Genomic DNA, 115,343 nt, shown 5'->3' with positions numbered 1-115,343 from the left:
TTGATCTCGGATAACTTTCCCATTCCATATCCACTGATATTCTCCTGTACTGAAGTATAAATTGTAGTCAATCCTATTGGATTTACCTGTATTGGTATATTTATGAATAAATACGCTATTGGGCTGTGCTACAATAATATTATTTTGGATGATGTTATCTGTGCAGTTCTCAACAAGTCGTATTTCACCTTCAATTTCGTCAAAATATCCCTTGTCGATATTATTATTAAATAAGGTGTTATTCACAACATAACAATTCAGCGTGCCACCACCGGTGTAATTTAGATAGCCACCCAGGCTTATCCCTGCGAGTGAGTTGTTATAGACCTCGTTATTTCTTACAATACAGTCACGTGTAGGGAAATTATCGGTTTCACTGACTAATCCGATTCCCCGGCCACAGCGATAGACACTGTTTCTGTCAACAATGATATCCCGGGCGCCATCGATGTAAATCCCAATTGCCCCGTTATGCTGGGCAAACGCGGGAATGGGACCAGTTCTACCGTCAATATCATAGACTTGGTTTTGGCTGATCAGTCCATTCCGTACATAGTTCAGGCTTGCAGTGGCATTGGCAGTATAACCTCCAGCTGCAACAATACCAATATTTTCACCATTGTACACTTTGTTCCGTCTAATCGTAAAGCCATCCACATAGCCATTGATGGTGAGGTTTTCGGAATAACCCGTATTACAGTCATGGATCGTGTTATCCTCTACAATAATATCCTGTAAGGCTTCCGTGGTATTGCCGATGACCAGAATGCCGTGTCCGCTTCTGCCATCCTCTGGACTGGCATTGTTCTCGATATGATGGACTCTATTATTTCGTATGGTAATGTTTTTCGAACCTTGATCAATAATAATCCCATTTACATCATTGTCCTTGGTCTGTGTTTTAAAATTTCGGATTTCAAAACCGTCAAAATGAATAAATCGGGCATTTCTGATCGTTACCAATGCTTCTGTGCCGGAGATGGATAGTCCTTCGCCATCAATGGCCACAGCTTCATTGGGATAGGGTTTTATCGTAATGAGTTTCGCTGAACTTCCTGATTTTGAAATCAATAGTTTCTCACGGTAGGCACCTTCACGCACAAAAATTGTGTCGCCCGGTGATATTGCATCTAAAGCACGTGAGATAGTACGAAAGGGTTTGCTCTCGGTTCCCTTGTTCTGGTCATTACCTGTGACCGAAACGTACCTGCTTTTTTGAGGGCCGGATTCGGTCTGAATAGGTTCGAGATGATCAGCATGATTGCATGCCGCGCACAATAGCAAACCTTGCAATAGTGCGTAGCTCAACGAAAATAGATGCTTAAAAATCATATAAAGTCATTTGAAATTTGAAGAAGTTGTCTAAGGCATAAAAGTGAAGCTTCTGAGGATGCATGAATTGAAAAGATATTGTCGGGGATTCAAACAAAAATCAAAAAAGAGGGGTGTCCGATCGCCCTGTTTCGGACACCCGCTAATTTATTCTGATATAATCTTTCGGACACTATTATTTTTCTTGTCGATGACATAGACTGTACCATTTTTGTCTACGGTAACGCCTCCAGGCACGTTAAATGAGGCAGCCTCGCCAACGGCATTTGTAAAACCTGCGATATTGGATCCCGCAAATGTACTTACTTGGAATGTTTTCCCATCCACAAAACGGACACTCTGATCGGGGGAACCGCTATCGCCGCCGGCAGTACCGTTTCCGGCAACATACACATTGTTTTGGCTGTCGGCCGCAATACCCCAAGGGAGTGCAAATTCAGCCGCCGTACTAACACCATTTTTATAACCATATTTACCTGAACCGACAATGATGGTAGGCTTCCAGGTTTTAGGGTCGTATTTTCTGATTTGGTTATCGCCATGTAGACAGATGTATAGACTGCCATCCGGACCGCAGGCCATACCTGCTGGAAAATTCAATCCATCGATGACAGTCGTCACGGCTGTACCATCTGTATTTAATTGATAAATAGGAGCAGGGGAGGTAACCGAATTATAGTATAGCTTTTTTGCAGTTCGATCATAGGCTATAAACCAAGGTTCTCTCGAAGCCCAGGCGACAAGTTTTGCCGTTCCATCGGGTGTTATCTTGCGGATATCCCAGTTTCCCGGATCGACACAATACAGATTACCCTGTTCATCAATGGTCAATCCATAAGGAAGGCTGAAGCGTGCTTCACCGCCTTTTCCGTCTGCAAAACCAGCATTACTTGGGGATCCGGCTAGTGTAGTTACATTTCCAGCAGGATCTATTTTACGGATACAGTGATTGCCGGGGTCACTGACATAGACATTTAATGCGTCATCTACAGCGATACCGCCATTGCGGTACCAGGACTCACCACCAAAATTGAACTTCGCATCAGCACCTTTTCCATTAGCGAATCCCGCTGCTCCGTTGCCCGCCAAGGTACTGACCGTTCTTTTATAGATATAGCTGTAGCTATCTTTGGATGTTCCTGTTTTCCCCCCAATAGAGACTTCAATAGGTCCGCTACCAGCTCTTTTAGGGACTATTGCCATGATCTGGGTACCGTTTGAGCCAACGATTTTTAAAGGTATACCATTGAGTTTAACGGAAATTGCAGTTGTATCCGTTGTAAAGTTCTCACCATTGATCAGGACTTCTGTTCCATAGACACCTTGCTTTGGAAGGAAATCCGTGACAACAATGGCTGCATTGGGATCATGTGTTGCACCCATATTATCTTTCTTACATGAAAATATTCCCGCCAATATCACCAAGGAGAGGAGGGGGAAGAATAAATTCCTTTTATATATTAATTTCATCTGTTAATAATTTTTTTCCATCCGCCAGATGGAGCTTTTCCTATTTAAAATTTACATGTATCGGTATGATAAAAACAAAATTTCAACTAGAAAGGGTTCATAAATAGTGAAAATTAAAACCTTAATTACCAGCCTGGATTTTGAACAAGCGCCGTGTTCTTGTCGATATCATCCTGTAAAATAGGGAACATATACATTTTATCATCCCAGAATCTGTTTTGCAATAAATTTCTTCTGTAAAAATCCTGGTAAAAAAATCCTTGATTGTTATCGTTTGAAGCGATATTCATCCGGTATATTGCTCGAGAGGACGGGTTTCCCATCATCAGTCGACGAATGAGGGTGAAATAACGGTCACCTTCAAACGCTAGCTCAATTTGTCGCTCGTGAAGAATCCATTTACGCTGTTCATCTTTATTGCCTACTATCTGCGGATATACTGTTTCCAGTTTAGGTAAACCGGCCCGTTGACGTATCAGGTTCAGATAGGTCAGAATATCAGGATGGCTCGGATTAACTTCATTTAGAGATTCCGCGTAGTTTAAATAGATTTCGGCCAGACGGATATGGATATACGGACGATATGCGGGACGATCCTGGCGAATATTAGTAGCTGGACTGACATTTTTTTGTGCAAGGTATCCGGTTTTATCTGCACTATTTGAATTCTGGGCCAATCCGGCTTTTCCCGAATAATAAAACTCAGCTCTTCCCCGTCCATCCTTGTTGGCATCCGACGAAAAGAAGTTGCGGTCATCGGCTGTCGGAGCGGGTAGTATAGGCTTACCATTATAAAGAATATTGACATAAAATCGCGCTTCACGGTTTACATACATATTTGAATTGCCGGCGATGTATCCTCTATTGACACCATCGCGGCTCTTGCCCCACTCGGCTGGATCATCTGTTGCTACGAAACCATCCTCCCGATAACCAGAACTGGGATCATCAATGGTTTTGCCATTACGCATCAGGTGGGCATCCACAACATTTTGTGTGGCATTCATCATGGCAATCCCGCCGGGTTCAGGTGCACTTCGTTTCTCATGCCCCCACTGCCAAGTGTCTGCTTTGTGCGTGGAAAAAATAATCTCACTATTCCAGTTTGTTAAGAAGAGGTTACGGAATGACAGGTAAGGATCGAATTTTGAATCGCCTTCATCCAGATTAGTAAAGAGCTTATAAGCATTTAAGTCAATAACAGCTTTTGCAGCATCAGCGGCCAATTGCCATTTATTGGCATCGTTCTGTAAAGGGGCGAGGGCCTTACCATCTTTGTTTTTGAAATTTGCAAAACGTGGATTCCCATTCCATAAGGGGCTTGCAGCCCATAGCGCTACTTGTGATTTTATGGCTAAACAGGTTCCTTTACTTGGACGACCGTAATTGGACGAGGCGGACCATACCACAGGAAGGTCTGCTGCGGCAAGATCCATCATGCTATTAATGTAATCGACGCATTCCTGAAATGAATTGCGGGGATATTTGTTGAAATCTTCATTCAAACCCAATGTCCCTTTCAACAATACCGCTGGGCCATATTGACGTAGCAATTTCCAATAGTACCAGCCCCGCAAAAACCTTGCTTCGGCTTTGTATTGTACTTTAAGTTCTGTGCTCAGTGCGCCTTCAGGAACTTTGTCGATGTTTTCCTCAAAAATAAATGATTGCCTAATGGCAGTATATGCATTATTCCAATAATGTTGCCAGTACATGCTTTGTGGATTCCAGTTCCCGACAGCCATTTGCCGAACATTCACAACGGGTATATTACATGAGGTTTCGTCGCTGGCTCCGAGGGTAGTAAAATCGTCTACGGGCGTTTCGATATAACTATATATCTGATTTAAGTAAGATTCCGCATTGGCCCTGGTTTCCCAAACCATGTCTGAAGTGAGGAGGTTATCGGGTTTCTTATCCAAATAATTACAGCTTTGCATATTTTGGCATAAGGCTAGCGCTAATAGACCTGATGCAATATATTTTGATGATATCTGTTTCATGGTTATTGTATAGATTTAGATTAAAACTGTGCCCGAACGCCAAAGGTGATCATGCGATTTAATGGATATTTGGCGCCGTTGCTTCCCAATTCGGGATCCCAGAGCTTGAATTTGCTAAACGTCAGGAGGTTTTGGCCTGATGAATACAGATAAAGCGAAGTGAAACCAAGTTTGTCCAATCCTTTTGCTTTAATATTATAGCCCACAGAGGCTTGTTTCATACGTATATAAGCCCCATCTTTTAACCAGTGTGTACTGTTGATATAATTGTTGTCACTGCCGCTGGCCATGGTAAGACGTGGGTAGTAAGCATCCTGGCGTGGGTTGTCTGCGGTCCAACGGTCCTCAACAATTGACATGGTATTGTTCGGGTAGATTCCCAAACCAGAAAAAGGGAGAACCCCGACACCATTGACTCCCATACCTTTTCCCGGAATTTCACTGCCATTGGCCATGATACCTACGTCAGCGACTCCTTGAAAGAATATGGAAAGGTCAAAGTTTTTATACGAAACGGAAAAACCGGCACCATATAACCAGGAAGGAAACCAAGATTTTCCAAGGTAGGTTCTGTCATAGGGGTCAATGATATTATCGTCCTCGGCGTTTAAGTTTTTGTAACGGATATCTCCCGGAGATACTGGGCTAAACTTTTGCTGAGGAGCGGACTCGACTTCTTCTTTGTTCATAAAGTAGCCCATGGCAATATGCCCTTGGTATTCGCCAAAGCGTGTTCCGGTCATTGATTGATAAGCATAACGTCTGACCGGTTCATCCGCAAATACAATTTTATTGCGGCTATAAGTCACATTGCCAAAAAGGCGGAGCCCAACATCCCCAAATTTATCGTTATATTCAATACTGGCATCCATACCCTTATTGTCCATCTCACCTTTGTTGGCATAGACTGCTAGACTATTGTAACCAGCGATGGAAGAAATGGATCCCCTACGGATCAGAATATCTTTTCGGCGCTCGGCGAAACCATCAAAGATCAGGTTGAGCTTGTTCCATAGCCCGATTTCAAGACCAATTCCGGTTTTATAGGATTTTTCCCAGGTGAGATTTTCTACACCCATTACATTTTCGGTTTTTCCGCCGGCCCAGGCCCCATTAAGACCAAAACCTGTAGAACCACCGCCACCGATTTGAGTTAAATAGGGAAAGCGTCCGCCAGCTCCAATATTGTCGTTTCCGACAATGCCATAGGATCCCCTGATTTTTAATAAGCTAAATGTCTTTTTCAATGGCTCAAAAAATTCTTCATTGGAAATCACCCAGCCAGCCGAAGCAGAAGGAAATAAGCCAAATTTCTGACCTTTTTCGAAATTTTCAGACCCTGTATAACCCGCGTTAACTTCGGCAAGATATTTATCGCGAAATCCGTAGGTAATCCTTCCGGCCAGACTTTGATTGCGGTAGGGAATAGAGCCAATAACGTCACCGGCCAAACTGACCAAACGGTTACGCATATTATAGAGAAACATCCCACCGATTTTGTGGTCATTGAAAGTACGGTCATAGTTTAAATTACCTTCAAGATACATGACGCGTTGGCCAGAAGATTCTTGGCTGTAGTCTAAAAATTGCTGACCGACCCTGCTTTGGTTAAAAATGAGTTCCCCTTCAGGAGTTCTGCCTGTCGCCTGCCATAGATCATTTTTCCCTGACCGACGGTTGTTGAATTCACCATAACTGTCAAAGGAAAACCGGGCATAGGCGGATAATCCTTGTGTGATTGCATCTAATTTTTGATTAATGGTCAACACGGACTGTACGATGGGTTTAAATTCGCTAGAATAACCATTGTTTTGAACTTCATTTAATGGATTGGCACCGCCACCACTCAGTGGTCCGGCCCATTTACCGTCCGGATATTGAATCGGATAGGCGACGGGCGTAGTCGCATAAGCCAAATACCACAAATCACCCGCAGCGATACCGGGGTAGCGGGAGTTAACCAACATCCCCGTTAAGTTGAGTTGAACGGATGTGGTTTTTGATAAATTGACATCCACATTACTCCTGAAATCATAGCGTTTGAAATCGAGATTAGGATTGTAATTGTTTAAGTTACTGACCTTATAAGGGCCTGTTTGATTATAGTACGATCCCGAAATATAGTATTTCACCGATTCACCACCACCGGTAATATTGATGTTGGCATTGGTGAGCATGGAATTCTTCTTATATACTTCATCAATCCAGTTCACATTGGGATATATATAGGGGTCCAACCCACTTTTTGTTTTTTGGATCAATTCATCAGAATAGGTTGGGGGCAAGCCCATATTTGTTCTTGCTTCATTCTGCAGTTCCATATATTTTACGCCATCCAACATTTGTGGCGTTTTTGTAAAACCTGAGAAGCCGGTCTCCGCCTTAAAGGAAATCTTTGGTTTACCGGCAACACCTCTTTTGGTGGTAATAATCATTACGCCGTTGGCGCCCTTAGCACCATACATGGCCGTGGATGAAGCATCTTTCAATAGGGAAATACTGGAAATATCTTCGGGATCAATATTATTGAAAGATCCCCCGAAACCACCATTGACATCATCACGCTGTACACCATCAATAATGATTAGTGGGGCAACATTTCTTTCCCCAGTAAAGGTCCCGATTCCACGGATTGTAAAGGTCGAATTGTCATAACCGGGTTCACCACTCGACTGTACGGAGATAATGCCAGCAACTTTACCGGCTAAAGCATTTGATAAATTGGGAACCGGTGTACGCATATCGGCCATATTTACCGAACTTACAGCACCCGTGACATTGATTTTTTTCTGTGTACCATAACCTACGACAACAACATCATCCAGATTATTATTGGCCAATGCCAAGGCTATATTTAAATGGCTCTTGTTATCTGCTTGTCGTTCAGTAGGCTCATAGCCTACGTAGGTGAATGTCAGGACCACTTGACCGGATCCGGATGGTGGAGCAATGGTAAAATTTCCGTTGCCATCAGTTGTCGTTGTGATCTGGGTATTTTTTATGCGTACAGTTACACCGGCTAGTGGGTTTCCCTGTTGATCTTTGACCGAGCCATTGATAGCTTTTTGATTTTCGATAAGCTCTGCGGTACGAGCTGTTCCCGTCGATTCTTTTGGACGTATTATTAACGTCTTTTTGATGACCTCAAACTCAAGTGCCTGATTTCGGAACAGGGCCGTCAGCGCTTCATTCAATGTTGCATTTTCCAGATTAAGCGTAACAGGGCTCGCTTTCTTGATCAGCTTTGAATCGTAAAGCAGGTCAAGCTGAGCTTGTTTGCTGATTTCCGCGAGAACGAGATCGACCTTACTATTTTTAAAATGTAGGTTCATTTTTTGGCTATAAACCGGAATTTTAGCCTGAACAACGCCAAAAAATGCGAGCAGTAGATAGAACTTCATAATCAATAGGGTCTTAATTAAGAACATATACTGTTCTTTTCCCGGTATTATTTTCATAATTTTGTTAAGAATTAAAAGGTTAATTAATTTTTGACAGAAAATTTTTAAACTCTATTCGTAGCCGGGATGTGACAGCATCCCGGCTTAAGTTTTCGATTTATCTTTTTGTGACGTAGATCCTCCTTTCCACAACTTTAAATTTGATTGATTTTGTTAATTCGAGAAGTGATAAGATCTCTTCGATATTTTCTCTTCGGGAGACTTTCATCTTTAGGTTTACATCATCCCAGTCATTTCCCTGAAATATAACTTCGGCATCATACCATTGCGCGACATCCGCCATAATAGTTTTGATATTTTCATCTTTGTAAATAAAATAGTTGTTCTTCCAGGCGATTTCAGATTCGGCATCAAATTGATCTATTTGAATACCTGAGGCAGATATCTTCGCTCGCTCGCCGGGTTTGAGCATCGTCTGGCCTGCTTTTGACGTTAGACTTACTGACCCTTGGAGCAGGGCGACTTTTGCAACATGGAGGTTATCCCTATCGGATACATTAAATTTGGTACCCAGTACCCGGACTCCAAATCCATTACCCTCAACAATAAAAGGTTTGTGTTTTGATTCAGCAACTTCGAAGTAAGCTTCTCCCTTGACCTGAACGAGGCGACGGTCAGCAGCAAAATGTTCCGGGAAAATCAGGCTACTCTCGGCATTGAGCCATACTTTGGTGCCATCTTCTAAATTGATCTGATATTTACCACCTTTCGGGGTTGCTAAGGTGACAAGTTGAGATTCCATATTTTTTTTCTCGGCCTTTACCTGATAACTAATAATGCCTTCCTGATCAATTTTGAATAACAACTTTCCAAAAGGAACAGTGTCTCCAACCTGTTGTTGCTGTAGATCCAGACTGCTGCCGTCTGAATTTTTCAAAGAAGCTTTTTCGGCACCCGGATTCAGGTATGTCCGCTGATTTGTCACTTGTAAGTCGGCATTCCGACCTTTAAAAAAATAATATCCAGTAATGCTGGAAACAGCCAATAATAAGGAGGCTGCGTAGGGGAGGTAACGACGGAAAATGCTTGTTTTTTTTGTATTGTCGGCGTGTACGTGTATAAGTTGCTCTACGTTTAACTTAATTCGGTTTTCCATATTTTCTGCCGGGCCAAATTTATCTTCGTCCCAAGTAGCATCATGATATGCATCCAACAGGCTGTCATCTACTTCACGCAATTCTTCTTCGGAAGATTGCTTGCGCAAAATTTCCTTGATTAAGTCTATAATTTCAGGTTTTTTCATGAAATCTATAATTGATTCGTTCTTATAGAGTTCATTTTTTCAATTAGCCCCCAAAAGGATTTTCGTTTTTTTTTTAAAAGAAAATATAAAAGAGTCTTTTATTAGATTGTAATCGTAGTAAGGTTTTGTGTTACAGTCTTTTGCTAGAAGAAGAAAATTTGAAAAAAGATGTGCATATTCTGCATACCCTGTTTTAATCGTTTCAATGCAATAGAAATTTGGTTTTCTACAGTTTTTACGGAGATATTCAGCTTTTCGGCAATTTCCTTATGGCTTAGCTGTTCCATTCTACTGAGGTAGAAGATCTCCTTGCATTTATCAGGAAGCTGGTTGATCATTTGATCCAGATAATCCAGCAATTCTGTGTACTCCAATTTTAACAATGGATTGAATGAATCAACATAGTTCTCATCTAAATCTTTAAGTTCGATATGATCCATCTTTTTTTTGACATTTCGGAATACTTCATAACGAATACAGCCAAATAGATAAGTTTTGATGGAATATTTAAGATTTATTTTCTCTCTGTTTCGCCAGATATTGATAAATACGTTTTGAACAAGTTCCTGACATACTTCGGGATCCTGCATGGTGACAGATGCCGTTTTGAACAGTGGCTGCCAAAAGCGGTGCATCAGATGTTGTAACGCCCTTTCCTCACCTTGACAAACTGATTCAAAAACTTGTTGATCCGAACAGGCAGAGAAATTCATAGTTTAATTCTGTTTACAATAGGTATCCCACAAAAACCTGTTCAAAGTAAGTATAAAATAACAACAAAACAAAATCTAATCCGCTGGTCCCATGATCCGCAACTGGAGCCGATGTGTTGCCCGATAGAAATTCATTTAAAAAACATTCCACAATACGATGTGATAGGTGTCAAATTTATTAAGAAAGGATCAATAGTCCGCATGATAAAAAGACACTGAAAAATGAAACATGGCATGGAAATACAAATATGTTACCAGATCAAATAATTCTCTCGTTTAACAAAGGAAATGATTATTTTTAAATAGGTAAATAGACTACCGATCGCAAAAAATAAAACAATGAAGAAGAATTTTGCCAAAGCAGAAATGTTTATCCGAAAAGATGTTACGGAGGTGTTTCAGTCCATTGTAGACCCTGCAATTACAATTAAAATTTGGTTCACCAAAAGTTCTGGGAAATTAGAAAAGGGAAAAAATATTGAATGGGAATGGGAGATGTATAACCATAAGGTCAATGTTGAGGTACTGGAAATCATAGATAACAAAAAAATTGTTTTCAACTGGGGTAATTATGACAAGCCTTCTATTGTCGAATGGGAATTTCAGGCAATAAAAGGAGGGACATTTGTATCGGTAACTAATGAAATCGAACATGATACGCCTCAAAAGCTGATTGCTGAAGTAAGGGACAGTACCGAGGGATTTACACTCGTTTTAGCAAACCTGAAAGCATATTTGGAATTTAATATTTTACTTAACCTGGTCGGAGACCGATTTCCAGAAATGTAGAGCGCCTGAAAATAAAATTTATAAGGTAGACTATTTCGAAGATATGATTTTTGGATGCGATACCCGATAAAGACCAGCAGTCCGATGATGAAAATTGCAATGAACATACTGCCATCCCTGCCAGTATCAAATAGAAATGGAAGGGATATCATGTATGCTATAGGTCTAAATCACTGGTAAATTTTGTTGGTCTTGGGCTTTGGCGGCCATAAAAACGGCAAAGATCAACATAAAAGTCAGAAGCTGTGCTGCTCGCTTCCATTTGTGATAAAATCTGTGATCAACTTGTAATCATTTTTCATTAAGGTATAAGCAATCCTGTCGGACTGATCGCGATTTGCGATGACAGTTAGGTTTGTCTCATCCATATAGAGCTTGTAACGGGGACCGTCAAGGGACGACAATAGTGCTGTGTCTCCTGATAAAACCAGAGATTTGCCATTTTTTTGGCTCCAGTTTTTAATGTATTGGCCAATTGATGCAGACTTTGCTTTTGGAAAGTTTGCCGTTAAGGTACAGAGCGGGCCGATTTCATTGTAAACAACAGTTGTTTTGGAATGATTGTAAGCGAATTGATCGAATAATTTTTTCCCGGAAGCAAATAAGCCGATACATAGAATAGCTATTGCCGTAAGCGTGTAATTTGTTTTCATGACTTATTGGTATGTTTATGTATAAAATAATAGGTAAGTAAACCGAATGCTAGGCTCACACTCAAGATAATGACAGAATGCAAGCCAAACGGTTGTGTATAATAACATAGCGTGAGTCCGGCAGAACCGGCAAATAATACACAGCACCAATTTAGTGCTTGCTCCGCAAGATTCTTTTCTTTGGGGAGAATTTCAGAAATTATTGCTACGGGAGCATTACGCTGAATAAGGGTCCTTCGCAAGCGATCGTTTAAGAACAGTTTGATAAGCCTGAGCAAAAAAGATGAAGCAATCCAAATGGACAGTAAAACAGCAAGAGCATTGAGCGAGAAAAAGATAACTTCTTTATCTTCCATCACTGAAGTGCTCTTTTGTAAAGCCATGGTTGGAACGGTAATGACTGTAAGCAGCAATGTTAAGTTCAAAATGCGTTTCATATAATTGATTTTATAGTATATCAGATCCAGCGATTCGATTTAGGTTGCAAAAGAATCTGTTTTTTTTATGATCATGTTCAATTTTTGTCGATATCGTATTACGAAAAGCACGGTCTGTATGCAAATAAAAGAAAGCGGCAGAATGCCAAAGAAATAACGTAAAATGATCGGAAGCTGAATAAACAGCGCTATAAATTGTTTCCCGTAGATAACAGCGCTGACCGTAACCAATATACCACCCAGGGTCGCCGCCACCAGGGCTGCCCAGTGAATCGGAATCTTTTGGGGGATCAACATGTTGACAATATCATCCGGTAGATCCGGATCAAAGGTGGCCATGGGTAATTCTTGGATAGCTAAGTTGATCGACTGGTAGTTTTCAAATTTAATTCTACAGATCGGACAGGCGGAAATATGATCCATTTCCAAGCTTGTTGTGCCATCAGTGGAATCAGCAAGAGTCTGCAGCTGTTCTTCGGTTAAATGTGCGATGTTCATAATTCCTCCCTTTTTTGTGATTTCAATAGAATATCTTTTAATTGCTTGCGTGCACGAAACAAATAAGACTTTATGGTACCCTCCGGTAATTGTGTGATTTCTGAAATCTCCTGTAAACTAAGTTCCTGTTGATAATGTAACCCGATCAGTGTTTGATATAATGCTGGGAGCTGTGTCACAGCATGTGCTATAGTTTGTGTGAGCTCACGCGCATACAGTCCATCTTCCGTCGTATTCGTGGATGCATGTGCAATTTTATAATCGACATAGGATAGGTTACTGTCTTCGAAAAAACTTTCCAATAGCAGTGGACGCTTTTTCCGAAGATAATGCAAACAGGTATTATAGGTAATTTGTCCGATCCAGGTGGATAATTTGCTCTGAAAGCGGAAATGTCCCAGATTATTGTACACCTTGATATAGACATCCTGTATGATATCCCGTCGGTCTGCAGCGACTGGGATCATTTTATAAACGAAATGAGCAACAAGTTTCTCATGATCGATAATGAGCTTTTTGAAAGCATGCGGATTCCGTCTCAAGATCTGAGAGACTAGTTCCCGGTCGGCGTCAGGTTGTATCGTTGTTGTTGTGCTCACGGATAATTAAGACCCATAAATTAATTTTAGGTTGCATTAAATTAAAAAATAAGTATTTAAAATCGATTATCTGATTGATTTTTAGTTTGTTTTGTTTTGACTTTTTGCTGAATTTGTTTGCGGAGAAGAAGATTGTAATAAAGCGGCGATATTACTGGGCTTTAGGCTGGCAAGAACAGTAACCATCATCAAAATCACCATGAAGAGAAATGCTGTTAAGGGATAATTTGTTTATCCCGCATTTCGTCGAATAAACGAAAAAACATCTGCTCGGTATCTACGTACTCATGAAATCCCATTCTTCGTGCTTTACTGCCATCAGCAAAAAAGTCATAATCCCAAGAAAAAACAAAATCGCCAAAAGCCCAAGCAGATACTTCTTTATAAGTATAGTTCAATCCATGTTGAGTCCTTATATCTTCCCATATATCTGCTTTGTCGGACATCATCGTCTGTAGAGATAAGGGTAAGGGCGAGTCGACTTCCATCTTGAAATATTTCGCGATCTTGGGCCAGAGATTCTCCCAACGGAATAAGTCACCATTATTAATATTGAAGGCCTGATTGGCCGCAAGAGGTTCCGTGGCGGCCCATACAGTCGCCTTTGCTAATAAGTTGGCATCGGTCATTTCCAAGAGTTTGCCATAGGCAGCGAGTTTCCCCGGAAAGCGTAGCGGGATATTTAATGCTTTGGAGATTGTTGCATATACAGCAATTAACAAAGCAAGATTCATCGGGTTGTCGGGAGCTGTTCCCCCTACAACTGATGGACGGATCGCTGACCAGGTCCAGTTCTTTCCAATTTGCTGTTGTTGGAGATACTGGAGCTGACTGCTGTTAAATTCCGGTGGCATGTGTCCGGCATCCGATTCTTTGGCTGGTGTTTTAAATGGACCAAGGTGGGCACCGTAAACTTTATAGCCTTGCATGAGACTAACATGCCGTAAAGATTTCGCTACCGGCTCAATTGCGGTTAACATATTGACTAACATTTTCAAATTGGGCTCGACCAAAGCTGCCCAGCTGTCCCGGTCCTGATAAGCTGCGTAAAAAATATGAGTTACGTTTGTTAATGAGTTTAGTTTGTTGACAGCGTCCGCTAAATCCAGTAAATCTACTGCAATATAACGCACGTGGCTTTGATCGCTCCCACCGCGACGCGATAATGCAATGACGTCCCAGTTTCCAAGGCTGCTAAGATAATCAATGAGGTTTGTGCCGATGACACCATTTGCCCCAACGATTAATGCGGTATTGTTTGTTGCTTCCATCTGAATTTCTTTTTAAACAAAAATAGTGTTGATCAGATCGGGCGGGATGTAAAAATCGGCTATAATTTTGTACATTTCTTAAATGAAACGCTATCGACAATTTGATCCTGTTTTGGTGTCGGAATTTAAAGCCTCTGAATGGATACATCCCGAACATAATCATAATCACTACGAGTTTATTTTTATTGTGCATGGGAGAGGCACACATGTGATCAATGGTCATACTGTTCCTTACCAAAGCGGGGCTGTTTTCTTTATTGGGCCAGAAGAGTACCACTATTTTGAGATTAAACTGGAGACTCATTTTATTTTTTTAAAATTTACAGATGCATATAGCCACTGGCATGCAGCCGATTCTGGTGTTTTAACCCGAAACTTGGAGTATTTGGTAAAAAGCAGGGAGACCCATCAGCATGGATTTCCGCTACTCGCTGCTGATCTGTTGACTGTTCGTCTATTGTTTCAGGTCGTTGCTTCATTAAAACACGATACTTTTGCCAATCAAGACTTGATCTGGTATCAGTTGCTTGGAATTGCTACGATTCTGATGAGAAATATGCCTGAATTACAGGTGGGTGGGGCTAGAAGCCGCGAACTACAAGCGATGTTTTGTTATATCCATAAAAATATATATACGCCCAATTTATTGAAGTCGCAGGTCATGGCCCCTCATTTTAATATTTCACCTGATTATTTGGGAACCTATTTCAAACGTCATGTCGGAATGACCATAAGGGCATATATTCTGCGCTACCGAAATACGCTTATTCGACAGCGTATCGCTGCAGGGCGGATGATCTTAAAGGAAATTGCACATGAGTTTGGATTGACAGACGTAAGCCACCTTAGCAAAATCTTACAGAAAGATGCCGGAGCCTAAAAAGAGAGCCCCCTAAACATTAGTTTAGGGGGCTCTCTTTTTATTTATACCTAGATTATTAATTACATGGTATTTTCTTTTTTCCGGCTCCAATACCCTTGATTACAGTTCTGCCATCAACAAGTTGGGTAACTTTTACCGCGTTGCTTTGTGTGCCGTTCCAAGGGAATGTATTGAAAGCATTGCCATTGGTTAAGACAAGTGGGTACAATTCACCACCAGAAGTTTTACTTCCAAACATCGTAACTTCACCCGTTCTGCTAATCACAAGCTTGATTAATGGTTTTGTTGCCGTACCTTTCATGTCATAGATATTGCCGACTCTTTTATTGGTTTGTACATCCGTACCTTCGTATTTACTTCCATCAGCAAATTGAATATTTTGTTTTGAAGAAGCGCCTGCATTCTGAAATTGGATTTCCTGTTTGGCCAATTTGACACCGTTTACTTCCATATTGAAAGCGTTGTCAAGTTCAGTGATATCAAAGACAAAACCATAGTTTGCAACCGGTGCAGTAAAACTGCGTTCTATTGTGCTACCATTTGCGTAGAATGTACCATCTTTCATAATTCCTTTTTTGCCGCCAGAAGATGTTTCAGGATAACTCCAATTTAAACCATCACTAGTTACATTCTGCGTACAAGTTTTGAAATTGAGTTTGAGGTCATATTTTTGTCCCGGATTGATCTTTACATTTGGAATGCTGACGTTTGATTTTGTCTCGCCGTCAATTGTCAAGGTTCCTAATTTAAGTGTTCCGTTGCTCGTTGCTGGATGAATCAACAAAGAAGGAGTACTAACAACTGTACGTAGACCATTCCCTAAACCTGGAAACTGAGCCAGCACACCAGCATCATTCAGGGCATTGTAAGTAAGCGCTTCATCCGATAGTTTGAAGTTTGCCGTAGAATAGCTTGGTTTGAATACCGCATTTTCAAGTTTTGTAATTGCACCGGTCATATTTGGATCCATTGTCAAAGTTGTAATGATCTGACTGAAACGGTGTTTTAAAACAACATTTAAGTTGTTTACACCTGTGTTCAATTTCAAAGAACCTGTGTAAACCATTAAATCACCACTGATATTGTCCAGACTTGCTGCAGACAATGTGCTTTGGTTGTTGATATTAGGAACAGTGCTCGTGCTATTGATTGAATACGCAATGAAGGTATAGGTTTTGCCTGCATCCAGCGCAATTCCCGCCGCTGTTGATTCACTACCATAGCTATAGGTTTTTTCTGTTACATAGCTACCTTGGTTGTCATATACCACAACTTTATATTTGATATCTTTGTCCAATGGTTTCTCGCTTACCTGAGCAGCGGCAGCTTTTGGACTCGATGCGGCAACTAATCCCTTTTTTACAGCTGCTGCCGAACTGTTTGTCAGGACAACATCAATGGAACATCCATTACCAAAAGGCACGGTCATTTCCTGAACATCCGAGGCATTGTTTGAAGTTAAAGATCCTTTAGCAGATCCTTGCTTTTGACCTACAGTGCTACTGCCATCTTCACCATAGGCTTCGACACCTTGTAGATTGATTTTAACCACTGTCTCTCCAGTTATTGCTGTAGTTTCACCACTCTTTTGACAAGAGTAAAGGCCAGAGCCCGTTAGTACAATGCAGGTTAGCATTAAAATGTTTTTCAGATTACGGTAAGACTTTAAATTCATGTAATTAGATATTTATGTAATGGATTTCTTTGTTTTTAATGTATTTTTATATGATACAAAGCGTTTAGTAAAATCCTTATTCGGGAATCTTAAAAAAAACCTGTGTAATTTTTATTGTGTCAGTAATATGCTATCTATTGTAGAAAATGTTTTCCGATACAAAATTAAATGGATTTTTTGTTTAAGAAGTGTTGTTTTATTAATGAATCTTTTCTTGTAGAGAAACAACTACATCGCTGCATTTTCTGTAATGGATTACGTTGTAACGCAACTGGTTTTCGCCTTAGAATAAGTTTCAGCATGTAAAATCTTATCATATGCACCCATGAGACAAAACAATAGATGCTTATTGTAAATAGAAAAATTTTAATTTTGCTTTACCGCCTTGCAGCGACCACGGCTTCAACTTTATTGGTAATAACGGTGTAAATTCATCTATCGGAATAACAGCTTTCAGTCTAAGAAACTGGAAAGAATAAGTCTGGGGCAAACAAACTATTTATTGAATTTTAAACAATTACTTAAATGCGATTACCTTTTCTACCCTACGATCCGAATTGGAAAAAACAATTTGAGTCAATTAAGCTGGAACTACAAGCGATACTCCAACCACTTGACCCCCGAATTGATCATATTGGCAGTACCGCAGTGGAAGGTCTGTCCGCTAAACCGATCATTGATATGCAATTAGGAGTCGCGAATGAAACGGATTTGGATTGGTTGCCCAGTTTGCTAAAATTGCCGAATATCGTTTATTACGAAAAATATAACCAAGATTGGCCGGAACGCCGTTTTTTTATTTTACTTCGTGACCCCATATATCAAATTAATGCTCCGGATGTTGTAAAGATAGGAGAGGAGATACCGGCGATCTTACATGATCATAATCTTCGCGTTGCCCATTTACATGCTTTTGTAAAGGGCTCGGCAGATTGGGTAAGACATATGGCGTTTCGTGATTATCTAATCGCACATCCGAAGGTCAAAGAAAGCTATCAGGAGCTCAAACAAAACCTAATTCAACTCGAATGGGTTGATGGAAACGATTATAACAAGGGTAAGGACGAATTTTTAAAAATGCAGGAAAGAAACGCATTGATATGGTACAGGGAGAGACAGCAATGACTATCGAAAATATAGGGATTAAGTAGAAAACCTATAGATATCGCATCTCAATACATAAATCAATTGTACCGTGCCCCTTGCCAAAGATAACCTCGAAGCAATTATGGAAGAAAAAAATAGAATTTCCAAATCCTTAAAAGAATTGTTACCTTTTGATGGGAAAGAAAATCTGGATGGAAATTGGTGATTTTACGCCACAGTCAATAGATTCAGACAAAGTGATCAATATAAAAATAATGAATAAGATAAAATCAGCATATAAGAAGATTAATTTAGCGGACTGGAAGCGCAAGGAGCACTTTGCGGTATATCGCAACCAGATGAAATGCGGCTTTAGCCTGACAACGAAAATTGATATCGCCAAAGTGCTTCCTTTTATCAAGGAAAATGGCTATAAATTTTATCCCGTCATGATATACCTCATCACACGTGCCGTAAACAGGCATGACGCGTTTAAGATGGCAATGAAGGAGGGGGAGCTCATTGTCTGGGATTATGTAAATCCCATATATACCGTATTGCATTCGGAACCAGAAACTTTTTCTGCCCTAACGGCCATATACGATAAAGATTTTAAGAAGTTTATGGCTAATTATAAGGATGTAGGAGAAAGACACGCAGATAACCTGCATTTTTTTCCAGAACAGCCACCGGAGAATCATTTTAATATTTCGGCAATTCCATGGATTAATTTTGATAGTTTTAATCTGCATATTGCCGACTTTACAGATTATTTTGCCCCTTCTTTTACCATCGGAAAATATAAAAAACAAGCTGATGAGATCTTGATGCCCATCGCGATCCAGGTGCATCATGCCGTCTGTGATGGAATTCATGTCGCACAATTGATCGCAACATTGGAAGAGTACTGCGAGAACATTGAAACAATCATTAAATCTCAAGTATAAAAAACGAATCGTGGTTATCGATAAAATCTTCCTGTACTCTTCGAGTCAAGTAATAGCTCAATGATATGTCAACAAAAATACGACAATTAACACCATCGGATTTCCCGGAGCTGCTACAGGCAATTAATGCAGCTTTTGTGGATTATATTGTTCCATTTCAGCTTGATGTCGAACAGTTGAGGCAGAAGATCAGAATGGAAGATATCGACTTCGCTTGGTCTGTTGGGACATTCGTAGCAGGCGAACTTGTAGCCTTCATGTTGCATGGCCTGCGCGAATTAGATCATCAGTCTGTTGTCTACAACGGTGGGACGGGTGTGTTACCTAAATTCCGTGGACTTGGGCTGGTGGGAAAAATGTATGATTATCTACTGCCTTTGCTGAGCCAACATCAAATAAAAAGTATTGTTCTGGAGACAATAGAAAGTAACCAGTCAGCTATTCGTGCTTATGAAAAGACTGGTTTTTTGATCAGTAGAAAATTGTTATGCTTTAATGGTGTCATTCAATCCGCAAAAGTGGAGCAGGTTGCCACAATCCAGACGCTATCTGATTTTTCATGGACATTGTTCCAATCGTTTTGGGATATTTTACCAAGCTGGCAAAGTGCGCCACAGAGCATGGATACCCTGCGGCCAAATGCATTGGCTGCATATATTGAAGGTAAGCTCGTTGGTTATATGCTTTTTAATCTTCGAGGCAGACGAATTTACCATATAGCCGTGGCACCTGAATTTCGAGGAAAAGGCGTGGGAAAGCAGCTTTTTCAGGCGCTTAGAAATGAGCTGCAAACAGAAAAAATACAGTTCAATAACATTGATGCGAAAGCGGAGGAATTGAAACTATTTCTGGAGAAGCAAGGCTTGGTAAATGAGATTAATCAACTTGAAATGACAAAAGTATTATAAATCAGATATCCTATATGATAAGGTCGATTTTTCTTACGCTTGACCAAAACATTCGTATAAGGAAGTTGGTATATAAGAGATAAATTGTACTTATGGTAGACGAAAAGCTTGCAAAGGAATTGATTCAATTAGCAAATGCTGATAGACTATTAAGGGAAGATTTAGCCCAAAAAAGTGCACTGGGGAAGGGCTATCATCCGAAAATGGAAGCCGTTCATCGCGCTAATGCGAAGCGATTATGCGAAATAATTGACAAGATAGGATATCCCGGTATTTCAAAAGTTGGCGAAGAGGCTAGTGAAGCCGCTTGGTTGATTGTACAGCATGCGGTATCGGAGCCCTTGTTCATGCAAAATTGTTACCAATTGATGACCATGGAAAAAAAGGACATTAATTTGGCCCATATAGCCTATTTATACGATAGAATACAGTGTTTCAAGGGCAAGCCACAGCGTTTTGGAACACAGTTAACCGCGGATGGAGGAATCTATCCTGTGGAAAATAAGGAAGACCTAAACAAATTGCGTTTGGGGATGAATCTGCCTCAGCTCACCAAAAGGAAACTTGAGACGGTGTATCATGTGGACGAGCTTAAGATTTTAGATCAGCGGGATCCTGACTATACAATCTGGCGAAAGAAAGTAGGTTGGATATAGTTCTTTTTAAGTAATGCGAAAATTTCACCATCCACAAAACGTCCCTTCTCAAAGAAGTAGTCGTGCAGAATTCCTTCTGAAACAAGGTTCATTTTTTCAAGCAACTTACGGGAGGCCAAGTTGTCAGGGTCGATAAAAGCCTCTATGCGGTTGAGCTTATATTCCTCAAATCCGTAAGAAATAATGGTAGAAATTGCTTCCGTCATAATCCCCTTTTGCCAGAAGTCCGGATGAAGTTCATAGCCGATTTCTACACGAAAGTGCTCAGAGGAGAAGTTATGAAAACCGCAAGAACCAATGAGCTGATCCGGATTGTCCTTCAGACAAATTGCCCAACGAATCGCTTCTTTTTGTTTAAAATTTTTTTGCCAGGTCTTTACCAAATCATAGGCCTCTTCCATGTGCTGGAAAGTTGGTAAATCAAAATATAATGTTACTTCATCTTTTGAAAAATAAGAGAATAACGCCGGGGCATCCGAATGTAAAATTTGACGCAAATAGATACGTTCAGTCGATAGAATTGGGAATATATCCGATATCATGAGGGTAAAAATAGTAAAATATGTTTAATTAAGAAACGATGATGTGAGTTTTCGACATTTTTTGTATGTTTGTCGAGTAATGGCAATGCAACAGGAAAATATTAGGGAAGAAATTATCCTTTCTTCAATGAAAGTATTTGAAACTTATGGTTTTACAAGGGTTTCAATGCAAGATATTTCTAAAGCCTGTGGTAAAGGGCGTAGTACTTTGTATTACTATTTTACGAGCAAAATGGATGTTTTTGACGCGATAGCTGAATGTTTATGTCAGCAAGTATTCACCATTGCAAAGGAAAGCTATAGTCGGGATGCTTCTTTGGAGGAAAATTTGGTTGGTTTTCTAAGAGCGAAATTGCGCCAAATTAATTTGATTACCAAGCGTTTTCATTTGGCTTTCGAGGATATGAAGTCGGATCCGGCATTAATGGTGTCCAAGACACGTTATATGTTGGATGATGAAATTAAATTGATTCGTGAAATGATCGGGATTGCTATTGCAAAAGGAGAAATTCAGTTTTTAGAAGAAAAGGATATTATCTTCCTCTCAGAAATGTTAGTAACGACATCTCGTTGTTTTGAGCAGGAAGTGCTGCTATTTGACCGGTTTCCTGATTTCGAAGCACGGCTTGCTTGGCTAACTAGCATTTGTGTAAAAGGGCTAAGATAGCTGTTTTTATATCCCGACATTAAAATTGATGAGCATTTGCTCTTTTTTAGCAAAGAGATTCGACAAAAAAACAAAATATGTCTATTTTGTTTTTAACGCACACAATAGGAATACCGAATAAAAGATACGATATAACATGATATTAAATGCAAAAATAGGAAAGGTGAGCAGAAAGTTAACGGCACAGAAATACCTGCTCGTATTGGTAGAAACGGAGGAGAAGATTCAGCCTGAGTCTACCGGTTTATTGGATGCAGCGTTTGATTGTTATTTATTGGTACATCGTGAAATCGAACGTTTGGATGAATTGGCGCTTGCATTGGAAAGTGTAAATAAAGAAGTGCGACTGGCGCGCAATTTTAATGAACTGAAAGATAAAGGGATCGTGATCGGTGACTTGAATCAGATCACAGTTAAGATATTGAAATAAACTGTTTATTGAAACAAATCTAGTATGTACAAAGTTGTTTACTCCCTGTCCCGCAAATTGAAATGGAAGGCCAGTGAGATCTATCAATTCCTATATCAGCGTTTTCCGGAGATCAAGAATATTGATTTATTGTTGGATGACCAGCAATTTTTACTTGTTGTCAAGATTAACAGCCGTTTAGAATTTTCAATTCTAAATATTTGCCAGCAACAAGGCCTTGCGATGCAGTTTGTCCAGGTAGAGGATATTGATTAACAATTTGTGAAAATCCGGTCCAGCGCATTGTTGTAATGCATAAATTTACATTTCATATTTTTCGATTCCGGCGATGAAGGACTATTTTTCAACCAATGGAGTTTTAAACCAAACTTTTTTTTGTACGAAGGGTTATTCTTAACTTACAGGAAGGTGTTTAGCCGGATACTCAACTGGTGTATATTGTGATAATAGGTATAAATAATAATTAATCATAGATCATTTCTATTAATATGAGTACATTTTCAACAAAAGCTTTCGGAACCGAAGCGCCGACAGCAGATTTAAAACAGCTTGAAGTTCAACGCCGCGAAGTAACGGCAGGAGATGTGGAGATTGATATTCTCTATTGTGGTGTTTGCCATTCGGATTTACATACCGCACGTAACGAATGGGGTGGGACAGTTTATCCAAATGTTCCCGGTCATGAGATTGTCGGACGAATTACAAAAGTAGGATCTGGTGTAACTAAGTTTAAAGTGGGAGATCTTGCCGGTGTCGGTTGTATGGTAGATAGTTGCCGTGAATGTGAGAGCTGTAAAGAAGGGTTGGAACAATATTGTGAGAATGGAAATATCCAAACATACAATGGTCATGATAAGCATCTGGATAAACAGACTTTCGGTGGATATTCAGAACGTGTTGTTGTAGATCAGGACTTTGTTTTACATATTCCTGAAAATTTGGATCTGGCGGCAACAGCGCCCTTGCTTTGCGCCGGTATTACAACTTATTCACCATTACGGCATTGGAAAGTTGGTCCAGGACAGAAAGTCGGTATTGTGGGCATTGGTGGTTTGGGGCATATGGGGGTGAAAATTGCTAAAGCGATGGGGGCACATGTCGTTGTGATAACAACTTCGGAAAGTAAAGTGGAAGACGCCAAACGTTTGGGTGCTGACGAAGTTATTCTATCAACAGATCAGGAACAGATGAAAAAGAATGCCGGCACTTTACATTTTATTTTGGATTGCGTCTCTGCGCAACATGATATCAACGCCTACCTGAGCCTATTAAAACGCGATGGTTCCCTTACCCTTGTGGGGGCTCCGGAACATCCGCTTCCCGTAGCGCCATTTAGTTTAATCCCTACACGTAAAAGTTTCTCAGGATCAATGATCGGGGGGATTGCAGAAACTCAAGAAATGCTGGATTTCTGCGGAAAGCATAACATCACTTCGGATATAGAACTCATTCGAATGCAGGATATTAACCTCGCGTATGATAGGTTACTAAAGAGCGATGTAAAATATCGATTTGTGATCGATATGGAAAGCTTAAAGAACTAAGGAGGCAAATCGGGCAACGCTAATCAATCGGAAGCGGCTTTTAGTTAACGGTAGGCTCAATTTTTCCGATTAATCCTCATTTGTCGTTTTGTGATTTTTATTGGTGTCATCGTATTAAATTAATTAGACGTGTAGCTATTTTGATGGCGTGGCCTCTATTTTTATGGAAGAAAGTAAAATCGTAGTTTTTTGGTTCCGCAGGGATCTTCGTTTGGAAGACAATGCCGGATTATCCAGGGCATTGGCAACAGGGGTCCCTGTGCTGCCGGTTTTTATATTTGATGAAGATATTTTACAGCAACTGGAGGATAAATCGGATCGACGCGTAGATTATATCCATCAGGCACTGACTGGGATAAACAAAGAATTAAAGGGAGTCGGAGCAACATTGAATACTTTCTATGGGAGTCCTTTGGCAATATTTAAAACACTACATGAGAAATACAGAATTCATGAGATCTATTGTAATAGAGATTATGAGCCTAAAGCTATCCAACGGGATCGCAGCATATTTGAATTTTTTAAAACAGCCGGGATTCCATTTAAAGCAATAAAAGATCAAGTTATTTTCGATAAAAATGAGCTGTTGAAAAATGATGGTACACCTTATACCGTTTATACACCTTATGCGAAAAAGTGGCGGGCAAAATTAACGTCAAGAGATGATCAGCCCCTGGATTATAAAGGAGGGTGTTTTGTCCAACAGGCTTATAATCAAATAATTACCCTGGAAAAAATTGGGTTTAAAAAAACAGATTTCACTTTTGAGCCGCCACAATTGAGTGCACATATTATTGATAGTTATGATAAATATCGTGATTATCCTGCCTTAGCGGGAACCACGAATCTTGGTATAGCGCTGCGTTTTGGTACGATCAGTATCCGTCAATGTGTAGCCTTTGCCAGACGGCATAATGAAGTGTGGCTGTCGGAGTTAATCTGGCGTGAATTTTTTATGCAAATCTTATATCATTTTCCAAATGTTGTCAGCGGATCATTTAAAAAGAAATACGATGGTATTCAGTGGCGCAATAATGAAGCGGAATTTGAACGTTGGTGTAAAGGAGAAACGGGCTATCCGCTAGTCGATGCAGGGATGCGGCAATTGAATAGTACCGGTTATATGCATAATCGTGTACGTATGGTTGCGGCCAGTTTTTTATGTAAACATTTATTGATTGACTGGCGATGGGGAGAAGCTTATTTTGCACAAAAACTCAATGATTATGATTTGTCTGCGAATAATGGCAATTGGCAATGGGCAGCGGGTTGCGGTTGTGATGCGGCGCCGTATTTCAGGGTATTTAACCCAATCATTCAGGCTGAAAAATTTGATAAAAAGCAAGAATATAGTCGACAATGGATCCCTGAACTTGGGAGCACAACTTATCCCGAACCGATGATAGCACATTCTTTTGCTCGGGAACGTGCGCTAAAGACCTATACGGCAGCATTGGGATAAACGATAACTTCGGATAATCCAATCCCAGCTTAACTGATCGGTTTAGATGGGATTGGGCTACTCCGGATTAGATTTTTATTGCTCTAAAAAATCGGCGACAAATTTGTCGAATGCCTGTGGGTTCTCCGCCTGGATCCAATGTCCTGCATTCGGTATCGTTTCAAAGCTTACATTTGGAAATTGCTCTTTGATTTTGACTTTATCTTCCGGAAGAATGTAGCGCGATTTCTCGCCCGCTAGAAATAGCGTAGGGCCCGCATAAACACCAGCTTTCACGCTTACTGTAATAAAATCTGTATATTTTTGTTGTAGAACATCCAGATTGAAGCGCCACCCCAGTTTGCGGTCTTCTTTAATATAAACGTTTTTTAACAAAAATTGAATGACTCCCGGATCATCGAGATAAGTTTCAAGTTTTGTCTGAACATCTTTCCTGTTGTCCATACTATTTATATCAACTGCACAGAGCGCCTTGAAGATATCTTCGTGATGTGGTGGATATGCTTTGGGGGCAATATCCGCAATAATCAACTTTTCAATCCGTTCTGGATGGTCAATGGCAAATTGCATGGCAACTTTGCCGCCTAGAGAATGGCCCAATAAGAAGACTTTCTCTGACCCGATCGAAGCTATATAGGTGGCTAGATCCTCGACCATGTCCTCAATGGACATGCCATCACTGTGGAAACTTCGACCGTGATTGCGCAGGTCAAGCAAATGTATTTGTCTTTTCTCTCCAAAGCTACGGCCAAAAGATCCCCAGTTGTCTGCCATACCAAAAAGACCATGGAGAACAACAAGTGGTGTTCCGGTGTTTTCTGCCCCGTATATTTTGCTGTGTAGTAGTTGTTTCACGATATTTCTTTCTTTTAATCGAATTAATGTAGCCTCCAAAAGGCTATTCCTGGGGCTAAGATAACTAAAACATCTTTCCTTATCAAAATGGTAGTTTCGAACATATATTTGGTAGCGGCATCCGTCGTTGATAAGCTAATTTTGTCATAACGAAAACATAATACTATATAACAGATGAATACTACAGCGTTAATTGTGATAGACATTCAAAATGAATATTTTGAAAATGGCGGAATGGAACTTGTTAATCCTATCGCCGCAAGTGTAAATGCCGGAAAAATAATCAGTCGCTTTAGGGAGAGAGAAGCACTTATTATCCATATTCAGCATATTTCTCCTGATCCTGCGAAAATGCCATTTTTTATAGCAGGTACCGTTGCTGCTGATATCCACCTCAACGTTAAACCACTAGTGGGAGAGAAAGTGATCCAAAAACACTTTCCAAATAGTTTTAGAGAAACTGAACTCTTTGATCACCTGAAAGCCAATCAAATTACTGAACTCGTTGTTGTTGGCATGATGACGCATATGTGTATCGATGCCACGACGCGCGCAGCGGTTGATTTTGGCTTCCCATGCACAGTAATAGAGGATGCCTGTGCAACACGTGATCTGGAAATTAATGATGTTACGGTGAAAGCCGACGATGTACACCTTGCTTTTCTTGCAGCATTAGAATTTTTCTATGCAGAAATTCAGACAACAGAAACCTATCTGGCACACAACTAAATGATCTAAGCTGACAGTATAGCAGTGTTGCTTGCTGTCAGCCTTTTTTACAATTAATAGAGATAACCGGCCATGGACAACCAACAATAAACATTTACCGCAGTTCCTGAATAAATGTACTGATGGTTTTTCCTGTTTGGGTTTTAAAAAAACGCATCAGGTGATTGGGCTCAGAGAAATTCAGTTCGAAAGCAATTTCACTGATAGACTTGCCTGAATGTATCAACAACTCCTGCACTTCAAATAATAACCGCTGTTTGAGCAATTGCGTTGCCGTGGTATTGAATTGTGCTTTAACGGCATGATTCAGTGTGATGCGACTAACACCCATCAGTGCCGTATATTCGTTGATCCGCTGTTTCTGTTGAATATGCTGTTCGAGCAACCTCTTGAACTGATACGCAAAATTATTCTCGGGTTTTTGTAAAGAAAGTCCATTTAATCGGGCATATTTTCGATTCAGGGTCTGTAGTAGATAATAAAGCAAAGAGCGGATAATATGTGCACTGTCTGCTTGTGTGTGAACAAGCTCTGATTTTATTTCCGCAAGGAGCGTGTAAAATTTAGATAGATGCAGATCGTCTGCCATTATTTTTACAGTATGGCGTAGCTGATAGAAATACAACAGTCGATACGTAAAAAGCTTATCTGCGAAAAATTCATTGAGAAAATCCTCCTGAAAAATCAATGTCGTGAACTCCAGATGCGTGGGATCCAGTTCCCAGGTATGTTTCTGAAAGGCAGAAATAAAGATAATGTTGTTGTCCGTTAACTCGATGACTTCCTGCCCTAATCGCAAACGTCCCTTTGCCTTTTTGAAAAACACAATTTCAAAAAAATCTTTATGATAGGTCTCATGGTGTGTATAGTCCGTTTCCTCTTGATTGAGTACGTTTAATAGGAATTCAACACCACATTCGCTTTTATGGAATTTTATCGTTTTCAATAGCAGTCTACTTTATACATCAAAAGTACTCATCTTAAAGCTAAATTAAATAGAGATCTGTAGACGCAATCTGGCGTCCATATAATCGTCGTATTGGACTCCTTATAATCCATTTAACAGTTGGGATAAAAATATTTTTTGAAATAATTTCAGAATTTAGGTGAAAAGTGACTTTCGTCACTTTTTTATTGAAAGAATTCATCTACCTTTATGATCATAATCAAATAGACAAACTTAAATATAGATGTTCATCCCACTTGAATAGTTAGGAAATCCGCATCACCTCTCTTTTTTTAAGAGAACTATTTGGTACTTTTTGGAATAATCTAGTTAGCCATAAAAATATATTATTTGGGGGTTTTCTCGTCAAGAGAGGCCCCTTATATTTTTGATTGTTTCAATAGAAGTTATTTAAGACAAAGTTAAGATAATGAAAAAAAGGAATATGTTATTTCTCTAAAAATGGAGGATATGAGGCGCGAATTGTTGTTTCAGCGATATCCATTTCTTTTAATCTGGATAAGAAGATGTTCACGATGATGGTGAAATCAATTAAAAAATTAGATGAATTAATTCTTTGTCTGAGGGAATAAAGACAGTTCAAATAAGTCTTCTGGGCTTAGAAGAGACGCTTGCTTAAAAAGGAATTTTTTAGAAAAGTTATTCCGGAAAGATATTGATCCTAATAATCTTGAAAAAGATCTTTCCGGATATAACGCCTAACTGAAAATGCCATTTTCAGCCGTTAAGATTACTGGGGCGCCATCTGTAATCATAATGGTGTGCTCATGTTGTGCCATGTAACCTCCTTTGTCGCCAACCATCGTCCAGCCATCATTTAATTCAGTAGCATAAGTGGAGGTGGTGGAAATAAAGGTTTCGATAGCAACGATGGAATTTTTCTTAAACCTTCTTTGGTCAAATCTATTTTTATAATTGAGCAACTCATCTGGCTCTTCGTGTAGGCTACGTCCGATACCATGGCCACCTAGATTTTTGATCACTTTGTAACCTCTCCTTTTTGCTTCTGTTTCCATGAGCTGACCAATGTCTGCAATTTTAACGCCACCACGTATATTTTTTATGGTTTTTTGAAGTATTTCCTTTGAGGCGTCTACCAATTTTTGGTGATTGTGAATATCCTGACCGATTATAAAGGACGCCCCATTATCAGCCCAAAAACCATCCAGCTCGGCTGATACATCGATATTAATAAGATCTCCTTCCTGTAATAAGCGGTCCGAAGCAGGAACGCCATGACAGAATTCGTTGTCCACACTGATACAAGTCCAACCTGGAAAATTATAGGTCAATGCTGGTGCTGATTTGGCGCCATATTCCGCTAATATCTTTGCTCCATATTCATCTAATTCTTTGGTTGACATGCCTACCTTGGCATAGTCGCACATCGCTTTAAGCGTTTTGGCGACTGCCGCACTCGCTTTTTGCATTCCGGTCAATTCGTTCTCGTTGGTAATAGACATTGCGCTATTTTTTGTTTTGCTTATTAAATTAAAGATAAGCAAAGGTCTTAAAAAAAACAGATAATCCGATAAAGAAAAGCAGGATAACGGTTGTGTGAAGATTTACGGGAGTTTTGGTATAAAAAACGCCTGCTTTCGTATAAAATCTCAACTGGCGATAGCCTTAAATAATAAATTTGTAAAATCTCGGATGAATATAAACTGAGAAGCGATCGAATTTTGGGTACAATTTTAAATTTATAAAATGAAGGCGAAACAGATATTGATTTTTAAAAGCTCTGTAAGAACAAAGGAGAAGAAGACGTTCTTGATGCAGTTGTTAAAGCTCCACTTACCACAGATACAGTCGGCTACCTTGGATTTGGATGATGAAGACGCCATCTTTCGGGTAGAGACAGAAGACTGCTCTGTAGATCTATTAACAGCTTTGCTGCATAGGCATGGTATAAAAGTGGATTTTCTGGACCGCTTTGTACTCGCTTAGACCTATTCAGATCACAGTACAGATGGTCTTACAATAGCCCGCCTGTATACTGCTTAAAAAACAGCTCACGATAAATCTCGCCAATCGGGATTTCGAATTTGTCAATGTATATCGTGTGGTTGTCAAAAGAATCAATAAAGGACAAATTGATCAAATAAGATTTGCTGACCCGAACAAATATATGGGTCGGTAGTTTTAGATGAATAGTCTTTAAATTCATTGCTGTAATCAGTTTGTTGGTACGGGTATAGATGACCACATAATCTTTGAGTGCTTCAATAAATCGAATATCGCTAAATAAGATTTTGTAGTATTTTCGGTCCGATTTGATAAATACAGCATCTTCATTCGCATCTTCAAAGCTGCTTTGATTTTCCCTTAAATTGAGCAAATTTTTATAAGTAAACGCTTTATCTATTGCTTTGGCGAGGCGATCTTTTTTTATTGGTTTAAGCAGGTAATCAAGTGCATCCAGCTCAAAGCCCCGCAACGCGTATTGTGTATAAGCTGTCGTCAGTATCACCAGGACATCTTTCGGTAAGGACTGTGCAAAATCCAGTCCGTTGACGGTGGGCATCTCAATGTCCAGAAAAATAAGGTCAACAGATCCCGTTGCAAGATATTCCATGGCAGCTAAAGCATTCGAAAACTCGCCGAGGATTTCGATGGATGAAATTTCTTCGACCAGATTTCTCATTTCTTCCCGTGCTAAGGGTTCATCATCTACAATGATACAATTCATATTGGAATTTTTAATTTCACCTGATACAACAAGTCATTTTTTGATATGGTAAGTTCGTAATTATCGCTATATAGCAAATCCAGTCTTCTTTTGGTATTGACTAACCCTAATCCACCGTACTTAAGATGGCTATTTGAAAAATTTGGATCGCTCGAATTTTCACATTCAAAACAAAGTTGCCCATCTGTCTGCCTAAAGTGAATGGCAATAAAGGTATTTTCATCGTGTATATTGACACTATGTTTAATCGCATTCTCGATAAAGGCGGTAAAAAGATGTGGTGGTAGAAAAATACTTTGTTTTTCGAGTTCTGCAGCACAGGAAATTGATGTTTTCAAATTATCCCGGCGTATTTCTTCAAGTTTCAAAAAATTGAAAATAAAATTTATTTCGGATTTTAAGAGTGTTCTATCCGCATCGTTTTCATACAGTTGGTACCGCAAAAAATCGGAGAGTTTGATGATAACCTCGGTGGCCATATTAGGGTCTTTTCGAATCAGGGCCTTCACATTGTTGAGCATGTTAAATAGGAAATGTGGCTGAATCTGATTCTTTAAAGCATTTAACTCTGTTGTTAGGGCCAAGTTCTTCAAATCTGAAATTCGCTTATTGTCCTCGATCCAACGTTTAAAAAGTTTAAACGTCGTGGTGGTCAGGATAATGGGGATGCAGATAAATAAACCACTTACAAAACTCATGGTATTGGTCCGTTGCCTTTCAATGATGGGAATATGGATGCTAAAGATATAGATTGCGATCTGCATGACAACAAGCAGGCTCGCAGTCACCAGCAGAATAAGCAATACAATATAGATTTCATATTTTCCCTTGAAAAAATACTGTGGGATCAATACGTACATATTGATATAAAACATGGCAACGAAAACCGTCCAAAGTGCCAAGGAGAAATAGGTTCTATAATTGCCAAGAAACTGCGTATTTGTATTGGCATTGGCAAAAAGAATAAGCAGACCGATCAAAAATAAGCCATGTCTAAAAAGCCTGAATTTCTTTTCCGTTAAGTAACGTAAAACAATACGGTTGTTGCAGTCTTGCATATTGATATGGATTACTGAGCCTAATTCCGCAAATGTAATTTTTTTTGTTTCAAAATGGTTTTCTTTTATACGAACACCGCTTTTTTTTATACTAAAATAAATTCATGTGGTAAGTAGGGCAGTAGCTGTTTTAATACCGCATGTTTTTCGTATAAAATATTGACCCTTTTGTATAAAAAACAAAATGAGCGTTGCCGATTGATCTATTCTTGTAACAAGTTGACTACTCTGTTCTAATTTCCGAAAGAGCAGTTTTCGGCTTGCCCTTTAAGTGAAAAAAGAAAAGATAGACAAAAACAAATATCCACATGAAAAAGAACCTAATGTTGTTTGGGAGCTTTGCTCTTGTATGCAGCAGTTCCGCACAGACCAAAGATAGTATTCCACAAAAAGTACAGGCCATTGTGGCCGACAAATTTCCTGCTGCGCGGGTGCTAAATCTAAGTTATGAATATAATGGCGGGTACAAATATTCATCCAACGCTAAAGGTGGCGCTAATATGCAAGGCAAGGTGGAGTCATTCCATCAGACTGGCGGGAGCTTGAATGTCAATTTTTTAAACCGGCGTAGCTGGACATTAGGTACTAGTCTTGGCTATCAGTATACTTCATTTAATGTACAAGAATCCGATTTAAGCACACAACCGCTAAGAAGGCGTACACAGGATTTCCATTATCATTACGAATCACTTAATTTCTCTTACTTTTCAAAATTATTTGGAAAAATGGTTATTTACTCCGCCAGTTTCATGACGGATGGAAGCGATAAAGGGATTGAACGGATGCGCGGAATGCTGACAGGAACATGGGTACTAAAAGCAACACGGGATGTACAAATGACAATTGGTTTACTTGGATTTGTTGATCCTGCGGCAATTATCCCCATTGTTCCAACCTTTACCTATAAACAGCAATATCGTAATGGTTGGATGGTAGATGTGTTATTACCTAAAGCCGCCTACGTCCGAAAAACAATGTTGCGAAATGGTCGCCTTTCTTTAGGTACAGATCTCAGTACGAAGACATTCTACCTCTATGATTTTTTGGGATCAGACAAGGTGTATACCTTTAGTCAGATGGAGATCAACTCGGGATTGACCTACGAACATAATTTGGGAAGATCGTTTATTGCAACGCTTAGATCTGGAATGAAGACCATTTCGAGGTCAAGGATATTTGAAAAAAGTGAACGACAAAATAATTATGTATGGGAAGCTTCTGCGGACCCATCGTTTTATGTCAATGCGGGAGTTTCTTTTAATCCATTTGCGAAAAAAAGACGTTAGTGAAGGGCTGATCTTCTACAAAGGTATTTGACAAGGGGGCACAAAGATTTACTGAGTTTGTTGAGTAATTTATGTCCTTTTAGTGTTTGAACATCTAAATATTTGCTATATTTATTTTATAATTAGAAATTAAAATAAGGTTAATCGTGTGTATACTGCTTTCCAGATTTAATTTTTTTTTACCAAATTTAAGTAACACTAAGCCTGCAATAAGGCATTTGAATAAATAATAAAGCAAAAAAGGAAAAGAAAATGGCATTATTAGAAACCCTTGAATGGCGTTATGCGACCAAAAAATACGATTCAACAAGGAAGGTTGATCAGAAAGACGTGGATAAAATTATCGAAGCAGCACGTATGGCTCCAAGCTCCTCGGGTTTGCAACCTTTCCGGGTCGTGTTGATTACAGATCAACAGTTAAAAGAGCAGATTGTGCCCGTCGCCTGGGGGCAGCAGATTATCGCCGAAAGCTCACATCTTTTGGTTTTTGCAGCATGGGATAAATACACAGATGAACGTATTGATGCGACATTTGACCATATGAACAATCATAGAGGCCTGCCATTGGACACAACTGATGACTATAAAAACAGGTTGAAAGAGATGTTCGCTGCACTTACTGAAGAACAACAGGCAGCGCATGCCGCTAAACAAGCTTATATTTCTTTTGGAATGGCCATCGCGCAAGCTGCAGAATTGAAAGTAGATGCCACACCGATGGAAGGGTTTTCTAACGATGAATTGGATAAATTATTGGGATTAGATAAAAGAGGCTTAAAAAGTGTTGTTCTCTTGCCATTAGGTTATCGTTTGGGTGAAGAAGATTGGTTGCTGAAATTGAAAAAATTTAGACTGCCCAAAACGGAGTTTTTAATCGAATTACCTTAAGATCTTAAACTCATTTTATTCCTATTATTTAGTGAATAAGCAAATGGACTCGTCTCCTAAATGGCCAAAGAGAACTTTCGCACACTCTTTGGCCATTATGAATAGCTATTCTGATGAAACTAACGTTTTCATCGGTAACGCAGATGTCTGCTATCGATCTTTGCACTAATCGGATATACATCTTTATAAATATCAATGCCCACTTGTGCTAGTGGTATTCCAGCCATGTCAGTTTCAGACCCTTGGATATGGATATTCTTTTTGTGATCTATACTGACCGTTGCCCAGATAGGATCCTGATAGACCAATGTTCTTCTTAAAATACCATGTTTCTTATAGAAATCTGCATCAAACGCTTTGCTTTCAAATGTATCACCAGCCCAGTAATAGGAGGCACTATTGATTTGTACATAATGAATGCCGTTAATCTCATTATGGTAATTGAGGTGATGATGACCAGTAAGAACAAGTAAAATTTTATTGAATCCAGCTTCAATATTCATCTGTTCCAATAGATACCTCACTGCCATGCCATTTTCCAGTCCGCCATCGTCATTGTCCAAGCCTTGATGGCAAAAGATGATAACCCGGTTTTTAGTATTTCGAATATCCTTTTTCAACCATTCCAGTTGCTGTTGGCTGATACTGCGTGGATAACCTTCAATTTTTTTTGTCCGGCTTTTCTCATTTCCGTCTAGGATGACAAAATGAAAGCCTTGTTTATCAAAGGAATAGTAAGGTGCTGGGCTATTCCAGAAATCGGTAACCTGTTGTTTTGTGAAACCGCCGTCTGTATCGTGATTGCCGATTACAAAGTGTCTTTCCCCTGTAAAGCCATCCCAAACCGCCATTAATTCTTTATTCTCTGCCTTGGGAAAACAGAAGTCACCCAAGGAAATTATAAAGTCGGGTTTTTCATTTTTCATGGCTTCGATAAAGAGTTTGGCACGACGTAAACCATCGTGCATAAGATCGTTATGAAGATCTGCAATCACGCCAAATTTAATGCCCTCAGCTTTAAACACATTGTCTGTTGTCGACGCAATAGACGCACTGGCAAGGCTCTTGTTGACTAATATGCCGCCTATTCCTATACTTCCCAGTCGGATGAATTTTTTTCGGTTGATCATACTTTCTTGATAATACAGATTTAATTAGATGCTGCCTAGCTGAATCGTTTGGCCTTTTTTCAATTTAATATATTGGATATAATTGTTTTTTGATAACGGTTTTTTACTTGAAAGATCCTGAAGATCTGTCTTTTCAAAGATACGGAAGACACCATTCTGATTGGCAGTTACGCGCAATGATGTTAGTTTCCCGCCGTTCTTCTCAGCGCTGACAATAAATCCGCCCTCAGTTCTCAGATTTTTAAAGGATACGTTTTTCCAATCCTCAGGGGTGGCCGGAAAAACTTCGATATAATCATTTTTGCTCTGAATTAATAATTCGTGAATACCCTGTGCGAATGCAAAATTTCCCTCGAGCGTAAAAGGGCGATAGGTAAAGTCAGAATACTGCCCTCCATTTTGGTCACCATTTAAGTGAAAGGAATTTATGGAACAAAAATTATGTGCAAATTTCTGTAAGTTCATAACAGCTTGTTTACTTTGTTTTGCCCTTGCATGGAGACAAGCCATCCATGAAAATGAATAGCCCACCCAGGCCCGTGTGCCCAATTGCTCTAAATGTGAAAGCGATTTTTCAATCAACGATTTGTCCCGTGCATTATTGATGTCAAGTATTCCCAATGGATAAATAGCCATATAAGGTGACATGTGTCTATGGGAATGTTTCATAGGCAGGTCTACCGCGACCTGTAGGCCGGTTTCATCCGTTGCAAAATTAGGCAATTCGGCACTGCATTTGGCCCATTCTTTAGCCGCTTCTGTTTTACCATTTGCATTGCTGACCTCTGCGGCAATATCGAATAGGTAATGCGCTAGGCTAAGATCAAAATTTGTCCAGTGCTCAAACCAGGCTGCCCTGCTGTTGTCATTGTATTCTGGACTACTGCTTAAGGGGAGATAACGCTTCCCATCTTTGAGATAAGTTATATTTTTTAAGTAGGTTGCCGCTTCTGTGATATACGGGTAAGCCTGCTCTTTTAAGAAATTGCGATCCATTCCATATTTCCAATGCCAATAAAAATGTTGAGCTGTCCATGCACTGACTGTGGGAGATAGGGAGTATTGGATCCATCCACCCATGGGATAGCCGTTCAAGGTAAGCACACCCGGAATATTTAGTCCGTCGACAGCGAAGTATTGCCGTGTATAGGCAAGATTCTTCGGCCTGATTTTCCATAACCAATCCGTATAACTTTGAGCCGCATCCATTCGATTGGCCGTATAAGCTGGCCAATAGCTCAATTGTGTATTGAGATCGTTATGAAAATCCCCTTTCCAGGGGGGTAAGCCTCCGTTGTCAGCCGTCCAAACGGCTTGAAGTGTGATCGCTGGCGCACCTTGGCGTGCCGTAGCTCCTAATTTATAAAGCTCCAGGTAATATTGCCTTTCAAGGTCTTTTTCAGGAATGGAAATGGTCGATTTAGACCAATAGTTTGCCCACCAGGAGATATGGCTTCCTTTTGCTGCTTCATACTGTTTGATCGAAATGGGCTGGGCCATGGCTTTTTGATCGTTACGGATGGTCCAGTAGCCGATTAGTCTGGTCGGAGATACTTTTTTATATTGCAATATAACCTCAAAAAAATGATGATCATAGGTTTCCTGATGCAGTACCTGTGCGTTTTCGGTTTTAACAATGTTTCCTTGTTTGTAGCCTAATCTGGCTAAGCTTTGGCCATCTACAACGCTTTTTTGTTCATCGGCATGTGTGCTTTTTTCGTATTGATGTGGGACAAGCTGTGGTGAAAGATCAGCAATGTTTTTACCTGTAATTTCAAAGTACCCCATTGGTCTGGTGGCATGGACAAAAGAAATAAGAGTTTTTCCGTCGTCAAATTTCAATGTATGTACTGCACTTTTTAGATCCAATACATTGGAAATTACGTTTCCGAATTTCGAGGCATCAAAGGTCATCGCCGCTGCCGGAAGTTTGGTCGGATAGGGGGAGCGGTCATAAGGGGAATCCCCCCATTGTTGAGCTGCCTGATAGCTGTTGTTTTTCAGCTGTTGCTGTACCCATTTAAAATCATGTTTTTCTAATTCAAATGCTTTGCGTTCATCCCAAAGATCCGCCCGATCCAGCGATAACCGGATGGTATTGTCTTTTTTCCAGATTAGCGCACCCAACTGGCCATTGCCTAACGGGATAGCCTCATCCCATCGCGTTGCCAAATTCGTAAAATTGAGATTGTAAGTGGTGGATGGTTGTCCAGCAACAGGACCTGTCATGAAAAATAAAAGGATGAGATAGTAGTATTTCATAATTTAAATGGATATGGTTTACAAATTTAGCACGCAACACAATAAATGTCTGACACTATTTAGGCTTTTTTAGAGCCTATTTTACCCTTGTTGCTTCTTGTCTGTCGTCTAGCAAGTTTAGCGTCAGAAACTGCTAAATGTGGCAGTCTTGCCGACCATTGGTCACAAACGCGGATCAAATAGCGCTAATCAATAACGAATGTAATCCAAACTCCGGATTAAAAGTAGAAAAAGTGATCGCTTCTTGCGGTCTCGTAACTAAAATGTTATCAGCGGCTAATGGGGCTTAAATGGCACTAATTGCGACAAAAATGGAAATTGTATTGCGAGGAGGTAATATAGTTTATGTTTCTGTTAATCTAGTTTTAGTATATCCCATCGTTCTTCTTTAATTTTACTAACGTTAGATATCAATGCCTGTTTTGGCTTGCTGATATGTATTCCTTTAGCTCTAGCATTGGAAGAGTTGCACAACAATTATAAAAATAAACCTAATAACAGAATAATATTGAATAGACCTTATTGCTATGAATAGAAAATTAATGGTGTTAGCATTATTGGCCTTGATTATCGCCTGCTTTGCAATATTTACATTTGGCAAAGAAGAGACAGTAGACTTTAGTGCAGATGTCAAACCGATATTAAATAAACATTGTATTACCTGTCATGGTGGAGTGAAGAAAAACGGAGGACTTAGTTTTCTTTTTGAAAATGAAGCTTTTGCTAAAGCTGAGTCTGGCAAGCCGGCGATTATTCGGGGGGATGCGGAGCATAGTGAGTTTATGAAGAGATTGGTTTCTGATGATCCTGAATTGCGCATGCCTTATAATGCGCCAAAACTGAATGACGACGAGATTGATATTTTAAAAAAGTGGATTGATCAAGGTGCAAAATGGGGTAAACACTGGGCTTATACTTTACCCGAAGAGGTTGAAGTGCCCAAACCATTTTCCCTGGTAGGACTTTTTGGCATAAAACCGAAGGGGGTGAATAACAACATCGATTATTTTGTTCAGGCCAAATTGAAGAGCAAAGATCTAGCCTTCTCGGATGAAGCTGATAAAAGCACCTTGTTGAGAAGACTTTATTTGGACCTTATCGGCATACCACCGTCCTTAGATGAAATCCGTGCATTTATTGAGGATGACAGGGATGATGCCTATTCCCGTAGAGTTGATAGCTTATTGGCTACCTCTAAATACGGTGAGAAATGGGCCAGTTGGTGGCTGGACATGGCGCGCTACGCAGATACCAAAGGGTATGAAAAAGATGGATCGCGTAGCATCTGGCCCTATCGGGACTGGGTGATCAAAGCCTTGAACAAAGATATGCCATACGACGAATTCACCGTTGAGCAGCTGGCGGGAGATCTTTTGCCACAACCGACCAAAGATCAGCTTATCGCGACGGCTTTCCACCGGAACACCATGAATAACGATGAGGGCGGAACGGATAGCGAGGAGTTTAGGATGGCGGCTGTTCTGGACCGTTTAAATACCAGCTATCAGGTATGGTTGAGTACAACATTTGAGTGTGTGCAATGTCATAGTCACACCTATGATCCTTTTAAATTTGAGGAATATTATAAATCTTTGGCATTTTTCAATAACACGCGGGATGAGGATACACAAGGTGATCATCCAAAACTACGTTTTTATACAGCACAGGACGAAAAACGTATCGATAGTATTAAGCATTGGTTGACAGCCAATGGCGATGGAAATGCGGTAAAATCTGCGGATCTGTTCCTCCATACGCTCGAACCTAAGATTCATGCGCATTATAGTGACCAGATTGTAAACGGTGCTTTGTACGATACAAAATGGCTTGGTGTACGCAGTGGTGGCTCAGCCCGTTTAAAAGCAATTACCCTAGATGGCAAAAGGCAGCTCTTCATGAATTTCTGGACAGATGCGGTTGGCGGAAAAATGGAAGTGCATCTCAATAAACCCGGTGGGCCTCTGCTAGCCAATATAGATTTACCCAAAACCTCCGGCAGGCAGGTTATTCAGGCAGCGATAGCGCCGACAAGTGGTGTACACGATCTTTTTTTGGTATTTAAGAATCCAGCAGTTGCCGCTGGTCAACCGATTTGTATGATTGAATGGTTTGCTTTTCGGGAGGACTTTCCGGTTGGAAAACCCATGGAAAATCTGAACCTTCAGCGAACTTTTCTCCAGCTTGTTAATTTGCAGCCAGAAAGTGTGCCCGTAATGATTGAAAATCCGAAAGATATGCATCGGAAAACGAATGTATTTATCCGGGGTAACCGGCTGTCTCTGGGGGCAGAAGTACAGCCGATGGTGCCTGAATCGCTCAATGAATTTCCAAAAGGTGCTCCCCGAAATCGCATGGGATTTGCACAGTGGATTGTCAGTAAAGAGAACCCATTAACTGCACGGACCTTGGTTAACCGTGTATGGACTCAGTTGTTTGGCCGGGGACTGGTGGAGCCACTAGGTGATATGGGGACACAGAGCATACCGCCCATTCATCGTGAATTATTGGATTATCTAGCCTTAGACCTCATGAACGGAAAAAAATGGAGCATGAAAAAATTGGTTCGTGAAATTGTCCTTTCAGGTACCTATAAGCAGGCTTCAACGCTAAAAGGCGATAACGTGGATAAAGATCCGCAGAACTATTATTTGGCAAGAGGGCCGCGATTTAGGCTTTCTGCAGAGCAAATTCGGGATCAGGCGCTAGCAGTCAGTGGGTTGTTAAGCAATAAAATGTATGGACCGAGTGTCATGCCCTATCAACCGGATGGGGTGTGGATGACTGTATATAGTGGTGAGTCTTGGGTGAAGAGCGAAGGGGAAGATCAGTATAGACGTGGCATTTATACCTTTTTGAAACGTACGAGCCCCTATCCATCCTTTATTTCCTTTGATGCATCCAGTAGGGAGGTGTGCCTGGTGGATCGCATACGGACAAATACACCATTGCAGGCTTTGGCGACACTCAATGACCCCGTGTACCTGGAGGCGGCAAAGCATTTAGGAAACATCATGCTAGAGGAAGGAAAAGGAGATACGAAAAGGAGCATCAGTGTCGGTTATCGGAGGGCGATGCTCAAAGAGGCCGATCCCAAGAAGATCGCCGACCTTGAGGAGCTCTACAAAAAAGCGCTCTCGGAATTTAACAAAACACCAGCGTCTGCAGCAAAATATCTGGGCAGCGATTTGGCAAAGGAAAATACAAAAACGCTATCATCCAAAGCTGCTTATATGTTGGTTGCAAATGCATTATTGAACCTGGATGAATTTTTAACGAAATCATAAAGAATAGATTCAAAATACATAATGGTAATGAAATCCCGGCAGCTGAATAAAACAGGAAATCGGGATAAACAATAGATTCATGGTAGAATCGGTGCTATTAAAAAAGATTGACGCTAATGAAAGATCTGAATAAATTAATCGAAGAAGCACAGCAATCTGAATTGAAGGCTGTGACAAGAAGACATTTTCTAAAAGATTGTGTCGCTGGTATTGGCGGTATTGCATTGGGAAGTCTTTTGGCAAGTTGCGGGGGATGGGACACATCCGGATCAAAAGGAAATTTAGATCTGAATGCTTTAAATCCGTTGATTCCTAAATCGCCCCATTTTCCCGGTAAAGCCAAAAGTGTGATCTATTTACATATGGCGGGAGCCCCTTCGCAGCTTGAATTGTTTGATTATAAACCTGCATTGCAGAAATTACATAATCAACCCTGCCCGCAATCGCTTTTGGCCGGAAAGAAATTTGCCTTTATCCGTGGGGTACCTAAAATGCTGGGGCCACAGGCGTCTTTCAAACAATATGGTGAAAGTGGAGCTTGGGTATCCGATCATTTGCCTCATTTTAGTCAGGTGGTTGATGACGTCAGTTTTTTGAAAGCCGTTCATACGGACCAATTTAACCATGGACCGGCACAGCTGTTTATGCATACCGGAAGTGCCCGATTGGGGCGTCCAAGCATTGGTTCATGGGTGACTTATGGCCTAGGCTCAGAAAATAGCAATTTACCGGGATTTGTGGTGCTGACTTCTGGGGGTAAAACGCCGGATGCGGGAAAGAGCGTCTGGGGAAGCGGTTTTCTGCCATCGGTCTATCAAGGGGTGCAGTGCCGTTCAAAGGGAGACCCTGTATTGTATATTGCTGATCCTGAGGGAATGGACCGGGATATGAAGCGCAATCTTATCGATGCGATCAATAATGTAAACAAAACGGAGTATGACACATTTAAAGATCCCGAGACACTATCACGGATTGCACAGTATGAAATGGCTTATAAAATGCAGGTCGCCGTACCTGAAGTGATGAATATCAATAATGAACCGGCTTATATCCATGAATTATATGGCACCGAACCCGGAAAGGAATCTTTCGCCAATAACTGCCTATTGGCCCGCAAGCTTGTTGAACAGGGGGTGCGTTTTGTACAATTGTTTGACTGGGGCTGGGATAGCCATGGTACAAATGCAGCGGACTCCATAGATCTTGGATTTCGAAATAAATGTCGTGAAATTGATCGCCCGATGACGGCACTGATCTTGGATCTGAAACAACGGGGTTTATTGGAGGATACATTGGTTGTCTGGGGCGGGGAGTTTGGACGGACGCCAATGCAGGAGAATCGTGACAATAGTGATATGCCATTCCTTGGGAGAGATCATCATACCGACGCCTATACCATCTGGATGGCGGGTGGCGGTATACGTAACGGCATCAGCTACGGGCAAACGGACGATATTGGTTTTGCTGGAGTTGAAGGAAGGGCTTCCGTACATGATGTGCATGCCACCATGCTCCATCTCCTGGGATTTGACCATGAAAAATTTACCTATGACTTTCAAGGCCGACCATTCCGTTTGACGGATGTGGAAGGTGAACTTATACAGGCTATTATTTAACGAATGAAAAGATTTCTAGTATTAATCCTTCTGATGGCCAACCTTTATACACTTCAGGCACAGCAACAAGAGAAATTACACATAAAGTACTATTGTACCAATTGGGGAAATGCGGATTCTTGGGACCGGTTTTGTGAACGCGTGAAAAAGGCGGGCTATGATGGGGTAGAAGCCTGGCTCCCCGGGGATCAAAAAGAACGAAAAGAAATGATTGATGCCCTGCAAAAATATAGTCTGCGTTTAGGTCTGCTTTCCGGTGGTTCCGGATCTTCATTTGAGCAGTACCGTGAAAGTTTTAAACGTAATCTAGAAGAAGCTGCAAGCATAAAACCGGATTATATCAATTGCCATACAGGTAAAGAATATTACGCATTTGAACAGAATAAGCAATTAATCGACATTGGTCAAGTGATTATGGAAAAACAGCATATTCCGGTTTACCATGAGACACATCGTGGTCGATTTAGCTTTGCGGCACACCTGACCAAAGATTATTTAACAAAAATCCCTTCTTTAAGGCTTGCTTTGGATATTTCACACTGGTGCAATGTACATGAGTCTTTGCTTGCTGATCAAGCTGAAGCCGTTTCTTTGGCACTTGCCCGGACAGAACATATCCATGCCCGGATCGGACATCCTGAAGGGCCTCAGGTCAATGATCCTGCGGCACCGGAATGGAAAAGTACGGTCAATCAACATCTTGCCTGGTGGGATGAGATTGTCGCCCAACATAAACAAAGCGGAGCAAAGGTGTTGACCATTACCACTGAATTTGGTCCGGCAGGCTATCTGCCTACACTACCTTTTACACAACAACCGGTGGCAGATCAATGGTCCGTAAATGTATATATGTTGAATTTACTCAAAGATAGGTATAAAGAATGATGGTTTTTCTTGAAGAATTGATGGCCTTTTTGGGACGGTTTCATCCCATCTTAGTGCATTTACCCATCGGAATTTTATTGATTGCGTTTGTGATGGCGTTTCTGGAACGATTCACAAAAGAAAATCCATACCTGCCGGCGATTAGATTGTCCTTGTTATTGGGTAGTATGGCTGCTGTGTTTGCTGCTCTTTCGGGATTTCTGCTTTCACGCAACGGCGGTTATGAAATCGATGTACTCAATTACCATCAGTGGTTGGGTATTGCGGTCGCGGTATGTAGCCTACTGCTTTATTTCCTTTACCGCAAAAAAAGCGCGGCACTGCAATGGTCAAAAAAAATCGTATGGTTTCGTTTTTGGTTATTTTTGATCCTGGTCATATTACTGGGAGTCACAGGCCACTACGGTGGTACCCTAACACATGGGAAAGGTTATTTTCTTGAAGCTATGCCACAGGCGATGAAAAAGACTTTTGGTGTGGAGGAAAGCAGTGACGAGCTTTTAATTGTTGAGAATGTACAAGAGGCTGCCGTATATGACGGTATTATACAACCCATACTCAAACAACGTTGTCAGAGCTGCCATGGTGATCGGAAACAGGAGGGAGGATTGGCCTTACAGACAAAAGAAAATCTGTTAAAAGGAGGTGAAAATGGAAAGGTGCTGAAGGGCAACAATTCGAAAGAAAGTGAATTGTATGCGCGACTGATATTACCGGAAGGGCACAAAAAAAGAATGCCACCGAAAGGGCGTACACCTATCAGTGTCGATCAGATCAAATTGATTGCCTGGTGGATTGATCAAGGGGCGAGCTTCGATAAAAGAGTGAGCCAACTCACACAGACGAAGGAAATTGCAGCAATATTGAAAAAGCTGGAAACAGGAGAGCAGGAAGCTTCGCAGGTATTGTATGCGGATTTTCCCAAAGCACCCGATTTACCAAAGGATAAAGTTGATGCCTGGCAGGCAAAAGGTATTAAAATCATTCCTGTGGCTAAAGAAAATAATCTAGTGCTGGTCAATGCCATCAACTACCCACAGTTTAATGATAAGGATCTCCAGGAACTGTTAACCATTAAAGAGAATATCGTTCAACTGAAACTTGGGCATACCGCGATCACAGACCAGGCATTTTCTACGATAAAATCCATGCCCGCCATCTCGCGTTTGCATCTCGAGCATACAAAAGTCTCTGATGGTGGCCTGTCCCAATTGAAAAGCTTGCAAAAATTGACGTATCTGAACCTGGTGGGAACAAAAGTAACCGCAAAGGGTTTGGCGAATTTAAAAGATATTCCTAATTTGAAAAATGTATATATCTACCAAACGGACGATAGGGACAGTATGGCCTTAAAAGCATTACATGGTAAGGTGCGCATCGACACAGGTAATTACCGATTGCCATTTATCGCTACGGATACAATCAGGTTCTAGCGATGATAAAGTACAGACAAAGTAGTTTTCTCCATTGATGATACGCCTACTGAATAAATACTTAGTCTATACTGAAGCAATAGTTAGTCAGTACTTAAAAGGTATGGGGAATATGACTTATGGATAGTGAGTCGTAGCAATTAAATGGTGATAGGGTGTCCAATCTTTTTGGACACCCTATTTTATTTGTTGTGTATAAATACTGGGGGTTATTTCCCTGTATTTTCCAATAAGGTGATCGCATCATAAAGCACACCAGCCTCGCCCCTAAAGGTTCCGGAACCTTCAGGTTTATTGTCTTTCGTGTACCATTCGTAGAAGCCTTTATTTTTAATAACACGGGCCAACATGGGTTTGATCTGTTCATAAGCTTCCTGCTGGAAGCCATTTTTAACCAGTTGTTGGATCATTCTCCCTCCAAACCAGGTCCAATCCCCGCCATTCTGGTAACCATAAGGATACATGCCTTTATTTTTGAAAAAACCTGCCGGATAAGTCGGATATACGGTTAATCCAATGGTAGCTGCTCCGGCATCTTTTACATTTTTGATCATCTTGTCCAGGGAAGTTTTGATTTGATCTTTGCTAAGCAGGTTTGCCTCAATGGCAATGGCTGTTCCGCCATGATAGTAGATCTGATTTTCATCAAAATCTTTTGGAAATGGCGACCCGTTGATGTAGATGTGAGGGATGAATTTTTGATTTTTATCGTCCCAAAGATGTTTCATGGTATTGCTGGCAATTGTGGTTCTGACCTTACCCCATTTTTCTTTTTTATCGGGGAAAAGGTCCATGTAATTGTCTAAAGCAATTAAAAACATAGCGTTATCATAAATATCCAGGGCAATATGCGAGTTTTTATCCAAATGGACCCCCCAATCGTGTTCTGGCTGCACATCACCCCAATCGACTGTTGTGGCCCCCCACAATAGGCCATAGGTACCATTATAGCGTTTGTCCATTAAAAATTGCAAAGCCTGTTCCATCCGCTCTTTCACTGTCGTTTCGCCTATTTTTTGTGCGAGAAAAGAGCTGTCCTTGGTTGCTACGATATATTTGTGAACTGCCTGGATCAAGGATGTTTCCTGATCGGTTTCAACCGTATTTTTATGTGCGGCATATTCCGGAGCCAGTGGATTAGTGATCGTATAATAGTCGGAAACACCATTCTTTAAACTGGATTTTTTGACAAAACCGTCTGCGATATTACCATCAGTTTCCTGTAATTTGAAAAATAGTGCCAACTGATCTTTGATCTGCTCGTGGGGGTGCACTTTGGTTGCTAAAGTAATGAAGGTATTGTAATCCCTGATCCATACTTCATTATAACCGTCACCTGCATTGAATCCGGCTTTGATAACCTTGCTCGCCATATCTTTGACGAGTTGGAAGCTACTATCCTGTACGGCGTTTTGCTGTGTGCCGTTTGCTGTGGATTTATTACTACCACCATTGCAGGATAATAGCAACAATGAAGTAGATAACGCGAAATATAAATTTCTCATAATGCTGTTTTTTCTATCGTTGTATACTTAATATTAACATTTATGATCTTTGACAAAAGACTGTATTACTTTCGCCTGAACAGTCCCCAGGTTGCGGAGCGAATAAGAATGCGCAGCAGCGGGAATAGCGAAAGTCTCGGCATAATGGAAGGTTTTTTTCATGCCATTGGCGGTCGTCAGTTCCACCGCTTCCCCTTCAACAAGCATCATAATATGGCATTGACCTTTTGTCTCAATCTTCACCTCGTCCGCAAATTCGTACCTATAAACATCATAGAAATGATCTTCATGTGTCGGCAAATGTATTTTCGATGCCTGGGTATCGATTGTATAAACCGCTGGTTTGGACAGCAGCGTATCTTTGACAACGTCGCCTTTTCGGTTAAAATTAAGGTTAGCGAAAGCCCTGTCGATATTTAATGGACGTGGCTTGCCGTCTAAATCAGGGCGTACCCAGTCGTACATCTTAAACGTGTAGTTGTAGGGGGTGGCGCTGATTTCCAGTACAAGGTTATTTGTTCCCGAAGAATGCACAGTACCATGGGGAATTAAATATAACTGATGCTTTTGTGAGTCAAATTTTTGGACGTACTTGTCAATGGCGATCGGTTGGCCCGTATGGAAGCTCTCTTCAAGAACAGTACGGAAGTTGTCCGCATCGATATCCTCCTGAAATCCCAGGTAGACCTGCGCATCGCCCTTTCTGTCGACAACGTAATAGGATTCGTCCTGGGTGAAATTTTCTCCAAATTCGGCTTTTGCATAACTTGGACTAGGGTGACACTGAATGGAAAGATTGCCGCCAGCAAAAGTGTCCAGAAAATTAAACCGGATTGGAAACTCGACATCAAAACGTGGCTGTGCAGCGCCCAGGACATTTGAACTTTCCTGAAACATCAGTTGATCAAATGAAATTTCAAGCACTAGCCCCTTATTCTCAAGTAAAATACCGTTTTCGGGAACAATCATTTCAAAAGACCATGCGTAATTTTTAACCTGTTGATCAATACCAGTTAAATGTTCCTTCATCCATTGTCCGCCCCAGACTCCGGGTTCGAATGTTGGTTTTACTCGAAAGTAATTTTTAGACATTACATGTAGGGTCGCTTTTAAATCATTTCCTAAGATCCATGGTAGGTTTTCAGCGGATTGTTGATCGGCAAGAATCTCCACGCGTGATACTATGGCCCGTTTATGTCGGTTTAGGAGTTCCCAATCGACAAAGTAGTACCGTTTATAAAGCTCTTTTTGACTTGTTTGTTTTGCACAGGCCAGATTTCCGGCCAGTCCGGCACGCATGCGTTGAATAAGTACATTTTTGGGCAGGTCGATGTACATCACCGGACCTGATGTGTCAAGGAGGGCTGCTCCAGGACCATAAAAAATGAGGTATTCACTGTCGGTAGCCTGGTTTAGCATTTTCTGAAGTGCAGCCAATTTGACCGTATCAAAATATGTGATCAATTCAAGCGGTGTTTTTTTTCCGAATAATGGGTCATCACCGCCAAGATAAGGAGCGACTTTCTCCTCGATCGCTTCTTCAGGGAGCAATGCTGTTTCCATGGAAACAAATCGTACCGTTAATCCCCGCTTAACAAATTCCTGTTGGATATGCTGCACCGGTGTTTCCCAATTTATGCCAACAAACCCATCTATGCAGTGTATATGATTTTGGATCAGGTGATCGACCAACTCATGATAAGAGTTTGACAATTTGCCCTGAACTGGAAATGTAGGTAAGATGTCGTATTGAAAAGATGTCGTTTGAGTATTGGAATACATAAGATGTTATTTATTGCGTATGTAAAAAAATGACTAAAATAATAGGGGATAATTGAACGAAGTTATGCGTCGTTATTCTGCTTTTTATTTGATTTTTCAATCCAGTATTTTTCGATTTCTTCCAAAGGTTTGCCCTTCGTTTCCGGTAAATATCCCAGCACGACGATAAAAGCTATCGCACAGAAAAAAGCAAATAACCAAAAGGTATAACTCGCTCCCCAGGATGCGAGCAAAATAGGCGTCAGCTGGCCGACGATCGCATCGGAAATCCACATCACCATAATGCTTATTCCCATCGCCCGGGCCCGTATGGCATTCGGAAATATTTCCGCTGCGACCACAAATTTTAACGGACCGATAGAAAAAGCAAAGAAAAACAAGAAGAGTAGGATGGAAACAATCAATGCAACATTGTTTGGTTGTTCCTGACTGAAAAGATACCCCGTTACAAGCAAACTAATGGTGGCCCCCAATGTTCCTAAAATGTATAAGGGTCTTCTTCCCCAATTATCTACTTTCCAGATGGCAAAACAGGTAAATAACACATTCGCCGCACCAAAAAACAATTGTGCATGATAAGAATTCGCTAAGGAAATACCCGATTCCAACAGTATACTTGGACCGTAATAGACGATGGCATTGATTCCGCTCAGTTGAGAAAATAAGGGTAAAAATAGACCTAACAGAAATGCTCTGCGGTAGATGGGAGAAAACAGCTCCTTCATATTTCCTTTGGCCGGGCTTGGCGAATCATACAGGTCCGTTAAACCAAGTTTGGTACGAATTGCTGCGACTTCTTCGTTTCGCCCAATTTTAGCAAGCCAGCGTGGACTCTCTGGGATAAAATAAACCCCTATACTAAGTAAGATAGCAGGGATCGCGCCAACTAAAAACATGCCACGCCAAAGCTCCGCCTGCGGCAAGGAATGGAATTGAAGAATGAAATAGTTACTAATATAGGCGATCAGAATACCAAATGTAATCGCCAATTGATAACAGGTAACTGATCTGCCTCTGAATTTACTAGGGGATATTTCAGCAAGATAAAGGGGAACCACGATGGAAGCTATACCAACACCGAGTCCGCCAATGCCCCTGCTCGCGATCAATATAGTATAACTAGGACTGAATCCGCAGCCAATTGCAGATAATAAGAAAAGCAACGATGCAACTATAAATGCTTGTTTACGGCCATATTTGTCCGTAAAAGAGCCCGTAAAGAATACACCAATAATGCATCCGACCAGTGCTGAACTAACAAAAATACCTTCCTGCAGGGGAGATAATCCAAAAAATCCCTTCACGAGCGGTAAAGCGCCGGCGATAACCGCCATGTCGAAGCCAAAAAGCAGTCCTCCCAGTGAAACAATGCATAAAATAAGGATAAAATTTTTAGACATAGCTGGTTTATTAGTTTTATATGTATATACATACAAACATATATCTATTTTTTTAATTATCCAAAAAATCTTACTTTAGCCTAAGCAATATCATGTAATGAATTTAAAAATAGATCACAAAAGTCCAGTCCCACTGCATCTACAAGCAGAAAATCTATTGCGGGAATTGATAAAACAACCGGAATATATTGAGGGGAAAATGTTGCCCAATGAAATAGAACTAGCCAAACGCCTGGCTATTTCCCGTTCTACTTTGCGCCTGGCGATTAATAAGCTGGTTTATGAGGAGCTATTGATCCGGAAGAAAGGTATCGGCACAAAGGTTGCGAGTGCCAAATTCAGTTCGAAATCTAAAAATTGGTTAAGTTTTTCACAAGAAATGAAAAACCGGGGTATCGAGGTCAAGAATTTTGAGCTTCATGTGAGCTGGGTAGTGCCCGATAAGGCCATTACAAAATTTTTCGCGGTCGATGAGGATCAAAAGCTATTAAAGTTGGAACGGCTACGTGGTAAAAAAGATGATCCGTTCGTCTATTTTACATCTTATTTTCATCCTCGCATTGGCTTGACAGGTGACGAAGATTTTAAACGTCCTTTGTATGAAATATTGGAGGCCGATTATCATGTGGTGGCAGATCTTTCACAAGAGGAAATAGACGCTGTTGCAGCTAATAAATTTATCGCAGACAAACTCGAAATCAATATCGGTGATCCGATCTTATCACGCAAACGGTTTGTTTTTGATCAGTCCGGAAAGCCAATTGAATATAATCTGGGATTCTATCGCGCCGAAAGCTTTACCTATACTGTGGAAAGCCGAAGAGATTATTAATAGATGAATTGATCCAGTTGTCATAAGCTACTGGATCAACTCATCCGTCGATTGCATGTTACTACTCGGCCGTTTCTGAGGCCCATTGATGGAGTAGGGCGATCGCTTTGCTCAATACACCTGCCGAGCCTTTGAATTTGCCCGATCCGCTCGGGACATCGTTCTTACCGTACCATTCGTAAAAACCTTTGTTCTTCACCACACGATCAATCATTGGCTGTAACTCGTCGTAGGCCTCCTGATAGAAGCCATTGCGGATAAGTTGCTGGATCATTCTACCGCCAAACCAGGTCCAGTCGCCGCCATTTTGATAGTGATAAGGCGCTGCCATCCAACCTTTGAAAAAACCGGCAGGGTAGGTCGGATAGAGTGTAAGACCAATGCTCGGCATGCCCGACAAACGGACATTTTCCAACATCTGCCTATTGACCGTTTTTATTTCGTTTCGTTTGAGCAGTCCAGCTTCGATCGCAATTGCTGTGCCCCCATGGTAATGAATTTGATTTTCATCAAAACCTTTAGGAAGGGGAGAATGCTGGGGATAGATATGTGGAATAAATTTCTGCTTCTTATGATCCCAGAGATAGTGCCTGCTATTTGTTTCAAGCTCCTTTTTAAATTTTTTCCAACCAGCAGTCTTTGCCCCATTGGGGTGGATTTCAATTAAGTTCTGTAAGGCAATGATGAGCATGGCATTGTCGTATATATCGATGGCTTCATTGGAGAGTGCATTCCAGTCACAGCCAAAATCGTCATGTGGCTGCACATCACCCCAGTCGGCTGTCATGGCCCCCCAGAGGAGACCGTATGTTTTATTGAACCGTTCTCGCTTGAGGTAATCCAACATCAGCTGTATGCGTTCTTTGACTGAAAGTCCACCAATGGATTCGTCAAGAATACTATAATCCTTGGTTTTCTGTATATACTTGCCCAGTAGCTGAATCAGCGAAGTCTCTTGGTCCGTCTCGACAGTGTTTTTGAAGCCGACATGATCGGGTGCATTTTTTGAATAATAAGGCGTATCATCATGCCAAGTGAAATCTTTCTTGAGCACATAGCCGTCTACCATTTCACCATTGGGCTGTTGCATCTGGAAAAACAATAGAATCGCCCCGCGGACATCTGATGCCGGTCTTTCTTCCAATGCCGTTTCAATAAACGTATTGAGGTCCCGGGCCCATATCTGCGAGTAGCCACTTCCGGCATTAAATCCTTCTTTGATGACCTGTCTGGCTAAGCTGTCCACATATTTTAACTTCGGATCGGCTAGAATGGTCTGCGCAAGCTTAAGTTGCTCTCCTTTCGATGGGATTTTTTTTTGCGCGGACAGACTACTGCTAAATAAGACAAATGTAAGACCGAAAAATGTTAGGTTTCTTCTCATGGAACTATTTATTAATTGAAGTTTTTGCATTTCAGTAGTCCAATCGCGGTGATTCGTTAGATTATTTCCAGCACATTCAATTTTGGATTGATCTTTCTGATTTAAAACTTCTTGGTTATTGTTCAATATGTATGTACAAACAAAAGTAAAAAAATAACTGGTGTATTCGGCTTTTAATGAGGTATAAATAAATTCGTATTTAAATTATTACAATAATATGCTACTTTGATCTGGCTCCGCCTGCTTTTTTTACTGATCTTTTTGCTTTCATGTTTATACATAGTTTTATTTTTTGTAAGTTTGTTTTCGAACCTAATTTGACAACGATGGCAAAGCATCTTATATTTTATTTTTTCTGCATGTTATTCCGTGTGATACCTGCGCTTGGGCAACAGAAAACTGATCTAACTACCCTGGTAAAACCCAATATTGGATCTGTGCATAGCCGGTATTTTTTTTATACTCCGGCGGCGGTGCCCTTTGGCATGGCCAAATTAGCACCAAGCACCAATGGAAGCTATGGCAACAAGTCCGGTTGGGAAGCGGTTGGCTATGACGATAGACACAGCTCCATTGAAGGCTTTGCTAATTTTCACGAGTTTCAGATCGGGGGAATTGTCTTTGCTCCATCAGTCGGTGAACTCAAAACGACTCCGGGTAAACTGGATCAGCCACAAGGTGGCTACCGCTCATCATTTGATAAGAAAGATGAATTTGCCACATCGGGTTACTATCGCGTGAAACTGAAAGATTACGGAATCCTCGCCGAACTAACGGCCACAAAAAGGGTAGGCTTCCATCGTTATACCTTTCCAGAAACAGATGCGGCCAACCTAATATTTGATATTGGACATGTGATGGGCGAGAGTGGACCAGTGATCGATGCTGAAGTAAATTACGATAATCAATGTGTATGGGGATACGTGGTGACAAACCCTGTATATGTCCAAAAATATCAACAAGGCGCTACTGTGAAGATGTATTTCTTTGCTGAAGTCAGCAAGCGGCCAAAATCTTACGGTACATTTAAAGACAGCGTGATTTCTCAGGGAAAGAAGGACATACGGGGGAAAGGAACCGGACTGTTTTTGCGATTCGATACAGGATCGGATGAATCCATTACCATCAAAACCGGTTTGTCCTATACCTCGGTAGATAATGCACGGCTAAACTTGCAGCAAGAGGCAAAGGGGCTGACATTTGATAAAGCGAAATCCGAAGCGTTGAAGACCTGGAACAATGAAATGGGAAGGATATTGGTGGAAGGTGGTAAAGAAGTGGACCGCGTTAAATTTTATACCGGATTATATCATGCCTTACTTGGACGGGGACTTGCCAGCGATAGCAATGGGGCTTATCCAAAAAATGATGGTTCAGTAGGTCAGATTGCGTTAAATGCGCAAGGGAAACCGGTTCATCAGCACTATAATACAGATGCAATCTGGGGGGCATTTTGGAACCTGACACAACTCTGGTCCATTGCCTATCCCGATTATTACAACGATTGGGTACAGAGTCAGCTGTTGGTATACCGCGATGCGGGCTGGCTCGGTGACGGTATCGCCAATAGCAAGTATGTTTCTGGCGTGGGTACCAATTTTACGGGCTTGGCAATTTCTGCGGCATATAATGTCGGAATACGGAATTACGATACAAATTTCGCTTATGAGGCTGTCCGAAAAAATGAACTTGAATCAGAGGGCCGAATTCCTGGAGCAGGGAAGCTTGATGTGGGGGTGTTTGTTGAAAAAGGTTATTCGCCTTATATCCAGGATAATACCGGTAGTCCTGAATTATTAATCCAAGGATCACCTTTTGGCGCTTCCCATACCTTGGAATATGCCTTTTCGGCGGCGGCCGCAGCGCAATACGCCAAGTCACTTGGTCGTGACGCAGATTACAAGAAGTTTCTAATGCTTTCAGACGCATGGAAAGGACTATATGATCCTTCAACCAAATTTATGCGGCCAAAGGACAGTGCGGGATACTTTATTCCGAATTTTAATCCCTATCAACCTTGGCGTGGATTTCAGGAAGGAAATGCATGGCAATATACCTTTTATGTACCGCACGTTCCTCAGGAACTGGTTAAGCTGGTCGGAAAAGACTTATTCAACCATCGTTTGGACAGCATATTCACGGTATCCCAGCGGAATGTTTTCGGAGGTGGAACCCAAATTGATGCCTTTGCCGGTATTGAGAGTCTCTATAATCACGGAAATCAGCCCAACTTGCATATTTCCTGGTTGTTTTATTTTTCGGGGAGACCTGACTTGAGCCAAAAATGGGTGCGGGCGATTTCAAATGAATTTTATGGCACGGAGTCTGTTCACGGTTACGGGTATGGACAGGATGAAGATCAGGGACAATTGGGGGCTTGGTATGTTTTATCGGGGATCGGTTTATTCGACGTAAGGAGTTTAACGACAGAAAATCCGGCGTTTCAGATTGGGGCGCCTTTATTTGATAAAATTACCATACAGCTTCCCAAAGCATTACGAAAAAATAAATTTACGATTCAGGTTGAAAAAGAGGCCCCGGATAGTTACTATGTTGATCAGATCCTATTGAATAATAAAGCTTGGGCCGGATGGGAGCTACCCTTTGAACAACTGGTTAAAGGCGGTGTCATGACGCTGAACTTAAAAAGTAATGCGCGTGCAAACTAAGTGGTAAACGAAGAATTCTGAAAGGCAAAAGGAAATCCAGCACCGGATAATACATTTCACAAAGCCTTTGGAACGTATATAAAATAAAAAAAATAGGGGTGTCCAAAAATGATCGGACACCCCGTAGGTAGGTTGGTTTGTTGATTGCCTACGCGATCTCTGCTATGAAATTGCCATCTTGGTCCAAATCGGCCTTGTGGGCAGCAATTTGTTGAAGATTAATGTGGCCAATGACATATTTGAAATCTGCTGCGTAATACCTTTCGGTGATCTCGCTGAAATTTAATTTTTCGATCAGTTGATCATCTGTGTATCTTAAATAGACTTTGATCAGATAATCCTGACTATAATTTAAGGCACTAGATTCTAAATGCTTTTTATATTCATAGCGGTAACCATAACGTAGCGCTGCAATATCAGACAGGACTGCAGAACCCGTTGGATGTCCGCCAGCACCTTTACCGTAAAAGAATTGTTCGTCTGCAAATGCAGCTTTGACGAGCACGCCGTTATTTTCATTTTCTACGTTATACAACATGCTTTCTTTGCCTACCAAACGCGGCAGTACATAAAGCACAACTTTATTGCCATCGATCTCTTTGGCTGTAGGGATTAATTTGATTTTAAAGTTCTTTTCTTTTGCAAAACGAATATCCTGTTGGCCTAATTTGTCGATACCGATGTTGAATACGTCATCTGGGTTAACATAGATGCCGTAAGCATGTGAAGCTACGATACAGACTTTAAATTTAGGATCATATCCCCCGACGTCAAGCGTAGGGTCTGTTTCTGCAAAACCCAGTTCCTGTGCTTTTTTTAATGCATCTGCATAAAGCTGGTTTTCGTTGAAAACCTTGGAAAGAATGTAGTTGGAAGATCCGTTAAAGATACCGCTGACCGAATGCAGGAGCTCATTGTCGTAATATTCTTCCAGATTACGAATAATAGGTATACTTCCACACACGGCTCCCTCATAAAGTAGGCTTGTTCCATATTCATGTTGAATGTCTACCAGCTCTTCAAGGTGACCGGCAATCATTTTTTTATTTGCGGATACCACATTTTTGCCTGATTTCAATGCGCGTACAGTTAGCCTATAGGCTGCTTCTGCATCATCGATCAATTCGACAACCGTGTTGATTTCCGGATCCCCCAAAATAGCCTCCGCATCGGTTGAAAATAGGTCGGCGGGCAGTGAACGTTTTTTGTCCGCATTTTTAATGACAAATTTCTTGATTTCCAGATTCAGATTTTTGGTTTTGATAATGTCGTAGAGACCTTGGCCGACAACGCCAAATCCAAACATCCCTATCGTTAATTTATTACTCATATCTCTTCTTGTATGCTCTTATATTATTGTTTACTTCTCTTATACTAATTCGTTGATATACTCCTTCTTATTTTCTAAAAAGTTATGGATAATTGCTGTCAGTTTTTTTGTCTCGATCAAAAAGCCATCGTGACCATAGCTTGACTCGATCTCCCGGTAGCTGGCATTGGGAATATGTTGGGCAATAAATTTCTGTTCATCTACAGGGAATAACATATCTGTATTGACACCTAATACCAATGTTGAACAGTTGATACCAGCGAGTGCCGCCTGCAGTGATGCTCTTCCGCGGGCCAGATTGTGGCTGTCCATCGCCTTTGTCAGGTAAAAGTAGCTGTACGCATTGTAGCGTTTAACCAATTTTTCACCCTGATAATTTTGGTAGGAAGCTGCCTTGTAATCATTTACTTTATTGACATCGGTATCCCGTTGCGTATGGTCGTATGTGATATAATTACGATAGGACAACAGTGCGATGGAACGTGCGACTTTAAGTCCTTTTATACCACCATCAGGATGGTTGGCATAAAAGGTACGGTCTGCTGTAATGGCCAAACGTTGGCTTTCATTAAAGGCAATACCCCAAGGGGAATGCACTGCATTTGTACCGACAACGATAAGTTGATTGATGGCGATCGTTTTGGAAGCGGCCCATTCCAATGCTTGTTGACCACCCAGTGATCCACCGATTAAAACTTCAATTTGGTTGATATCCAGATGCGCTGCAAGCAACTGATGGGCATTGACAAGATCTTTTACCGTAAATTCGGGAAAAGAAAGGTAATAAGGCTGGCCCGTTGCCGGATTGATAGATAAGGGATTGCTACTCCCATAGGCTGATCCAATTACATTTGCACATACGATATAGTAGTCATTGGGATTAAACAGCTCATCTGTACCAAAAAGACCCGGCCACCAGTCCAACACATTCGCATTCGCCGTCAAGGCATGACAGACCCAGACCACATTGCTGCGGTCTGCGTTCAGTTCTCCAAATACTTCATAACTGATCTGTAAATCGACAAGCTCCCTGCCGTTTTCAAATACAAAGGGCTCGTGATGCTGATAAATATGCCTGCTCATTACGTTTAAATTTAGGGATGTATTTGATTATTTGATCTTTTCGAATGCTTGTTGCAGGTCAGCTTTGATGTCATCAATATGTTCGATCCCTACTGAAAGGCGCAATAATCCCGGAAATACACCCGCATTAGCCTGATCTGCATCACTTAACTGTTGGTGAGTTGTTGCTGATGGATGGATGATCAATGATTTGGTATCACCTACGTTAGCCAAATGGCTGATGAGCTCCAGGCTGTCAATAAAAGCATTTGCTTTTTGAGCAGCATCACCTTTCAATTGGAAGGAGAGGACTGCACCATAACCATTTTTAAGATATTTTTGTGCATTCGCAAAACTTGGTGAACTTTTTAATCCCGGATAATTTACCTTCTCTACCTGTGGGTGGGCTTCAAGCCATTTGGCAACCTCTAAGGTGTTGTCCACATGGCGTTGCACACGCAAGGACAGTGTTTCAAGCCCTTGTAGCAACAAGAATGAATTGAATGGCGAAAGTGCCGGACCAAAGTCACGTAGACCTTCAACACGGGCGCGGATAGCAAATTGAATATTGCCAAAAGGTCCTTTTTCACCGAATACCTCGGAGAATACCAAACCGTGATAGCCCTCGGATGGTTCGGAGAATTGTGGGTATTTTCCATTGCCCCAATTATAGTTTCCACCATCAACGATCACACCGCCGATGCTTGTTCCATGACCGCCGATCCATTTTGTTGCGGATTCAACGACCACATGTGCGCCATATTCTAGGGGTTTGAACAGGTAACCGCCGGCACCAAAAGTATTGTCGACAATTAGCGGTAAATCATATTTTTTAGCAACAGCTGCTATTTTTTCAAAATCAGGAATGTTGAAACTCGGATTACCGATCGTCTCCACATAGATAGCTTTGGTCTTATCGTCAATAAGCGCTTCAATTTTATCGGCTTCGGCATCTGTGGCAAAACGGGCTTCGATACCCAATCGTTTAAATGCAACTTTAAACTGGTTGAATGTACCGCCGTATAGATTAGAGCCTGCCACAAAGTTATCGCCGTTTTCAAGGATATTGTTTAAAGCGATAAATTGTGCTGCTTGACCTGAGGCAACAGCTAATGCCGCAACCCCGCCTTCCAACGCCGCAATACGTTGTTCGAAAACATCCGTCGTTGGATTCATGATCCGTGTATAGATATTGCCAAATTGTTTCAGCGCAAATAGATTGGCTCCATGTTCAGCATTCTCAAATACAAATGAAGATGTTTGGTATATAGGTACCGCTCTGGATCCAGTAGTTGGATCGGCCACTTGGCCAGCGTGAACTTGTAGCGTTTCGAATTTTAGATTTTTGTTGGAAGACATAATATATCAGATTTTAAGGGTTCAAAAAAATGTTAACAAGAAAAAAAAGGAAGCATACACACCTGCTGAAAAGGTCTGTTAATATCGTTATCCGAGAAAAAGGAGAATGATGCTTAACAAGTTGGGAGGTGCATATGCATGCGCATTCGCATAGACATGGCAATGCTATGTGTTGCTCCTTTACCTGTTAGTTGGTTCGTCTGAAATGAACCTAAATTGTTGATGGTTTTCTGTAATGTAATAATCATTGTCTTATTTCATTTATATGCTCCAAAACGATATTGCTTTGGACAGGATTTGGCACCTTTTCAACCAAATTGAAGGTTGCCAGTGGGTCATAGAGCCAGTCTCTCGCCACTTCTTTATAAATCAAGACCTGCTGATTAAGGAAGGTGTTGATTAGAAATCTTCATCTGAAGACATTGCAAATATAAACTTCTTTTCTATTAATGCAAAAGAAAATCATTTTTTTAATTAAAACTATTTTGTAAATACATGTTCGCCATAACCTGCGAAAATCGGTGCTGAGCTGAAATCATAGGTTTATTTGCTGTTTTAAAGCGGGATTTTCTATTACCTTTTAGCGAGTGCAATATGTTCCGCGATTTGATCCAAATCTGTCAAAAGCGGTTTTAACTCATCTATTTTGCTATAAATATCGTTGTGCAGGACTTCAGGATTTTTGCTGATGGAAATCGAAAGCCCGACCAGATGCGAGTTGATGCGGTAGGAAAGCGCCTGAAAGTGGTGAATATGGGACCAATCAATCCACTTATGTTCGGGCTCCTTCTTCATTTGGTTAATGGAATCAGAAAATAGAGCCATGGCCGTTTGTGCTTTTTTTCGTGCTAATCTGATATCAAAAGAACTCTGTAGGTTGTCTGATAAGCGCTTGTTGATCATTTGGAAATAATGCTGATTATAGCGCGCGACCTCCTTCGCCAGGTGGACCATACTTGAGCTTTGACGCACGGGAATCAGGAAATATCCCGCAATCGTCAAAAATGCACCTACCAATGTAAATGCCATACGACTGCCCAAAATAAGATTAATATTACCTTCAAATAAGTTTAGTGCAATCACAACACCTAGTGTGATGAAAACCACACTAATCATATAGTTGGATCGGTTGAATAAAAAGAATCCGAAGAGGCCCATTGCCGACAAACTAAGTAATAAGGGGAGGTTTTCAAAGCAAGCCAAACAGGAGATACCGATTAAGATACCTGAAAATGTCCCGGCAATACGTTCGATATTACGGGTTTTGGTCATCGAAAATGCTGGCCTTGCCACGATGGCGATGGTCAATAAGATCCAATAAGTATATTTGAAATCCAGAAACAGAATCCCGATCAATGCGCCAATACCAAAAAGTATAGCCATGCGGAGTGCAAAACGAAACAGCGGATTTTTTAAGTGAAGCTTATCTTTGATCTCCCCCAAACTGCCCAAGGGACGATTGATAAATTGTTGATATTCCTCGGTACCGATTTTGTTCTGAATTTCCTGATTCTGATAAAAAGCAATCTGGATTCGGCGGAGTACTTCAAGGATAGATTCCATGTTGTTGATGATAGCCGATAGGATCGGGCCGGCTGATCCGACTTGCTGTTGCTGAATATTTTTCAGCTCGTTCAACAACTCATTCAGCTTAATCGCATTATAATACAATTGCTGTGCATATCGGAACCTTTTATGCGGTTGCGAAAAACTGTCGATTTCCAGTGCCAATAATTTTATTGCACGGCGGATCACAGGAAGGCTTCCGGTATCGGCAAGATTCTTTCGAATGGCATCATAATCATGATCAAGCGCAATTATAAGCTCATGTAGATCAATTAGACCATAAACCTGACTCAACCAATAATTACTCTTAGGCCATTGATGGCCGATGATTCTTTTTTCACGGAAGAGTAAGGAACGTATCTGTTCTTGCTGTTCACTGATCTGGCCATGGATTTTTCCCACGCGACTATAGGTAATATCAAGTGGAATATCGGGATCATAGGATTGCGCACGGATCAGTAAAAATTGAGATAAGCCCTGAAAGCCATTGGCCATCGCATGTTTTAGCGAGCGATACGGCCTTATATAGGCCTGTAGCAGGCTAAATGCATAATAGATCGCTGCACCGGTCGTAATTTGCAAGCTCACTTCCAGCGGATGTTTTGGCGCCAAGCCGATGACAAAACTCATTAAGATCAATGCCATGTTGCCGATAGCAGCATAACGTGGTCCGAACAAACCATATAAGGTAAAGGTAAATCCCGCCAAACTGAGCAGAATAACCAAAGGCCAATGGTAAGGGAAGAAGTAAGCTGTAAGAAATGACGCAAGAAAGAAAGTCGGAATGCAGACCAGAGCGGATGAGAGTTTATCCTTTCGGTTGCCGGGCGGATCAGTCAGTGTGGTTAACAATGAGCCCACACCAATTCCAATAGCGGTGCTCGCCGGAACCCCTAATAAATAGATTGCTAAACTCGGTAAAATACTGATGGATACATTTCGCAAGGCATCACCAAAGTGTTCACCTTGAATAAATCGCATAACTTGGCTATAAATACGGTAAAATCTTTTCTTTAATGACACGATGCCCATCAATCAGTTTACTAATTTTCGATGCAAAAATACAAATATTATGCTTAATATTTAATGTATTCGTTTTATTTGTTTTGAATACTATTGGTTTTTTGAATTTTTATTTTGAAACAGGTGGTATAAGTAGTAGTGTTCTCCGGCGTGCATGAAAGAAATGCACCGATACATCATGGTGGATGTATAGTATGATGTTGTTGAGAAAACGTAAAAGCAATTTACCGAAGTTATTTAGCCATCCGCCGACGGTTTTAGGTTATCCGTCTATTTCTCCTAGTCAAGGTGTAATGAATACACGATGTTTGTTGTCATCTAAATAAACAATGACTATCCAGTTGATGGAATAAAGAAATTATGTTATGAAACTAAATAAAAATAAACTGCTGCTATTCGTTATTATGATCATGCTATTTTCCTTTTTGGGAAATGTTTCTGCACAAACGAATGGCGGGAAGTTAAATGCGGTTGTGGTCGGCCGGGATGGTGGGCCACTTGCTGCCGCGAGTATTTCACTGCTCCGTAATCCCGGTGGTATCCCGCTGAAAGGAACCGTTTCTAAGGAGAATGGAGGAATTGAATTTTTGGGAGTGCCCGAAGGTAAATATACAATACAGGTTTCGGCAGTGGGGTATACTACTTACAGCTCCAGTGAAATAACCCTAAAGAAAAGTGATATCTTGTCTTTGGATACCATTCGTTTAGAGGCCGTGTCAACAGTGCTGAGCGAGGCTCAGGTTGTTGGTAAAAAACCTTTAATTGAAAGTCAAATTGATAAAATTGTGCTGAATGTGGAAAACAGTATATTGGCGACGGGGAATAATGCATTGGAACTCCTGCAAAAAGTTCCGGGGGTTACTTTGGATAATAAAAAAATCAATCTCCGCGGAAAAAGCAACGTGATTATTATGATTGATGGTAAACCTACTTATCTTTCGGCGGATGAAGTTAGCCGACTGCTGGAAAATACGGCTTCAAATTCAATTGCTTCGATTGAGGTACTGACCAATCCACCTGCTAAATATGATGCTGCCGGTAATGCAGGTATTATCAATATCAAAACAAAAAAAAATACGCAATTTGGCAGCAATGTTAGCCTGAATCTGAATCTAGGACAGGGAAAATATACGAAAGGTGACGGCGGTTTCTTAGTCAATCATCGAAACAGTTGGGTGAATATTTTTACTTCCTATAATTATAATAACAGTTTAGGATTTAATGATTTAACGATCGATCGCTCTGTCGATGATTCAACGGGGACCACCTATTTCAATTCAGATTCGTACTCTAAATTTCGTTATCGTGCGCATAATTTTAAATTCGCTGCTGATTTTAACCTTGGCGAACAGCAGGTGTTGGGTTTTGTTGTCAATGGGAATGTTAGCAGCGGCAATTCAACACGACAAGGGGATAATCTGATTGCTTCACAAAAAGGAAAATTGGACTCCGTGGTACAGGGAAGCAACTTTTCGGATTTCGCCTATCACTACCTGGCTTATAACCTCAATTACAAAAAGACATTCGATACCCTGGGGACTGAGCTAACAGCCAATGCAGATTATTCGTATTCCAAAAATCACGATAACAGCATGGTGAAAAATCGTTTTCTGGATCCAAATTGGGTGGAATTTAAGGCACCAAAGGTATTCCGAAACGATATGTTATCCAATACCAAAATTTTAGTTTTCAAAACCGATTTTGTCCATCCCTTTGATAAAACGACAAAACTCGAAGCGGGTTTAAAATACAGCCGTGTGAAAACAGATAATAACCTGGTCTATGAGGATCAAAACACAGCAGGGGAATTTGTCCAAAACGAAGATCAGAGCAATCAGTTTTTATACAACGAAAACATCGCAGCAGCATATTTTACACTGAATAAGTCCTTTGGAAAGTTTTCTGTGCAAACGGGACTTCGTGTTGAAAATACAAGTTCACTGGGCAATTCAGTCACCTTGGGGCAGCAGACAAAACGTAATTATACGGATTTCTTTCCAACGGTATTTATACAGCAACAGATCAACGACAATCATAAACTTGGTCTAAGTTATAGCCGAAGGATAGACCGACCGGATTATGGTGCATTGAATCCCTTTATCTACTACCTGGATCAATACACCTATCAATACGGTAATCCCTATTTGAATCCACAATATACCAACTCTTATGAATTGAATTACACCTTTAAGGAGCGTTATTTGTTGAGCCTTGGCTATAAGAGGACCAGTGATGCGATCACCCAGGTAATTGAGAGCAATTCAGAAACTAAGGCCATTGCGCAGACAGATCGAAACCTGACCTATTTCGACTATTACAATATGAATATCAATATACCGGTTAACGTATTTAAATGGTGGACCACTTCCAACAACTTGACTGGTTTCTATAGCAAATATAATTTTGACGAGCGTTCGGGGGCGCAGCGGCAATTGGAAAAATTATCTTTTCAGGTGAGCTCCAATCATGATATCCGTATTGGAGAAACAACAAATATAGAGCTGACCGCCAATTATTTCTCACCGGCTGTCTATGGTGTATTTAGTTTTCAATCTTACTATGGGGTCGATCTCGGAGCAGGGAAAACATTTTTCGACAAAAAGCTGAATGTCAAGTTGGCTGTTAACGATATTTTGAATACCAGAGGTCAACGTCGGTTGTCCAGTGTTCAGGAAAACGGATATTATCGCATTCGCAATGGGTATGATAGTAGAGTGATCCGGCTTTCACTTTCTTACCGTTTTGGAAACATCAATATTAAATCCGTGGATAAGCGGGCCGGAAATAATGAGGAGGATAACCGTTTGAAAAAATAGCGGCCGGTAGGGTTTTGTGCAAACCAGCTGGCCGTATATAAAACAAGAAGAGCATTCCAACCGGAATGCTCTTCTTGTTTTTGTATTAAGCGATATTAGCTTAAGAATAAGATCTCTCTCAATTTTGGAAGAGGCCATTTTTTATCGTCAACGATTTTTTCCAATTTGTTGACATGGTAACGGATCACGTCAAAATATGGTTTTACCAACTCGTCATAAGCGATTGACCGTTCACGTACATCTTCGATCTGGTTTGCTTTTTTACGTTCTTGGCGCATGGCTTCAGCTTGTTCCAGGATGGTGTTTACATGTGTTGAGATACGCTCCACGAAATTCAGCTGTGAACTAAATGCTGCTTGAGCTAATCCTAGGTCTTTAAGACCTTTCACATTTTCGATCAATTCGTTTTGATAGATAAAACATGCCGGCGCGATTTGGTTGTTGACCATTTCTTCAATCACACGGGCCTCGATTTGAAGTTTCTTGTAGAAGTTTTCCAACAAGATCTCATGGCGAGCTTCTGATTCACGTTTTGTATAGATTCCTAAGGACTCAAATAAAGCCAATGACTCTTCTTTTACATAAACGTCTAATGCCTTAGGTGTGGATTTGATGTTTGAAAGACCACGTGTAGCAGCTTCTTTTTCCCACTCTTCACTGTATCCATTTCCTTCAAAACGGATTGCTTTTGAATCTTTGATGTATTTACGGACAACATTTAAGATTGCAAGATCTTTTTTCGTGCCTTTTTTGATCTGTTTGTCTACCTCTGCTTTAAACTCAATTAATTGTGCCGCAACGATGGCATTTAATACCGTCATTGGCAGGGCAGAGTTTGCTGAAGAACCTACAGCGCGGAACTCAAACTTGTTACCCGTAAATGCGAAAGGTGAGGTACGGTTACGGTCCGTGTTATCCAGCTTCAATTCTGGAACTTTAGGGATACCGTGCCACAAGTTTGCTTCAGCTTTTACTTTCTTGGCTACACGAGCTGATTCTACTTCTTCCAATAATTCGTCTAATTGAGAACCTAAGAAGATCGAGATAATTGCTGGTGGCGCTTCGTTAGCACCTAAACGGTGGTCGTTGCTTGCACTTGCAATAGATGCACGCATTAAATCTGCATTCTCAAATACCGCTTTGATGGTATTGACAAAGAATGTCAGGAACATCAGGTTATTTTTAGGTGTTTTGCCTGGAGATAATAGATTAACACCAGTATTGGTAATCAAAGACCAGTTGTTGTGTTTTCCAGAACCATTGACACCGGAATATGGTTTTTCATGTAACAATACTTTGAAGTTATGTCTCAAAGCAACTTGTTCCATCACGTTCATCAACAATTGATTGTGGTCAATTGCCAAGTTGATCTCTTCGTACATTGGCGCACACTCAAACTGCGATGGTGCCACCTCATTGTGACGCGTTTTTAATGGAATACCTAATTTTAAGGCCTCATTTTCTAAGTCAACCATATACGCTAATACACGCTCTGGAATCGCTCCGAAGTAATGGTCTTCCAATTGTTGTCCTTTTGCAGACATGTGGCCGAATAGCGTACGTCCAGTCAATTGAAGGTCTGGGCGTGCATTGTATAAAGAAAGGTCAACTAAAAAATACTCTTGCTCAATACCAAGAGAGGCGTTTACTTTCGTGATTGATTTGTCAAAATATTGTGCAACTTCAGTTGCCGCTTTATCAACAGCATTGATTGCTTTTAATAAAGGTGCCTTATAATCTAATGATTCACCAGTATAGGAAACAAATACAGTAGGGATACAAAGTGTTTTACCCGCACCAGTTTCATAGATAAATGCTGGTGAAGAAGGATCCCATGCCGTATATCCTCTTGCTTCGAATGTGTTACGGATACCACCGTTAGGGAAAGATGAAGCATCAGGCTCTTGTTGAACCAAAGCATCTGCAGTGAATTTTTCGATTGCTTCGCCATTTTCATCAGGTTCGAAAAATGCATCGTGTTTTTCAGCTGTCGAACCAGTCAAAGGTTGAAACCAGTGCGTGTAGTGGGAAACGCCATGATTAAGGGCCCAAGTTTTCATCGCTTGCGAAATGTGCTCAGCTAGATCTCTAGAAATAATCTGTCCCTCTTCAATGGATGCAACTAACTCCTTGTATGAGTTTTTAGGAAGGTAGTCTTTCATTTTGTTTACGGAAAAAACGTTCTTTCCGTAGATGTCAGTTGCTTTTTTAGTTTCAACTTTTTCAAATTGTGCAATCTGGCGTGAGCCCGCTGCCTCTACTGCTTTGAATCTTAGGTTCGACATTTGTATTTTATAATTAAATTACAGTTTTGTTGATTTTGTTTTTCAAAAATATTGTGTTTTTACGGAAAACTGAAATTTTTTTTGATTTTTTTTACAAAATATGTATTAGCGGCTGGTTTTTGATCAAAAAAAATAGGTCGATTCAAACAAATCGACCTATTTTATGTGTTTTTAGTTGTAATCTAGTCCCCAGTCTATTCCTTTTAAGGTGGCAGGTACTCCTTTCTTTAGCCAATTTGGCGCAGGAGCTCCTTTCAAGTAGTGATCGAAGAACTGCTGTTCGCGAATCTGTATGTCTTTTCTATTTTGTCGTTGAATTAAATTATGTTCATCGCCATTATAGTTCAACATCCACACCGGTTTGTTTAGTCGACGCAATGCGGTAAACATTTCGATGCCTTGATACCAGGGCACGGCTCCATCGTTGTCGTTGGCCATAATGACAACCGGTGTGGTTACCTTGTCTAAATGAAACAACGGCGAATTTTCCAGGTACAATTCTGGCGCTTCCCATAGGGTTTTTCCGATACGGCTCTGTGTATGCTCATATTGGAATTGGCGTGACATACCCGATTGCCAGCGTATTCCCCCATAGGCGGAAGTCATATTGACAACGGGAGCTCCGGTCCATGCTGCAGCATACATATTGGTACGCGTAATCAGATGTGCGACCTGATAGCCGCCCCAGCTTTGTCCCTGGATGCCCATTTTGGTGCTATCTACCCAAGAGTTCTGCGCTAAATAACGCATGCCCGAATTGATATATTCCTCAGCTGATTTTCCGGGATGTCCAGTTTCGTAGTTGATATTTGGCGCAAATACCAAATACTCGTTACTCACAAAGTAAGGGATATTTAGCCGCGAAGGAGTAGGAGCTGGTGGTTGGTAGGTATATAGACCATCTGAAAGTTTCTCATAGAAATAAGCAATGATCGGATATTTCTTTGCTGGATCAAAATTCTCTGGTTTGTAAAGAATACCTTCAGCCTGATGACCTGCCGGTGTGGTCCAATGCACGAGTTCGGCAGTACCCCAATTGTAATTTTCCTGTTGCCTATTGATATCGGATAGCTGCAATTCGTCTTTAAATTTAATACTATTGATATAGATATTCGGTGAACTGACATAATCTTCCTTGCTGTAAAGAATTGTTTGTTGATCGGCAGAAGCGTTTATATTTTTAAAAGTCTTTGGCTCAACAAAAAGGCTTTTAGGGTCGTTGTGCTGACCTTTAAACTGATAAAAACCAGATTCCTTTGTTTTGTTATCGAATGATGTCAGGAATCCACCTTTTTTATAATCCAATGTCAATGGCTGATCGCGGTCTTCTTCACGTCGCAGGGGCAGATAGCGGAATGTTGTCCGGGAAGCTGCACCATAACCGTTGGTGAGGATGGATTTACTGGATCCATCCAGTGTAAAATACCAGATGTCATAGCGTGAGTTGACATAGATACCTTTATAATCAGGACTCCAAGCAGCCATGCCATAGCCTTGTGCCGGTGTAGGCATATCGTTCTCTTCATCTGCAAAAGATGCTGGAATGCCTTCATTTAATATTGTCTTTCTCTTTGAACTGATCTGATACGAATTCCAGGTTCCTTTTTCTTCGTCAAAATAAATGACATATTTTGCATCAGGACTTAAGATTGCATTCCCCGAAAAGTTAGAAAGAATAAGCTCACGTTGACCATTTCGTGTGGAAACCAGGTAGATATCTTCTTTTGTGCCACCTTTCCACTGACTTTCGATCCGCTTGCCAAAATCTGTACGTGCCAAAACATAGTCTGCATTTCCATCTGGCGTAAGCGTTGTTGCGTTGAAGGTTTCATCCGTTAGCGAAATAACAGTACGATTGTTTTTGGGATAGGTGACCGCTAAAAAATTTTTGGAAAGGTCTTTTTTCAGGTTAACTAATTGCATAGGTTGTAAGTAGTCATCCTGCCAGCCCCATACATCGACTTTAGCATGTTCAAAATCGACCAATGTGGTGTCTTTGACACGCGGTACCGGGGCAATTCCAAAGAAAAGTTTTTCGCCATTTTTGCTGAAGCGGATATTCCCATCGCCGCTGACGGCCCAATTTTTAGGAACGCCCGTGCTATTTTTCGTTGCCAGGTACTGTGCTGTATCTATACCGTTGGTATAATAATAAAGATTATAGTTTTTAACCAGTGTCTTTTCCTTGGAGAGATCTCCCAAATAAGCCAATTGATTACCTGTCTCATCAAAACTGAAGTTTTTGTATTCACCTTTGCCCGTTGATATTTTCTTGAGATTTTTAGTAGCTATGTCATATAGATAAACACCAGACTCTTTAGATAAGCTGTCTTTCGCATCCGTTTTCTTTGAAAAGACAAGTTTCGTTCCGTTTTTGTTCCATTCATATTGATCTACTAGAGAAAATTGGACTGAATCTCCGGAATTGAGATCATATAAAGCTAATGTCGCGACTGCTTTCTTCTTTTTATCAGTATTTTTTTTGTTTTGAGTAGAATCTTCCGGATTTTTGGATGAGTCTGATTTTTCGTTCGCTTGTTTGTCAAAAAGGAAGGAAACAAAATTGTTATTTTGTTCCGCAATCTTAAAGGACTTGACCGATCCAAATTTGACAAGGGAGGAGCTAGTTAAACTATAGATTGCCAGGGAATCTTTGGGAAAATCCTCCGGTTTTTTCTTTTTGATTTTAGCCTCGCGTGTTGCTGTAAATGGTGCTTTGATTAGACTGATCAAATGATTTTCTGTATCGGTCAGCTTTCCATTGTAGCCTCTTGGAATCTGGATCAACGCTTTGTTTTCTTTCGTTTTCAAGTAGAGTTGACTATCGCCTTCTTGCGGAGCAACCTGAAAGAGAACAAATTTGCCAGATTTACTAATATAGGGAGATGATATACTTTGCCAGCTATCATATACCGTATGATCCAACGGTTTCTTTTGCGCGTGCACTGTCAAAGTGGCAAGAAAACAGAATGGGATACAGATATTTTTCTTATTCATGTTTAAATTCTTTTGTCGCAATTTATCTATAAAAAATAAAAAATCGTCGATTTTTTGGTATATTCATTGTTACGTAAACATAAAAAACTGGTTATGAAATCATCATCTATTATTGTTTCTGTCATCGTGGGCGTCGTTGTGCTGCTGACCGCATGGATATTGGGCAATGCTTATCGGTATAAATTTAAATCAACCCAGACGATTACAGTAAATGGCAATGCAAAGAAGGACTTTGAATCGGATTTGGTAAAATGGAACGCCACATTCAGTAGAAAGAATTTCGAATTAAGTGCCGCTTCAGCTCAATTGGCTACAGACCGTGACCTTGTACGTGATTTTTTAGTTCAACAAGGTGTTAAAGTAGATGAAATTCGTTTTGAAGCCGTAAATATCGCCAAAGACTTTGAATACCATACCGACGGGAAAGGCAATGGTTATAATACATTTTCTGGTTATACGTTGTCGCAAACCGTAAGTGTAGAATCCAAAGACCTGGATAAGGTGGACAATGCTTCCAGGGAAATATCAACATTGATTTCAAAAGGAATAGAGCTGAGCTCAAGCACACCGAATTATTATTACTCAAAGCTGGAAGATCTAAAGCTGGAACTTATTTCCCAAGCTTCAAAAAATGCTCACCAACGAGCGGATAATATCGCCAAAGAATCGAATGCGGGATTAGGTAGTCTGGTAAAGGCTGATCTGGGAATTTTTCAGATAACGGGTCAAAACGATAATGAAGAATACTCTTCCGGCGGTGCTTTTAACACAACTTCACGGAAGAAAACAGCGAATATAACGGTTAAGGCAAGCTTTTTGAGCAATTAATGAAAAATTAGTTGGCTGTATTTCAGTGAACTATTGATTTCGATAGGAAATTTATTGAAAAAGTTTTCTCTTTTTCAATAAAAAACCTACTTTTGCATCATCCCAAACGGATATGCCCGGATGGCGGAATTGGTAGACGCGCTGGTCTCAAACACCAGTGGGAAACCGTGCCGGTTCGACTCCGGCTCCGGGTACAAAAGCCCTCTTTACGCAGGTAGAGAGGGCTTTTTTTATTATAGTTTTCACAATACCCTTAAGCTACCTTTGTATTGGGCACAGCATGTTAAACACCCACTTCAAGTTTGTATCCTTAACCATTTATCACAACAATATTAATCTTGGGGGTAATTCCAAGTTGACTCCTCTTCCGTTATGCCAAGGAGTCTTTTTTCAGTAAGAAGCCCACTGTAACCGAAATCGCAAATAAACCAATGATATTAGGGATTTTAGAAGATGATAAACGCATTATCTGGTTTGGTTCATTTGATGGTGTATCTATTTACGATGGAAAAAAATAATACACTTTAAAGGTGAATAGATGCCTTTTTTCTGCTTATTCTTTGGCATTTCTTTGCCGTTTCTAGGCTATTTCTTTAGGCTTTCCTTGGTATTGGTTCGCTAATCCTTTGCTTGTTTGTCGCTTATTCTTTGGTATAATAGCAAAGAATAAGCAAAAGAAAGGCAAACAAATAGCGGATTAAGTGGTATGTTGCGCCAAACGAAGGGGTAAGAATATCCAAATAGATGCGAACAAAGTTGATCAAAAGAGATATACTGCTTTTTTTGTATAAACCTTTTTTATTATGAGAATTCTTGTTTAAATTGGAAATACCAAATATAAACTTGGATGAAAGCAGCATTTTTATCTTTCGCATTACTCTGTTCCGTTTTTGCATGGGGGCAGGATCGTTTTGTTCTGAAAGAAAAAAAGAAGGCTAAATTTCCCTTTTTGTTTGTCCATAACCTCATTATTATTCCCGTACAGGTCAACGGCTATGCCATGAACTTCTTGTTGGATACCGGCGTCAAAGAGACGATGATCTTTGGAGAGACACTCAAATCAATAGATAGCACTGTTTTTGTCAATAAATTCCAGGGACTGGGAAAGGATGAGGGGCTAGATGGCTATCTGTCCGTAAATAATAACGTGAATATTGCCGGTGTGTATGAAGATACGGATCAACCTATCTATATCCTTAAAAATGCACATATTGATATTTCTACACGGATTGGCGTTGAAATAAATGGTATCATGGGAAGCCGTTTTTTTAGTGATCACGTTGTTGAGATGGATTTTCTGAAACATCGGGCTACCATTTATCAGAAGGGAGAATATCCCAAGGGGCTGGCTAAAATGCAGCGGATTCCGCTGGATATTTTAAACAGTAGACCCTATATTTCGGTCGCTTTTAATCAGGATTCCATAGACATCGAAGGCCGCGTATTGATTGATATGGGCAATAGTGATGCGTTGATGCTGATCCCTTCCAAATTAAATAATTTTGCAATTAAACCTCCTTTTATTGACGATTATATCGGGCAAGGATTTAATGGTGAAATTTATGGAAAAAGAAATCGGATCAAATCATTGGAACTGGGCCCTTTTAAGATGAATTATCCCTTAGTGGCTTATCCAGAATTGAGCTCAACACAGCATGCGACTTTTGTCAATGAACGAATCGGCTCTGTTGGAAACGAACTCCTACGTCGATTTAAAGTGATTTTCGACTATCCCAATAATGTGGTTTATCTTGTTAAAAATAGGAACTTTGATAAATTCTATTATTTAAACATGAGTGGACTGGAAATTATCCATGACGGCATTAAATACGAGAAAGAGGAGGTACCTGTCTACCTTAAAAAAGATGGTGGCACCGAGATTCGCATGGACAATCGGGTACAATACCGATTTGTGCTGAAAAATATGTATAAAATCGCTACCGTTCGAGCAGATTCACCCGCAGCAATTGTAGGTTTAAAATCAGATGATAAAGTACTGAAAATCAATGGTCGTTCGGCGTCTTCCTATACCTTGGAAGCGATCCATACACTTTTCAAATCAGAGGAAGGCAAAGAGATCCGCTTTAAGATAGAAAGAGCTGGACAAGAACTCGATTATACCTTCTTTCTAAAAGATCCACTGCCTTTTAATTCAAAATAAAGTTTCTTCAAAATTTGGAAAATTGATTTTAACTTACTTACCTTTGCCACTGATATTAATTTTTAAACAATTTAAAAGACGAAGAACTATGTTGGTCGCTAAGATAAAAACAAAAGACGCTTTTACGGCAAATGGATTTGCTGGAAGCATTCTTCGTGCTTTTCTTCACTTATAACGTACTCGTTACGACATGAAAAAAAGCCCGAAGATCATTCGGGTTTTTTATTTCCTTCTATTTTCTATTTAGCCGGGCTATGCTGGGTCTGTTTTTTATCGGTCGATTTTTTGTGTCGGCCCATATAGGTTAACCGACCTGTTTTTGCATGACATTTTGTTCATGCGATAAAAGGTGATGACTCCGCTGTCGGCAAACTGTTTATTTAAGAAAAGAAAACCCGGATATTTTAAAATGCTTATCCCTGAGCTGGATAAGCTAGCATATAAATTATTTTAAAAAATATGGGAAGTAAATTATCGGGGAAAGACCTTATTAAAATCGGTTTTCCACAGCATAATATAATACAAGTAGCCTTAGGGCTAATAACACGCTACCGAAAAGGAGAAAAGAAGGAAAATATCCTTATGGAAGTAAAAACGGTGCTCGAGGCACCTGAAAAATTTAGGACGGATGCAATTTGGGCTAAGCTTGCCGAAGGTTTGATTCAGCCGGTTGAAGCCCGTATGCGGCAGCTAAATAAGCAGATGGCTCCCTTTACCATTTTTGGTGAAAATGAAATTGATGAACAGGCCAAAAAACAGTTGTATGATGCGTTGAAGTTACCCATAGCATACCGGGGAGCATTGATGCCAGACGCGCATATGGGCTATGGCCTGCCGATCGGTGGGGTGCTGGCAACAGATAATGCCGTGATACCTTACGGGGTGGGTGTGGATATCGGCTGCCGGATGAGCCTGTCTATCTTTGATCTACCGGCAAGTTATTTCAAAGGAAGAGAATTCCAGCTGCGAAATATACTGAAAGATAATACTAAATTCGGTATGTACGATACGCATCGCGAGAAACAGGATCATGCGATTTTTAGCCGGTGCGAATTTAAAGATATCCCGCTGCTGAAATCATTGTTGGATAAAGCGTACAAACAACTCGGGACCTCAGGTGGGGGGAATCACTTCGTTGAATTTGGCGTGGTTGAGCTGCATGCTGTCCGCCCGGATTGGGGAGTGGCCCCGGGCACTTATCTGGCGATCCTGTCACATAGTGGATCGCGGGGATTGGGCGCAAATATTGCCAAACAGTATACCGATCTGGCGGCAAAGCAGTGTCCTTTACCGCGTCCTGTGCAACATCTGGCGTGGCTGGACCTGGATAGTCAAGAAGGTCAGGAGTACTGGTTAGCGATGAATTTAGCGGGTGATTATGCACGGGCCTGTCATGAGGACATCCACAGGCGTTTGGCAAAGGCTTTGGGGGAACGGCCCGTTTTGACCATCGACAACCACCATAACTTTGCCTGGAAGGAAACTGTGGATGGAAAAGAATGTATTGTTCACCGCAAAGGGGCGACACCCGCCGGACAGGGGGTGCTGGGGATTATCCCGGGCTCCATGACCGCACCCGGATTTATTGTCGAAGGGCGGGGCAATTCATTGAGCTTGCAATCGGCATCGTATGGAGCCGGACGCATGATGTCACGGGCAGCCTGTAAAAGTAGCTTCACCAAAAGCGCCATGCTCAAGGAGCTGGAGAAACATGACGTGGAACTCATCGGGGGCGCATTGGATGAAGCTCCACATGCTTACAAGGATATTCACCGCGTGATGAGCCTACAGCAGGAGTTGGTCAATGTACTTGGAACATTTCGTCCCAAGATTGTTCGGATGGATAAATAAGGGGACATGGAAAAGTATATTTTATTGACTTCGGGACGAGGGCCCAGGGAATGTAATCTTGCCGTAAAATTAGTGTTCGAAAGGATGCAGTCAGAAGCGATGCAATATGGCCTAAAGATGGAGACCGTGGAAGTCGAAGAGATCGATGGACTTCCCTGTTCATTTGTGCTAAAAGCGACAGGAGAGGTAAGTACCGTATTTATTGATCGCTGGATAGGAACGATTTGTTGGATCTGTCCAAGTCCCTTTCGGCCTGGCCACAGACGTAAAAATTGGTTTGTGGAGGTCAAGAACTGGTCTCCGGTACAAGCTGTCGCGAAAATGAACTTGAGGGATGTGCAATTTCAGGCGATGCGCAGCAGTGGCGCAGGTGGACAGCACGTAAACAAGGTGAGTTCAGCAGTTCGCGCGACTCACATCCCGACAGGACTGATGGTACAGGTGATGGATACCCGTTCCCAATTGAAAAATAAAAGAATTGCTGTGTTGCGTTTGGAAGAACGATTGCTGGAGCTGGAACGGTTGCAGAAAAATGCAGGGAAAAATCAGTCCTGGAAAAATCAGATTGATGTCCGGCGAGGAGATTCGAAACGTATTTTCTCCGGGCCGAAATTTAAAGAACAATGACCGGATTATGATGCCGTTGGGGCGTTAAATGTGATTTTTTTTGCCACCTATAAACTGTTTATATCATGCCCTGTGCTATGTAATGAAGAGAACAGCATCGTTTAAACAGCGATGCTGATCCTATGAGTCCGGTGTTTCGCCGGACTCATATTGTTATGGCGGTAACTATCGACCTGTTTTTAAGGGGAGAGATGCGTGCACGATTAAGAATGCTTGGGGACGAAACCGTATTTTCTTCTGCTAAAGACTTGAAATGTAGAAAATAATTTGTTGAAATGTTGTGATAATTAGTATCTTTAGGATGAACGATCGGATTATTTGTTGTTCAAACTAAATAAACTTAAATACTGCTCATCCTGTCCCTAATAGGGTGTATCCTGTCGGACTAATGAGCTGTGGAATTTCAAATTGCAATGATATGATAGATTCTCCAGGCTTCCTTTTTAGGGAAGCAATCAAGCATGAAAAACCCTTACAAGTTGTCGGAACCATCAATGCGAATCACGCACTTTTGGCTGAGCAAGCAGGTTTTAAAGCCATCTACCTCTCTGGGGGCGGTGTCGCTGCGGGTTCGCTAGGTGTGCCAGACTTGGGTATCACGACACTTCAGGATGTATTAATTGATGTGGACCGCATTACTAATGTATGCAAGCTTCCTTTGATGGTGGATATTGACACGGGCTTTGGTCCTTCAGCTTTTAATGTTGCAAGGACAATAAAGAGCCTGATTAAAGCTGGGGCCGCAGCGGTACATATGGAAGATCAAGTGGGGGCCAAACGTTGTGGCCATCGCCCAGGAAAGGAGCTGGTTTCAAAAGATGAAATGGTAGATCGGTTGAAAGCCGCTGTCGATGCCCGGACAGATCCACACTTTGTCATTGGCGCGCGTACCGATGCTCTGGCTTCTGAAGGCTTGGAAATAGCCCTGGAAAGAGCTGTAGCCTACAAAGAAGCAGGGGCGGATTTTATCTTCGCAGAAGCCGTGCATAACCTGGATCAATATATGCAGTTCAGTCGCGCAACAGGATTACCTATACTCGCTAACATTACCGAATTCGGACAGACCCCATTGTTTAACCTTGACGAGCTTCGTCATGCAGATGTGTCTATCGTGCTTTATCCTTTATCCGCATTCCGCGCAGCAAACAAAGCGGCGACTGATGTGTATAGCCATATTCGGAAGGACGGTGGCCAGGCGGCTGTGGTAGACCGTATGCAGACACGTGATGAATTGTATCGCAGTATCGACTACTATGCTTACGAGAATCGCCTGGATCAATTGTTCAATACGAAATAATTGCAATCACTAACCGCATGCATGAGCATATTTTGTTATTAAAATACACGCACACTTATACATAAATAATTTATGGCGATGAAAGAGACATCAAACGATACGGGTTTTAAACCCAAAAAAAGCGTCGCACTTTCGGGTGTTCCAGCTGGAAATACAGCGCTGAGCACAGTTGGGAAAAGTGGTAATGACCTCCATTATCGGGGCTATGATATCCTGGATTTGGCCCATCAGGCCAGCTTTGAAGAAGTCGCTTACCTGTTGATTTATGGAAATCTTCCCACACAGGCGCAGTTAACGACTTATCAAAGCCAGTTACTTAGCCAGCGCGGCCTGCCGATTACAGTACAACAGGTATTGAAACAGTTGCCTTCTACAGCTCATGCCATGGACGTGCTGCGCACCTATGTTTCCTTCTTTGGAAGTGTGAATCCGGAAAAAGAAAATCACGCCTTAGCAGGAGCCAGGGACATTGCCAACCGTTTGATGGCATCCATGGCCTCGGCCTTACTCTACTGGTATCATTTTAGTCAAAATGGACGTGAAATTCAGGTTGAAACAGACGATGCGACCCTTGGAGGACACTTTTTGCATCTGCTACACGGTAAAGCACCATCCGATTCCTGGGTGCGGGCCATGCAGATCTCGCTTAACTTATATGCCGAACATGAATTTAATGCGTCTACTTTTACCGCACGGGTAATTGCGGGTACGGGATCCGATATGTACTCCTGCATTGCTGGCGCAATCGGGGCTTTACGAGGGCCAAAACATGGCGGCGCAAATGAAGTTGCTTTTGAGATCCAGAGCCGCTATGCGAATGCGGATGAAGCCGAAGCCGATATCCGGAAAAGACTGGAAAATAAAGAAGTTATTATTGGTTTTGGACATCCTGTCTATACCATTTCAGATCCAAGAAATCAGGTCATCAAGCGGGTCGCCAAGGAATTATCCGAGGAGGCCGGTGATATGACATTGTACCTGATTGCCGAACGGCTGGAGAAAGTGATGTGGGAAGAAAAACGGATGTTCCCTAATTTGGACTGGTACTCGGCCGTTTCCTATCACCTGATGGGAATACCGACAGAGATGTTTACCCCTTTATTTGTGCTTTCACGTATAACAGGCTGGTCCGCACATGTCTTTGAACAGCGGCAAGACGGCAAAATCATCCGCCCAAGTGCAAATTATATCGGCCCCGATGATCGGCCTTTCGTGCCAATCTCAGAACGATAAACCAGTATGGATAATAGCGCGTGAATACAAGTGGAAGAAACCGCTTAGAACCCTGATGAAGGACGTCCTGATGTTTCTCGTTTTGATGGGTCGGGCAGTTTCTGAAATCAATAAATTGAAAAGAAAGATAGCTTTTATAAGAAAAAAATAATGAGTTCAACAATATCAAATGAGCGACCACAGCCCGATCAGGTCTTGGTGGCGATAGTGGATTATGTACTAAATTACAAGATAGAAAGTAAAACGGCATGGAATACAGCTTTTTATTGTTTCCTGGATACCATAGGTTGTGGGTTAGAAGCGCTTACCTATCCCGCTTGCACTAAATTACTGGGGCCGGTTGTCCCCGGGACAATTGTTCCTAACGGTGCGAAAGTACCGGGAACGAATTATCAGTTGGATCCCATACAGGCCGCCTTCAATATTGGTACCTTAGTTCGCTGGCTGGATTTTAACGACACATGGCTAGCTGCGGAATGGGGGCATCCATCGGATAATCTTGGTGGTATTCTGGCGACCGCAGACTGGTTGAGCCGTACACAGATCGCCAAAGGAGGGAAATCCCTAAAGACGAAACAGGTACTCGAAGCCATGATTATGGCGCATGAAATTCAGGGTGTCCTAGCGCTTGAAAACTCATTTAATAAAGTGGGATTGGATCACGTTATTTTAGTGAAAGTTGCTTCGACAGCCGTTGTCGGTAAGCTTTTGGGGCTCAGTAGGGAAGAGCTGCTCAATGCCGTATCACTGGCTTTTGTCGATGGGCAGGCCCTGCGTACCTATCGTCATGCGCCAAATACAGGGAGCCGTAAATCATGGGCTGCCGGAGACGCGACTTCGCGTGCCGTACGCCTTGCTCTAATTGCCAAAACTGGTGAAATGGGGTATCCCTCTGTGTTAACAGCACCTGTATGGGGCTTCTATGATGTTTCGTTTAAAGGGAATCCATTTAAATTCCAGCGCGATTATGGATCCTATGTGATGGAAAATATTCTGTTCAAAATCTCTTTTCCGGCTGAATTTCATGCGCAGACTGCTGCCGAAGCGGCGATGCAGCTTCACCAGCAGCTCAAGGAGTTTGGGAAAAATAGCGATGATATCGAGCGTGTTACCATTCGTACGCATGAGGCCGCAATTCGGATCATCGACAAGAAAGGACCTTTGCATAATCCGGCCGATCGTGACCACTGCATTCAGTACATGGTGGCGGTACCTCTAATTTTTGGACGATTGACGGCGGAGGATTATGAAAACCACATTGCGCAGGATCCACGCATTGACAGCCTGCGGGATAAGATTTTCTGTGTCGAAGATCCTCAGTTTACAGTAGATTACCATGATCCACAGAAAAGGGCGATCTCCAATGCGCTTACGGTCGTCTTGAAAGATGGGACAGTATTACCGGAGCTGATCGTGGAATATCCTATTGGACATCCACGACGTCGGGAGGAAGGAATTCCTAAACTGATTGAAAAGTATAAAACGAATCTTGCCCGTGTATTCGCCGAAAAACAACAAAAACAATTGCTCGAAGTGACCTTGGATTACGATACCTTCATTGATCTGGATGTGTCTGAAGTGATGGATCTTCTGGGCCAATAAGGACAAGAAACCATTGACCGGTTGTCAGTGAGTTACTACCGGTCAATGCCTTTTTAGCGCTTGTTGTTTAATGTAATAGCTTCAGCATTTGATATATATTGCTTGATTCCACCTTTTTTAATAAATCCTGTTCGTTTAATTCAACGGCTGTTTTCCTGTCCAGTTTGAATCAAAACCCGTATAAAAGGTAAAATTTCTATCGGCAAGTTCTTTTAATGATTGGGGGATTTCCCATTGTTCTCCAAATGGCAGAAACGACTGGCACTCCCGCACAAAGGTGGGGAGGGTGGTTAGGTCGATATGTCCGAATACACCACCGGTATGTGCGGCATATCCTACGCCGAGGATTGAACCGATATCGCCATCTATGGTTTCTTCCAATATGCCTTCTTCCAGACAGCGGTAGCTATCCAAAGCCATGACATGGAGCAGTCTCTTACGTATTATATCGGCTGACCAAGATCCTTCGGAAGTCGGTAGAGCAGGATTCCGCCAGATTGTTTTCGTTCTGGAAACAGGGTCGTAGTCATAGAATCCATGACCCGATTTTCTGCCATTTCTGCCATTCGAAATCATGTTGTTCAGGTGGGCATAGGCACGTCGCTGACTGTTATGGAGTGCCGGGAATTGATCATATACATGCAACATCAATTCCAGTGAAATTTCGTCCAGCACAGCTAATGGGCCAACAGCAAATCCTGCCTGTATGGATTCTTCTTCGATCTGAATCGCTGGAATACCTTCCAGCAACATGGTAATTGCCTCCAGTAAATAATGGAAGAAAATGCGCGAGGTAAAGAATCCGGGTCCATCATGTACGACAATGGGAATTTTGCCCAGGCGCAACGTGACTGCAATTGCTTTTTGCAATGTAATTTGATCGGTTTGTGTGCCGCATATAATTTCAACCAGGGGCATACGGTCTACAGGAGAGAAAAAATGCATGCCGATGAAACGCTCCGGCCGATCCGTTGCAGCGGCCAATGCCGTAATGGGTAACGAAGTAGTATTGGAAGCGAAAAAGCCATTTTCGGCGAGATAGGGCAGACTTTGTCGGGTAACCACAGCTTTTAGTTCCAGATCTTCAAATACAGCTTCAATAATTAAATCAGCACCGACAAGATCAGCAACTTGCGTACTAGGTTGAATATTAGCCAAAAGGTCCTGTTGTTGTATACTGCTCATCTGTCCTTGGGCAAACAGTTTGTCGCAAAGTTTGGTCGAATAGGCTTTTCCCTGCTCGGCCTGTGCGGTGGTCACATCTTTTAAAACCACTTCAATGCCTGCTTTGGCAGCTTCATAGGCAATACCGGATCCCATCATACCTGCCCCCAGAATTCCTATTTTTTTGACCTTATAATCTCCAAGTGATTTTATCCGGTCGGGATGCTGTGCCTTTAAAATTCCTTCATGCAGCGTCCTGACCATATGGAGCGTTTCCGGTGCACTTAAGACCTGATGATAGCGTGTTGCTTCAGCGGTTACAGATTCAGTTAATGATAAAGAGGGATTGGTTTTCAGCAATTCCACAACAGCATTGCTGCCCGGTAATAATCCTCTTGTTTTCTTCAAAATAGTGGAGCATGCCGCTTCAAATTCTGCTGATGACAAAGCGGAATAGGCAGCAGAAACAGATTGCTTTGAATTTGCAAGGATCCAGTTTTTCGCTTGCAATAGGCACAGATCAAAATCAGCTGCCACTTCATTCAATAAGCCCAGTTCAAGTGCCGTTTGGCCCGGTATAAGTCTGGCTTGGGTCAACAGGTTCAGTGCCTGGACAGAGCCTACAAGCTGTGGTAGACAAATCGTTGCTCCAAAGGCTGTGAATAACCCAAATTTACTTTCGGGAAAACCCATTTTGATTTCCGAACCTGCGATGCGGTAGTCTGACCACAACATCGTTGCTAAACAAATGCCTGTGCATTCATTATCAAAAATAGATACAATTGGTTTGTCCTGGCTTTTCCATTGTAGTGCCTGTAGGGTGGTTTTTAATAGGATCTCAGGATCAAATTGACCACTGGACACTTGATTGAATAGGGGAAGATAATCGGTCTGTTTGCTGTTTAACGGACAGGTATAGATCAGTCCGCGGACCTCTTTTTCACGAAGAACAGCTGTTACTAGGGCAACGAACTGTTGCAAACGATCGAGAATGCATTGTTCGTCGGCTACGGCATCGGCGAGTGGTTTTATGGTGACAATATGTTGATTGTCCTGCTGTATGTCAAAATAGGACTGTGTATTATAATTCATTATATTGAATTTGTTTTTTTGTGTTGAAAATGTTTATGTTAGCCTAGTTTTGTTCGGCTGATAGTTTACCTTATCAATCGTCATCTTAGCGATGATTTCCAACATAATCTCTGATGTGCCGCCAATGATCGTGCCTACTCTCACATCCCGATATAGGCGTGCGATTTTATAATCTTCGGTAAATCCGTATCCTCCAAACAACTGCAGGCAATTGCTAACCACCTGAACGGCGAGTTCACTGGCCTGAAGTTTAGCTATGGAACAGTCTTGGACTGCATATTCACCTTGGTTCTGAAGATCACAACATTGATAAACAAAGGCTTTTGTGGTTGCGATATCGGCAGCCATTTGTGCAATGCGGTGTCGGATGGTCTGAAAATCATGGAGCTTGTTGCCGAATGCCTCCCGTTGACCGATATATTCTAGGGTATATTGTAATGCAGAATCTGCTGTTGCAAGGCTATGGATGGCGGCGGTTAAGCGTTCTAATTGTAAGCCCGCCATTAAGTAGCTGAAGCCTTCATTTTCAACGCCAATAAGGTTAGAAACCGGAACCTGGACCTGATCGAAACCCAATTCGGCTGTATCTGAAGCATGCCAGCCTAATTTATTGATTTTATTTGCCGAAACACCGACAGCATTTCTTTCTACCAGCAGCAGACTGATGCCTTTTGTTCCTTTTTCTGGAGCTGTTTTAACCGCTGTAATAAAAAAATCTCCATAATAGCCGTTGGTGATAAAGGTTTTGGAACCATTCACAATATAATGGTCACCCGATTTAACGGCTGTTGTCTTGATCTGTTTGACGTCAGATCCTGCGCCCGGCTCGGTGATCGCAACAGCGCTGACCATATCACCGGCAAGCACCGGCTTGAGGTAGCGTTCCTTCAGTTTTTCAGATGCATATTTTAATAGATAGGGAGCCGACATATACTGGATGACTAAAGCCGATATTGTAAACCCTCCTGAAAAACAATAGGATAGTTCTTCACATAGGATCAGCGAATAATAAAAATCTAAGTCCAGACCACCGTACTCTTCAGGGTAATTGAGTCCCATAAAACCCATGTCGCCCATTTTCTTCCAAATATTTCGATCTATTTCGCCCTGTTGTTCCCATTGATCTATATAGGGGGTAATTTCCTTGTGGATAAATGCCCGAATGGTCTCGCGAAAAATCTGATGTTCAGCTGTGAGCTTGCTTGCCTGCATAATTGTTTATTTTACTTTTGGTTATTGGTTTCAGTTACCCGTTAGTCGACTGAAAACGATTCATTTTTTGCTTTATCTTGGCATTATAATACCTTTCCCAAAGCGTGGAATGTCTAGTCGAATTTAACGAAAAGCAGTGGCTTTTCTGCAAATATTTATTGTTTATTTTTTGCAAAATAGATTAGGTAGGGAACTTTTCGCCTGATTTTTTTTCTATTTATTCTGTTTGTGCCGGAAAAATAAAGAAATAGGATTCGCTTGTTTACTTTATATTTTTTATCTTTAAGAAAGGAATGATGTCCGTTTTTGACGAGGGGATTCTAAGGTATTTCGGACTGGATGGGCATCATATTCAAAAGAAAAACAATTATAAACAGAATAACATGTCAAAGAGTGTATTTATTGTTGCGGCTAAGCGTACACCAATCGGAAGTTTCGGCGGTGGTTTGTCATCTATTTCCGCGACAGCCCTGGGTGCTCATGCTGTCCGGGCGGTCTTGGATCAGGCCGGTCTTGCAGGGGATCAGGTCGATGAGATTCTGATCGGCAATGTGCTACATGCGGACTTGGGACAGGCTCCGGCCCGTCAAGTTGCCCGTCTCGCAGGTTTACCTGACCGAGTACCAGCAACGACAGTCAATAAAGTATGTGCAAGTGGCATGAAGGCCATTGCTTTTGCCGCACAGGCAATACTATTGGGCGATGCCGATGTGGTGGTTGCAGGCGGTATGGAAAGCATGAGCAGAGTACCTTATTACGCAAGTGCCATGCGCTGGGGAGCTAAGTTCGGAAGCCAAAGTTTTGTTGACGGTTTGCAGCGGGACGGTTTAAGTGATGCTTATTCGAATGAGGCAATGGGAAGTTTTGCTGAGCTATGCGCCGAGAAGTATGCGATCGGGCGGGAGGAACAGGATCAGTATGCCATAGGTTCTTACAAACGAAGCCTTGAGGCATGGCAAAAAAATAAATTTGTGAAAGAAGTAAGCCCGATTACCATTCAAGGACGTAAAGGCGAACAGACGATCTCCAGAGATGAAGAATTTTCTCAGGTCAATTTTGATAAGATTCCCGAATTAAAGCCTGCTTTTAAGAAAGATGGCACTGTGACGGCAGCGAATGCATCTACTTTGAGTGATGGTGCCGCTGCGGTATTATTAATGAGTGCGGAGAAAGTAAAGGAATTGGGAATACAACCCCTGGCTGAAATCGTTGCCTATGCCGATGCCGAACAGGCACCGGAATGGTTTACGACCAGCCCGAGCCTGGTAACGGATAAGGTGCTGAAGAAAGCTGGATTGACCAAGGAAGATATTGATTACTTTGAATTTAACGAGGCTTTTTCTGTGGTTGCACTTTCGAATGCAAAAATATTGGATGTTCCTTTAAATAAGGTGAATATCTATGGTGGGGCAGTTTCGCTCGGTCACCCATTGGGTTGCTCCGGCGCAAGGATAGTCGTGACATTGACCAGTATATTATCGCAAGAGGGGGGAACAATGGGACTCGCTGCCATTTGCAACGGCGGAGGAGGGGCTTCTGGAATGATTATTAAAAGATTGTAGTTCCTCGTCCAGATCAGGAATATTTTATATCAGGTAATTCCTGGTCTGGACGAGGTCTATGGTTTGGTTGATGACAAAGCGCCAGAAGATCAACAAGGGTTATTCTTCATATAGACGACTCGCCTCAACACCGTGAAGTGCAAGTTCGGACTCTATTTCCGTTGGGTTGAGTCGGATGCCCTCAATGGTGAGGAGGTTGTAAATGGAATCCAGATCGATCTTCCATTCATGGATACCATTAAATTTTTCTACAGCTTGTTTGATCTTATCCACAAGACTGGGATGTTGTGCATTAGTTTCGAAAATGAGCTTTTCCATCGTGTTTCATATTAGGCCCGATTAGAATAAATCAGGCAGGTTTAACCAAAATAGCGTAGACAATCATTTGATCGGCTAATTACAATACTCTCAATATAAGGAGAATAATCTGAAATTAATAGTTTAAAGTGACTAAATTGTAATGAAACTGTTAATTTTTGTAATCAATACCTGTAAATTTTATACTTAAATAAATACTTTTTTTGGTATTGAATTTTGTGATTCATTGCTTCCCGATAAAATGAACCTGACCTTTGGTTGTCTAAAGGAATCGTTTCGTTGCTAGTGAAATTTTCGTTAAGTTTGAAAGGAATCATGACGACTGAACTTTCCAATATAATGATCGTATTGCTCCTTGTAGCTGTCATTGTCCTGTTGATTTTTTATATATTATTGATACGGAAATACAACAAGCTGCGGGTGGAGGAGCTGCGACATAGAGAGCTTTTCAAACGTATGGATAATGAGCAGATGGATCACGTTCATCGCAATCGTTTAAATCCGCATTTACTGAAAAACTCACTCAATGGTATTCTTTCCCACGCCTATCAAACCTATTATACCATGGATAAATTGGCGATGGTACTGGACTATGTATTATATGAAAGTGAAGCTGAACTTGTTTCTCCAAAAGCGGAGATAGAGTTTGCACGGAATTTAATTGAAGTCAATAAGGTCAAGTTAAGCCCCTTATTTGATATGCGTGTTAAATTTGATATTGATGAATTGAACGAGTCCCTATTAGAGTGCCCTGTGCTGGTCCCACTGATGACTGTAGATCTCATTGAAAATGCGTTTAAACATGCTGATTTTCACCATCCCGACTCCTTTATTTCGATTGTATTGACTTTCCGCAATGGTTTGTTGGAATTGACAGTCAGCAATAAGATATCGAAACGATCGCCGTTGTACAAAAGCAAAGGTGGAATAGGTAGCAAGACGCTGGAAGAACGCTTGATGCTTTACTATCCGGATAGGCACGAGTTAAAACGTTTTGTAGAAAATGATGTCTATAACGCTTACCTTCAGATCAGATTGTATGAGAATTGAAAAAGAATTGAAATGCATCTTACTGGATGATGAACTCCCAAGCTTGCGATTTTTGAAGATGCTCTGTGAACAAATTTCCGGACTGGAGGTTGTCAAGGCCTTTAATGATCCGGTCGTGTTACTCAACGAATACAAAAGTTTAGATTTTGATTTTTGCATCCTGGATATTGAGATGCCACAGTTTAACGGCTTTGATATTGCTAAAGAACTAGAAGACTATCCCATTGTTTTTTCGACAGCCTATAAACAGTATGCCAGCGATGCTTTCGATATCAATGCCGTAGATTATCTGCGTAAGCCAATATCTTTATCGCGCCTCCAGCAAGCGATTCTAAAAGTAGAGCAGGTAATAAATAATCGGCAAACAGACTTTTCCCCCTTTGCTCAGTTTAATACCAATAAGGGCAAAGCAATACTCTATTTCAATCAGATAGACTATATTCAAATTGCGGAAGTGGACAGCCGCGATAAAACAGTATTCCTCTCAGATGGATCCTCCATATTATTAAAAAATATCAGCTTCGACAAGTTACTGTCCGTCTTACCGGAGCAGGATTTTATCCGTATCAGCAAAAAGGAAATTATTGCTCTTAAAATTGTTAAATTCTTTTCGGCAGATATCATCACCAGTAACTTGATGGACGAGCAAGAATCAGCTATTCTTTTTAGCTTGGGCGAATCCTATAAAAAATCATTCCTTGAGAAATTTGCTTGATTACAAAATTCATGGAGTTCATTACAAATTTTTGGCTTCCTAACCCGCAGTAACATTTAAAACAGGTATAGAATTTTATTTTTGTTAGGGTTGTCTGCTCGAATTGATAAATAGTTGACTTTTGGGCAGACGTTTATCTGCTATTGACACTTGATTTATTTAAAGCGAAAAAGATGAAGAAATACAGGAATACGATTTTTTATGTGACTTTAATAGGCACATTGCTTGTAGTGATGTACTGGGTTATACATTTGGGTACTCAGCTGCAGGGTCAGGAGCTGTTTACTGGTGAAAAAACAAGCCAAGGGGCCTGGGCGGATTTTAAAACGACCTTTCTGCACAGCCTTCGGCATCCATTAGCGATACTGCTGGCACAGATTGTGACGATTATTATCGCCGCCCGTGTGATGGGATGGATATGTATCAAGATCAAACAACCTGTCGTGATCGGTGAAATGCTGGCAGGTATTATTCTAGGTCCTTCCTTAATGGGGCTTTATTTTCCTGAATTCGCACATACCCTATTTCCGGTTGAATCGCTCAGTAACCTACAGTTTTTGAGCCAGATCGGATTAATTCTATTTATGTTCATTATCGGTATGGAGCTGGATTTGAATGTCCTGCGAAATAAAGCGCACGATGCGGTAGTGATCTCCCATGCCAGCATTGTTATCCCCTTTACGCTGGGAATTTCCCTGGCTTATTTTTTATACCTGTACCATCCACCTGCGAATGTGGAGTTTTTGTCCTATAGTTTGTTTATCGGTATATCGATGAGCATCACGGCATTTCCTGTCCTGGCCAGGATCGTACAGGAACGGGGACTTCAAAAAAGTAAACTAGGCGCGATGGTCATTACCTGTGCCGCTGCGGATGATATTACAGCCTGGTGTATATTGGCGGTTGTCATTGCGATTGTGAAGGCTGGGGATTTTGCCAGTGCCTTGTATACAATAGCCCTTGCGGTTGCTTATGTCTTATTGATGATAAAAATTGTGCGCCCTTTCCTGATGCGCGTGGGAGAGGTGAAGGGTACGCGTGAAGGTTTGAGTAAACCTGTTGTCGCCATTTTTTTTATTGTGCTTTTATTTTCGGCCTACGCAACCGAAGTCATTGGTATACATGCTTTATTCGGTGCTTTTATGGCTGGTGCAATCATGCCCGAAAGCAGCCGTTTTCGAACAGCTTTTATTGAAAAAATCGAGGATGTGTCCACGCTATTGTTGCTGCCGCTATTTTTCGTATACACGGGACTCCGTACACAGATCGGTTTATTGAACGACCCGCAGCTCTGGATGATCACCATCGTGATTATTTTAGTGGCGGTAGTCGGAAAATTTGCCGGAAGCGCCTTGGCTGCCCGCTTTGTGGGGCAAAACTGGAAAGATAGTTTGAGTATTGGTGCGCTAATGAATACCCGGGGACTAATGGAACTGATTGTATTGAATATCGGTTATGACCTTGGTGTATTAAGTGCCGAATTATTCTCCATGATGGTCGTCATGGCCTTGCTCACCACTTTTATGACTGGCCCTTCACTTGATCTGATCAATTATCTTTACCGGCCCAAGAAAAATTCATTACAGCAGGAAATTCAGAATAAGTCGAAATTTAAGATCCTCCTGTCATTTGCCAAGAGCAATACGGGAATTTCACTGCTTCATCTTGCAGATGCACTTACTTTAAAGTCCAAGAATACGGCTGAAATTACTGCATTGCATATCGAACCTTCCAATGAGCTCCATCATTACGAGGTGGAAACACAGGAGCAGGATAGTTTCAGGGAGATAAAGCAGGCCGCAGCGGATTTGGAGCAGCCAATTCAGACTATTTTCAAAATTTCAAGTGATATTGATAGTGAAATCGTGCAGACCTCAAATGAACAGCGTCAGGATCTGCTGTTGTTGGGTGTGAGCGAATCCATATACGAAGGTAGCCTGTTGGGAAGATTTCTGGATTTTACTTCACGTATTATCAATCCGGAGAAATTATTCCATACCGTGACAAATGCGGAATCTCCCTTCGCTACATTTGACCGAAATCAGCAGATCAATGCAAAAGTCAATGCGATGGTTGGCATTTTGATCGACAAAAACTTTGTCCGGGCCCGTCGTGTTATTGTTCCTATCCTGTTGCAAAATGATGAATTCCTCTGTACGATTATCCAACGGCTAATTCATCATTCGGATGCGCAGGTAATGGTGTGGGATTTTGACCAGATCTTGCGGAAGCAAGAGAGTTTCCGGGAAAAGCTAAGGCAGCTCGAACAGCTTGTTCCCAATCATTTGACGATATTGGAAGAGAAGGAACTTGATGCCGAGCTGTGGGCACAGCAGGATCTGATGCTTATCAGCTTACCGTGTTGGCATAAAATTGTCAATAAGAAGATGGACTGGCTACACCATACGCCATCCACCTTACTGCTTGCCGACCGAAAAAAATAGGGATTTACACAAAGCGCGCCGAAACAAGATCGTTCCGGCGCGCTTTGTATAAGAATAAAGATGGAAGTTATTTTCCTACCTTACTCACTTTAATCTTTAAGCCGATCAATTTTTCAATATCGCTTAAATAAGGTCTTTCTTCCACATCACAGAAAGAAATGGCATTTCCTTCCAGCCCCGCTCTACCTGTCCGCCCAATGCGGTGTACATAGGTTTCGGGTACATTGGGTAGGTCATAATTGATGACCATAGGCAATTGCTCAATATCTATTCCGCGTGCAGCAATATCAGTGGCGATCAGAATTTTCAGTCGGTCCTCTTTAAATTCACCCAATGCCTTTTGTCGGGCATTTTGTGATTTATTGCCGTGAATTGCAGCAGCACGCAGTCCATTCTTAGCCAACAGTTTGACGATCTTATCAGCGCCATGTTTTGTACGTGAAAATACAATTGTACGTTCTTGCTTAAATTGTTTAAGCAAACTGGTCAACAATTTTATTTTCTCCTTTTTCTCAATAAAGTAGACCGACTGATTTACCTTTTCAGCAGTAGAACTTACCGGAGTTACGTCCACTTCGACAGGCTTGTGCAAGATGCCATGTGCAAATTTACGAATATTGGGCGGCATTGTTGCTGAGAAAAACAGTGTCTGCCTTTTTTCGGGAACCTTCGCCAGGATTTTTTTAATGTCATGGATAAAGCCCATGTCAAGCATATTGTCAGCCTCATCGAGGATCAATACTTCAATTTTATCGAGGAAAACCAGTTTCTGATTCATCAGGTCTAAAAGACGACCCGGTGTGGCTACTAAAACATCCACTCCTTTTTTTATTTCTTTGACCTGTCTGTCCTGATTGACACCGCCAAAAATAGTGCAGTAATTTAGTTTTAGATGTTTGCGATATAAATTGATATTCTCTCCGATCTGTATGGCTAATTCACGGGTTGGTGTGAGGATCAGGGCACGGATGGGCATTACTTTACCATGCACGTGTACATTTTTCTCGGATAGACGCTGCAATAAAGGCAGGGCAAATGCTGCGGTCTTACCAGTGCCTGTCTGTGCACATCCAATAAGATCCTGACCGCTTAATATAACGGGGATCGCTTTTTGTTGTATTGCAGTGGGGGTTGTATATCCTGTTTCCGCGATTGCCTTGAGAAGAGGAGGTATTAAATTGAGTTGTTTGAATTCCATTAAATATGATCGGAAAAATAAGCTTAAACGAAGACCCTTTGGCTATTTCTATAGTATCAAATAATTGATTAGAGGTATATTAGTTATACCCGAAAAGAATAAGTCTATTGAAAATAACAAGGGAAGAATACGAAAAAGAAATGGGATAAATCATTAAGAATTACCCCATTAACAAGAAAGTGTATTTTTTGGATTACGCCAATTTTACGTTTGTAGCGTTGATTCCTTTTGGAGTTCTTTCTACATCATAAGTTACAACGTCGCCTTCAGATACTTGGTTCTTAAGAGCAGAAACGTGTACGAAAACATCTGCACTACCATCCTCTGGTGTAATAAAACCAAAACCTTTAGTTTCATTGAAAAATTTAATTTTACCTGTATTCATTATTTTTAATTAAGTCCTGCAAGGTAGGGATAATAAATGATTAATCTTTTATTTTTCGTTAAAATAACAAAGTTTTTTTTCTTTTTTCCTATTTCTTTAGCCCTAATCAACCTTCAAATGGATTAGGACCTGTTTTTATATCGTATTGAAAGTCAGTATGCCAACAATATTTAATTTTTTCTGTAACAACCATGTTCCTGAAAATAGCAGGATAAGGCTTTAGGATACCACAAGTTTTCCTGATTTTTCTACTGCTCCCGGAGAGACTTCCATGCGCAGCGATTTGAATGTCGATGTATATTTTACAATGATTAGGGTAAGGGCTTAAATTGAATTTTGTAATTTCATCGGGAACTTAAACCTTCGTGTATATAAACCAACATGTGATGAATAGAAAAGACTTTATCCGAACTTCCAGTATTTTAGCTGCTTCTACATTTATGCTCAAAAGCCAGGCCTCCAGCTTATTTGATCAGCCGATCCGGGTGGGCGTGATCGGGGTAAACGGTATGGGCTGGTCTGACCTTAATGCTTTGTTAAAGCAGGATGGTGTGATATGCACAGCGCTTTGTGATGTAGATGAAAATCTCTTAAGCAAAAGGGCAAAAGAACTCCAGGATAGGAATATCAAGGTTGCAACCTATGTTAATTATAAAAAGATGCTGCTTAGTCCGGATGTGGATGCGGTAATCATCGGTACACCTGACCATTGGCATTGCCTCCAGATGATCGATGCGGTGAACGCCGGGAAGCACACGTATGTCGAAAAGCCCATTGGAAATTCCATTCGGGAATGTCAGCTTATGCTGCAAGCTGCAACTAAAAATAATGCAATTGTTCAGGTGGGCCAGTGGCAGCGAAGTCAGCAGCATTTTAAGGATGCCATTGATTTTGTACATTCGGGTAAACTGGGTAAAATACGATTGGTAAAAGCTTGGTCTTATCTGGGTTGGAAAAATAGCATTCCGATTCAGCCAGATGAGGCAATACCCGCAGGTGTACATTACATGGATTGGTTGGGCCCCGCCACAAAAAGACCTTTTAATATCAATCGTTTTCATTTTAACTTCCGGTGGTTTTGGGATTACGCTGGCGGCCTGATGACGGACTGGGGGGTACACATGCTGGACTATGCCCTGCTCGGAATGAAAGTTTCTGACCCGAAATCCGTAATGGCTTCCGGTGGAAAATTTGCCTTTCCCGATGATGCCGGAGAAACACCGGATACCATGACCGCGGTATACGAATTTGATACCTTTAATATTCAGTGGGAACACGCAAAAGGAATTGATTTAGGACCTTATAATCGCAACCACGGTGTGGCATTTATTGGTAATAACGGAACTTTAGTGCTGAATCGCGGGGGCTGGGAAGTCATTCCCGAAAAGGGAAGGATGGAGGCGGTAGCCCTGCAGCCTTCCGTTGACAACGGTTTAGAGAAACATATGGCCAACTTCGTGGACGCCATTCGCAAGAAAAACCCAGCCTTGTTGAATGCCCCGCTTGAAGTCGGTGCACATATTGCTATTTTTTCACAATTGGGAAATATCGCCTATAGAACAGGGCAAAAGCTCTATTGGAATACTGAAAAGCAACGCTTTAATGACGAAAATGCAAATAAATACCTCGCTTCAATCTATCATAATGGCTATAAATACCCCAAAGTCTAAGTGTGTAGAACAAGAAGATAGGGCTTCAAGGAGATCAATTGTTAAGGGACAGGGGTTGCCACAGCATATCCTGCATGTAAGCTTTGAAAATTAGTTCAGCTTACAAGCAGGATACGCGGAAGATATTTTTAGCGACCTGTTGATCAATATTTCGATAAGAATACCAAGCAAATACATCTAGTGAAAGACAAACTCGTTGGCAATAGTAATCTCTTCCTGATTAATGGAGTGACCAAAATTGGGATATACAGCGAGTTTGACCTTCGCATGCTGGGCTTTCAGGATGTTAACGCTGGCATTGACACGTTCCAGGGGTACATGAAAATCAGGATCACTGGTGCCAATAAATAGCGGTGTTTGCTCAAAGTCTCCCATATATTTACCCGGATCAATTTGCTCACCTATCAGTCCGCCGATAATAGCGACTGCGCCTCCATATCGTTTGGCATTCCGCGCCAGGAATTCAAGCGTTAGACAAGCTCCTTGGGAGAAACCAAAGAAATAGATGTTTTCTGCTTGTAAGCCCTTGTCCAAAGCAAGCTGTACGGTATTTTCAACGACTTCAAGAGCAGAACTCAACCAGGGCTCATTACTTTGTTCGGGTGCCATAAATGAATTTGGATACCAGGTGTAATTGTCAGCTTGTGGTGCGAGTAGGGCATAATCCCCTACATTTAGATAAGCTGACATGCTCAGGATATCTGTTGCATTTCCGCCACGTCCATGAATCATGATCAATGCTTTTTTCGCATTTTCTAGGCTATGCCCTGCTGTTTTGATGTTATTAGAATGACTCATTTATATCCCTTCCTATACTGTTTTCTTAAACCATACATCATCATAGGTGTCAGGATGACGGTGAAACTGTGCATTTACATAGGGGCATAAAGGCACAATGTTCATCGCATTTTCCCGTGCATAGGACACCAATTTTTCCAATAATATCTTCGCAAATCCTCTACCTTCAAAGGCTTCATCGACTTCGGTATGGTAGACGACTAATCGTCCGTCAATAATGGCGATGCTCATTAAACCAGCTTTTTTTTCATTGGAGAATAATTGAAGTTCACCACGCTGATTTTTATCCAGTACAATTTCTGTTCTTTCCATTGTTTTGCAGTATTTAATAATTTACGTTGATCTTAATCTATTTTTGGTAAAGTGGCTTCGATCTGTGACCGATGACTTTCGTATTGTTTTGGCAATTTAAGTGCTGTACCAAGACTTTCCAATGGCTCATCAACGGTAAATCCGGGATTGTCTGTTGCGATTTCAAACAAAACACCTCCCGGTTCACGGAAATAAAGTGAGAAAAAATAGTCCCGATTGATTTTTGGTGTAATATCCAGACCTGCGGCAAGCACCTTTTCACGATATTCCATCAAGATGTTATCATCTTTTACCCGAAATGCGACGTGGTGATTCGTCCCGGCGGCATTACGTCCGAAAGGTAAATTTCGGTCTGCAACAATATCTACGATGTTCGCAGTCGCTATACCGTCGGTAGTCAATCGATAACGTTCGTTCTCCTGTCTCTGCACGGAGTATCCTAATATATCGGTCAGAACCTTTAGTGTTGGATCAGCCTCTTTTAAGGTGAGGGTAATATTATGAAAGCCCTTTAATGCATTTTCATGATTGATATCCGCTGTCGTCCATACGCTTCTATTATCCTTTATTAACGGTTCAATAAACTGTAGTTGTAAACCATCAGGATCGGTAAATGAGATCAATTTTTCACCAAAAATTTCATCTTCCAGAAAACCCACATTGTGCTCTCTTAGTCTGTTTTTCCAGAAACCGAGGCTACCCTCCGGGACGGCATAACCAATATGGGTAGCCATTCCGGCGCCCTGTTTACCTTTACCAATACCTTCCCAGGGGAAAAATGTAAGAATAGTGCCAGGGGTGCCTTGCTCATTTCCAAAATAAAAATGATAGGTGCCCGGATCGTCAAAATTAACAGTTTTTTTTACAAGCCGAAGTCCTAAAACTTTGGTGTAAAAATCAAGATTACGTTTTGCATCATCGGCTATCGCGGTAATATGATGCAGTCCTAATATGCTATTATCCATAATTTTTTTATTTTCTTAACTATTGTAAAATTACGGCAGCTACAAGAAAAAATCATTGAACTAGATTAATAAAAACAGGAATTGATCTTTTTGTTTTAATTTGTTGGTAACTTTTAAAATGAAAAGGCCCATAAACAAAAAACACCTGAAGTTGGGGACTTCAGGTGTTTTTAACCTAACCAATTATTAACCTAAATTTATGAAATGTATATTTCTGAATATTATACTATGAAGGAGTTTTCAATTATCATGCCATATTTTTCGAGGCCTATTTTGGGATGAAGGATGATTGTTTTGAAAACAAAATTATGGACCAAATGTTGTTTATTGGATACAATAAAGACGGGGCCGTGAATGTAATAGGTTCTTTTATATATTATAAATATAAATAGGTTCAAATAATGAAAACGAGTAGAAATTTTATGCTGTCAGTAGCAAGCGTGGCGCTGTTATTTACGGGATGCCAACAGAGCCAACACGCTAAGGAGGAGAAAGGGCAGACGCAGTTGGATATCAACAAAGAGAATAAACGAATCGTATTGGACTTTTATCAGCAGATGTTCGGAGATAAAGATCTTTCTGCCGTCGACCGTTATATTGCTCCGGAATATATTCAGCACAATCCGGCGGTAGCGGATGGTGCAGCTGCATTTAAGGCTGCTGCAGCAAAGTGGTTTGAAGGGCAGCCAAAAACCAAGATTGATGTACAGCATATTGCTTCCGATGGAGATCTAGTTTTTATTCATCTTAAAAACAAAAATGCTGATGGCAGTCTGAAATCAACGATAGATATCTTTCGTTTAGAAAACGGAAAGATTGTTGAACACTGGGATGCACAGCAAGATGTACCCAAGGCGTCTGCCAATAGTCACCCCATGTTTTAGTATATTGACTGTTTTTTTGTTTAATTATGCTATTCCTTTATAAAAAAGGCCCTATATTTAATACGCTATCGATAGACCGATAGCATTGTATTAAAGTAGAAAATAATTAATCTAAATGAAGCGAATTTTAGGCGCAGGTCTTTTTTATATCCTTATCTCCGCTTGTAGCGTCCATCACAACCCAAAAGAAAATCCACAGGTGTATTTACAAAATCCCGGGCGGGAGACAAAAAAATGGAAACTTGTGTGGGAGGAGAATTTTAACTCATCAAATTTGGATACAAGCAAATGGAGCCGGATTCCGGCAGGAGGATCAGACTGGAACCGGCACATGAGTCAAGATGATGCCTGTTTTGGATGGGAAAAGGGAGAATTGATTCTAAAAGGGATCAAGAATACCGACCAGCAGAAAGATGCACGACCGTTTCTTACCGGCGGAATATGGAGTAAAGGAAAATTTGCCTTTCAATATGGACGTATTGAAATAAGAGCCAAACTTGGCAGTTCCCAAGGCGCCTGGCCGGCAATGTGGATGCTGGCTGAGTTAGACAAATATGGGCAGTATCCGCGGAATGGTGAAATTGATATCATGGAACACCTTAATTTTGATGATATTATCTATCAAACGACCCATTCACATTACACCTTGAATTTGGGACAGAAGGATAATCCCAAACATTCGGGGACGGCAAAAGTCAATGCAGGGGACTACAATGTTTATGGTATCAGCTGGTATCCGGATCGGATTGTATTTCAGCTAAATGGCGTGGATACATTTGCCTATCCGCGGATAACTGATGTCGATGCATCCCAATGGCCCTATGATCAACCCTTTTACCTGTTGATCGACCAGCAGCTTGGCGGAAATTGGGTAGGGGAAGTGGATTTGAAGCAGCTACCGGTCGAAATGCGCGTAGATTGGGTCAAGGTTTACCAATAATAAACGAAAGTCAAGATCTATAAGAAGTGCTATGTACTAGTAACATGAGTTTTTAGTCGAAATTAAGTGACAAAAACTTAACATACCGAGCAGAAAAATAATGTTTATTTTTGATCCCAATTATGGAAGATAATACAATATTTAAGATTAGTCATAAAATAAAAGAAATCCGCAAGGAAAAGGGGATTACCATACAGGAAGTTGCTGATAAAGCCGGAGTAAGCAAAGGGCTCATATCGCAGATTGAGAATAACCGGACCATACCTTCCCTGTTGGTGTTAATTAATATTATTAATGCACTGGATGTTGACCTGAATGAATTCTTCAAAGATTTTAATTCTGAGTTGGATGCAGGGCCGGTCGTTGTTCGAAAAAAAGATAGCTATACATCCTTTGAAAAAGAGCATGCCCTTGGATTTCATTACAAACGTATTTTCACCTCCGCGATAGAGAGTTCCACTATGGATATTGTGCTTTTGGAACTACTGCCTGATGCACAGCGCCCAATGGTAGAGACGGAGGCCTACGAATATAAATATATCATCAGCGGGCAAGTTGAATATATCTTTCAGGATCAAAGCATTCAGCTGGAAGAGGGTGATTCCATATTCTTTAATGGACGGCTTTCACATACACCGCGCAACGTGGGAAAGGAAAAAGCAGTCATGCTGATTGTGTATTTCTTTGAAAATAAACGGTAGTTCTGTCCGGCTAGCCCATCAATAAAAAAGCATCAATGAAAATTTTCATTGATGCTTTTTTATTGATGGTTGTACAATGTCAGTCCAGTTATTTATATTTGTTTATAAATACTTAACAAAAGTTTAGTATTGTGTTAATTTCCAAAATTTACTTTTGATTGCGGACAATGAGGTCCGTCAACAATTCTAAATCATGGATTTGAACCAGCGAATAAAAAAACGGATAGCGGGGTTAGACGAGCGGTCGGTGGCCATTTTACTGGCTATTACGGCATTTTTATGTTATACAAGTATGTATTCATTCCGAAAATCATTTACGGCTTCGGCTTTTGCCAATGAATCTATTTTGGGTATAGATTATAAAGTGTGTATGGTTATTATTCAAATGTTGGGTTATCTGTTTTCGAAATTCTATGGGATTAAATTTATTTCTGAGAGCAAGCAGCGGAATAGAGGACGCTACTTACTTGCTTTAATTTGTATTTCGTGGGCTGGCTTATTGGCTTTTGCACTTTTCCCTAAACCTTGGAATGTACTCTTTCTTTTTATCAATGGTTTTCCGTTGGGGATGGTATGGGGTTTGGTATTCAGCTACCTGGAAGGTCGTCGATATACGGAAATTATGGGCGCCGTGATGTCTGTCAGTTTGATTTTCGCATCCGGTTTTATTAAAACGGTAGGAAGATGGCTCATGTCCACTTTTCATGTCAACGAATTTTGGATGCCTTTTTTCACAGGGATGCTTTTTTTTATACCCTTTGTCCTGTGTATTTGGATTCTGGAAAATGCCCCCGGCCCAACTGCGCAAGATAAGCAGTTGCGGACCGAACGTGTGGCTATGGATGTCCGTATGCGTAAACATTTTTTCAAGGTATTTATGCCAGGCATTATGCTGACCATTGTTATTTATACTATGTTGACGATTTTACGTGACGTTCGTGATAATTTTGAGATAGAAATATGGCAAATGCTGCATCTGAAAGGAGCGGGGATATTCGCCAAAGTCGATGGAACCATTGCGCTGATTGTCTTAATTTTAGTAGGTTGCTTAATTATGGTAAAAGACAACATGAAAGCATTTAAGCTGATCCATTACATGATTATTTTGGGGTTTCTGACTGCCGGGATTTCGACCTATTTATTCTCCATGCATTGGATCGGCGGTCTCAGTTGGATGTTATTGGTCGGACTAGGGCTCTATATGGCCTATATTCCCTATAATGCCATATTTTTCGAACGGATGATTGCGACCTACCGCATGAAAAGCAACATTGGTTTTGTCATGTATATGGCTGATTCAGTTGGCTATTTAGGGAGCTTTTTGATTTTAATGAATAAAGAATTTTTACCAAATTCAGTCACTTGGGGCGCTTATTTTATCCAGCTGGTTTATCTGGCTTCCATTATAGGCGCCATTCTGGCGATCTTTTCGTTAGTTTACTTTGTTCGGAAGAAGGAGCAGATGAAAACGAAGAAAGGTGATGAATTGCTGCAGTCCTGGCAAGCGAACAGCGGCGAAGTACAAATAAGTTAATGCTAATTATTTTAAAGAATGAAAACAAATACATACGATTTAATTATTGTTGGCGGGGGTATCCTGGGAACTTTTCATGCCTATCATGCATTGAAAAAAGGGTTAAGTGTGCTCCAGCTGGAAAAGGATAATTTTCCTGCCGGATCCACTGTGCGCAACTTCGGTCAGGTGGTGCCATCAGGGATGGCAGGTGAATGGTTTGATTATGGTGTACGGGGGCTGGAAATATATCACTCCATCCAACAGGAAATGGATATCTCCATTCGGAATAATGGGAGTATTTATATTGCATCTGATGCTGACGAAGTACAGGTCATTCACGAACTGTCTGCGCATTATCAAACGAAAGGATACGATCATGCGCTTTGGTCCAAAGCGCGAATTCTTGCAAAGTATCCTGCCATGAATGCCGATTACGTTCAGGAAGCTATTGTTTTTGATCAGGAACTGAGTGCCGAGCCTGAAACAATGATTCGCCAGTTGCATATTTTTATGCAGGCAAAATTTGAAAAATATACACTGAAATATGACACAACCGTTATCGCTTGTGAAGATCGTAACGAACTGGCACGCTTAACAACAAGTAGCCTCGAAGTTTTTGAGGGAGCGAAAATCATTATCTGTAACGGGTACGAATTTAAGATCTTGTACCGTTCATTGTTTGATGACAGTGGTCTCGAAATTAGTAAACTGCAAATGATGCGTACCAGACCGTTACCTCAGATCCAGCTGCCCGGAAATATCCTGACCGGTTTAACGATTCGTCGTTATGAAAGCTTTGAAGAATATTGTCCATCATTTGGGGCTATCCCTGTACCTGAGCATTATCATGAACTGCGGAAATATGGAATACATATTTTATTTAAACAGGCCACCGACGGTAGTATTATCGTTGGAGATTCACATGAATACGCGGCGGGAAATCGATTGGATGACTTAGGTTTTGCGGTGGATACTTACATCAACGAGCTCATGATTGCTGAGGCAAACCGTATTATTCCGATGCAGAAAGAGTGGATCGCTTCCTCTTGGTCAGGATTCTATGCACAGCATAAAGATCATATTCTCGAAGTTGATGTCAGTCCGCGGATCCATGTACGTACAGGTATCGGTGGTAAAGGAATGACGGCCAGTGCCGGATATGCCGAACAAAGTATCGAAAAGCTTTTTTAACAATATTCCTTTTATAAAAAACGCCCTACTTTTTCCTGAGTAGGGCGTTTTTTTTAAGCTTTATCCTGCAATCTGAAGTTGTTGTATGGAAAAAATTAGGGGCAGTTGGATGAGATAGGTTTAAAAAAAATTAATTATTAAGAATTTGAAAAGATGGTGCACTTTTTTGAGAGCCAATCTCCCATGTCCGATAGCAACAATTTAGTGTTATCATTGTTTATCAAATAAGTATAATTCGATGATATTTCCTTATTGGTTATGTGTTCAATAATGTTTTTATTAACTTCACAGGCATAATAAACCAGAAATAACGGACAACAGCTTATGACAAATCAGAATTTCCCTGAAAATGAATGGCGAAGGATAGAGAAATTAAAGTCCTATGAGTTAATGGGGCTAGGGAAAGATCCGGAATTGGACGTGTTTGCACAGGCTGCCTGTTTGATTACAGATTCCCCTGCAGCTTTGATCGCGATGATGGAGGAGCAAACGCAACGGATACAGAGTTGTGTCGGCATGGAACTGGACACCGTCGAAAGAAAGAATACCGTTTGCCAATATACGATCATGAGCAGGGAGCTACTTGTCATAGAGGATACCTTTGAAGATCCGCGCTCTTCGTCCAATCCGCTGATACGGGAAGGCAATATTCGTTTTTATGCCGGGGTACCGCTGATGGATGAAGATGGCGATGTGTTGGGAACCATTTGTGTGATAGATTTTCAGCCCAAGTCGCTTTCTGACAGGCAACGACAGTTATTGGAGGAACTGGGAAAGGGTGTAACCAAGATCCTCCTTGGAAAAAAAAGAAAGCGACAGGCCGGATATTTCTCCGAAATCTTTCAGCTGACAAACAATGTGATTTGTGTGTTAGACCAAGACTGTCAAATTAAAGATGTCAATCCTGCTTTTACCAACGTATTGGCGATTTCAAGATCAGAAAGTATCGGACAATCCTTGCTTACATTATTGCAGGATGATACGCAAACGCTGGCCTCCGATTTAAAGCGGATAGCGACGGCAGATTATGGAGTTCAATCCACCTCATCAACATCTCGGGGGGATGGTTCTGAGGTTATTATCGAATGGCATTTTAAGTATGACGCGATCAATCATGAAATTCTAGCCTTTGGCCGTAATGTCACACAAGAGCGTCAGGAAAAAATAAAGCTGGAAAATTCGGAGCGCCGCTTCCGAAGTTTTTTTGAAAATGCCATTGGTTTGATGAGTATGCATGATATGGATGGTAATATTCTGGCAGTCAATGAAAAAGGTAGGGCGGTGTTAAAATATGAACAGCATGAGGTTAAATCGCTCAATCTGAAAAAATTGGTTCCGCCACACCATGTAGGACTGGTCGAAGAATATTTAAAACGAATCGCGCAGAATAAAGAGGACTCTGCGATGATGGTCCTGCAAACAAAAGACGGTGAAAATATTTCCTGGCTTTATCATAATATGGTCGAAGTGGATGAAGATGGTAAACCCTATGTGGTCAGTACGGCATTAAATATGACCGATCGAATGCGCCTGGAGAACGATTTGCTGCATACCAAACAGATCCTGGAACAGACCAACGCTGTTGCCCAAGTCGGCGGATGGGAAGTAAACTTAGCAGAGAATAAAGTCTACTGGTCCGACTCAACGAAATTGATTCACGGTGTTGATCCGCATTTTACACCCGATTTTGAACATGCTATTGGCTTTTATGAACCGGATAGCCAAATAGCACTGCGGCATATATTCGAAGAATCGGTCCGCAGCAGAAAGCCCTATGATACCGAACTGCGCCTATTAAAACAGAATGGAGAAACAATCTGGGTCAGGGTAAAAGGAATTCCTGAATTTGAGAATGACGTCTGTAAGCGGGTATTTGGTATCATTCAGGATATTGATAAGAGTAAATCGTTGTATCTTGAACTGGAACGTAAAGAATCCATGTTGCGTGCGTTTGTAAATTACGTTCCCGCATCCGTTGCGATGTTTGACCGCGATTTTAATTATGTGTCGCTGAGCAATCAATGGATTGAGGATTTTCATAAAGATGAAAATCAATTGCTCACCAAAAACCTGTTTGAACTTTTTCCGGATATTCCGGACCAGCGGAAGAAAATATATCAAGATGCATTGCAGGGAATCCCCTATAAGAATATAGACGAAGTTATTCAGGTCGGCGGAATAGCCGAACCACAACACTTCAACTGGGAAGTACGGCCTTGGCATCTGACAGATGGCAGCATTGGGGGAATTATTATTTTCACGCAAAATATCACGGAATCTGTACAAATAAATGAGGAATTAAAACTTGCAAAAAAAATGGCAGATTTGGCAAGCAAGGCCAAATCTGAATTTTTGGCCAATATGAGTCACGAAATCCGGACGCCATTAAATGGGGTGATCGGATTCTCGGATTTGCTATTGAAAACTCCGCTGAATGATACGCAAATGCAGTATCTGGGCTATATTAATGAATCTGGTAACAGTTTATTGAACATCATCAACGACATTCTGGACTTTTCGAAGATCGAATCCGGAAAACTGGAACTGTTTGTCGATAAGTATAATGTATACGATATCGCAAACCAGGTGATCAATGTCGTATTATACCAAGCTCAAAGAAAAGAAGTCGAATTGCTTTTGAATATAGAGCAAGGATTGCCGGCATTTGTATGGGTTGACGAAGCGCGTATTAAACAAGTTCTTATTAATTTATTGGGTAACGCGGTTAAGTTTACTGAGCAGGGGGAAATCGAGTTTAAAATAAGCAGGCTCCATCATGATAGCGACAAGCTAAGCCTGCGTTTCGAAGTACGTGATACGGGGATAGGAATTCCTGAAGAGAAACAGCAGCGTATTTTTGACGCTTTCACACAGGAAGACAGTTCCGTCAGCAAGCGATATGGTGGAACTGGGCTTGGACTGACCATCTCCAATAATTTATTAAAGTATATGGGGAGCAAGCTGAATTTGACCAGCCAATTGGGCAACGGATCGACATTCTACTTTGATATTGAAGTTTCCTGTGAAGAAATGGAAAGCCAGGATGCCGATTTGCCATTAAATAGGGTACTTGTGGTGGACGATAATGCCAACAATCGTATTATTCTGCAGCACATGCTAGCTTATAAACAGGTTGAATCTGTCCTGGCCGAAAATGGTATGGAAGCATTGCAGTTGCTAATGAAAGGGGAGCGCTTTGATGTGATCTTAATGGATTATCATATGCCTATTTTATCGGGACTTGAAACCATTGAAAAGATTAAAGAACTCTTTCGGAAACAGGGAGAGGGGATCCCGTTGATTGTATTGCATACATCTTCGGAAGAACATGAGGTAATTTCGGCATTTAGACAGGAGGAACGCTCGTTTTGCCTGCTGAAACCCATTAAATCGGATGAGTTGTATCAAACCCTGCGCAGGGCAATCCAACAGAATAAAGAAGAGCTGGGACAGGCCAAAGCAAATCTATCCCTGCCTACGGGGTCCTATGGTCGGGGAATCCGGGTGCTATTGGCTGATGACAATGCCGTAAACATGGCGTTGAATGTAAGAATGATGGCCAGTATTATGCCCGATGCAATTTTAACAGAAGTCTCAAATGGCGCCGAGGCTATTCGGGCATGTGAGGAAGTAAATTTTGATCTTATCCTACTGGATGTGCAGATGCCAGAAGTGGACGGTATCGAAGCAACAAAACAGATCCGTCGGATCAAACAATATCAAGATACACCTATAATAGGTATTACTGCCGGGAATGTTTCAGGGGAAAAAGAACGCTGTTTAGAAGCTGGTATGTCTGACTTTTTAGCTAAACCTATTCGACTGCAGGATTTGTATAATGCCTTGCAGCAGGCGATGTTATCTGTCGAAGGTTCTGGCACGTCAGAAATTGAGGCAGTTGATTTGGCCGCACATCTGGATGTGCAACGCCTGCATGAACAGGCAGGGGATGATCCTGCATTTTTATCTTTTTTCCTCGACTTGGTGATCAAGGAAATTACAGCCTCGAGGGCACAGATCACAGAAGCAAAAAGGGAAAATGATAGGAAGCGTATCAAGGAGCTTTTACACAAATTAAAGGGCACTTCTTCAACTGCCGGGCTCATTAAACTGGCCCAATTAACAAAAGAACTGGAAGCCAATATTTCTTTTGAAACCGATCTGTCAGAAGCCTTTGCTGGTATTGAAGAAGAAATGGAGATTGGATTGGATTTGATTGCAAAAATTTTAAATAAATAGGAATATGTTGATTTTAATTGCCGAAGACGACGAGTTAATTTTGCGCACCGTAGAACACAAGTTAGTAAAGGAAGGACACGAGGTTGTCTTGACCAGAAATGGGCAGGAAGCTATTGAAAAGATTGAGGAATCGGATTTTGACCTGATTGTAACGGATATTATGATGCCATTTGCATCGGGAATTGAAATTCTTTCGGCGATCAAACGTCACGGAAAAAAAGTCCCTGTCATTGTGTTATCCAGCATGGGACAGGAGGAAGTGGTTGTCGATGCCTTCGACCTGGGCGCATCGGATTTTATGGTTAAACCATTTAGTCCAAACGAGCTTATCCTGAGAATAAAGCGCTTAACAAATAGATAGACTGCGATGAATTTTCACCATATTGTCCTACATGAGCTTATCCTGGCGATTATTGTCGTCCTGATTCTGGTCCTTCTGCTGATTATTACGGTGCTGGGCTATAGCTTTTATAGTTATAGAATCTTGCACAATCGACACACCTGGAAACAGATCATTGAGTATAAGATTATGGAGACGATCGTGGGAAGTGATAGGAATGACGAACAAGACCGCGAGTTCAGCAAGCATTTAAAGGAGCCTTCATTTCGATTACTTTTTTTAGAGGTACTGGTAGATTCTGGCCGAAAATTTTCAGGAGCAGCCAAAAAAGCGATCAATAGATTATTTTATGATTTTAAATTGGAAGATGAAGCTTGGCGAAAGCTACGACAAAGGAAAGCCTATCTCGTGGCTGGCGGTATACAGGAACTGGCAGCGATGAATGTTGAGGCGGCAATACCGGAAATAAAAGCTAAACTGGATGATGATCGCGCCGCAGTTTATCAGGAAGCACAATATGCCATGGTGAGTTTTCAGGGCTATGAAGGTCTGGAATTTCTGGCACATTTTGATAAACCACTATCAGACTGGCAGCAATTACGCCTACTGTCTTCAATTCATCATATACCTGAACTTTCAGATGTGCAGGTTTACTCCTGGCTAAAGAGCAGCAATGATTCGGTCGTTATATTTACCTTACGCCTGATCCGTAAGTTTAGGCTGATGACATTTTATCCAGCGATCTATGCGTTACTTGATCATCTTGCGACGGCTGTCCGGGTGCAGGCGATACGGACAATGCAAGCCATTGAAAACAGTGCGACAATCGGACAGTTTATAACATGCTTCGATCAACAGCCAATTGAAGTTCAGCTTGAAATTTTAAAATCCATGAAGCTGGCCAGGAGCAAGGAAAGTGAGGAATTTTTGAAGGAACAGTTGCTGAATCATCCCAAGGTATCCATTAAAATCTTGGCGGCAGAGGTGCTCGTGGTTTTAGACGGAGGACAATATTTACGCGAAATTTCGCAAAAGGAAGATACTTACGACGAACTTATACAGATTATTAAACACGCTTTGCAAGAGAAAAAATGTTAGAATTTTCCCATATCGTCTATGAAATTGTAGTTTGGCTATTTTTGCTTTATTCTGCCGCCGTATTTATTATCTATACATGGATAGGTCTATATGCTTATGGAGCCGTATTTCGTTATAAACATAAAAATGCATTTACCGATTATGGTATTATTGCTACCAATCCCAATGCACCTACCTTCAGCCTGATTGCACCGGCCTACAATGAGGGCATGACCATTATCGAGAATGTACGCTCTTTGTTGTCCCTGTATTACCATAATTTGGAAATTATTATTGTGAATGATGGGAGCAAGGATGATTCCATGCAGAAATTGATTGTAGCTTATGAACTTGAGCCCACTTCATTTTTTGTGCAAGGAAATATCGAAACCAAGGAAATTAGGGGAATCTATAAAAGTAAAAATCCAGCCTTTAAAAAGCTTATTGTTGTCGATAAAGAGAATGGCGGTAAAGCGGATGCACTCAATGTTGGTGTCAATATTTCTGCTGGTGATTATATTGTCTGTATCGACGTAGATTGTATTTTGGAACAGGATGCGATCTTAAAATTGGCTAAGCCATTTTTGGAACAAACAGACAAACGCGTTATTGCCTGTGGTGGCGTAATACGTTTGGCCAATAATTGCAACGTCGTGAATGGATCTGTGACGGATGTCAATCTTCCGAAGTCTTGGTTAGGACGCACACAGGCTTTGGAATATATCCGTGCCTTTATTTTGGGTCGGATGGCTTGGTCCAGGGCTTCTGGGTTGATATTGATTTCCGGTGCATTTGGCGCTTTTGATCGTCAGATCGTTTTGGCTTGTGGTGGTTATGACAGAAATACGGTGGGTGAGGATATGGAACTTGTTGTTCGTATGCGGCGCTATATGGAAGAACAGAAACAAGCCTATGAAGTCGTTAATATTCCGGATCCCTTGTGCTGGACGGAAGTGCCGGAGTCAAAAGAGGTCTTGCGTAAACAGCGTAATCGTTGGATGAGAGGTACTATGGAGACGCTATGGAAACATCGCAAGCTGATGTTTAATCCCAGATATGGGCGTTTTGGTATGATCAGTATGCCCTATTGGTTTTTATTTGAGTTTTTGGGACCTATCGTCGAGTTTACGGGGTACATCGTTTTTGTGGTCTTTTTTCTTTTAGGAATTATTAATTGGCCCTTCTTCTTCGCCTTATTTGCGCTGGTCATCGCTTCTGGAATTTTATATTCGATCTATGCCATTTTAGTTGATCTCGTTAGCCACCAGGTTTATACAAAGAAACGAGATCTCTCCACCTTAATTACAACCGCGGTTCTTGAACCGCTATACTTTCACCCCATTGTTGTTAAAGCCGGTGTACGGGGCGTGGTTGATTACTTTCGCAAGCAACATGGCTGGGGCGAAATGACCAGACAGGGCTTTCAGCAAAAAGAGGCGAATGAATCTTTGTGGAAGTACATGGGCAAGCGATTAAATGCAGCATTGCAGGGAATAGGTCCTACCATGCTGGTTTTCTTTGTACTATATATATTGTCCGTTGGGGTAGAATGGTGGTGGTATGGCCGACGTTTTGCCCAGCTTGCTGAGTCAGGGGCTGGGAAATACCTACTTGGGGACAACCTGCTTTTTGCCTTTCAGGTGTTGGGTTGTGTGGGGATTGGGTATTTATTGCTTCAGTTTTTAAGTAGCTTCTGGGCCCGGACCCTGTTGGTGCTCTCGTTTTCAGCTATTGTTGTCATCCAATTTATCCTGTTTTTGTATTTCGGAGAATCAAGAAACCTGCTCGGTGCCGACATGTTTTATTACAGTTCCGATGAGATGAAGCAGATTTTGGAAGCCAGCGGCATGTTGAATTTTACAAATATCGCTTTGCTTTTAGTATTGGTTGTGATTGCCTGGGTACCCCTTTGGATGGCCAATAAGCAGACTTTTAAAAAAGCTTATGCAGGTATTGCATGCTTGTCTTTGGGCTTGGTGTCCTGTTTTATTTCTTCGGCTTCGATTTTTGGAAGTACTCCGGTAAAAGACGAATTCGTTGCCAATGCAAGCCGCAGCAAATGGCGGTATTTTTTTGAATCCAATTTGTCAGATTATGTGGAGGAACATCCCGGAATGTTGGCCGCCCTGTATCAAGATGGTGGGGATCCAAAGGAGCTGGACAGTAAATTTCCTTTTCTAAAAGCTGAAGATACGAAAGATTTTCTGGGAGCTTATTTAAAGAAGACGACAAAGGCGCCGAATTTGGTCATTCTTGTGATTGAAGGTTTAGGACATGCCTATAGTTCAGAAAATGGCTATATTGGCAGTTTTACACCATTTATAGGCACCTTGAAAAAACAATCCTTGTATTGGGATAATAATATGAGTTCTTCCGGACGGACATTTTCCGTATTGCCTACATTAACTGGCTCGTTGCCTTTCGCCATGCATGGTTTCCTCGAGCAGGATACATTGCCGGATCACTTTAACCTGTTCAATATTCTGAAGCACAATGGTTTCAATACGGGGTTTTTCTATGGTGGTCATTCGAATTTCGATTTCATGAAAAAATTCATGGACTATAATCAAATCGATAGGCTCATTGACCAGGATGCTTTTGGTCCACCGTATAAAAAGCTACCGGAAAAAGGAGGCGAAAGTTGGGGATATGAAGATCAGGCCGTGTTTAGTAAATTGCTTGAAGTACAGAAAGTGCAGGAGAATCCTTATTTCCACGTCCTACTGACACTGTCAACACACAATCCCTTTTTGATTAATAACACAGCGCATTATGAGCGGTTATTTGATCAGCGAATTGCATCCATCGAACTGTCACCGACACAAAAAAAGTGGGCCCTGGAAAACCGAACTCAGCTTGTTTCGGTCTTAAATTTGGATGATGCAATGGAACAATTTTTTAAGGAATATAAAAAAAGACCGGATTTTGCGAATACCATTTTTATTATCACAGGAGACCACGCCATGCCGGAGATTCCTTTGCAAAGCAAGATCGACCGTTATCATGTGCCACTATTGATTTATTCGCCGCTTTTAAAAGAACCTAAGACCTTTCACAATTTCGTGAGCCATTTTGACGTAGCTCCTTCATTATTGGCTTATTACAGGGAAAATTTTGCCATAAAAACTCCCCGTCAAGTAACATGGATCGGTCAGGGACTTGATAAAGGTGCGTCAGCAAAGGGAGAGGGTATTGCGATGATGCAGAGCAAAAATCAATTGATCGATTTTGTGCGCGGTAATTATCACCTATCTGAAGGACAATTATATAAATTGGATGGAACCCTTGATGAGGATATTGCTTCGGATGGTGCAAAAGAAGAATTGTCCAAGCGCTTTGAATTGTTTAAGCGCAAGAACAAACTATTTTATACCCAAAAACGATTGCTACCCGACAGTGTTTATGCTAATTATTTTGGTTCTTTGAAGAAAGACTAAAATTTGCGGATATAACCAAGGATGATATCCAGTTGGTTTCCTTTTTCTTTTGGTCGGAATTCTTGGTTATAATAGGTGCCCGAGATCGAAAATAGGTTACTTTGTCTGACCGAAAAATTGTACTCAGCACCTACTTTGAATGTCTTTAATTTGTATGGAGCGTTGTCCAATAGATTATTTCGGTTTTCCTCGGGACTCAAACCTGTCCCGGCACTAAATCCGAAGTAATCGTTAGCACCTTTTGTATAGTAACGCACTGTTCCGGTATAAGATTGGGAAATATTCTCTTCGCCGGGAGTGAGGTATGTTCTCAGATTGAACCAGAAATTTTGGTAATACTTTCCGACAGAAGCCGTATACATCCAGATATTGTCGCTGAAATAGAGCTGTCGGTATCCGATTTCTCCTTCAAAACTGTTTGGTAGGTTGGCGTATAAGGATACACCGGTGCGGTATTTGGCAAATATGCCGACATTATTGGAGTAACCTGCACCAACATAGAGATAGAATAGCTTGGATAGGCGTGGGTAAGCTTCCATTTCAAACTGTACACCGTTCTCGGCAAATTTATTTGCATAATTTGTTCTAAAGATCACGGACCCGATGGGAGTAGCACGTTTATAGCTCAAGCCAACGATGTGCCAGTTATTGTCAAACTGTTTGTCAAAATAGACGAAATTATAAGTTAGGCCAATGGCGTTTTTAGCAGTATATTCCTCAATGTTTTTGGCCAAAGACCGCGCTTCCGCATTTTTCGGGTCGATCTTGAGGAGTTGGTGGACAGCACTTTCGGCGATCTCGTAGCGGTTGGCGCTATAGTTGATCTTGGCTTTTAACAAAAGCAGATCCTGTGATTGCGGATGAAAACCTAGCCCTTTGTCGGTCAGTTGGCTGGCTTTCTCAGCTTGGTCGTTCCAGTACTCCAGCGCTGCATAGGCTAAAAAGAAGTCTTCATCTTTTGTGCCTTTTAGGTCCAGCTCATTAAAGAGTGTCCGGGCGGAATCAATCTTGTCCGACCAAGTGTAAAGGCGTCCGAGGAAGATGCTGATGTCTGTATAATCCGGTGCCTGCAGAAGTGCCTGTTTTGATAATTGAATGGCCTGCGGATAATCTTTTGAATCAAAGGCTACCTTACGCGCTTTGGCAAAGAGATCATCAGCAGTGATTTTTGTCTCTTGGGCAGTTGAAAATAAAGGTAATAAAGCGAGTGATAGTAATGGATAGATTACTTTTTTCATTCCAGATTGTATAGTTGACATTTTAGCTTGCTAATATATAACTAAAATTAGGAAATATTGTTTGCCAATGCTTGTTTTAAATGAATTTTCATGATAAATGAGGAGCTCCCCGCAGAGGGGAGAGCTCGTTATTTCATATGTTAGAAAGAAAGCTTCGAAAAGCGCCAATGCAGCGTATCTACAAGGGTCAATTGATTAGCGTCTACAGGCAGCCCGACGGCCATTTTGAGTACCTGCATGGCCATCATACTCCCTATTATTCCGGGTAATGGACCCAGCACACCATTTTTATCACAGTTGGGTACCTGTTCAGGGGGCGGGACTGTGGGAAACAGGTCGAGCAGATGTTTACTGCCCTGATAATTAAATACGGCCAATTGTCCTTCAAATCCATGTATACTTCCATAGACTAAAGGCTTGTGAAGCTTTAGACAGGTATCATTGAGCAGGTAACGCGTTTTAAAGTTGTCGCAGCAATCCACAATGATATCATAGGGCCGAAGAATTTCTGCTGCATTGTCAATATCAATTTTAACCTGTATGGGCCGGAAATCAATTGTACTGTTGTGCTGTTGCATAAAGTCAACGGCGCTGCTGGTTTTGGTTTTATGGAGCTGCTTTTCGCCGTGGATCACCTGCCTATTGAGGTTATGTAGTTCTACCCGGTCAAAATCTGCCAGAGCAAGCACACCTATGCCAGCAGCTGCCAGATATTGCAATACAGGACTCCCCAGTCCGCCGGCTCCAACAATCAGTACTTTGGCATTCATGATTTTTCGCTGTCCTGAGACACCAATTTCTTCGATAAAGATTTGTCGGCTATAGCGTTCGAAAATAAGATCCTCTTTCATCTACTTAGCGAATTAGTCCTGAATAAGTACTTTCCCAATCTTTCATCACGGGTGCGTATCCCTTTTTTCGGATTTGATTTTTTATGGTTTCCATATCCCGCTCGTCACTGACCTCAAATTGCTCCAGGGCTTGCGGATCAACAACATACCCACCGGGGTTTGTTTTGGAAGCTGCACTCATTGTTGTTACCCCAATAGGAATGATATGATCCCTAAAGCTTTCATTTTCCCGGGTAGAAATGGAAATCTCTAGATTTTCATTCCATAATCGGTAAGCACAGATCAATTGCAGCAGATGCTTATCCGAAAGATGAAAATTGGGAGCAACGGAACCTGCTGCTGGCCGCAGCCGCGGAAAGGAAATGGAGTACCGGGTCTGCCAGTAGTTTTTTTGCAAATAGGCGATGTGAGCCGCGGTAAAGAAGCTGTCCACACGCCAATCCTCCAACCCGAGTAACACCCCCAATCCAATTTTATGAATGCCTGCCTGCCCGATGCGGTCCGGAGTGTCCAAACGGTAATCAAAATTCGATTTCTTACCTTTGGGATGGTATTTTCTATATACTTCCCGATGATAGGTCTCCTGATAGACTAAAACAGCATATACTCCTGCAGTCTGTAATAATTGATATTCCGCCAGTTCAAGAGGTTGTACCTCGATGGATATTTGGGCGAAATGAGGCTTAAGCAGCTCAATCGCCCGAAGGAAATAGTTAATTTCCACGGTCTTATTTGCTTCACCGCTGACCAGTAGTACATGGTTGACGCCCATGGATTTGAGTGCCATCGCTTCCAGCAACAATTCAGTGTTGTTCAATGTTTTGCGCCGAATCTTGTTGTCCATGCTAAAACCGCAGTAAGTACAGATATTCTGACACTCATTGCTGAGGTAAAGGGGGGCGTAGAGTTGGATAGTCTTGCCAAAGCGTCGTTGTGTGATCTGCTGTGCCTTGACTGCCATTTGCTCCAGATAAGGTGTGGCGGCCGGTGAAATTAGGGCGAGAAAATCGTTGAGCGTCAAATTATCCCGGTCAAGTGCATGGCGGACATCCCGATCCGAGGTCCCATAAATCTTCGTTTGGACATCTTTCCAGCGATATTGCGCGAGTAGCTCTTTAAAATCAGTCATGGTGTTGGATCAATCAAATAAAAATGATGTTAGCGGACTAGAACTGACTGCCTGCGAAGTAATGGGACCCAATCCCGCCTCATAAGCCTTGCGCCCGGCGCTGACTGCTTGCTTAAATGCCGCAGCCATCTGTACCGGATTATTGGAAATGGCAATTGCCGTATTGACCAGTACAGCATCCGCACCGATTTCCATCGCTTTAGCGGCATCCGAGGGAGCCCCAATGCCTGCGTCAACGACTACGGGGACATTGCTTTCCTCGATAATGATTTCCAGAAAGTCCAAGGTACGCAGCCCTTTGTTGCTACCGATCGGTGCGCCCAGGGGCATGACAACGGCAGTACCTGCATTTTCCAGACGTTTACAGAGTACAGGGTCTGCATGAATATAAGGCATGACGACAAAGCCCAGTTTTGCGAGCTCCTCTGTCGCACGTAAAGTTTCAATCGGGTCAGGTAGCAGATAACGGGGGTCGGGATGGATTTCCAGTTTTACCCAGTTTGTTTCCAGCGCTTCCCTGGCCAGTTGGGCCGCTAAAACTGCTTCCGCTGCTGTCCTGGCACCCGAAGTATTGGGGAGTAAGTCTATTTTTGTTAGGTCTAGTGCAGCCGTCAATTCGTCTTGTACAGCGAGCTGATCGATCCGTTTTAATGCAACGGTAACGAGCTGTGAACTAGAGGCATTAACAGCCGCGCTCATCTCATCTAGATTGCCGAATTTGCCCGTTCCCATAAATAATCTGGATTCAAAGCTGCGATTGGCTATGTGTAATGTGCTCATGGTAAAAGATTTTTAATGGATGAAATAATATTTGGTGTCTGGGTGATCAGTCCTGATACCGCTATCCCATAAACTCCTGTCTCTGTTAAACGTTGGATATCTTCGATGCTGCTGATCCCACCGATAGCGAAGATCGGAACAGGAGCAAGTTCCTGTCGGCGGATTTCCCGGATGATATGTTCATATCCGGCAATGCCCAACAGTGGACTGAGCTTTTGTTTTGTATAAGTATGTTTATATGGGCCGAGTCCGATGTAATCACATTTTTCGGCTATCCGCTGTTGCACATCTTGCAGGCTATTTGCTGTCCCGCCAATAATTTTTGTCGCTCCCAACAACTGGCGAGCCTCAGCTATACCGCAATCCGTTAAGCCAAGGTGTACACCATCAACATCTAGCTCCTTGGCAAGCTGCAGATGATCATTGATGATGCATTTGGCTTCAAAGTGCTGGCAAACCTGTAGCATTTGCTGCGCGAGCAGCGAGAATGAAGCTTTATCCGCTTGTTTCCACCGGATCTGAATCCATGTGGCACCTGCATCCAAAGCTTTTAAGATGTTATTCTTTTGGTCTGTCAGTGTCAGTCCCTGGGAGATATATTGTAGTTTTTCGAGCATAGCTGTTTGCATGTGATAAAATGTTGAATAGGGTCGGGGGCCTGCCACAGGGCACCCAATAAAGCGATCCCGTCTGCTCCTGCCCGGAGGGGGAGCAGGCCATTTGCGGCTGTTATCCCGCCAAGGCCAATTAAGCCGACATCAAAATTGGACCTTAGCGGCAGCTGATCCAATAAGGCATCGTCCCGGCCATAGCCTATTTTTGAGATACTTGGAAATAAGGGACTTAAAAAGGCATATTTCCAGCGTGTGTCCAAGGTATTGAACTGACTGATATGATGGACCGAAGTCGAACAGATGCTCCCGAAATGATGATGCCGGTCGAACAGCCCGCTTTGCCGATGATGTTCATTGAAGTGAATTCTGCTGATTTGAAGTGCATCTGATAGCTGCGGATGGGAGTGGAGAACCAGTCGATCGTGGTATGCGGCATCTATAGATGCCGCATACCGGTACATTTGCTCATCTGTGAAATGATATTTTCGCAGATGGAGGAGATCCAGCCCCTGTGCAAAGAGATGATGTATGATATCCAATTCTGAAGTAACTTCCTCCGCTGCTGTCAACGCAATGATCATAAGTAGATTTCCTTTCCTTGGGCGATGAATTCCTGCGATTTTTCCAACATACCCTGTGCGGCAGTATCCCGGATTTCCTGTGTAATTTTCATGGAGCAGAATTTCGGCCCGCACATTGAGCAGAAATGGGCTACTTTGGCAGCATCAGCGGGCAGTGTTTCGTCGTGATATTCACGGGCGGTATCCGGATCAAGAGATAGGTTGAACTGATCCTCCCATCGGAATTCAAATCTGGCCTTACTCAGGACGTTGTCGCGGTACTGCGCCCCAGGATGCCCTTTGGCCAGATCTGCTGCATGGGCTGCCAGTTTGTAAGTGATGACGCCATCTTTCACATCCTTTTTATTTGGGAGCCCAAGGTGCTCTTTTGGTGTTACATAACAGAGCATGGCACAGCCGTACCAGCCGATCATTGCCGCGCCAATAGCCGAGGTAATGTGGTCATATCCCGGTGCAATATCAGTGGTCAGTGGGCCCAAGGTGTAAAATGGCGCCTCGTCGCAACATTCCAGCTGCTTTTCCATGTTCTCTTTGATCAGCTGCATAGGAACGTGGCCCGGCCCCTCGATCATCACCTGTACATCATGTTTCCAGGCGATCTTTGTCAACTCACCCAGGGTTTCGAGTTCAGCAAATTGGGCAGCATCATTGGCATCTGCAATGGCACCCGGACGCAAGCCATCGCCAAGCGAAAAAGCAACATCATACTGCTTCATGATCTGGCAGATCTCTTCAAAATGAGTATAAAGAAAGTTTTCCTGATGATGAAAAAGACACCATTTGGCCATAATGGATCCACCTCTTGACACGATACCGGTTACGCGCCTTGCCGTTAAATGAATGTAGCGCAGTAGGACACCGGCATGGATGGTGAAATAAGATACACCCTGTTCGGCCTGTTCAATCAGCGTATCCCGAAATATCTCCCAGGTGAGATCTTCGGCAACACCTTTCACTTTTTCGAGTGCCTGATAGATCGGGACAGTGCCTATTGGCACAGGTGAGTTGCGGATAATCCATTCACGGGTTTCGTGGATATTTTTTCCTGTAGACAGATCCATGATGGTATCGGCACCCCAGCGGCAGGCCCAGACTGCTTTTTCTACCTCTTCTTCAATGCTGGAACTGACCGCACTATTGCCGATGTTGGCGTTGATTTTTACCAGAAAATTACGGCCGATAATCATCGGCTCGCTTTCAGGATGATTGATGTTGTTCGGAATAATTGCTCTGCCGGCAGCGATTTCCTCCCGGACAAACTCCGGCGTAATATATTTTCCGGCAGTTCGGGCGCCAAAGTTCTCGCCAGGATGCTGGTGATCCATACCGGGGGTGCTGTCAGCCAGTTGTGCTATCCGTTGGTTTTCGCGGATGGCAACATATTCCATCTCTGGCGTAATGATACCTTTTCTGGCATAGTGTAATTGCGTCACATTTTTTCCCTGCGCCGCAACCTTGGGTTTATGGCTGTAGGCAAAACGAAGTTCGTCCAGTGTTGTATCCGCCAGACGCTCCTGACCGTAAGTCGAGCTGATGCCCTCCAGCTGTTCCACATCCTTGCGGTCCAGGATCCATTGGTCCCGAAGGCGGGGGAGTCCGTTGCGGATGTCAATCTCCTGCGTCCCGTCTGTGTAGGGACCTGAGGTATCGTATAGGGTGATGGGCGGATTCACTTCGATCTGGCCATTGCTCAATTTGGTAGGGCTTAACGAAATTTGGCGCATGGCTACTTGGATAGGATAAAGTGTTCCGGGGACAAAGACCTTGGTCGAATTTGGAAAAGCGGTCTGTGTGATTTTTTCTGATGTCATGTGCATGGGGAATTAGGTATATTGAATTGAATATGTTCCATTGGGGGTTAACCACCTTGTGTAGCGGTAATAAGCAGGATTTGGTCGTTGGATTGCAGCTGGGTTTTGGACCAGTCGTCTTTGGGAATAACCTGATTGTTGAGTGCTACAGCGACACCTTGTGTTTTACCGGAAAGTTCAACCTGTAAAAGATCGGCTAAAGAGTTGGGTGCTGGGTCGAAAAATCGGATTTGATGATTGATTGTAAGTTCCATTCCTTTTTATTTTTTTGGTAAAACTTTAGGAATGGCCACAACAAGATACAGTAATGTATCCGGAAGACAGCTTACTTTTCCCTACGCCAGTATGATCTGGATCAGGTTATAAGGGTAAAATCTCAGCCTGCAAATGCAGACACCCCTAAAGTCGGAACTAATATAGGACTATTTTGATGAAAAATCCAAAACATCGCCGTTAATTTTAAATACTTCGCAACAGGACAGTACAGTTTAGTATGTTGAAAATAATTAATATATTCGTTTTTGGATCAACTAAAACAATTTAACACTTCTTGTTGTTTTGCTGAATTTACCCATGATCGCTCAGGATGTAAATTCAATTCAATTTTGGGAAAAGCAAGAGACAACATGTATAAACCAACTATGCGGAAGACTTTACTGATGACAATGTTGTGCATGAGCACAGTCCTGTATGCACAGCAGCGAAAAGAATGTGTACCCATTGCGCTCAACTGTGAGCATCTCCAAAACCCACTGGGTGTAGATAAGCCAGATCCCCGTCTGAGCTGGCAGCTGGACGATAAACGGCCGGGAGCAAAGCAATCGGCTTATCAAATTATGGTAGATACAGATTCAATGGCATTGGTGAAAAATAAATCTAGTAGCTGGAATAGTGGAAAGCAGTTAAATTCCGACATGCTGATCCACTACAAGGGGCGGGCATTGAAACCGCAGACAAAGTATTTTTGGAAAGTCCTTGCCTGGGATAAAAATGGACAGCCAGGTATGTCTTCCATTGCCTCATTCGAAACCGGAATGATGGGGATGGAGCACTGGAAGGGAAAATGGATAAGCGATAATCACGATATTCACGAACAGCCTGCACCTTATTTCAGAAGAGCTTTTAAAGCTGCCAAACCGATCAAGTCGGCCCGTGCTTACATTGCTGTG

Annotated in this window: 91 protein-coding genes, 1 tRNA gene and 2 riboswitches (2 of these 94 running past the window's edge); of the genes, 45 read left to right on the top strand and 47 right to left on the bottom strand. The window is 41.6% G+C overall.

Going from position 1 to position 115,343, the window contains the following annotated elements; genetic code table 11:
• From HMAT_RS09170 to HMAT_RS09145, 6 genes are all read right to left on the bottom strand, one after another.
• On the bottom strand, positions 1 to 1,332 hold the 5' portion of the coding sequence (locus HMAT_RS09170; RefSeq protein WP_104382419.1) for a nitrous oxide reductase family maturation protein NosD. It extends 219 nt beyond the left edge of the window; the window shows 1,332 of its 1,551 coding nt (coding positions 1-1,332); the start codon lies at positions 1,330 to 1,332; its stop codon lies off the left edge, out of view.
• A 147-nt stretch (positions 1,333 to 1,479) separates the two neighbouring features.
• A complete protein-coding gene (locus HMAT_RS09165) occupies positions 1,480 to 2,802 on the bottom strand; it encodes an IPT/TIG domain-containing protein (RefSeq protein WP_104382418.1) in 1,323 nt (440 codons plus the stop codon).
• Positions 2,803 to 2,927: 125 nt separating this feature from the next.
• Positions 2,928 to 4,805 (bottom strand): RagB/SusD family nutrient uptake outer membrane protein, encoded by a 1,878-nt coding sequence (locus HMAT_RS09160; RefSeq protein WP_104382417.1) that lies wholly within the window; start codon positions 4,803 to 4,805, stop codon positions 2,928 to 2,930.
• 20 nt (positions 4,806 to 4,825) lie between these two features.
• Entirely contained in the window at positions 4,826 to 8,263 is a 3,438-nt protein-coding gene (locus tag HMAT_RS09155; RefSeq protein ID WP_104382416.1) for a TonB-dependent receptor, read from the bottom strand.
• A 100-nt stretch (positions 8,264 to 8,363) separates the two neighbouring features.
• Positions 8,364 to 9,509 (bottom strand): FecR family protein, encoded by a 1,146-nt coding sequence (locus tag HMAT_RS09150; protein ID WP_104382415.1) that lies wholly within the window; start codon positions 9,507 to 9,509, stop codon positions 8,364 to 8,366.
• Between the two features lie 143 nt (positions 9,510 to 9,652).
• Positions 9,653 to 10,222 carry an RNA polymerase sigma factor gene (locus tag HMAT_RS09145; protein WP_104382414.1) on the bottom strand — a complete coding sequence of 190 codons (570 nt, stop codon included), beginning with the start codon at positions 10,220 to 10,222 and terminating at the stop codon, positions 9,653 to 9,655.
• 339 nt (positions 10,223 to 10,561) lie between these two features.
• Here HMAT_RS09145 and HMAT_RS09140 point away from each other — a divergent pair, with 339 nt between their 5' ends.
• On the top strand, positions 10,562 to 11,011 hold the full coding sequence (locus HMAT_RS09140; protein ID WP_104382413.1) for an SRPBCC family protein: 450 nt from the start codon (positions 10,562 to 10,564) through the stop codon (positions 11,009 to 11,011).
• 236 nt (positions 11,012 to 11,247) lie between these two features.
• On the opposite strand, the gene HMAT_RS09135 is transcribed toward HMAT_RS09140, so the two are convergent.
• The 5 genes from HMAT_RS09135 to HMAT_RS09115 form a co-directional block, all read right to left on the bottom strand.
• On the bottom strand, positions 11,248 to 11,664 hold the full coding sequence (locus tag HMAT_RS09135; RefSeq protein ID WP_104382412.1) for a hypothetical protein: 417 nt from the start codon (positions 11,662 to 11,664) through the stop codon (positions 11,248 to 11,250).
• Positions 11,661 to 12,101 (bottom strand): hypothetical protein, encoded by a 441-nt coding sequence (locus HMAT_RS09130; RefSeq protein ID WP_158655681.1) that lies wholly within the window; start codon positions 12,099 to 12,101, stop codon positions 11,661 to 11,663. The genes HMAT_RS09135 and HMAT_RS09130 overlap by 4 nt, the downstream gene beginning before the upstream one ends.
• A 39-nt stretch (positions 12,102 to 12,140) precedes the next feature.
• Positions 12,141 to 12,599, bottom strand: coding sequence for a hypothetical protein (locus tag HMAT_RS09125; protein WP_104382410.1), 459 nt, complete (start codon positions 12,597 to 12,599; stop codon positions 12,141 to 12,143).
• On the bottom strand, positions 12,596 to 13,198 hold the full coding sequence (locus HMAT_RS09120) for an RNA polymerase sigma factor (RefSeq protein WP_199768579.1): 603 nt from the start codon (positions 13,196 to 13,198) through the stop codon (positions 12,596 to 12,598). The genes HMAT_RS09125 and HMAT_RS09120 overlap by 4 nt, the downstream gene beginning before the upstream one ends.
• Before the next feature lie 215 nt (positions 13,199 to 13,413).
• Complete coding sequence (locus tag HMAT_RS09115; RefSeq protein WP_104382409.1) at positions 13,414 to 14,469, bottom strand: SDR family oxidoreductase; 1,056 nt, start codon at positions 14,467 to 14,469, stop codon at positions 13,414 to 13,416.
• Between the two features lie 82 nt (positions 14,470 to 14,551).
• Between HMAT_RS09115 and HMAT_RS09110 the strand changes: the two genes are divergently transcribed.
• Positions 14,552 to 15,349: an AraC family transcriptional regulator gene (locus tag HMAT_RS09110; protein ID WP_104382408.1), complete on the top strand. Its 798-nt coding sequence runs from the start codon at positions 14,552 to 14,554 to the stop codon at positions 15,347 to 15,349.
• A 58-nt stretch (positions 15,350 to 15,407) separates the two neighbouring features.
• Here the strand turns inward: HMAT_RS09110 and HMAT_RS09105 are convergent, their stop codons facing one another.
• On the bottom strand, positions 15,408 to 17,027 hold the full coding sequence (locus HMAT_RS09105) for a fimbrillin family protein (protein WP_104382407.1): 1,620 nt from the start codon (positions 17,025 to 17,027) through the stop codon (positions 15,408 to 15,410).
• Between the two features lie 525 nt (positions 17,028 to 17,552).
• On the opposite strand from HMAT_RS09105, the gene HMAT_RS09100 reads away from it, so the two are divergent.
• From HMAT_RS09100 to HMAT_RS09085, 4 genes are all read left to right on the top strand, one after another.
• Positions 17,553 to 18,152, top strand: coding sequence for a GrpB family protein (locus HMAT_RS09100; protein WP_104382406.1), 600 nt, complete (start codon positions 17,553 to 17,555; stop codon positions 18,150 to 18,152).
• Positions 18,153 to 18,388: 236 nt separating this feature from the next.
• Entirely contained in the window at positions 18,389 to 19,060 is a 672-nt protein-coding gene (gene catA, locus HMAT_RS09095; protein ID WP_104383361.1) for a type A chloramphenicol O-acetyltransferase, read from the top strand.
• Between the two features lie 65 nt (positions 19,061 to 19,125).
• On the top strand, positions 19,126 to 19,968 hold the full coding sequence (locus tag HMAT_RS09090) for a GNAT family N-acetyltransferase (protein WP_104382405.1): 843 nt from the start codon (positions 19,126 to 19,128) through the stop codon (positions 19,966 to 19,968).
• Positions 19,969 to 20,060: 92 nt separating this feature from the next.
• The gene (locus tag HMAT_RS09085; protein WP_104382404.1) at positions 20,061 to 20,624 is read left to right on the top strand and encodes a DUF6624 domain-containing protein; all 564 of its coding nucleotides are present in this window, start codon (positions 20,061 to 20,063) and stop codon (positions 20,622 to 20,624) included.
• On the opposite strand, the gene HMAT_RS09080 is transcribed toward HMAT_RS09085, so the two are convergent.
• Positions 20,588 to 21,166, bottom strand: a complete 579-nt coding sequence (locus tag HMAT_RS09080) for a GNAT family N-acetyltransferase (RefSeq protein WP_104382403.1) — start codon at positions 21,164 to 21,166, stop codon at positions 20,588 to 20,590. The genes HMAT_RS09085 and HMAT_RS09080 overlap by 37 nt on opposite strands.
• 79 nt (positions 21,167 to 21,245) lie before the next feature.
• On the opposite strand from HMAT_RS09080, the gene HMAT_RS09075 reads away from it, so the two are divergent.
• The 5 genes from HMAT_RS09075 to HMAT_RS09055 all read left to right on the top strand — a co-directional run bounded on the left by HMAT_RS09075 (position 21,246) and on the right by HMAT_RS09055 (position 25,269).
• Positions 21,246 to 21,833 carry a TetR/AcrR family transcriptional regulator gene (locus HMAT_RS09075; RefSeq protein ID WP_104382402.1) on the top strand — a complete coding sequence of 196 codons (588 nt, stop codon included), beginning with the start codon at positions 21,246 to 21,248 and terminating at the stop codon, positions 21,831 to 21,833.
• A 136-nt stretch (positions 21,834 to 21,969) separates the two neighbouring features.
• Positions 21,970 to 22,263: a hypothetical protein gene (locus HMAT_RS09070; protein ID WP_104382401.1), complete on the top strand. Its 294-nt coding sequence runs from the start codon at positions 21,970 to 21,972 to the stop codon at positions 22,261 to 22,263.
• Positions 22,264 to 22,287: 24 nt separating this feature from the next.
• Positions 22,288 to 22,518, top strand: coding sequence for a hypothetical protein (locus HMAT_RS09065; protein WP_104382400.1), 231 nt, complete (start codon positions 22,288 to 22,290; stop codon positions 22,516 to 22,518).
• Positions 22,519 to 22,751: 233 nt separating this feature from the next.
• Complete coding sequence (locus HMAT_RS09060) at positions 22,752 to 23,807, top strand: NAD(P)-dependent alcohol dehydrogenase (RefSeq protein WP_104382399.1); 1,056 nt, start codon at positions 22,752 to 22,754, stop codon at positions 23,805 to 23,807.
• 163 nt (positions 23,808 to 23,970) lie between these two features.
• Positions 23,971 to 25,269, top strand: a complete 1,299-nt coding sequence (locus HMAT_RS09055) for a deoxyribodipyrimidine photo-lyase (protein WP_104382398.1) — start codon at positions 23,971 to 23,973, stop codon at positions 25,267 to 25,269.
• 75 nt (positions 25,270 to 25,344) lie between these two features.
• On the opposite strand, the gene HMAT_RS09050 is transcribed toward HMAT_RS09055, so the two are convergent.
• Positions 25,345 to 26,124: an alpha/beta fold hydrolase gene (locus HMAT_RS09050; protein ID WP_199768577.1), complete on the bottom strand. Its 780-nt coding sequence runs from the start codon at positions 26,122 to 26,124 to the stop codon at positions 25,345 to 25,347.
• 174 nt (positions 26,125 to 26,298) lie between these two features.
• Here HMAT_RS09050 and HMAT_RS09045 point away from each other — a divergent pair, with 174 nt between their 5' ends.
• Positions 26,299 to 26,853, top strand: a complete 555-nt coding sequence (locus HMAT_RS09045) for a cysteine hydrolase family protein (protein WP_104382397.1) — start codon at positions 26,299 to 26,301, stop codon at positions 26,851 to 26,853.
• 94 nt (positions 26,854 to 26,947) lie between these two features.
• Here HMAT_RS09045 and HMAT_RS09040 read toward each other — a convergent pair whose 3' ends face one another.
• Together HMAT_RS09040 and map are read right to left on the bottom strand one after the other, a co-directional pair.
• The gene (locus tag HMAT_RS09040; protein ID WP_104382396.1) at positions 26,948 to 27,799 is read right to left on the bottom strand and encodes an AraC family transcriptional regulator; all 852 of its coding nucleotides are present in this window, start codon (positions 27,797 to 27,799) and stop codon (positions 26,948 to 26,950) included.
• A gap of 719 nt (positions 27,800 to 28,518) precedes the next feature.
• Positions 28,519 to 29,283: a type I methionyl aminopeptidase gene (gene map / locus HMAT_RS09035; protein ID WP_104382395.1), complete on the bottom strand. Its 765-nt coding sequence runs from the start codon at positions 29,281 to 29,283 to the stop codon at positions 28,519 to 28,521.
• A 244-nt stretch (positions 29,284 to 29,527) separates the two neighbouring features.
• On the opposite strand from map, the gene HMAT_RS09030 reads away from it, so the two are divergent.
• Positions 29,528 to 29,767 (top strand): hypothetical protein, encoded by a 240-nt coding sequence (locus HMAT_RS09030; RefSeq protein ID WP_104382394.1) that lies wholly within the window; start codon positions 29,528 to 29,530, stop codon positions 29,765 to 29,767.
• 28 nt (positions 29,768 to 29,795) lie between these two features.
• On the opposite strand, the gene HMAT_RS09025 is transcribed toward HMAT_RS09030, so the two are convergent.
• Positions 29,796 to 30,509, bottom strand: coding sequence for a LytTR family DNA-binding domain-containing protein (locus HMAT_RS09025; protein WP_104382393.1), 714 nt, complete (start codon positions 30,507 to 30,509; stop codon positions 29,796 to 29,798).
• Entirely contained in the window at positions 30,506 to 31,567 is a 1,062-nt protein-coding gene (locus HMAT_RS09020; RefSeq protein WP_104382392.1) for a sensor histidine kinase, read from the bottom strand. The genes HMAT_RS09025 and HMAT_RS09020 overlap by 4 nt, the downstream gene beginning before the upstream one ends.
• Before the next feature lie 308 nt (positions 31,568 to 31,875).
• Between HMAT_RS09020 and HMAT_RS09015 the strand changes: the two genes are divergently transcribed.
• Both HMAT_RS09015 and HMAT_RS09010 read left to right on the top strand, forming a co-directional pair.
• On the top strand, positions 31,876 to 32,853 hold the full coding sequence (locus HMAT_RS09015; protein ID WP_158655680.1) for a DUF6268 family outer membrane beta-barrel protein: 978 nt from the start codon (positions 31,876 to 31,878) through the stop codon (positions 32,851 to 32,853).
• A gap of 252 nt (positions 32,854 to 33,105) precedes the next feature.
• On the top strand, positions 33,106 to 33,741 hold the full coding sequence (locus HMAT_RS09010; protein WP_104382390.1) for a nitroreductase family protein: 636 nt from the start codon (positions 33,106 to 33,108) through the stop codon (positions 33,739 to 33,741).
• Positions 33,742 to 33,869: 128 nt separating this feature from the next.
• Here HMAT_RS09010 and HMAT_RS09005 read toward each other — a convergent pair whose 3' ends face one another.
• On the bottom strand, positions 33,870 to 34,871 hold the full coding sequence (locus tag HMAT_RS09005) for a metallophosphoesterase (protein WP_104382389.1): 1,002 nt from the start codon (positions 34,869 to 34,871) through the stop codon (positions 33,870 to 33,872).
• Positions 34,872 to 34,895: 24 nt separating this feature from the next.
• Positions 34,896 to 37,133: a glycoside hydrolase family 95-like protein gene (locus HMAT_RS09000; RefSeq protein WP_104382388.1), complete on the bottom strand. Its 2,238-nt coding sequence runs from the start codon at positions 37,131 to 37,133 to the stop codon at positions 34,896 to 34,898.
• A gap of 527 nt (positions 37,134 to 37,660) precedes the next feature.
• On the opposite strand from HMAT_RS09000, the gene HMAT_RS08995 reads away from it, so the two are divergent.
• The 4 genes from HMAT_RS08995 to HMAT_RS08980 all read left to right on the top strand — a co-directional run bounded on the left by HMAT_RS08995 (position 37,661) and on the right by HMAT_RS08980 (position 44,351).
• Entirely contained in the window at positions 37,661 to 40,417 is a 2,757-nt protein-coding gene (locus tag HMAT_RS08995) for a DUF1553 domain-containing protein (RefSeq protein ID WP_104382387.1), read from the top strand.
• 116 nt (positions 40,418 to 40,533) lie between these two features.
• Positions 40,534 to 42,033 carry a DUF1501 domain-containing protein gene (locus tag HMAT_RS08990; RefSeq protein ID WP_104382386.1) on the top strand — a complete coding sequence of 500 codons (1,500 nt, stop codon included), beginning with the start codon at positions 40,534 to 40,536 and terminating at the stop codon, positions 42,031 to 42,033.
• A gap of 3 nt (positions 42,034 to 42,036) precedes the next feature.
• Entirely contained in the window at positions 42,037 to 42,918 is an 882-nt protein-coding gene (locus tag HMAT_RS08985; RefSeq protein ID WP_104382385.1) for a sugar phosphate isomerase/epimerase, read from the top strand.
• Positions 42,915 to 44,351 carry a c-type cytochrome domain-containing protein gene (locus HMAT_RS08980; RefSeq protein WP_233789157.1) on the top strand — a complete coding sequence of 479 codons (1,437 nt, stop codon included), beginning with the start codon at positions 42,915 to 42,917 and terminating at the stop codon, positions 44,349 to 44,351. Before HMAT_RS08985 ends, HMAT_RS08980 begins: the two co-directional genes overlap by 4 nt.
• Positions 44,352 to 44,560: 209 nt before the next feature.
• Here HMAT_RS08980 and HMAT_RS08975 read toward each other — a convergent pair whose 3' ends face one another.
• The 3 genes from HMAT_RS08975 to HMAT_RS08965 form a co-directional block, all read right to left on the bottom strand.
• On the bottom strand, positions 44,561 to 45,856 hold the full coding sequence (locus HMAT_RS08975) for an amylo-alpha-1,6-glucosidase (RefSeq protein ID WP_104382384.1): 1,296 nt from the start codon (positions 45,854 to 45,856) through the stop codon (positions 44,561 to 44,563).
• A gap of 33 nt (positions 45,857 to 45,889) precedes the next feature.
• Entirely contained in the window at positions 45,890 to 47,638 is a 1,749-nt protein-coding gene (locus HMAT_RS08970; RefSeq protein ID WP_104382383.1) for a class I mannose-6-phosphate isomerase, read from the bottom strand.
• 62 nt (positions 47,639 to 47,700) lie between these two features.
• Positions 47,701 to 49,038: a sugar porter family MFS transporter gene (locus HMAT_RS08965; RefSeq protein ID WP_104382382.1), complete on the bottom strand. Its 1,338-nt coding sequence runs from the start codon at positions 49,036 to 49,038 to the stop codon at positions 47,701 to 47,703.
• Between the two features lie 97 nt (positions 49,039 to 49,135).
• Between HMAT_RS08965 and HMAT_RS08960 the strand changes: the two genes are divergently transcribed.
• The gene (locus tag HMAT_RS08960; RefSeq protein WP_104382381.1) at positions 49,136 to 49,870 is read left to right on the top strand and encodes a GntR family transcriptional regulator; all 735 of its coding nucleotides are present in this window, start codon (positions 49,136 to 49,138) and stop codon (positions 49,868 to 49,870) included.
• 61 nt (positions 49,871 to 49,931) lie between these two features.
• Here the strand turns inward: HMAT_RS08960 and HMAT_RS08955 are convergent, their stop codons facing one another.
• Complete coding sequence (locus HMAT_RS08955; protein WP_233789156.1) at positions 49,932 to 51,254, bottom strand: hypothetical protein; 1,323 nt, start codon at positions 51,252 to 51,254, stop codon at positions 49,932 to 49,934.
• Positions 51,255 to 51,580: 326 nt separating this feature from the next.
• Between HMAT_RS08955 and HMAT_RS08950 the strand changes: the two genes are divergently transcribed.
• Complete coding sequence (locus tag HMAT_RS08950; protein ID WP_104382380.1) at positions 51,581 to 53,923, top strand: GH92 family glycosyl hydrolase; 2,343 nt, start codon at positions 51,581 to 51,583, stop codon at positions 53,921 to 53,923.
• Positions 53,924 to 54,071: 148 nt separating this feature from the next.
• On the opposite strand, the gene HMAT_RS08945 is transcribed toward HMAT_RS08950, so the two are convergent.
• From HMAT_RS08945 to HMAT_RS08930, 5 genes are all read right to left on the bottom strand, one after another.
• The gene (locus HMAT_RS08945) at positions 54,072 to 55,253 is read right to left on the bottom strand and encodes a homoserine dehydrogenase (protein ID WP_104382379.1); all 1,182 of its coding nucleotides are present in this window, start codon (positions 55,251 to 55,253) and stop codon (positions 54,072 to 54,074) included.
• Between the two features lie 39 nt (positions 55,254 to 55,292).
• Complete coding sequence (gene metX / locus HMAT_RS08940) at positions 55,293 to 56,336, bottom strand: homoserine O-acetyltransferase (RefSeq protein WP_104382378.1); 1,044 nt, start codon at positions 56,334 to 56,336, stop codon at positions 55,293 to 55,295.
• 27 nt (positions 56,337 to 56,363) lie between these two features.
• Positions 56,364 to 57,674, bottom strand: coding sequence for an O-acetylhomoserine aminocarboxypropyltransferase/cysteine synthase family protein (locus HMAT_RS08935; RefSeq protein WP_104382377.1), 1,311 nt, complete (start codon positions 57,672 to 57,674; stop codon positions 56,364 to 56,366).
• Between the two features lie 113 nt (positions 57,675 to 57,787).
• A complete protein-coding gene (locus tag HMAT_RS27565) occupies positions 57,788 to 57,922 on the bottom strand; it encodes a hypothetical protein (protein WP_257089796.1) in 135 nt (44 codons plus the stop codon).
• A 10-nt stretch (positions 57,923 to 57,932) separates the two neighbouring features.
• Positions 57,933 to 58,045, bottom strand: a riboswitch (SAM riboswitch).
• 202 nt (positions 58,046 to 58,247) lie between these two features.
• A complete protein-coding gene (locus tag HMAT_RS08930; RefSeq protein ID WP_158655679.1) occupies positions 58,248 to 60,221 on the bottom strand; it encodes an FUSC family membrane protein in 1,974 nt (657 codons plus the stop codon).
• Positions 60,222 to 60,628: 407 nt separating this feature from the next.
• On the opposite strand from HMAT_RS08930, the gene HMAT_RS08925 reads away from it, so the two are divergent.
• Entirely contained in the window at positions 60,629 to 63,079 is a 2,451-nt protein-coding gene (locus HMAT_RS08925) for a TonB-dependent receptor (protein WP_104382375.1), read from the top strand.
• A gap of 95 nt (positions 63,080 to 63,174) precedes the next feature.
• On the opposite strand, the gene HMAT_RS08920 is transcribed toward HMAT_RS08925, so the two are convergent.
• Positions 63,175 to 65,364: a glutamine synthetase III gene (locus HMAT_RS08920; RefSeq protein WP_104382374.1), complete on the bottom strand. Its 2,190-nt coding sequence runs from the start codon at positions 65,362 to 65,364 to the stop codon at positions 63,175 to 63,177.
• Between the two features lie 171 nt (positions 65,365 to 65,535).
• On the bottom strand, positions 65,536 to 68,361 hold the full coding sequence (locus tag HMAT_RS08915) for a prolyl oligopeptidase family serine peptidase (protein ID WP_104382373.1): 2,826 nt from the start codon (positions 68,359 to 68,361) through the stop codon (positions 65,536 to 65,538).
• A 93-nt stretch (positions 68,362 to 68,454) separates the two neighbouring features.
• Here HMAT_RS08915 and HMAT_RS08910 point away from each other — a divergent pair, with 93 nt between their 5' ends.
• The 8 genes from HMAT_RS08910 to HMAT_RS08865 all read left to right on the top strand — a co-directional run bounded on the left by HMAT_RS08910 (position 68,455) and on the right by HMAT_RS08865 (position 77,960).
• Entirely contained in the window at positions 68,455 to 69,189 is a 735-nt protein-coding gene (locus HMAT_RS08910; RefSeq protein WP_104382372.1) for an SIMPL domain-containing protein, read from the top strand.
• A gap of 114 nt (positions 69,190 to 69,303) precedes the next feature.
• Positions 69,304 to 69,383, top strand: a tRNA-Leu gene (locus HMAT_RS08905).
• Positions 69,384 to 70,036: 653 nt separating this feature from the next.
• Positions 70,037 to 71,350, top strand: a complete 1,314-nt coding sequence (locus HMAT_RS08895) for a PDZ domain-containing protein (protein ID WP_104382371.1) — start codon at positions 70,037 to 70,039, stop codon at positions 71,348 to 71,350.
• 459 nt (positions 71,351 to 71,809) lie between these two features.
• Positions 71,810 to 73,201, top strand: coding sequence for an RtcB family protein (locus tag HMAT_RS08890; RefSeq protein ID WP_104382370.1), 1,392 nt, complete (start codon positions 71,810 to 71,812; stop codon positions 73,199 to 73,201).
• A 6-nt stretch (positions 73,202 to 73,207) separates the two neighbouring features.
• Positions 73,208 to 73,828, top strand: a complete 621-nt coding sequence (gene prfH, locus HMAT_RS08885; protein WP_104382369.1) for a peptide chain release factor H — start codon at positions 73,208 to 73,210, stop codon at positions 73,826 to 73,828.
• A 418-nt stretch (positions 73,829 to 74,246) separates the two neighbouring features.
• A complete protein-coding gene (gene prpB, locus HMAT_RS08880; RefSeq protein WP_104382368.1) occupies positions 74,247 to 75,125 on the top strand; it encodes a methylisocitrate lyase in 879 nt (292 codons plus the stop codon).
• 78 nt (positions 75,126 to 75,203) lie between these two features.
• Positions 75,204 to 76,358, top strand: coding sequence for a 2-methylcitrate synthase (prpC, locus tag HMAT_RS08875; protein ID WP_104382367.1), 1,155 nt, complete (start codon positions 75,204 to 75,206; stop codon positions 76,356 to 76,358).
• Positions 76,359 to 76,508: 150 nt separating this feature from the next.
• Positions 76,509 to 77,960 carry a bifunctional 2-methylcitrate dehydratase/aconitate hydratase gene (locus HMAT_RS08865; protein WP_104382365.1) on the top strand — a complete coding sequence of 484 codons (1,452 nt, stop codon included), beginning with the start codon at positions 76,509 to 76,511 and terminating at the stop codon, positions 77,958 to 77,960.
• Between the two features lie 135 nt (positions 77,961 to 78,095).
• On the opposite strand, the gene HMAT_RS08860 is transcribed toward HMAT_RS08865, so the two are convergent.
• A complete protein-coding gene (locus HMAT_RS08860; protein WP_104382364.1) occupies positions 78,096 to 80,216 on the bottom strand; it encodes a 3-hydroxyacyl-CoA dehydrogenase NAD-binding domain-containing protein in 2,121 nt (706 codons plus the stop codon).
• 33 nt (positions 80,217 to 80,249) lie between these two features.
• Positions 80,250 to 81,428: an acyl-CoA dehydrogenase family protein gene (locus tag HMAT_RS08855; protein ID WP_104382363.1), complete on the bottom strand. Its 1,179-nt coding sequence runs from the start codon at positions 81,426 to 81,428 to the stop codon at positions 80,250 to 80,252.
• Between the two features lie 383 nt (positions 81,429 to 81,811).
• Between HMAT_RS08855 and HMAT_RS08850 the strand changes: the two genes are divergently transcribed.
• Positions 81,812 to 82,990, top strand: a complete 1,179-nt coding sequence (locus tag HMAT_RS08850) for a thiolase family protein (RefSeq protein ID WP_104383357.1) — start codon at positions 81,812 to 81,814, stop codon at positions 82,988 to 82,990.
• A 99-nt stretch (positions 82,991 to 83,089) separates the two neighbouring features.
• On the opposite strand, the gene HMAT_RS08845 is transcribed toward HMAT_RS08850, so the two are convergent.
• Positions 83,090 to 83,308, bottom strand: a complete 219-nt coding sequence (locus HMAT_RS08845; RefSeq protein WP_104382362.1) for a hypothetical protein — start codon at positions 83,306 to 83,308, stop codon at positions 83,090 to 83,092.
• Positions 83,309 to 83,623: 315 nt separating this feature from the next.
• Between HMAT_RS08845 and HMAT_RS08840 the strand changes: the two genes are divergently transcribed.
• The 3 genes from HMAT_RS08840 to HMAT_RS08830 all read left to right on the top strand — a co-directional run bounded on the left by HMAT_RS08840 (position 83,624) and on the right by HMAT_RS08830 (position 87,517).
• Positions 83,624 to 84,358 (top strand): histidine kinase, encoded by a 735-nt coding sequence (locus HMAT_RS08840; RefSeq protein WP_199768576.1) that lies wholly within the window; start codon positions 83,624 to 83,626, stop codon positions 84,356 to 84,358.
• Positions 84,348 to 85,073: a LytTR family DNA-binding domain-containing protein gene (locus HMAT_RS08835; RefSeq protein WP_199768575.1), complete on the top strand. Its 726-nt coding sequence runs from the start codon at positions 84,348 to 84,350 to the stop codon at positions 85,071 to 85,073. The genes HMAT_RS08840 and HMAT_RS08835 overlap by 11 nt, the downstream gene beginning before the upstream one ends.
• A gap of 173 nt (positions 85,074 to 85,246) precedes the next feature.
• A complete protein-coding gene (locus tag HMAT_RS08830; RefSeq protein WP_104382361.1) occupies positions 85,247 to 87,517 on the top strand; it encodes a cation:proton antiporter in 2,271 nt (756 codons plus the stop codon).
• A gap of 67 nt (positions 87,518 to 87,584) precedes the next feature.
• Here HMAT_RS08830 and HMAT_RS08825 read toward each other — a convergent pair whose 3' ends face one another.
• Together HMAT_RS08825 and HMAT_RS08820 are read right to left on the bottom strand one after the other, a co-directional pair.
• Positions 87,585 to 88,715: a DEAD/DEAH box helicase gene (locus tag HMAT_RS08825; protein ID WP_104382360.1), complete on the bottom strand. Its 1,131-nt coding sequence runs from the start codon at positions 88,713 to 88,715 to the stop codon at positions 87,585 to 87,587.
• A gap of 193 nt (positions 88,716 to 88,908) precedes the next feature.
• Complete coding sequence (locus HMAT_RS08820; protein ID WP_077434921.1) at positions 88,909 to 89,100, bottom strand: cold-shock protein; 192 nt, start codon at positions 89,098 to 89,100, stop codon at positions 88,909 to 88,911.
• Between the two features lie 386 nt (positions 89,101 to 89,486).
• Between HMAT_RS08820 and HMAT_RS08815 the strand changes: the two genes are divergently transcribed.
• Positions 89,487 to 90,770, top strand: coding sequence for a Gfo/Idh/MocA family protein (locus tag HMAT_RS08815; RefSeq protein ID WP_104382359.1), 1,284 nt, complete (start codon positions 89,487 to 89,489; stop codon positions 90,768 to 90,770).
• A 177-nt stretch (positions 90,771 to 90,947) separates the two neighbouring features.
• On the opposite strand, the gene HMAT_RS08810 is transcribed toward HMAT_RS08815, so the two are convergent.
• Genes HMAT_RS08810 through HMAT_RS08800 form a run of 3 tightly spaced genes read right to left on the bottom strand, consistent with a single transcriptional unit; the run spans position 90,948 to position 92,845 of the window.
• Positions 90,948 to 91,568, bottom strand: coding sequence for an alpha/beta hydrolase (locus tag HMAT_RS08810; RefSeq protein ID WP_104382358.1), 621 nt, complete (start codon positions 91,566 to 91,568; stop codon positions 90,948 to 90,950).
• A 12-nt stretch (positions 91,569 to 91,580) separates the two neighbouring features.
• Positions 91,581 to 91,880, bottom strand: a complete 300-nt coding sequence (locus HMAT_RS08805) for a GNAT family N-acetyltransferase (RefSeq protein ID WP_104382357.1) — start codon at positions 91,878 to 91,880, stop codon at positions 91,581 to 91,583.
• Positions 91,881 to 91,912: 32 nt separating this feature from the next.
• On the bottom strand, positions 91,913 to 92,845 hold the full coding sequence (locus HMAT_RS08800; RefSeq protein WP_104382356.1) for a ring-cleaving dioxygenase: 933 nt from the start codon (positions 92,843 to 92,845) through the stop codon (positions 91,913 to 91,915).
• A 401-nt stretch (positions 92,846 to 93,246) separates the two neighbouring features.
• Between HMAT_RS08800 and HMAT_RS08795 the strand changes: the two genes are divergently transcribed.
• From HMAT_RS08795 to HMAT_RS08755, 9 genes are all read left to right on the top strand, one after another.
• Positions 93,247 to 93,729 carry an ester cyclase gene (locus HMAT_RS08795; protein ID WP_104382355.1) on the top strand — a complete coding sequence of 161 codons (483 nt, stop codon included), beginning with the start codon at positions 93,247 to 93,249 and terminating at the stop codon, positions 93,727 to 93,729.
• A 115-nt stretch (positions 93,730 to 93,844) separates the two neighbouring features.
• Positions 93,845 to 94,669, top strand: coding sequence for a glycoside hydrolase family 16 protein (locus tag HMAT_RS08790; protein ID WP_104382354.1), 825 nt, complete (start codon positions 93,845 to 93,847; stop codon positions 94,667 to 94,669).
• Positions 94,670 to 94,791: 122 nt separating this feature from the next.
• Positions 94,792 to 95,370, top strand: coding sequence for a helix-turn-helix domain-containing protein (locus tag HMAT_RS08785; protein ID WP_104382353.1), 579 nt, complete (start codon positions 94,792 to 94,794; stop codon positions 95,368 to 95,370).
• A 193-nt stretch (positions 95,371 to 95,563) separates the two neighbouring features.
• Entirely contained in the window at positions 95,564 to 96,904 is a 1,341-nt protein-coding gene (locus HMAT_RS08780) for a DUF5690 family protein (protein ID WP_104382352.1), read from the top strand.
• An 18-nt stretch (positions 96,905 to 96,922) separates the two neighbouring features.
• Positions 96,923 to 98,077: a TIGR03364 family FAD-dependent oxidoreductase gene (locus HMAT_RS08775; protein ID WP_104382351.1), complete on the top strand. Its 1,155-nt coding sequence runs from the start codon at positions 96,923 to 96,925 to the stop codon at positions 98,075 to 98,077.
• Positions 98,078 to 98,401: 324 nt separating this feature from the next.
• On the top strand, positions 98,402 to 102,316 hold the full coding sequence (locus HMAT_RS08770) for a response regulator (protein WP_104382350.1): 3,915 nt from the start codon (positions 98,402 to 98,404) through the stop codon (positions 102,314 to 102,316).
• Positions 102,317 to 102,320: 4 nt separating this feature from the next.
• Positions 102,321 to 102,677 (top strand): response regulator transcription factor, encoded by a 357-nt coding sequence (locus HMAT_RS08765; protein WP_104382349.1) that lies wholly within the window; start codon positions 102,321 to 102,323, stop codon positions 102,675 to 102,677.
• 6 nt (positions 102,678 to 102,683) lie between these two features.
• Positions 102,684 to 103,754, top strand: coding sequence for a hypothetical protein (locus HMAT_RS08760; RefSeq protein ID WP_104382348.1), 1,071 nt, complete (start codon positions 102,684 to 102,686; stop codon positions 103,752 to 103,754).
• Positions 103,748 to 107,170: a sulfatase-like hydrolase/transferase gene (locus tag HMAT_RS08755; RefSeq protein WP_104382347.1), complete on the top strand. Its 3,423-nt coding sequence runs from the start codon at positions 103,748 to 103,750 to the stop codon at positions 107,168 to 107,170. The genes HMAT_RS08760 and HMAT_RS08755 overlap by 7 nt, the downstream gene beginning before the upstream one ends.
• Here HMAT_RS08755 and HMAT_RS08750 read toward each other — a convergent pair.
• The 8 genes from HMAT_RS08750 to thiS form a co-directional block, all read right to left on the bottom strand.
• Entirely contained in the window at positions 107,167 to 108,408 is a 1,242-nt protein-coding gene (locus tag HMAT_RS08750; RefSeq protein ID WP_104383354.1) for a YaiO family outer membrane beta-barrel protein, read from the bottom strand. The genes HMAT_RS08755 and HMAT_RS08750 overlap by 4 nt on opposite strands.
• Before the next feature lie 140 nt (positions 108,409 to 108,548).
• On the bottom strand, positions 108,549 to 109,259 hold the full coding sequence (locus tag HMAT_RS08745) for a HesA/MoeB/ThiF family protein (protein ID WP_104382346.1): 711 nt from the start codon (positions 109,257 to 109,259) through the stop codon (positions 108,549 to 108,551).
• 4 nt (positions 109,260 to 109,263) lie between these two features.
• A complete protein-coding gene (thiH, locus tag HMAT_RS08740) occupies positions 109,264 to 110,388 on the bottom strand; it encodes a 2-iminoacetate synthase ThiH (RefSeq protein WP_104382345.1) in 1,125 nt (374 codons plus the stop codon).
• 9 nt (positions 110,389 to 110,397) lie between these two features.
• A complete protein-coding gene (locus tag HMAT_RS08735; protein WP_104382344.1) occupies positions 110,398 to 111,168 on the bottom strand; it encodes a thiazole synthase in 771 nt (256 codons plus the stop codon).
• Entirely contained in the window at positions 111,165 to 111,797 is a 633-nt protein-coding gene (thiE, locus tag HMAT_RS08730; RefSeq protein ID WP_233789155.1) for a thiamine phosphate synthase, read from the bottom strand. Before thiE ends, HMAT_RS08735 begins: the two co-directional genes overlap by 4 nt.
• Positions 111,749 to 112,363, bottom strand: a complete 615-nt coding sequence (locus HMAT_RS08725; protein WP_104382342.1) for a thiamine phosphate synthase — start codon at positions 112,361 to 112,363, stop codon at positions 111,749 to 111,751. The genes thiE and HMAT_RS08725 overlap by 49 nt, the downstream gene beginning before the upstream one ends.
• Complete coding sequence (thiC, locus tag HMAT_RS08720; protein WP_104382341.1) at positions 112,360 to 114,174, bottom strand: phosphomethylpyrimidine synthase ThiC; 1,815 nt, start codon at positions 114,172 to 114,174, stop codon at positions 112,360 to 112,362. The genes HMAT_RS08725 and thiC overlap by 4 nt, the downstream gene beginning before the upstream one ends.
• Positions 114,175 to 114,221: 47 nt before the next feature.
• Positions 114,222 to 114,428: a sulfur carrier protein ThiS gene (gene thiS, locus HMAT_RS08715; protein WP_199768572.1), complete on the bottom strand. Its 207-nt coding sequence runs from the start codon at positions 114,426 to 114,428 to the stop codon at positions 114,222 to 114,224.
• A gap of 61 nt (positions 114,429 to 114,489) precedes the next feature.
• Positions 114,490 to 114,585: riboswitch (TPP riboswitch) on the bottom strand.
• 230 nt (positions 114,586 to 114,815) lie between these two features.
• Here thiS and HMAT_RS08710 point away from each other — a divergent pair.
• Positions 114,816 to 115,343 carry the beginning of an alpha-L-rhamnosidase gene (locus tag HMAT_RS08710; protein WP_104382340.1) on the top strand. The gene runs 2,112 nt beyond the window's last position, so the window shows 528 of its 2,640 coding nt (coding positions 1-528); the start codon lies at positions 114,816 to 114,818; its stop codon lies beyond the right edge, outside the window.

It is taken from the genome of Sphingobacterium sp. HMA12 (assembly GCF_002933815.1).
In the GTDB taxonomy this organism is placed as follows: domain Bacteria; phylum Bacteroidota; class Bacteroidia; order Sphingobacteriales; family Sphingobacteriaceae; genus Sphingobacterium.
This window is presented reverse-complemented; position numbering and strand designations above follow the sequence as displayed.

Bases quoted from the DNA above. Each gene is read 5' to 3' on its own strand.
- HMAT_RS08855 (WP_104382363.1), bottom strand. From the start codon at position 81,428: ATGCAGGCAAGCAAGCTCACAGCTGAACATCAGATTTTTCGCGAGACC.
- HMAT_RS09150 (WP_104382415.1), bottom strand. From the start codon at position 9,509: ATGAAAAAACCTGAAATTATAGACTTAATCAAGGAAATTTTGCGCAAG.
- HMAT_RS09005 (WP_104382389.1), bottom strand. From the start codon at position 34,871: ATGATCAACCGAAAAAAATTCATCCGACTGGGAAGTATAGGAATAGGC.
- HMAT_RS09125 (WP_104382410.1), bottom strand. From the start codon at position 12,599: ATGAACATCGCACATTTAACCGAAGAACAGCTGCAGACTCTTGCTGAT.
- HMAT_RS09060 (WP_104382399.1), top strand. From the start codon at position 22,752: ATGAGTACATTTTCAACAAAAGCTTTCGGAACCGAAGCGCCGACAGCA.
- HMAT_RS09000 (WP_104382388.1), bottom strand. From the start codon at position 37,133: ATGAAATACTACTATCTCATCCTTTTATTTTTCATGACAGGTCCTGTT.
- HMAT_RS09045 (WP_104382397.1), top strand. From the start codon at position 26,299: ATGAATACTACAGCGTTAATTGTGATAGACATTCAAAATGAATATTTT.
- HMAT_RS08925 (WP_104382375.1), top strand. From the start codon at position 60,629: ATGAAACTAAATAAAAATAAACTGCTGCTATTCGTTATTATGATCATG.
- HMAT_RS08910 (WP_104382372.1), top strand. From the start codon at position 68,455: ATGAAATCATCATCTATTATTGTTTCTGTCATCGTGGGCGTCGTTGTG.
- HMAT_RS08860 (WP_104382364.1), bottom strand. From the start codon at position 80,216: ATGAATTATAATACACAGTCCTATTTTGACATACAGCAGGACAATCAA.
- HMAT_RS08805 (WP_104382357.1), bottom strand. From the start codon at position 91,880: ATGGAAAGAACAGAAATTGTACTGGATAAAAATCAGCGTGGTGAACTT.
- HMAT_RS09075 (WP_104382402.1), top strand. From the start codon at position 21,246: ATGGCAATGCAACAGGAAAATATTAGGGAAGAAATTATCCTTTCTTCA.
- HMAT_RS08955 (WP_233789156.1), bottom strand. From the start codon at position 51,254: ATGAGAAGAAACCTAACATTTTTCGGTCTTACATTTGTCTTATTTAGC.
- HMAT_RS09065 (WP_104382400.1), top strand. From the start codon at position 22,288: ATGTACAAAGTTGTTTACTCCCTGTCCCGCAAATTGAAATGGAAGGCC.
- HMAT_RS08845 (WP_104382362.1), bottom strand. From the start codon at position 83,308: ATGGAAAAGCTCATTTTCGAAACTAATGCACAACATCCCAGTCTTGTG.
- thiC (WP_104382341.1), bottom strand. From the start codon at position 114,174: ATGACATCAGAAAAAATCACACAGACCGCTTTTCCAAATTCGACCAAG.
- HMAT_RS08850 (WP_104383357.1), top strand. From the start codon at position 81,812: ATGTCAAAGAGTGTATTTATTGTTGCGGCTAAGCGTACACCAATCGGA.
- map (WP_104382395.1), bottom strand. From the start codon at position 29,283: ATGTCTATTACCAACGAGAACGAATTGACCGGAATGCAAAAAGCGAGT.
- prfH (WP_104382369.1), top strand. From the start codon at position 73,208: ATGGAAAAGTATATTTTATTGACTTCGGGACGAGGGCCCAGGGAATGT.
- HMAT_RS08770 (WP_104382350.1), top strand. From the start codon at position 98,402: ATGACAAATCAGAATTTCCCTGAAAATGAATGGCGAAGGATAGAGAAA.
- HMAT_RS09160 (WP_104382417.1), bottom strand. From the start codon at position 4,805: ATGAAACAGATATCATCAAAATATATTGCATCAGGTCTATTAGCGCTA.
- HMAT_RS09025 (WP_104382393.1), bottom strand. From the start codon at position 30,509: ATGAATTGTATCATTGTAGATGATGAACCCTTAGCACGGGAAGAAATG.
- HMAT_RS08825 (WP_104382360.1), bottom strand. From the start codon at position 88,715: ATGGAATTCAAACAACTCAATTTAATACCTCCTCTTCTCAAGGCAATC.
- HMAT_RS08835 (WP_199768575.1), top strand. From the start codon at position 84,348: ATGAGAATTGAAAAAGAATTGAAATGCATCTTACTGGATGATGAACTC.
- HMAT_RS08980 (WP_233789157.1), top strand. From the start codon at position 42,915: ATGATGGTTTTTCTTGAAGAATTGATGGCCTTTTTGGGACGGTTTCAT.
- HMAT_RS08785 (WP_104382353.1), top strand. From the start codon at position 94,792: ATGGAAGATAATACAATATTTAAGATTAGTCATAAAATAAAAGAAATC.
- HMAT_RS08775 (WP_104382351.1), top strand. From the start codon at position 96,923: ATGAAAACAAATACATACGATTTAATTATTGTTGGCGGGGGTATCCTG.
- thiH (WP_104382345.1), bottom strand. From the start codon at position 110,388: ATGACTGATTTTAAAGAGCTACTCGCGCAATATCGCTGGAAAGATGTC.
- HMAT_RS09030 (WP_104382394.1), top strand. From the start codon at position 29,528: ATGAAGGCGAAACAGATATTGATTTTTAAAAGCTCTGTAAGAACAAAG.
- HMAT_RS09105 (WP_104382407.1), bottom strand. From the start codon at position 17,027: ATGAATTTAAAGTCTTACCGTAATCTGAAAAACATTTTAATGCTAACC.
- HMAT_RS08930 (WP_158655679.1), bottom strand. From the start codon at position 60,221: ATGCGATTTATTCAAGGTGAACACTTTGGTGATGCCTTGCGAAATGTA.
- HMAT_RS09015 (WP_158655680.1), top strand. From the start codon at position 31,876: ATGAAAAAGAACCTAATGTTGTTTGGGAGCTTTGCTCTTGTATGCAGC.
- HMAT_RS08810 (WP_104382358.1), bottom strand. From the start codon at position 91,568: ATGAGTCATTCTAATAACATCAAAACAGCAGGGCATAGCCTAGAAAAT.
- HMAT_RS09010 (WP_104382390.1), top strand. From the start codon at position 33,106: ATGGCATTATTAGAAACCCTTGAATGGCGTTATGCGACCAAAAAATAC.
- HMAT_RS09085 (WP_104382404.1), top strand. From the start codon at position 20,061: ATGGTAGACGAAAAGCTTGCAAAGGAATTGATTCAATTAGCAAATGCT.
- HMAT_RS08755 (WP_104382347.1), top strand. From the start codon at position 103,748: ATGTTAGAATTTTCCCATATCGTCTATGAAATTGTAGTTTGGCTATTT.
- HMAT_RS09100 (WP_104382406.1), top strand. From the start codon at position 17,553: ATGCGATTACCTTTTCTACCCTACGATCCGAATTGGAAAAAACAATTT.
- HMAT_RS08985 (WP_104382385.1), top strand. From the start codon at position 42,037: ATGAAAAGATTTCTAGTATTAATCCTTCTGATGGCCAACCTTTATACA.
- HMAT_RS08935 (WP_104382377.1), bottom strand. From the start codon at position 57,674: ATGTCTTCCAACAAAAATCTAAAATTCGAAACGCTACAAGTTCACGCT.
- HMAT_RS08760 (WP_104382348.1), top strand. From the start codon at position 102,684: ATGAATTTTCACCATATTGTCCTACATGAGCTTATCCTGGCGATTATT.
- HMAT_RS08895 (WP_104382371.1), top strand. From the start codon at position 70,037: ATGAAAGCAGCATTTTTATCTTTCGCATTACTCTGTTCCGTTTTTGCA.
- HMAT_RS08945 (WP_104382379.1), bottom strand. From the start codon at position 55,253: ATGAGTAATAAATTAACGATAGGGATGTTTGGATTTGGCGTTGTCGGC.
- HMAT_RS09155 (WP_104382416.1), bottom strand. From the start codon at position 8,263: ATGAAAATAATACCGGGAAAAGAACAGTATATGTTCTTAATTAAGACC.
- HMAT_RS08840 (WP_199768576.1), top strand. From the start codon at position 83,624: ATGACGACTGAACTTTCCAATATAATGATCGTATTGCTCCTTGTAGCT.
- HMAT_RS08970 (WP_104382383.1), bottom strand. From the start codon at position 47,638: ATGTATTCCAATACTCAAACGACATCTTTTCAATACGACATCTTACCT.
- HMAT_RS08790 (WP_104382354.1), top strand. From the start codon at position 93,845: ATGAAGCGAATTTTAGGCGCAGGTCTTTTTTATATCCTTATCTCCGCT.
- HMAT_RS09140 (WP_104382413.1), top strand. From the start codon at position 10,562: ATGAAGAAGAATTTTGCCAAAGCAGAAATGTTTATCCGAAAAGATGTT.
- HMAT_RS08975 (WP_104382384.1), bottom strand. From the start codon at position 45,856: ATGAGAAATTTATATTTCGCGTTATCTACTTCATTGTTGCTATTATCC.
- HMAT_RS08765 (WP_104382349.1), top strand. From the start codon at position 102,321: ATGTTGATTTTAATTGCCGAAGACGACGAGTTAATTTTGCGCACCGTA.
- HMAT_RS09165 (WP_104382418.1), bottom strand. From the start codon at position 2,802: ATGAAATTAATATATAAAAGGAATTTATTCTTCCCCCTCCTCTCCTTG.
- HMAT_RS08820 (WP_077434921.1), bottom strand. From the start codon at position 89,100: ATGAATACAGGTAAAATTAAATTTTTCAATGAAACTAAAGGTTTTGGT.
- HMAT_RS08965 (WP_104382382.1), bottom strand. From the start codon at position 49,038: ATGTCTAAAAATTTTATCCTTATTTTATGCATTGTTTCACTGGGAGGA.
- HMAT_RS08915 (WP_104382373.1), bottom strand. From the start codon at position 68,361: ATGAATAAGAAAAATATCTGTATCCCATTCTGTTTTCTTGCCACTTTG.
- HMAT_RS08745 (WP_104382346.1), bottom strand. From the start codon at position 109,259: ATGAAAGAGGATCTTATTTTCGAACGCTATAGCCGACAAATCTTTATC.
- HMAT_RS09070 (WP_104382401.1), top strand. From the start codon at position 21,970: ATGATATTAAATGCAAAAATAGGAAAGGTGAGCAGAAAGTTAACGGCA.
- HMAT_RS08995 (WP_104382387.1), top strand. From the start codon at position 37,661: ATGAATAGAAAATTAATGGTGTTAGCATTATTGGCCTTGATTATCGCC.
- HMAT_RS09130 (WP_158655681.1), bottom strand. From the start codon at position 12,101: ATGAAACGCATTTTGAACTTAACATTGCTGCTTACAGTCATTACCGTT.
- HMAT_RS08990 (WP_104382386.1), top strand. From the start codon at position 40,534: ATGAAAGATCTGAATAAATTAATCGAAGAAGCACAGCAATCTGAATTG.
- HMAT_RS08830 (WP_104382361.1), top strand. From the start codon at position 85,247: ATGAAGAAATACAGGAATACGATTTTTTATGTGACTTTAATAGGCACA.
- HMAT_RS08800 (WP_104382356.1), bottom strand. From the start codon at position 92,845: ATGGATAATAGCATATTAGGACTGCATCATATTACCGCGATAGCCGAT.
- HMAT_RS09145 (WP_104382414.1), bottom strand. From the start codon at position 10,222: ATGAATTTCTCTGCCTGTTCGGATCAACAAGTTTTTGAATCAGTTTGT.
- HMAT_RS08920 (WP_104382374.1), bottom strand. From the start codon at position 65,364: ATGTCGAACCTAAGATTCAAAGCAGTAGAGGCAGCGGGCTCACGCCAG.
- HMAT_RS08815 (WP_104382359.1), top strand. From the start codon at position 89,487: ATGAATAGAAAAGACTTTATCCGAACTTCCAGTATTTTAGCTGCTTCT.
- HMAT_RS27565 (WP_257089796.1), bottom strand. From the start codon at position 57,922: ATGATTATTACATTACAGAAAACCATCAACAATTTAGGTTCATTTCAG.
- HMAT_RS08795 (WP_104382355.1), top strand. From the start codon at position 93,247: ATGAAAACGAGTAGAAATTTTATGCTGTCAGTAGCAAGCGTGGCGCTG.
- HMAT_RS09090 (WP_104382405.1), top strand. From the start codon at position 19,126: ATGTCAACAAAAATACGACAATTAACACCATCGGATTTCCCGGAGCTG.
- HMAT_RS09080 (WP_104382403.1), bottom strand. From the start codon at position 21,166: ATGATATCGGATATATTCCCAATTCTATCGACTGAACGTATCTATTTG.
- HMAT_RS08780 (WP_104382352.1), top strand. From the start codon at position 95,564: ATGGATTTGAACCAGCGAATAAAAAAACGGATAGCGGGGTTAGACGAG.
- thiE (WP_233789155.1), bottom strand. From the start codon at position 111,797: ATGCAAACAGCTATGCTCGAAAAACTACAATATATCTCCCAGGGACTG.
- prpB (WP_104382368.1), top strand. From the start codon at position 74,247: ATGATAGATTCTCCAGGCTTCCTTTTTAGGGAAGCAATCAAGCATGAA.
- HMAT_RS08960 (WP_104382381.1), top strand. From the start codon at position 49,136: ATGAATTTAAAAATAGATCACAAAAGTCCAGTCCCACTGCATCTACAA.
- HMAT_RS09110 (WP_104382408.1), top strand. From the start codon at position 14,552: ATGAAACGCTATCGACAATTTGATCCTGTTTTGGTGTCGGAATTTAAA.
- HMAT_RS09055 (WP_104382398.1), top strand. From the start codon at position 23,971: ATGGAAGAAAGTAAAATCGTAGTTTTTTGGTTCCGCAGGGATCTTCGT.
- HMAT_RS08950 (WP_104382380.1), top strand. From the start codon at position 51,581: ATGGCAAAGCATCTTATATTTTATTTTTTCTGCATGTTATTCCGTGTG.
- prpC (WP_104382367.1), top strand. From the start codon at position 75,204: ATGAAAGAGACATCAAACGATACGGGTTTTAAACCCAAAAAAAGCGTC.
- HMAT_RS08750 (WP_104383354.1), bottom strand. From the start codon at position 108,408: ATGAAAAAAGTAATCTATCCATTACTATCACTCGCTTTATTACCTTTA.
- HMAT_RS09135 (WP_104382412.1), bottom strand. From the start codon at position 11,664: ATGAAAACAAATTACACGCTTACGGCAATAGCTATTCTATGTATCGGC.
- HMAT_RS09115 (WP_104382409.1), bottom strand. From the start codon at position 14,469: ATGGAAGCAACAAACAATACCGCATTAATCGTTGGGGCAAATGGTGTC.
- HMAT_RS08725 (WP_104382342.1), bottom strand. From the start codon at position 112,363: ATGATCATTGCGTTGACAGCAGCGGAGGAAGTTACTTCAGAATTGGAT.
- HMAT_RS09020 (WP_104382392.1), bottom strand. From the start codon at position 31,567: ATGCAAGACTGCAACAACCGTATTGTTTTACGTTACTTAACGGAAAAG.
- metX (WP_104382378.1), bottom strand. From the start codon at position 56,336: ATGAGCAGGCATATTTATCAGCATCACGAGCCCTTTGTATTTGAAAAC.
- HMAT_RS08890 (WP_104382370.1), top strand. From the start codon at position 71,810: ATGGGAAGTAAATTATCGGGGAAAGACCTTATTAAAATCGGTTTTCCA.
- HMAT_RS08865 (WP_104382365.1), top strand. From the start codon at position 76,509: ATGAGTTCAACAATATCAAATGAGCGACCACAGCCCGATCAGGTCTTG.
- catA (WP_104383361.1), top strand. From the start codon at position 18,389: ATGAATAAGATAAAATCAGCATATAAGAAGATTAATTTAGCGGACTGG.
- HMAT_RS08735 (WP_104382344.1), bottom strand. From the start codon at position 111,168: ATGAGCACATTACACATAGCCAATCGCAGCTTTGAATCCAGATTATTT.
- thiS (WP_199768572.1), bottom strand. From the start codon at position 114,428: ATGGAACTTACAATCAATCATCAAATCCGATTTTTCGACCCAGCACCC.